The organism is Spirosoma horti (genome assembly GCF_054776595.1).
Genome location: NZ_BAAHBQ010000005.1, coordinates 1 through 115,343, shown reverse-complemented (window position 1 = coordinate 115,343; position 115,343 = coordinate 1). Strand labels below are relative to the sequence as shown.

At 49.3% G+C, this 115,343-nt stretch carries 93 protein-coding genes and 1 pseudogene (1 of these 94 running past the window's edge); 36 read left to right on the top strand and 58 right to left on the bottom strand.

Annotation, left to right across the window (positions count from 1 at the left end; genetic code table 11):
* Positions 1-1,963, top strand: partial view of a right-handed parallel beta-helix repeat-containing protein gene (locus ACYVAM_RS15520; protein ID WP_461068516.1) — the 3' portion only. 1,145 nt of this gene lie to the left of the window's left edge; the window shows 1,963 of its 3,108 coding nt (coding positions 1,146-3,108); its start codon lies beyond the left edge, outside the window; the stop codon is at positions 1,961-1,963.
* Between the two features lie 172 nt (positions 1,964-2,135).
* On the opposite strand, the gene ACYVAM_RS15515 is transcribed toward ACYVAM_RS15520, so the two are convergent.
* Positions 2,136-2,852 carry an outer membrane lipoprotein-sorting protein gene (locus tag ACYVAM_RS15515; RefSeq protein WP_461068514.1) on the bottom strand — a complete coding sequence of 239 codons (717 nt, stop codon included), beginning with the start codon at positions 2,850-2,852 and terminating at the stop codon, positions 2,136-2,138.
* 107 nt (positions 2,853-2,959) lie between these two features.
* Positions 2,960-5,527, bottom strand: coding sequence for a TonB-dependent receptor (locus ACYVAM_RS15510; protein ID WP_461068512.1), 2,568 nt, complete (start codon positions 5,525-5,527; stop codon positions 2,960-2,962).
* 292 nt (positions 5,528-5,819) lie between these two features.
* Between ACYVAM_RS15510 and ACYVAM_RS15505 the strand changes: the two genes are divergently transcribed.
* From ACYVAM_RS15505 to ACYVAM_RS15495, 3 genes are all read left to right on the top strand, one after another.
* The gene (locus tag ACYVAM_RS15505) at positions 5,820-8,333 is read left to right on the top strand and encodes a bifunctional YncE family protein/alkaline phosphatase family protein (RefSeq protein ID WP_461068510.1); all 2,514 of its coding nucleotides are present in this window, start codon (positions 5,820-5,822) and stop codon (positions 8,331-8,333) included.
* An 81-nt stretch (positions 8,334-8,414) separates the two neighbouring features.
* Positions 8,415-9,323: a glycoside hydrolase family 16 protein gene (locus ACYVAM_RS15500; RefSeq protein ID WP_461068508.1), complete on the top strand. Its 909-nt coding sequence runs from the start codon at positions 8,415-8,417 to the stop codon at positions 9,321-9,323.
* Positions 9,324-9,373: 50 nt separating this feature from the next.
* On the top strand, positions 9,374-10,339 hold the full coding sequence (locus ACYVAM_RS15495) for an SGNH/GDSL hydrolase family protein (protein ID WP_461068506.1): 966 nt from the start codon (positions 9,374-9,376) through the stop codon (positions 10,337-10,339).
* 221 nt (positions 10,340-10,560) lie between these two features.
* Here ACYVAM_RS15495 and ACYVAM_RS15490 read toward each other — a convergent pair whose 3' ends face one another.
* Together ACYVAM_RS15490 and ACYVAM_RS15485 are read right to left on the bottom strand one after the other, a co-directional pair.
* Entirely contained in the window at positions 10,561-11,997 is a 1,437-nt protein-coding gene (locus ACYVAM_RS15490; RefSeq protein ID WP_461069619.1) for a DUF1501 domain-containing protein, read from the bottom strand.
* Between the two features lie 149 nt (positions 11,998-12,146).
* The gene (locus ACYVAM_RS15485) at positions 12,147-14,510 is read right to left on the bottom strand and encodes a DUF1549 domain-containing protein (protein WP_461068504.1); all 2,364 of its coding nucleotides are present in this window, start codon (positions 14,508-14,510) and stop codon (positions 12,147-12,149) included.
* A 362-nt stretch (positions 14,511-14,872) separates the two neighbouring features.
* Here ACYVAM_RS15485 and ACYVAM_RS15480 point away from each other — a divergent pair, with 362 nt between their 5' ends.
* Positions 14,873-16,135 carry a hypothetical protein gene (locus ACYVAM_RS15480; protein WP_461068502.1) on the top strand — a complete coding sequence of 421 codons (1,263 nt, stop codon included), beginning with the start codon at positions 14,873-14,875 and terminating at the stop codon, positions 16,133-16,135.
* Between the two features lie 94 nt (positions 16,136-16,229).
* Here the strand turns inward: ACYVAM_RS15480 and ACYVAM_RS15475 are convergent, their stop codons facing one another.
* On the bottom strand, positions 16,230-17,312 hold the full coding sequence (locus tag ACYVAM_RS15475) for an endonuclease/exonuclease/phosphatase family protein (RefSeq protein ID WP_461068500.1): 1,083 nt from the start codon (positions 17,310-17,312) through the stop codon (positions 16,230-16,232).
* Between the two features lie 245 nt (positions 17,313-17,557).
* Here ACYVAM_RS15475 and ACYVAM_RS15470 point away from each other — a divergent pair, with 245 nt between their 5' ends.
* From ACYVAM_RS15470 to ACYVAM_RS15460, 3 genes are all read left to right on the top strand, one after another.
* On the top strand, positions 17,558-19,480 hold the full coding sequence (locus tag ACYVAM_RS15470) for a hypothetical protein (RefSeq protein WP_461068498.1): 1,923 nt from the start codon (positions 17,558-17,560) through the stop codon (positions 19,478-19,480).
* 472 nt (positions 19,481-19,952) lie between these two features.
* The gene (locus tag ACYVAM_RS15465; RefSeq protein ID WP_461068496.1) at positions 19,953-20,408 is read left to right on the top strand and encodes a YsnF/AvaK domain-containing protein; all 456 of its coding nucleotides are present in this window, start codon (positions 19,953-19,955) and stop codon (positions 20,406-20,408) included.
* A 69-nt stretch (positions 20,409-20,477) separates the two neighbouring features.
* Positions 20,478-21,455, top strand: a complete 978-nt coding sequence (locus ACYVAM_RS15460) for a YsnF/AvaK domain-containing protein (protein WP_461068494.1) — start codon at positions 20,478-20,480, stop codon at positions 21,453-21,455.
* 290 nt (positions 21,456-21,745) lie between these two features.
* Here the strand turns inward: ACYVAM_RS15460 and ACYVAM_RS15455 are convergent, their stop codons facing one another.
* The 18 genes from ACYVAM_RS15455 to lysM form a co-directional block, all read right to left on the bottom strand.
* Positions 21,746-22,624 (bottom strand): alpha/beta hydrolase, encoded by an 879-nt coding sequence (locus ACYVAM_RS15455; RefSeq protein WP_461068492.1) that lies wholly within the window; start codon positions 22,622-22,624, stop codon positions 21,746-21,748.
* Between the two features lie 102 nt (positions 22,625-22,726).
* Positions 22,727-24,301 (bottom strand): ABC transporter permease/substrate-binding protein, encoded by a 1,575-nt coding sequence (locus tag ACYVAM_RS15450; protein ID WP_461068490.1) that lies wholly within the window; start codon positions 24,299-24,301, stop codon positions 22,727-22,729.
* Entirely contained in the window at positions 24,294-25,028 is a 735-nt protein-coding gene (locus tag ACYVAM_RS15445; protein WP_461068488.1) for an ABC transporter ATP-binding protein, read from the bottom strand. The genes ACYVAM_RS15450 and ACYVAM_RS15445 overlap by 8 nt, the downstream gene beginning before the upstream one ends.
* Positions 25,025-25,306 (bottom strand): DUF427 domain-containing protein, encoded by a 282-nt coding sequence (locus ACYVAM_RS15440; RefSeq protein WP_461068486.1) that lies wholly within the window; start codon positions 25,304-25,306, stop codon positions 25,025-25,027. The genes ACYVAM_RS15445 and ACYVAM_RS15440 overlap by 4 nt, the downstream gene beginning before the upstream one ends.
* A 61-nt stretch (positions 25,307-25,367) precedes the next feature.
* Positions 25,368-27,296 carry a CocE/NonD family hydrolase gene (locus ACYVAM_RS15435; RefSeq protein ID WP_461068484.1) on the bottom strand — a complete coding sequence of 643 codons (1,929 nt, stop codon included), beginning with the start codon at positions 27,294-27,296 and terminating at the stop codon, positions 25,368-25,370.
* Positions 27,297-27,426: 130 nt separating this feature from the next.
* Complete coding sequence (locus ACYVAM_RS15430; RefSeq protein WP_461068482.1) at positions 27,427-27,588, bottom strand: hypothetical protein; 162 nt, start codon at positions 27,586-27,588, stop codon at positions 27,427-27,429.
* A gap of 259 nt (positions 27,589-27,847) precedes the next feature.
* Positions 27,848-28,048, bottom strand: a complete 201-nt coding sequence (locus ACYVAM_RS15425; protein WP_461068480.1) for a helix-turn-helix transcriptional regulator — start codon at positions 28,046-28,048, stop codon at positions 27,848-27,850.
* On the bottom strand, positions 28,045-28,518 hold the full coding sequence (locus ACYVAM_RS15420) for a hypothetical protein (RefSeq protein ID WP_461068478.1): 474 nt from the start codon (positions 28,516-28,518) through the stop codon (positions 28,045-28,047). The genes ACYVAM_RS15425 and ACYVAM_RS15420 overlap by 4 nt, the downstream gene beginning before the upstream one ends.
* A gap of 210 nt (positions 28,519-28,728) precedes the next feature.
* Complete coding sequence (locus tag ACYVAM_RS15415) at positions 28,729-29,055, bottom strand: L-rhamnose mutarotase (RefSeq protein ID WP_461068476.1); 327 nt, start codon at positions 29,053-29,055, stop codon at positions 28,729-28,731.
* 4 nt (positions 29,056-29,059) lie between these two features.
* Positions 29,060-30,451, bottom strand: coding sequence for an L-fucose:H+ symporter permease (gene fucP, locus ACYVAM_RS15410; RefSeq protein ID WP_461068474.1), 1,392 nt, complete (start codon positions 30,449-30,451; stop codon positions 29,060-29,062).
* A gap of 31 nt (positions 30,452-30,482) precedes the next feature.
* Complete coding sequence (locus tag ACYVAM_RS15405) at positions 30,483-31,268, bottom strand: L-fucose dehydrogenase (RefSeq protein WP_461069617.1); 786 nt, start codon at positions 31,266-31,268, stop codon at positions 30,483-30,485.
* 98 nt (positions 31,269-31,366) lie between these two features.
* A complete protein-coding gene (locus ACYVAM_RS15400; RefSeq protein ID WP_461068472.1) occupies positions 31,367-32,347 on the bottom strand; it encodes a type I phosphomannose isomerase catalytic subunit in 981 nt (326 codons plus the stop codon).
* Positions 32,348-32,394: 47 nt separating this feature from the next.
* On the bottom strand, positions 32,395-33,756 hold the full coding sequence (locus ACYVAM_RS15395) for an alpha-L-fucosidase (protein ID WP_461068470.1): 1,362 nt from the start codon (positions 33,754-33,756) through the stop codon (positions 32,395-32,397).
* 50 nt (positions 33,757-33,806) lie between these two features.
* A complete protein-coding gene (locus tag ACYVAM_RS15390) occupies positions 33,807-34,892 on the bottom strand; it encodes a M20 family metallo-hydrolase (protein ID WP_461068468.1) in 1,086 nt (361 codons plus the stop codon).
* A 132-nt stretch (positions 34,893-35,024) separates the two neighbouring features.
* Positions 35,025-35,909 carry a S1 family peptidase gene (locus ACYVAM_RS15385; RefSeq protein WP_461068466.1) on the bottom strand — a complete coding sequence of 295 codons (885 nt, stop codon included), beginning with the start codon at positions 35,907-35,909 and terminating at the stop codon, positions 35,025-35,027.
* Positions 35,910-36,006: 97 nt separating this feature from the next.
* A complete protein-coding gene (locus tag ACYVAM_RS15380; RefSeq protein WP_461068464.1) occupies positions 36,007-36,279 on the bottom strand; it encodes a hypothetical protein in 273 nt (90 codons plus the stop codon).
* A gap of 129 nt (positions 36,280-36,408) precedes the next feature.
* Positions 36,409-37,320 carry a DUF937 domain-containing protein gene (locus tag ACYVAM_RS15375; RefSeq protein WP_461068462.1) on the bottom strand — a complete coding sequence of 304 codons (912 nt, stop codon included), beginning with the start codon at positions 37,318-37,320 and terminating at the stop codon, positions 36,409-36,411.
* A gap of 179 nt (positions 37,321-37,499) precedes the next feature.
* Positions 37,500-37,967, bottom strand: a complete 468-nt coding sequence (gene lysM / locus ACYVAM_RS15370; protein ID WP_461068461.1) for a peptidoglycan-binding protein LysM — start codon at positions 37,965-37,967, stop codon at positions 37,500-37,502.
* 222 nt (positions 37,968-38,189) lie between these two features.
* Here lysM and ACYVAM_RS15365 point away from each other — a divergent pair, with 222 nt between their 5' ends.
* Positions 38,190-39,494: an SGNH/GDSL hydrolase family protein gene (locus tag ACYVAM_RS15365; RefSeq protein WP_461068459.1), complete on the top strand. Its 1,305-nt coding sequence runs from the start codon at positions 38,190-38,192 to the stop codon at positions 39,492-39,494.
* A 10-nt stretch (positions 39,495-39,504) separates the two neighbouring features.
* The gene (locus ACYVAM_RS15360) at positions 39,505-40,296 is read left to right on the top strand and encodes an outer membrane beta-barrel protein (protein ID WP_461068457.1); all 792 of its coding nucleotides are present in this window, start codon (positions 39,505-39,507) and stop codon (positions 40,294-40,296) included.
* Positions 40,297-40,563: 267 nt separating this feature from the next.
* Here ACYVAM_RS15360 and ACYVAM_RS15355 read toward each other — a convergent pair whose 3' ends face one another.
* Both ACYVAM_RS15355 and ACYVAM_RS15350 read right to left on the bottom strand, forming a co-directional pair.
* Positions 40,564-41,109, bottom strand: coding sequence for a hypothetical protein (locus ACYVAM_RS15355; RefSeq protein ID WP_461068455.1), 546 nt, complete (start codon positions 41,107-41,109; stop codon positions 40,564-40,566).
* Between the two features lie 112 nt (positions 41,110-41,221).
* On the bottom strand, positions 41,222-41,560 hold the full coding sequence (locus tag ACYVAM_RS15350) for a winged helix-turn-helix transcriptional regulator (RefSeq protein ID WP_461068453.1): 339 nt from the start codon (positions 41,558-41,560) through the stop codon (positions 41,222-41,224).
* Between the two features lie 386 nt (positions 41,561-41,946).
* On the opposite strand from ACYVAM_RS15350, the gene miaA reads away from it, so the two are divergent.
* Positions 41,947-42,843 carry a tRNA (adenosine(37)-N6)-dimethylallyltransferase MiaA gene (gene miaA, locus ACYVAM_RS15345; protein WP_461068451.1) on the top strand — a complete coding sequence of 299 codons (897 nt, stop codon included), beginning with the start codon at positions 41,947-41,949 and terminating at the stop codon, positions 42,841-42,843.
* A 34-nt stretch (positions 42,844-42,877) separates the two neighbouring features.
* Here the strand turns inward: miaA and ACYVAM_RS15340 are convergent, their stop codons facing one another.
* The 8 genes from ACYVAM_RS15340 to ACYVAM_RS15305 form a co-directional block, all read right to left on the bottom strand.
* Positions 42,878-43,171, bottom strand: a complete 294-nt coding sequence (locus ACYVAM_RS15340) for a rhodanese-like domain-containing protein (RefSeq protein ID WP_461068449.1) — start codon at positions 43,169-43,171, stop codon at positions 42,878-42,880.
* A gap of 99 nt (positions 43,172-43,270) precedes the next feature.
* On the bottom strand, positions 43,271-45,136 hold the full coding sequence (locus ACYVAM_RS15335; protein WP_461068447.1) for a T9SS type A sorting domain-containing protein: 1,866 nt from the start codon (positions 45,134-45,136) through the stop codon (positions 43,271-43,273).
* Between the two features lie 23 nt (positions 45,137-45,159).
* The gene (locus ACYVAM_RS15330; protein ID WP_461068445.1) at positions 45,160-45,936 is read right to left on the bottom strand and encodes a PASTA domain-containing protein; all 777 of its coding nucleotides are present in this window, start codon (positions 45,934-45,936) and stop codon (positions 45,160-45,162) included.
* A gap of 88 nt (positions 45,937-46,024) precedes the next feature.
* Positions 46,025-46,627, bottom strand: a complete 603-nt coding sequence (locus ACYVAM_RS15325; RefSeq protein WP_461068443.1) for a riboflavin synthase — start codon at positions 46,625-46,627, stop codon at positions 46,025-46,027.
* 23 nt (positions 46,628-46,650) lie between these two features.
* Positions 46,651-47,415, bottom strand: coding sequence for a class I SAM-dependent DNA methyltransferase (locus ACYVAM_RS15320; protein ID WP_461068441.1), 765 nt, complete (start codon positions 47,413-47,415; stop codon positions 46,651-46,653).
* A 57-nt stretch (positions 47,416-47,472) separates the two neighbouring features.
* On the bottom strand, positions 47,473-48,390 hold the full coding sequence (locus ACYVAM_RS15315; RefSeq protein WP_461068439.1) for a glycosyltransferase family 2 protein: 918 nt from the start codon (positions 48,388-48,390) through the stop codon (positions 47,473-47,475).
* Between the two features lie 4 nt (positions 48,391-48,394).
* Positions 48,395-49,486: a DegT/DnrJ/EryC1/StrS family aminotransferase gene (locus ACYVAM_RS15310; protein ID WP_461068437.1), complete on the bottom strand. Its 1,092-nt coding sequence runs from the start codon at positions 49,484-49,486 to the stop codon at positions 48,395-48,397.
* On the bottom strand, positions 49,483-49,890 hold the full coding sequence (locus ACYVAM_RS15305; RefSeq protein WP_461068435.1) for a sugar 3,4-ketoisomerase: 408 nt from the start codon (positions 49,888-49,890) through the stop codon (positions 49,483-49,485). The genes ACYVAM_RS15310 and ACYVAM_RS15305 overlap by 4 nt, the downstream gene beginning before the upstream one ends.
* 186 nt (positions 49,891-50,076) lie before the next feature.
* Between ACYVAM_RS15305 and ACYVAM_RS15300 the strand changes: the two genes are divergently transcribed.
* The 9 genes from ACYVAM_RS15300 (at position 50,077) to ACYVAM_RS15260 (ending at position 60,456) form a co-directional block, all read left to right on the top strand.
* Positions 50,077-50,721 (top strand): DUF1684 domain-containing protein, encoded by a 645-nt coding sequence (locus ACYVAM_RS15300; RefSeq protein WP_461068433.1) that lies wholly within the window; start codon positions 50,077-50,079, stop codon positions 50,719-50,721.
* A 97-nt stretch (positions 50,722-50,818) separates the two neighbouring features.
* The gene (gene pheT, locus ACYVAM_RS15295; RefSeq protein ID WP_461068431.1) at positions 50,819-53,263 is read left to right on the top strand and encodes a phenylalanine--tRNA ligase subunit beta; all 2,445 of its coding nucleotides are present in this window, start codon (positions 50,819-50,821) and stop codon (positions 53,261-53,263) included.
* 91 nt (positions 53,264-53,354) lie between these two features.
* Positions 53,355-53,693: a hypothetical protein gene (locus ACYVAM_RS15290; protein WP_461068429.1), complete on the top strand. Its 339-nt coding sequence runs from the start codon at positions 53,355-53,357 to the stop codon at positions 53,691-53,693.
* A gap of 47 nt (positions 53,694-53,740) precedes the next feature.
* Positions 53,741-54,028, top strand: a complete 288-nt coding sequence (locus ACYVAM_RS15285; protein WP_461068427.1) for a cell division protein ZapA — start codon at positions 53,741-53,743, stop codon at positions 54,026-54,028.
* A 103-nt stretch (positions 54,029-54,131) separates the two neighbouring features.
* Complete coding sequence (gene rny, locus ACYVAM_RS15280) at positions 54,132-55,742, top strand: ribonuclease Y (protein ID WP_461068425.1); 1,611 nt, start codon at positions 54,132-54,134, stop codon at positions 55,740-55,742.
* Positions 55,743-55,862: 120 nt separating this feature from the next.
* Positions 55,863-56,528 carry a DUF4230 domain-containing protein gene (locus ACYVAM_RS15275; protein ID WP_461068423.1) on the top strand — a complete coding sequence of 222 codons (666 nt, stop codon included), beginning with the start codon at positions 55,863-55,865 and terminating at the stop codon, positions 56,526-56,528.
* A gap of 53 nt (positions 56,529-56,581) precedes the next feature.
* Positions 56,582-58,597 carry a M1 family aminopeptidase gene (locus ACYVAM_RS15270; RefSeq protein ID WP_461068421.1) on the top strand — a complete coding sequence of 672 codons (2,016 nt, stop codon included), beginning with the start codon at positions 56,582-56,584 and terminating at the stop codon, positions 58,595-58,597.
* 14 nt (positions 58,598-58,611) lie between these two features.
* Entirely contained in the window at positions 58,612-59,070 is a 459-nt protein-coding gene (locus ACYVAM_RS15265) for a VOC family protein (protein ID WP_461068419.1), read from the top strand.
* Positions 59,071-59,241: 171 nt separating this feature from the next.
* Positions 59,242-60,456, top strand: coding sequence for a glycosyltransferase family 1 protein (locus ACYVAM_RS15260; RefSeq protein WP_461068417.1), 1,215 nt, complete (start codon positions 59,242-59,244; stop codon positions 60,454-60,456).
* A 72-nt stretch (positions 60,457-60,528) separates the two neighbouring features.
* Here the strand turns inward: ACYVAM_RS15260 and ACYVAM_RS15255 are convergent, their stop codons facing one another.
* Complete coding sequence (locus ACYVAM_RS15255) at positions 60,529-62,088, bottom strand: NFACT RNA binding domain-containing protein (RefSeq protein ID WP_461068415.1); 1,560 nt, start codon at positions 62,086-62,088, stop codon at positions 60,529-60,531.
* Between the two features lie 405 nt (positions 62,089-62,493).
* Between ACYVAM_RS15255 and ACYVAM_RS15250 the strand changes: the two genes are divergently transcribed.
* The 6 genes from ACYVAM_RS15250 (at position 62,494) to ACYVAM_RS15225 (ending at position 72,256) form a co-directional block, all read left to right on the top strand.
* Positions 62,494-65,784, top strand: a complete 3,291-nt coding sequence (locus ACYVAM_RS15250) for a SusC/RagA family TonB-linked outer membrane protein (RefSeq protein WP_461068413.1) — start codon at positions 62,494-62,496, stop codon at positions 65,782-65,784.
* Between the two features lie 86 nt (positions 65,785-65,870).
* Positions 65,871-67,622: a RagB/SusD family nutrient uptake outer membrane protein gene (locus ACYVAM_RS15245; protein WP_461068411.1), complete on the top strand. Its 1,752-nt coding sequence runs from the start codon at positions 65,871-65,873 to the stop codon at positions 67,620-67,622.
* Positions 67,623-67,747: 125 nt separating this feature from the next.
* Complete coding sequence (locus ACYVAM_RS15240) at positions 67,748-68,008, top strand: hypothetical protein (RefSeq protein ID WP_461068409.1); 261 nt, start codon at positions 67,748-67,750, stop codon at positions 68,006-68,008.
* 194 nt (positions 68,009-68,202) lie between these two features.
* Positions 68,203-70,620 carry an endonuclease MutS2 gene (locus ACYVAM_RS15235; RefSeq protein WP_461069615.1) on the top strand — a complete coding sequence of 806 codons (2,418 nt, stop codon included), beginning with the start codon at positions 68,203-68,205 and terminating at the stop codon, positions 70,618-70,620.
* Between the two features lie 101 nt (positions 70,621-70,721).
* Positions 70,722-71,384, top strand: a complete 663-nt coding sequence (locus tag ACYVAM_RS15230; RefSeq protein WP_461068407.1) for an HAD family hydrolase — start codon at positions 70,722-70,724, stop codon at positions 71,382-71,384.
* Between the two features lie 89 nt (positions 71,385-71,473).
* The gene (locus tag ACYVAM_RS15225; RefSeq protein ID WP_461068405.1) at positions 71,474-72,256 is read left to right on the top strand and encodes a peptidase associated/transthyretin-like domain-containing protein; all 783 of its coding nucleotides are present in this window, start codon (positions 71,474-71,476) and stop codon (positions 72,254-72,256) included.
* 18 nt (positions 72,257-72,274) lie between these two features.
* Here the strand turns inward: ACYVAM_RS15225 and ACYVAM_RS15220 are convergent, their stop codons facing one another.
* Positions 72,275-72,748, bottom strand: coding sequence for a methyltransferase family protein (locus tag ACYVAM_RS15220; protein WP_461068403.1), 474 nt, complete (start codon positions 72,746-72,748; stop codon positions 72,275-72,277).
* A 518-nt stretch (positions 72,749-73,266) separates the two neighbouring features.
* Here ACYVAM_RS15220 and ACYVAM_RS15215 point away from each other — a divergent pair.
* Entirely contained in the window at positions 73,267-74,205 is a 939-nt protein-coding gene (locus ACYVAM_RS15215) for a DUF535 family protein (RefSeq protein WP_461068401.1), read from the top strand.
* A gap of 14 nt (positions 74,206-74,219) precedes the next feature.
* On the opposite strand, the gene ACYVAM_RS15210 is transcribed toward ACYVAM_RS15215, so the two are convergent.
* From ACYVAM_RS15210 to ACYVAM_RS15190, 5 genes are all read right to left on the bottom strand, one after another.
* Complete coding sequence (locus ACYVAM_RS15210) at positions 74,220-74,963, bottom strand: response regulator (protein WP_461068399.1); 744 nt, start codon at positions 74,961-74,963, stop codon at positions 74,220-74,222.
* A gap of 16 nt (positions 74,964-74,979) precedes the next feature.
* The gene (locus ACYVAM_RS15205; RefSeq protein ID WP_461068397.1) at positions 74,980-76,791 is read right to left on the bottom strand and encodes a sensor histidine kinase; all 1,812 of its coding nucleotides are present in this window, start codon (positions 76,789-76,791) and stop codon (positions 74,980-74,982) included.
* A 309-nt stretch (positions 76,792-77,100) separates the two neighbouring features.
* Positions 77,101-77,586 carry an MOSC domain-containing protein gene (locus ACYVAM_RS15200; protein WP_461068395.1) on the bottom strand — a complete coding sequence of 162 codons (486 nt, stop codon included), beginning with the start codon at positions 77,584-77,586 and terminating at the stop codon, positions 77,101-77,103.
* Positions 77,587-77,692: 106 nt separating this feature from the next.
* Positions 77,693-78,616 carry a metallophosphoesterase family protein gene (locus ACYVAM_RS15195; RefSeq protein ID WP_461068393.1) on the bottom strand — a complete coding sequence of 308 codons (924 nt, stop codon included), beginning with the start codon at positions 78,614-78,616 and terminating at the stop codon, positions 77,693-77,695.
* A 155-nt stretch (positions 78,617-78,771) separates the two neighbouring features.
* On the bottom strand, positions 78,772-81,492 hold the full coding sequence (locus ACYVAM_RS15190) for a DUF5686 and carboxypeptidase regulatory-like domain-containing protein (RefSeq protein ID WP_461068391.1): 2,721 nt from the start codon (positions 81,490-81,492) through the stop codon (positions 78,772-78,774).
* 214 nt (positions 81,493-81,706) lie between these two features.
* On the opposite strand from ACYVAM_RS15190, the gene ACYVAM_RS15185 reads away from it, so the two are divergent.
* Entirely contained in the window at positions 81,707-83,089 is a 1,383-nt protein-coding gene (locus ACYVAM_RS15185) for a M24 family metallopeptidase (RefSeq protein ID WP_461068389.1), read from the top strand.
* Positions 83,090-83,206: 117 nt separating this feature from the next.
* Here the strand turns inward: ACYVAM_RS15185 and ACYVAM_RS15180 are convergent, their stop codons facing one another.
* Entirely contained in the window at positions 83,207-84,343 is a 1,137-nt protein-coding gene (locus ACYVAM_RS15180; RefSeq protein ID WP_461068387.1) for an efflux RND transporter periplasmic adaptor subunit, read from the bottom strand.
* Positions 84,327-87,626, bottom strand: a complete 3,300-nt coding sequence (locus ACYVAM_RS15175) for an efflux RND transporter permease subunit (RefSeq protein ID WP_461068385.1) — start codon at positions 87,624-87,626, stop codon at positions 84,327-84,329. The genes ACYVAM_RS15180 and ACYVAM_RS15175 overlap by 17 nt, the downstream gene beginning before the upstream one ends.
* A gap of 634 nt (positions 87,627-88,260) precedes the next feature.
* Here ACYVAM_RS15175 and ACYVAM_RS15170 point away from each other — a divergent pair.
* Positions 88,261-88,821 (top strand): hypothetical protein, encoded by a 561-nt coding sequence (locus ACYVAM_RS15170; protein ID WP_461068383.1) that lies wholly within the window; start codon positions 88,261-88,263, stop codon positions 88,819-88,821.
* A gap of 73 nt (positions 88,822-88,894) precedes the next feature.
* Here ACYVAM_RS15170 and fbaA read toward each other — a convergent pair whose 3' ends face one another.
* The gene (gene fbaA / locus ACYVAM_RS15165) at positions 88,895-89,974 is read right to left on the bottom strand and encodes a class II fructose-bisphosphate aldolase (RefSeq protein WP_460938429.1); all 1,080 of its coding nucleotides are present in this window, start codon (positions 89,972-89,974) and stop codon (positions 88,895-88,897) included.
* 258 nt (positions 89,975-90,232) lie between these two features.
* Here fbaA and ACYVAM_RS15160 point away from each other — a divergent pair, with 258 nt between their 5' ends.
* Entirely contained in the window at positions 90,233-91,798 is a 1,566-nt protein-coding gene (locus ACYVAM_RS15160; protein WP_461068381.1) for a hypothetical protein, read from the top strand.
* Here the strand turns inward: ACYVAM_RS15160 and ACYVAM_RS15155 are convergent.
* Entirely contained in the window at positions 91,764-91,997 is a 234-nt protein-coding gene (locus ACYVAM_RS15155; protein WP_461068379.1) for a DUF2905 domain-containing protein, read from the bottom strand. The two genes, ACYVAM_RS15160 and ACYVAM_RS15155, sit on opposite strands and share 35 nt — an antisense overlap.
* Positions 91,998-92,510: 513 nt before the next feature.
* Here ACYVAM_RS15155 and ACYVAM_RS15150 point away from each other — a divergent pair.
* Entirely contained in the window at positions 92,511-94,691 is a 2,181-nt protein-coding gene (locus ACYVAM_RS15150; RefSeq protein ID WP_461068377.1) for a DEAD/DEAH box helicase, read from the top strand.
* Between the two features lie 131 nt (positions 94,692-94,822).
* Here ACYVAM_RS15150 and ACYVAM_RS15145 read toward each other — a convergent pair whose 3' ends face one another.
* The 3 genes from ACYVAM_RS15145 to apaG are packed head-to-tail and all read right to left on the bottom strand — an operon-like array spanning position 94,823 to position 97,418.
* Positions 94,823-96,187: a monooxygenase gene (locus ACYVAM_RS15145; RefSeq protein WP_461068375.1), complete on the bottom strand. Its 1,365-nt coding sequence runs from the start codon at positions 96,185-96,187 to the stop codon at positions 94,823-94,825.
* A 57-nt stretch (positions 96,188-96,244) separates the two neighbouring features.
* Positions 96,245-97,024: an O-methyltransferase gene (locus ACYVAM_RS15140; RefSeq protein ID WP_461068373.1), complete on the bottom strand. Its 780-nt coding sequence runs from the start codon at positions 97,022-97,024 to the stop codon at positions 96,245-96,247.
* 7 nt (positions 97,025-97,031) lie between these two features.
* The gene (gene apaG / locus ACYVAM_RS15135; protein ID WP_012924864.1) at positions 97,032-97,418 is read right to left on the bottom strand and encodes a Co2+/Mg2+ efflux protein ApaG; all 387 of its coding nucleotides are present in this window, start codon (positions 97,416-97,418) and stop codon (positions 97,032-97,034) included.
* 142 nt (positions 97,419-97,560) lie between these two features.
* On the opposite strand from apaG, the gene ung reads away from it, so the two are divergent.
* Positions 97,561-98,226: a uracil-DNA glycosylase gene (ung, locus tag ACYVAM_RS15130; RefSeq protein ID WP_461068371.1), complete on the top strand. Its 666-nt coding sequence runs from the start codon at positions 97,561-97,563 to the stop codon at positions 98,224-98,226.
* A gap of 63 nt (positions 98,227-98,289) precedes the next feature.
* On the opposite strand, the gene lepB is transcribed toward ung, so the two are convergent.
* The 9 genes from lepB to ACYVAM_RS15085 form a co-directional block, all read right to left on the bottom strand.
* Positions 98,290-99,462 (bottom strand): signal peptidase I, encoded by a 1,173-nt coding sequence (gene lepB, locus ACYVAM_RS15125; RefSeq protein WP_461068369.1) that lies wholly within the window; start codon positions 99,460-99,462, stop codon positions 98,290-98,292.
* Positions 99,463-99,573: 111 nt separating this feature from the next.
* Positions 99,574-100,323, bottom strand: coding sequence for a 4-hydroxy-tetrahydrodipicolinate reductase (gene dapB, locus ACYVAM_RS15120; protein ID WP_461068367.1), 750 nt, complete (start codon positions 100,321-100,323; stop codon positions 99,574-99,576).
* 130 nt (positions 100,324-100,453) lie between these two features.
* The gene (locus tag ACYVAM_RS15115; RefSeq protein ID WP_461068365.1) at positions 100,454-101,350 is read right to left on the bottom strand and encodes a DUF5683 domain-containing protein; all 897 of its coding nucleotides are present in this window, start codon (positions 101,348-101,350) and stop codon (positions 100,454-100,456) included.
* A 19-nt stretch (positions 101,351-101,369) separates the two neighbouring features.
* Complete coding sequence (locus ACYVAM_RS15110) at positions 101,370-102,284, bottom strand: ParB/RepB/Spo0J family partition protein (protein ID WP_046375887.1); 915 nt, start codon at positions 102,282-102,284, stop codon at positions 101,370-101,372.
* Positions 102,285-102,386: 102 nt separating this feature from the next.
* On the bottom strand, positions 102,387-103,169 hold the full coding sequence (locus ACYVAM_RS15105) for a ParA family protein (RefSeq protein ID WP_041615784.1): 783 nt from the start codon (positions 103,167-103,169) through the stop codon (positions 102,387-102,389).
* 165 nt (positions 103,170-103,334) lie between these two features.
* Positions 103,335-104,360, bottom strand: a complete 1,026-nt coding sequence (locus ACYVAM_RS15100; RefSeq protein ID WP_461068363.1) for an SPASM domain-containing protein — start codon at positions 104,358-104,360, stop codon at positions 103,335-103,337.
* Between the two features lie 223 nt (positions 104,361-104,583).
* Positions 104,584-104,862, bottom strand: a complete 279-nt coding sequence (locus tag ACYVAM_RS15095; RefSeq protein ID WP_461068361.1) for a hypothetical protein — start codon at positions 104,860-104,862, stop codon at positions 104,584-104,586.
* A 54-nt stretch (positions 104,863-104,916) separates the two neighbouring features.
* A complete protein-coding gene (locus tag ACYVAM_RS15090) occupies positions 104,917-106,905 on the bottom strand; it encodes an alpha-amylase family protein (protein ID WP_461068359.1) in 1,989 nt (662 codons plus the stop codon).
* A gap of 178 nt (positions 106,906-107,083) precedes the next feature.
* On the bottom strand, positions 107,084-107,665 hold the full coding sequence (locus tag ACYVAM_RS15085) for a hypothetical protein (RefSeq protein WP_461068357.1): 582 nt from the start codon (positions 107,663-107,665) through the stop codon (positions 107,084-107,086).
* Positions 107,666-107,774: 109 nt separating this feature from the next.
* Between ACYVAM_RS15085 and ACYVAM_RS15080 the strand changes: the two genes are divergently transcribed.
* A complete protein-coding gene (locus tag ACYVAM_RS15080; protein ID WP_461068355.1) occupies positions 107,775-108,842 on the top strand; it encodes an Ldh family oxidoreductase in 1,068 nt (355 codons plus the stop codon).
* A gap of 30 nt (positions 108,843-108,872) precedes the next feature.
* Positions 108,873-109,859, top strand: a complete 987-nt coding sequence (locus tag ACYVAM_RS15075; RefSeq protein ID WP_461068353.1) for an aldo/keto reductase — start codon at positions 108,873-108,875, stop codon at positions 109,857-109,859.
* 43 nt (positions 109,860-109,902) lie between these two features.
* On the opposite strand, the gene ACYVAM_RS15070 is transcribed toward ACYVAM_RS15075, so the two are convergent.
* Together ACYVAM_RS15070 and ACYVAM_RS15065 are read right to left on the bottom strand one after the other, a co-directional pair.
* The gene (locus ACYVAM_RS15070) at positions 109,903-110,514 is read right to left on the bottom strand and encodes an outer membrane beta-barrel protein (protein ID WP_461068351.1); all 612 of its coding nucleotides are present in this window, start codon (positions 110,512-110,514) and stop codon (positions 109,903-109,905) included.
* 137 nt (positions 110,515-110,651) lie between these two features.
* A complete protein-coding gene (locus ACYVAM_RS15065; RefSeq protein WP_461068349.1) occupies positions 110,652-111,344 on the bottom strand; it encodes a PepSY-like domain-containing protein in 693 nt (230 codons plus the stop codon).
* Between the two features lie 341 nt (positions 111,345-111,685).
* Here ACYVAM_RS15065 and ACYVAM_RS15060 point away from each other — a divergent pair, with 341 nt between their 5' ends.
* Positions 111,686-113,191, top strand: coding sequence for a circularly permuted type 2 ATP-grasp protein (locus ACYVAM_RS15060; protein ID WP_461068347.1), 1,506 nt, complete (start codon positions 111,686-111,688; stop codon positions 113,189-113,191).
* A gap of 430 nt (positions 113,192-113,621) precedes the next feature.
* Positions 113,622-115,343: pseudogene (locus ACYVAM_RS15055) on the top strand (gliding motility-associated C-terminal domain-containing protein); the annotation flags it as partial.

Below are 115,343 nucleotides of genomic sequence, written 5' to 3'. Positions count from 1 at the left end.
AAATCTGATCAGCAATTTCTGCATGACAAAGAGTGATGGCGGTGGCATTTACCTCTGGAATGGAGCCCAGTTACCGTTGCACAACATTCAGATTCAGTCGAATATTATTCAGAAAGGAATCGGTACGTTTGGCCCTCTCTCAGCAACGGACTATAGTGGCGCACACGGTGTATTTCTGGACGATTGCGTTGAATCGGTTACCATGAATGACAATACCATCAGCGATTGTCATGGACTGGGTATCTACCTGCATGCTGTCAACCATGTGAATTTGAGCCGGAACACCTGCTTTAATAATACGGTTGGCCAACTTATCCTCTATAATTACGATGCGCCCTGCCTCCCGCGCAACAATATTCTGAGTCAAAATAGTCTGGTTGCCAGGACCGCTACTCAGCCGGTGGCAGGGTATATTTCGGGGGCAAACGATTTAAGCAGCTTTGGCCAGATGACGCAAAATTATTATGTCCGTCCATTCAACGATGCGTTTACAATACGGGCCGTTTATAATCGAACGGTTGTCAATGATTTAAACTTGGCGCAATGGCAAGCTCAGTTCAATCAAGACCTTACGTCTAAAAGTAGCCCTTTAACCTATAAGGATTACCGGATGAAAAGCCTGAACACGACAAACCTTCTGGCTAATTCCTTTGCTTCCACGAACGAAGGCTGGACAACATGGAGCCCCTACAACAATGGGCAGGCTAGCTGGACCAATACTGGACTTCTCGACGGGGGTAGCTTGCAGTTGGGGTTTTCCACATCTTCCGGCCATGCGGATTCGTATGTGCTGGCCTACAAAAATATTCAGCCCATCACCAAATCGAAAGCGTATTTGCTTCGGCTGGAAGCCCGGTCGCCGGTTCTGAAGAAAATCGTCGTTTTTATTCGCCAGCAAAATAGCCCCTATCAGGATTTGAGCCGCCGGTATGAGTTGCTGGTAGAACCAACTAAGAAGAGCTATGAACTGGCCCTTACGGCGCTTGCCAGTGAAACCAACGCTTTACTGACGGTTCAACTACAGGAAGACAATCAGTCGGTTTGGCTGGATAATATCTCGCTTCAGGAGACAAGTATTGATTCTGTAGACCCCAATGAACTGATCAGGCTTGTTTACAACCCGACCTTAAAAGACAGTCTGGTTACACTAAGCAGTCCGTTCCGGGATATCAAAAACCGGTATTATGCCCGACAGATCTTGTTAAAACCATTTTCCTCGGCGGTCCTGTTAAGAGATTCGCTCCCGCCGGTCGATGTTAGCTTGAGCCTGAAAGCAGACCGTACGTCGCTCAAAGTAGGCGATGTGGTCTCGTTCTCGCTTTCCCTGCATAATGAATCGACAAGTCGCAATAAAACAGCCAGCCAGGTGCAGTGGACTTGTCGGCTACCGGCTTCTCTGGTGCTGGTCAACCAGCTAAATTTACCGCATAGCGACAGCCTGTTACGGGGAACCGTTCAGAAACTCCTCACCGACACCACCCTGGTGTTCCGCATGAAAGTGACAGCCGCCGGGAGTTTCGATGTGGCGGCTCAGGTAACGGCCTCCACCTACGCCGATCCCGACAGTACGCCAGACTCTGGCACCAACGATGGTGAAGACGACAGGGCCATCGTCAGCCTGTTGGCTCGGCAACTAACGGCGGCCGACTCCACGGTGGCCGATACCACGGTGGTCGACTCCACGGCAGCCATCGTTACAGCGGCAGAGCCGCAGACCAGTACAAAACATGCGGTTTACCCCAATCCAACCAGTCATGAGTTTTCGTTCGTCGCCGAAGCGGATATTAGCTCCCTTCGGCTCACAGATATGCTGGGGCGCGAATATTTTCGTCTGGAAGGCATCCGGCGGGACCAACTCATTCAGTTTGGCCAATATGTATCGACGGGTTATTATTTGCTCTCCATCCAGTATAAAACGGGTGAGCAGCGAACGGTGAAACTGGTGAAGCTGGACAGTTTGTAAGTACATTTTTTACCATTCAGACAAAGGAATCTTAACGCTGACCAACGGAGAAGTTTAAGGCTCCTCCGTTGTCAGAATGACAAAAAACACCCAGTTTGAGCTTGATTTTAAATGCCGAAAGCCACTCGGTTCTGAGTGGCTTTCGGCTATGAACAAAAAAGCTGGACGAGCCTTATTTTGCTGGCTTTTTGAAGATAGCCTCGTCTACTTTCGGATTGATCGTAAGCTTGGTTGTCACCATCGTCAGGGTGCCCATTTGTGGATTGGCAATTTCCATAGTGTTGGGAAATTTAATGCCTTCTACGTCTTTATAATCAGAAAAGCCCATTTCACCTTCCTGCCCGTTCATAACCATTTTGACTTTGCTGACCAGATACGTGCTCGCATCAATATACTCGTCGACGGTTTGGCCCTCTTTTGTCGTTACTTTCAGGTGGTAAGCGTCCTTGCCGTCCACCTTTTCTTTTCCGACCAAATCAACTTTGTTACCTTTTTCTTTGTAGTTGACCAACGGACCAAACGGATCAAGCTGACCCATCTGCTGTTTGAGCTGATCGGCTGGCATATCCTCGGGCTCACCCGTGCCCTGCATCATTGTCGGACGAAGCATCCAGCCGGTTGTCCCATTAACGACCTGGATCATGGAATTACCCATTACCGACGATTCGGAACGCATGGCCTTACCCACCACGATCGTTGTTTTGCTCGGTATCTCCATGCCCTGTACGGAAAGCGACCGTTCGGTAACCAGGGTGGATACGCCTTTCAGTTTGTCCATGCCCCCCAGGGCAGTAACGTGTTTGTCAATGATTTCGTCGGCCGTTTGGGCATAAGCACCTGCGGATACGAGAGCGGCCATGGCAACGGCCAGGAGTCTGGTAGTTTTCATTCGGGAATTGGAACGGTTAGTTCGTGTAATTTTTCAGAAAAATAAGCACTTAAATAACAACTCGGTGTTTTAATCAGAATAAAGTAGGCTTATCGATTTAGCCCTTACTATCGGGGGGTTCCGCCACCAGAAGACGTGCCGCCTGCTGGTGCCTGGCCACCACCGTCACTCTTGACGTCATCATTGTTGACCGATTTTGCCTTTTTACGGGGCGCATCCATCGTCATTTTCCCAATTTTATACGTAAACGTCAGGCGAACGCCCCGGTTGTATAAATACACATCGTTCACCTGACTGAACTGCGGAGAGTTCAGGACCGTGTGGATATTGAACCGGTTGGAGAGGAAGTTTTCGGCGGCTATGCCCACGCTTCCTTTCTTGCTCTTGAAATCTTTCTTGACGCCAACCGTATAGAATCCAAACCCGCCCTGGGTTCCCTGTAACTGCACCTGTGAACCCTGCAGAAATCCGAAGGCCTGAGCGCCCCATCCGTTGCTGAACTGTGCCGAAGCAAACGTTCCTCCACTCAAGTTGAATCCCGTATTGGTCAGACTTTCCGACACACCATCCGCGTTGGTTACCTGTCCGGTTAAGCTGGTGTAAAACACGTTCAGGAATAGGCCCACGTTGATTTTCGAGGTTACGGCCACGTTGGCAAAGGTGTTTGTCCCATACGTATACTGGCGGCCAATGTTCTGATACGTCGTGACAATGGCACCTACCAGCGTGTCGGATGGTTGCCGAACCTGCGTGATGGCATTGTTGGTCGAGCGGCCAAAGAAGGTGGCGTTGATGAATGTCTTCTTGATCGTTTTACTCACGCCCAGTTCGAAGTTGTTGGTTAATTCAGGACGCAGAGACGGATTGCCAATCGTGATGTTCTGAGGATTGGCCGTGTTAAAGTTTGGGTTCAGTTGCTGCAATCCGGGCCGCTGGATCCGGCGGTTGTAGCCCAGTTTCAGCGTTGTTCCTTTAAACGATTTCGACGCATTGATGCTCGGCACCAGCACCCCATAATTTCCAATACCAAGCGTCCCATCCTGTTCGGTGCTGGCATCGATAAAGGTATGCTCGTAGCGCAAGCCGCCTTTTAGGGTATACCGTTTTTTGGTCGTATACGTATATGAGCTATAAGCAGCGGCAATATTCTGATGATAAAGCAGCGCCCCCTGCGTCCCATTTTTTTCGGTTGTAAATTCACCCGTTGGGCCAGCCAGCAAGTAGCGGTAATCGCTGTTAACCTGCCGGATAATGCCTTTGGCGCCAAACTCGATCAGCTGATTTTTCTTGATCGGCGTCTGGTAATCCGTTTGCAGCGTAAACTCCTGGTTCACGTTCTTATTCAGGTTTTGCTGCCGCCCGGTCAGCGCACCCACCCCATTCAGCAGATTAGCATCGAAGTTGTTCGTCAGATCGTTACGGCTGTAGAGCGTCGAAATACTCCATTCCTGCTGGGGCTTGAACGTGTGCAGATAATCGACATTGGCATCGACCGTTCCCGAGAGATTTTTAGTACTCACATCCCGGTTTGAACCCGACCCAGGCGTGCCGTTGGTGAACAGTTGCGTAACCAGATCCTGCTGACTGAGCATATTCCGTACGCCATACCGAACGCCGGCCGTCAGGCTTTGATTTTTAGCCAGATCATAGTCAAAACCCAGGTTATATTGCCCGAATAAGCCATTGCTGGTCCCATCGCCCGACTGTCGGGTCAGGGTCGTTACCCCGTTTACCTGACTGGTTTGATCGAGGTTGGTCTTTGTAATCGTGTTGTACATCGCCCGCCCGAAACCACCGAGCGTAAAACCGGCCTTGCCCTTCCGGTAACTACCATTTAACGACAGCATCGAACCCCGGTTACCTACTCCTGCGTCTACGTTCAGGTTAAGGCCCTGCAAGCTGTTCTTTTTGGTAATGATGTTGATGATTCCCCCCGATCCTTCAGCATCATATTTAGCCGACGGGCTGGTAATGACCTCCACCGTTTTGATCTGATCGGCGGGAATTTGCTTCAGGGCATCGGCAACGCTACTGGCCACAATGGTACTGGGCTTATTGTTGATGAGTACCCGAATGTTGGAACTACCCCGCAGCGAAACGTTGCCATCGAGATCCACCGTCAGCAGCGGTACTTTCCGCAGAATATCGGTAGCATCTCCACCCTTGGCCGTAATATCCTTATCGGCGTTGTAGACCAGCCGATCTACTTTCTCTTCGATCAGAGCCGCCTGTCCCGTTACGGTTACTTCTTCAAGCGTTTTAACACTTGAACTAAGTTTAATAACGCCCAGATCCAGCGACTGCCCATTGGCCAGCACCACGTTATCGATCATTTTATTTCGGAAACCGACGAACGTGACAAGCATTCGGTACTCACCGGCAACCAGTTTCGATAGAACGAATTTACCCTTCTCATCGGCTACTGTTCCATCTACTGTTTTTCCCGTGGCTTTATTGATCAGGGCAACGCTGGCAAATTCAACGGCTTTGGCCTGCGTCGAATCAACAACGGACCCCGTTAGTTTGGCACTTCCCTTCGGACTCTGATCTCCGGCAGTACCGGGCAACGCTTTTGGTTGCGTGGCGCCCCCCATGCCCGGAAACTGGGCCCTGGCGGGTGTAAGTAAACTGGCAGCAAGTAGAGTTGTGGCAATAAGTATAGCGTTCGATTTCATGGCATTGCTTTAAGTGAAACAAAGGTGTAGACAGCAGCGCGAACCCGAAATCAAAAGTGGACAAAGGGCAGAATAAACCGGATAGACATCGGTTTATTCCTGACGAATGAATTTGCCACAACGACCCGACCGGTCGGTTTGGCACAGAACCGAAACGCACATTGGCTGGGGCTCATGTCCATCGGTGAAGCGAGTTCGTTAACAATCATTTAATCAACCAATCGCGCTGCCAATCAGTAGAATCTGCCAAAAACACAGTTATTTTACCCGAACATTAACAGGTATCGCTTGTATGATACAACGGACAACGCTTCTTGCTGTAGTAAGCTTTTTTCTTCTTTCTTGCCTGATTATCAGTTGTCATCGAACGGGTAGCACAGGCAGCTCGGCTGATGAAGCCGCTATGTATCAGAAATTGGCCGCGGCTCGTGTTCAATTGCCCAATGGCTGGGCCCTGACACCGCCGGGGCAAAGTGTCAATCTGGACGATTTGCCGCTAAACCTGGTCGTTTCTCCGTCTAAAAAATACCTGGCGGTCACTAATAATGGGCAGAGTACACAGAGCATTACCTTGCTTGACGCCCAAACACAACAGGTGCTGGATACGGCGAAAGTGGGGAAAGCTTACCTGGGTCTGGCGTTTAGCGCCGACGAAAAACGGCTGTACGCATCGGGCGGAAATGACAATAAAATCCTGGTTTATACGATCGATAACGGACAATTAGTACCCGATGAACCCATTGTGCTGGCCAAACCCTGGCCCGTGAAAGTATCACCAACGGGTTTGTGCATCGACGATGCCAAAAACCGGATTTACGTCGTCACCAAAGAAGATAGTGCGCTGTACGTTACAGACACGCAGACAAAAAAAACGCTCAACCGGGTAAACTTGGGCAAAGCAGCTTATACGTGTTTGCTATCTCCCGATAAAAACGAATTGTTTGTCTCGCTCTGGGGCGGGGCCAGCGTGCTGGTGATCAATACGAATACGCTGACCATAACAGCTAAAATTGCTACCTATAAAAACCCCAATGACCTGTTGCTTACCCACGATGGCCACTACCTGTTTGTGGCCAATGGGAATGATAATACCGTAGCACTGATCGATGTGGCCAAACGGCAGGTGATTGAAACGCTCACCACCTCGCTTTTTCCGAACGCACCCATCGGCACTACACCCAATGGGCTGGCCCTGAGCGACGACGAAAATACCCTTTACATCGCTAACGCCGACAACAACTGCCTGGCCGTATTCGATATAACCCGAAAAGGCCACAGCCATTCCAGCGGATTTATCCCAACGGGCTGGTATCCAACGTCGGTCAAGGTTATTGGCTCGAAAATTCTGGTTACCAACGGAAAAGGCTTCTCGTCGAAGGCGAATCCGAGAGGACCCAACCCAGTACGCTCGCGAACATCGCAGCAAGTCGGCCCAAATCCTCAGGCAAACGCAGGGCCGGTTCAGTACATCGCCGGCTTATTCAAAGGAACGCTCTCCATTATCGACGTACCGACAACCGAGGTGCTAGCTGCCTATTCGCGGTTGGTCTATGCCAATACACCCTATACCAAAAGCAAGGAACAACGGGCCGAAGGAGAACCGGGTAACCCAATTCCAATGCGCGTTGGTGGAAATGGTCCGTCGTCACGGTCACCCATCAAGTACGTGTTTTACATCATCAAGGAAAACCGGACCTACGATCAGGTTTTGGGCGACATGCCCGAAGGCAACGGCGATCCGGCCCTTTGCCTGTTCCCTCAAAAAGTAACGCCCAACCAGCATGCCCTGGCCAGGCAGTTTGTGCTGCTGGATAACTTCTACGTCGATGCCGAAGTCAGCGCCGACGGGCACAACTGGTCGTCGGCGGCTTACGCGAACGATTATGTCGAGAAAAACTGGGTAACCAGCTACGGTGGTCGCGGGGGTACGTATGATTATGAGGGCCAGAAAGAAATTGCCCACCCGCGCGATGGATTCATTTGGGATCACTGCCAACGGGCGGGCATCTCCTTCCGCAGCTACGGCTGGTTTGTGGATGAGAAGCCCAACATTAAGACTCTGGAAGGCCATAACTGCCCCGACTTCAAGGGGTTCAACCTCGCCTATCAGGACATACAACGGGAGGAAGTCTGGGAAAAAGACTTCGATCGGCTGCTGGCGGCCGGAGCCTTACCGAGACTGAACACGGTGCGCTTCGGAAACGACCATACATCGGGCGCGCGGGTTGGGTTGCCCACGCCTGAAGCCGCCGTAGCCGACAATGATCTGGCCGTTGGCCGCTTTGTCGAACATTTGTCCAAAAGCCCGATCTGGAACGAATCGGTCGTATTTATTCTGGAGGATGATGCTCAGAACGGACCGGATCATGTGGATGCTCACCGGTCCATCGCCTTTCTGGCCGGGGGATTCGTGAAGCGTGGTTATGTAGATCATACCATGTATTCGACCTCTGGCTTACTGCGCACGATGGAATTGATTTTAGGCTTGAAACCCATGAGCCAGTACGATGCCGCAGCCACGCCTATGTGGCGCTGCTTTGCTAAAACGGCCAATTCAAGTCCGTATGTAGCGCAGACTCCCGGGGTCGACGTCAACGAAAAAAACGTGGCGGTCAACTCAAATTCAAGACGGTCTTCCCAGTTCAACTTGTCTCATCCCGACGACATCGACGACCTTGTTTTCAGTGAGATTGTCTGGCAAACGGTACGGGGGCCCAAAAGTATCATGCCCGCTCCCCGCCGGGGCGCCTTCGTCCGATTAGGAAAAAAAGTGGATGAAGATGATGACGACGACGATGATGAGTAGGCAATGAATACTGGTAAGAACAGCGCTGTAAGGCCCTATCTATGGTGAGTAGTATCGGAGATAAATTCACCTTTGCCCTACATGAAAGATCCGCTCTTCACGTCGGCAAAGCGAGTCAGGACAAGTCGGCTTGTCCTCATCTACCCGTTCATTTTCCTGCTTATACTAGTCATAAGCAAGTACGGATTTGCTCAATCATCCAGGGCATCGGAGTCGGTTACCCAATCAAGTACAGCCTGGAAGCTGGTTTGGGCCGATGAGTTTACGGCCGATGGGCCGCCAGATCCCAAAAACTGGACGTTCGAAAAGGGGTTTGTCCGAAATAATGAACTTCAGTGGTATCAGCCTGACAACGCCCGTTGCGAAAATGGACTGCTTATTATTGAAGGCCGTCGGGAGAAGCGGCCCAACCCGACTTATCAGGCCAATAGCACAAATTGGAAAACCAATCGACCCTCTATAGATTATACAGCTTCCAGCCTGACAACGAACGGCCTGCACCAGTGGCAATACGGGCGGTTTGATATGAAAGCCCGCATTGATACCCATCCGGGACTATGGCCTGCTTTCTGGACGCTCGGCGTGGCGGGTGAGTGGCCATCGAACGGCGAAATCGACATTATGGAATACTACCGGAACATGCTGCTGGCCAATGTGGCCTGGGCAACCAGTAAGCGATATACGGCAAAATGGAGTAGTGTAAAAAAGCCCATCAATACGTTTAACGACCCGGACTGGCCGACCAAGTTTCACATTTGGCGTATGGATTGGGACGAAAAAGCGATCAGCCTGTATGTCGACGATCAACTGCTCAACACAATTGCCTTAACCGAAACGATCAATCAGGATGGCACGGACACGAATCCGTTCCGGCAGCCTCATTATCTGCTTCTGAACCTAGCTATTGGGGGCGATAACGGAGGTGATCCAGCGGCAACTACTTTTCCGAGACAGTTTGTGGTAGACTACGTACGGGTTTATCAGAAGTAGCTTTTCGGTATCCATACACACTCCACTTGCGTTAGACAAACTCAACTACTATGCCCACCAGCCGCTTAGCGATGCGTATGCGTACCCTCCTCTCCCTCCTTCTAATCAGCCAGTTAAGCAGCTGGTGTTACGCCCAGTCTCCGTTTCCGGCCAATGTCCGTCGGGTTGTTTTCATCGGCAATAGCATCACCTACGCGGGCGCTTACGTTGTCGACATCGACGCCTATTTCACGACGCATTACCCACAACAAGCCCTTGAATTCATTAACGTTGGCTTGCCGAGTGAAACCGTTTCCGGTCTGTCGGAACAGGGCCATGCAGGTGGGCAATTTCCTCGCCCCGATCTACACACACGACTCGCCAGGGTGCTGGCCCTCACCAAGCCAGATCTGGTTTTTGCCTGCTACGGCATGAACGACGGCATTTATTTGCCTTTTGACGAGGGCCGGTTTCAAAAGTTCAAAGATGGCCTGAACTGGCTGCATCAGGAAGTGGTCAAATCAGGAGCCAAACTCATTCATCTGACGCCCCCCCTATTCGACGAACTGAAAGGTGGTCATCCGGGCTACGCGGCTGTCCTGGACCGCTATGCCGATTGGTTATTGGCGCAAAAAGCCGCCCAATCATGGGACGTCATCGATATTCACTATCCCATGAAGCAGTATCTGGAAGCCCACAGAAAGGTCGATTCCAGCTTTGCGATTGATGGGTTTGCCCTGGCCGAAGACGGTGTTCATCCAGGTGCGGTTGGACACTGGATTATGGCCCGAAGCATCTTGCTGGGTCTAGGCGAAAAAGCCGTGGCAAAGGCACCCAACCTGGCAGCCGCCATTGGGCCTATTCAGAATGCAGCACAACTTATTACGCTGGTAACCGAACGCCAGAACATCATGAAAGATGCCTGGTTAACCACGGCCGGACACGACCGGCCGGGAATGAAAACAGGCTTGCCGCTCAATGAAGCCAAAGCGAAAGCCGCCGGCATAGACGCCCAAATTAAGGCACTTCGTCAATAGCTGTGAACGTAGGCTCTGTAACAGACCAGGCAGTTGCCGTATTGGTCTTTTAGGAAAGGTACAACGTACCCTATCCGGTAGCTAAAGATAGCGCGACCCTGATAGCGCGAACGTCTTCGTTCGTGCTGACTAGCTACCGGCCTCTGGCCGGAAGAAATTAGTTGCCCATAAATCGGCCATAGGCCGAAGAATAATTAGCACGAACGAAAACGTTCGCGCTATCAGGCCAGCAAGTCCAGAACCGCTTTCCCCAGGCCGTCGGGCGTGGAATAGAATGGGCGTTTTTCTACTTCATAGTGCGTATCTGGCGCGATGCCAAGCGCGTGATAAATCGTTTGGTGAATCCCTTCGATACGCACCGGATTTTCGATGGTTTTGCAGGGGCGCTCATCGGCAGTTTTTCCGTATACAAAACCCTTCTTGACTCCGCCACCAAACATGAGGATGGAGCAGCCATCGGTAAAATGACGGTGCATGCCGTAAAATTTGAGATCGGAAAGAACGTCTGGCTGTTCAACCTGCTCCTGCACTTTGGCACCCGGTCGTCCTTCCACCATCATATCCCGGCTAAACTCGCTGGCCAGAATAACGATCGTGCGATCCAGATGACCCGATTGATCCAGGTCTTTGATCAGTTGAGCCACTGGTCCATCGATCTGTTTCTTCATATCTTCCAGACGTGTGTGCCCATTTTCGTGTGTATCCCAGCCCTTGAAGGGTTCGTATTCCGTTGTGACGCTAATAAAGCGGGCGCCTTGTTCGGTGAGTCGGCGGGCCAACAAACAGCCAAGGCCAAATTTTCCGGTGTTGTAAATATCGTAACTGGCTTTGGGCTCTTTGCTCAGATCGAAAGCTTTTGCTTCGGGGGAGTTGAGCAGCCTGTACGCCTGCTCCATCGACCGTTTGAGGGACTCTTTCTGATAATCGCTGCCGTATTCGCCCATCGGCCCGCTGCTGATCAGGTCATTATAGAGTTGGTTTCGCCGTTCGAATCGTTTGGCGTCCATCCCAACGGGCGGCCGAACGCTTTCCAGTCCCTGACTTGGGTCGGGAATGAAGAACGGCCCGTATTCATTGCCCAAAAAACCAGCGGTATGGAAGGCCTTCAGCTCCTCGGCTTCGCCCACAGTGAACCGCTGGCCAATATCGACAAAGGCGGGAATTACCGGATTCTTAGGACCTAACTCTTTGGCGATCCAGGAACCCAGATGTGGGGCCGCTACCGTTTGGGGCGGTTCGTAACACGTGTGCCAGTGGTACTGATGGCGCGAATGCAAAATATGCCCCATATCGGCGGCTACATACGAGCGGATGAGCGCTCCCTTATCCATCACGCGGCCAATGGATTGGAGCCCTTCGGAGAAGTTAATGCCATCCAGCACGGTAGGAATCGACTTGAACGTACTTAACACCCGCTTGCCTTCCATCCCTTTCTCGAAAGGCGTGTAGCGTTTGGGGTCAAAGGTTTCGGTATGGGCCATGCCACCCGCCATCCAAAGCAGAATCACCGTGTCGGCGGTGCCGGTTGTCTGGCCCGGTTTCAGCGTTCGACTACAGCCTGACAGCAGGCTCGACATGGGAGCGCCTGCCGCCAAAGCCGCCATAGTGGCCGCACTTGTTTTTTGCAAAAACTCCCGTCTGTTCCAGTTGCTTCTCATCATCTTGCTCTGTCAAAACCATCTATTGCTCTCCTATGCCCAACCGCTGTCCATCAGGCAGTTATAAGGTATTATTTATCCCTATTTACTGTACGATTTTCCCGGCATTATCGGGATGTCGGTTTCTCAAAACCCCGCATCATCCACCACTAGTAAATCAATTGAAATTCAGGGTGCAGGCTAATGGCCCAGACCAAATCCTGAATGCCTTCGGTGCTGGGATTTTTACCAACAATTTTCTGAGCAATGGCCAGTTCCTTCGGTTTGGGCTCACGGCCCAGGGCTTTCCAATACAGATTTTTGACCAGCTCATCCGACGTTGGATACAACGCTTTCCACTGCTGGGCTCCTCGCTTGAGGGCGTCGTTGAATTGCTCGCCGTTGGTCAGTTCCAGTGCCTGCAACAGGTTGGCCTGCGACGATCGGCTGGTACTCACGGTCTCGCGGTTGGGTCGGCCCAGCGCTGTCAGGAACGGATCATTTTTGACCAGGGCGGCCCGTGGAAATGGTACCTCTTTCTTGATCTTCTTGGGAAATGACTTCTCAACAATGGATGTGTCGATATACACCGGGCTAAAGGCCAGACTCACGGCATCGGCAAACTGCTCGGCCGTAAGCCGACGGCGAACCATACCCTGAAAAACAAATTTGGGCGACGTAATCAAATCGGCATCCTTGAGACCAACCGACGGAAGCTGATAGGTTCTGGACGTCAGAATGGTTGCCATCAATTTCTTTATATCATAGCCATTGGCCACAAAATCAGCCGCCAGCCAGTCCAGCAAATCCTGACTCCAGGGGTCGTTGTCCATCACATCGACGGGTTCGATAAGGCCCCGGCCCATCACCTGCGCCCAAATGCGGTTGACAACCGTACGGTACAACCGACCATCTTTAGGATTCACCATGAAATCGGCCAGTTCCCGAAGTCGCTCTTTGGTAGTTGCTTTGCCATTGATCGTCCCGAGCTTCTCGAAAATGATCTTTGTTCCGGCCATCTTTCCGGTCGGCTTGTCGCAGCGGTTGATTTCCAGCGTCGTATCGGCAAACACATTGGCAAAGGCGTAGGCATCAGCCAGTTTCCAGTCGCTGATAAAACTATCGTGGCACGACGCGCATTTTAAATTCAACCCAAGCAGCACCTGCGATACATTTTGGGCCGCCTGCATCTCTGTCCGCTGGCTCGAATTGATCGTGCCGCGCCATTTGATGCCTTTGATGAACCCTTCCGATTCCTTCGTTGGGCTGACGAGTTCCCGCACAAACTGGTTATAGGGTTTATTGACTTTCAGCGAGGTGTATAGCCAATTGGTGATGTCGAAACGCCCCCCGGTTATGTAGCCTGTACCGGTATAATCATTGCGAAGGGCATCATTCCAGAATGTCAACCAATGCTGGGCATAGTCGGCATTCCGATTCAGTAGCTCGTTGACCAGCACCTCGCGTTTAGCTGGGCGCGGGTCGGCTTCAAACGCGTTGATCTGCTGGGGCGTAGGCAACAACCCCACGACATCCAGATATACCCGACGGATGTATGTTCGATTGTCTACGACACCTTTCCAGGAAAGGTTATGTTGCTGGAAATAAACGTTGACAAAGAGGTCGACCGGATTCGTCAGTCCATTGACTGCTTCGGGCAGGGCGGGTAGCCGGGGTTCCAGAGCCGCTACCCGATAAATACTTTTTTCGGCTCCACTCGGCCAGGGAGCGCCCTGCTGAATCCAGTACTCGAGCAGCGCAATGTCGTGCTCGGTCAGGCGTTTGCCTTTGGTGGGCATGGCGTCTTCATGACCAGCGGGAAGTTTGATACGCCGAATCAGATCGCTCTTTTCGGGGTGACCAGCTTCCAGAATAGTCCCATCTTCCCCACCTTTCAGAACAAACTCTTTCTTGTCCAGGCGCAAACCGCCTTTAATTTTGGTCGCACTATGACAACTGTAGCAGTTGTGGGCCAGAATAGACCGGACTTCCAGGTTCAGTTCGCCAATCTGCTTCTCGTCTAAAGGCTGCCCGGTAGTGGCCGTGGCAAAAGTAACTGTTGATTCGCCTTGAGCTGGACTGGCCGGTTTATGGCGGGAAGGTAGCACACTGGTCAGGTAGTCGTCGCCGTGGGTGAGCATAGCCCCGTAGTGGCCCGCCAGACTAACCCCAACGACCGTAACAACCAGCAAACTTCGGTATAGCGGCACCCGTCCGCTCCGAAGCGCAACGACTGTCGCTATGGCCAGCACCATGGTTGCCAGCCCTGACCACTGGTGAATGGTAACGGTATCTCCGCCATAATCGTCCTGATTCACGAGAAGCAGGCCCAGCGAAGCCGCCACAATTGCGCTGACAGTACCAATCCAGACCAGCGCCCTAATACCCGGCTGCCAGTCCGTTGATTTTCGAAACCAGCCGATGACCTCTAGCAGTAAGGCAATACACAACAAGCTTACGGGGAAATGGACCATCAGCGGGTGCAGACGGCCCAGAAACTGCCAAAGCCAAAATGATTCAGTTACTACAGTCATTTATGTTGGGTAAGGAAATTTGTAAAGATTCCGGGCGAAGACTTGATGTGTCCTCCTGTTCAACGGCCGGGAAGCGTCCTTGACGTGACCTGTATAAAAGCTAAACATATAAACTATTTTACTGCTCCTGATAGCCAGGCTATTGAGGCTGATCACTCTGCTATACATAGAACAGTCAAACACCCTGAAAATAGATTCTGCGGTGGAAACTTCTCGCCGGGCCGTCAATGTTATTTCTACACAGATCAGCGCGTTGGTAACCTCCCTAAAAATCGCTACTTTAGCTCGTAAATAGCAAACGTATCTAGCGGCTGGAAAACAGATGCGTCATCTTACCACTCTTTAACACTATACATCAATCAATGAACAAAACCGCTGGGACATTCTTTGATCCCATCAGCAGAGTAAAAATTCATCAAAACAACTACACCAGAGAGCAGGCCGAAGCGGCCAATCATGGTTTCGATCTGGCCGTTAAGCAGTTTCTGCGCGATTGGATTGAGCAGGGTACCGTATCGACCAAGAGTCTGGAGGGCGAAGGCGATACAGAGGAATTTGTGGAGCAAGGCGCTCTGCGCAGCTTCTTTAAACACCGGGAGGATGCCTTCGAGCGATTGCTCGAACAGGAGCATATATCCCGCCATTTGCTTCGACCTATCGACGAAGTTTACTTTCAGAATGACGCGTATGAGCCGCTACTGGCTCAGTTTGAGAAGCGTATTTACAACATAGCCGCCCAGCGCGAACACCTGGAGGTGCCTTTTCGCTACAGTCCGCTCAGTCGGCAGGGTACGTATGGCGACACCATTCAGCCAACCGATACGAATGGCGAGCCACCCCGAGAAGATATAGGCGTCTATTTTGGAACCCGCCGTACCGATAGCACCGCCCTAACCATTCTGGCGCATCAGTTGCGTTGGGAAGCCATGGTGCCTTCTGACTTTGAACTGCCGGTTCATGTGATTACGGAAGGTTATATGGACGATTCCTTACGGTCTGTTAAAGCCATGACAGAGCAGTTGAACGAAGAAGGGGCCACCCAGCCACATTGTTTCGTGATTCAACGACGACATGCTGCCGACGACCGCCACCTGGGAGCCGCTCTGCTGGTTATGGATCCGGAATTACCTTCACTACCCCAACGGATCATTTTCTGTGACACCCTCAATCCGGGACAGCGACCGCCCTGGTGGGATAAATTCAAGCAGAAAATAGATGCTGTTTTTCCGCAGCCTGCCGATCAGGCACCGGCCTCGGACAGGCTTGAAGATGGGGGCGTAAAACTTCAGCGTCTGCATGATGGCGTACCCGTTCGTCACCAGGATATTGACTGCGCCTTTTACACAGCGTCGATGTGTCGTGCGCTTATTCAGTTGGCAAAAGCCGATGCTGACTTGATCCTGAATGGCTCTATCGAAGCGATTGTCAGCCAGATGACGGCTCGAATGCCCGAATATTATGAACAGCCGAACCAGCCCAAAGAGCCTGCCGAAGTACGGGAAGTAAATGTAATTCGGCGATGGAATACAGGGTGGCAGGCGCTGAAGAATATGATGCAGAACCGGTTGACAGACCTGGCCGCTCAGCTGACGGTTTCCAGTGAACAACCTCTGGAATTCTCCTGATTAATTGAGTATTGCATACGGGCAACCTGATATGGGTTGCCCGTATTTTTTGCTATATAATCTCTTGCGTATATAGCTATTCGTTCAGATTCGATTAACTTTCCTTTGCTTCAGCTATTTTTTCATGTGCCTCTTCCAGATCATCTTTCTCAGGCTCTGGTACTTCTTCCTGTGCCTGCTCCGGTTCAGATACATAGGTTAAGGAAATAAACATAGGGAAATGGTCAGACCCGCCGTTGGGCAGGCGCAAAATTTTCTGTAACTGAAAATGAGTCGAGACAAAAACGTGGTCGAGCGGCCAGCGCAGAAAGAAATACCAGGCATGAAATGTATTGTACAGTCCCCGGCCAATGCGGGGATCAAGTAAACCACTCACCCGTTGAAACAGACGGGTCGTGTGCGACCAGGCCACATCGTTCAGATCACCGGCAATAATAGTAGCGCCCCCTCTTTTTCGGGCCTCTTTGCCCACCAGCAGCAATTCAGCATCCCGCTCCGTTGACCGGTAATGTTCCGTGGGGCTGGGTGGCATGGGATGAACGCCATAGAAGTTTATGACTTGGGTGGAGGGTAATTCCAGTTGAGCGTAGACCGATGGGATGTCATCCTGAATCAGGAAACGTAGCTCATGGTGACGAATCGGTAAGCGCGAGTAGAGCAACATACCATACGTATTTTCCAGCGGATGTAATACCTGATGGGGATAATCGGGTGCTACCGGCGCTAATGCATCCTGCCATTTCTGGTCGGCTTCCAGCAGCAGAAGCACATCGGGTTTGTGTTTATTTACCAGATTCACAACGTGGGCTGTTCGGGAATTATCCATCAGTACGTTGGCCACCAGCAATCGAATCGTGTTATCATCGGACTCATCGATGCTGGTTCGGCTAGCGACCCGAACGACCTGTTTCTTGTGTAGGGGCGTAAACGGGTAAATGAGCCATCCCTGATAGCACAGGGTTGCCAGCAGACCAATGGGCACGAGATTATAATAACCCGTGAGTGTGTGATTGATTGCCAGCCAACAGACAAGCCCAATGGCGGCCAGTACTGTAAGCTGTAAATGAGGAAAATCCCAGATCCGGATCCACCAATAATCCAGACGTATAAAATTAATGAATGACGCTACGGTTACAACAATTGCATAGGCAAGCAGGATATACTCAATAGTGTGCATGGTGGTGTTAAAGATGGCGGTTGATGAGTATAACCGTAAATGGCGGGCACCGGTTTTCCTTTTAAAGACAGGCAGTTTATTATCAACCACTTAGAGCCCTAACAATGACTCCTGTAAAGTTAATCCAGGTGCAGTAGTTCTCGGTCACAGTACTATTCCATTCCTTAGTAGAAGGATACCCGTTAAACTGGCTACCGATTAAGATATTGACCTATATTCGTCTCCATATCCTCTTCTCTAACTTAATGCATCGTTTATACGCTAACTCTACTGTATTTAGTCAATTCCCGCCCTTACTATCCGACAGAAAAATTGGTATAGGCCTTTTTATAGTGCTTACCCTGTTGTATGGCCTCTTCTTCGTCCGAAACTTTTCGGGGCCTCTGGCCGAGACCTTACCCGGCGATACGGATCAGTGGGAATATATGGGGTATTATTTCCTTGAGAATCTTTCATTTACGCCCCTGCCCCATCTCAGTCTAGTCAGTAATCAAACGTTTTTTCCGTATGGAACCAACCATGCCTTTCAGGGGTGGGCACTTGAGTCGAATAGCTGGTATGCAGCAGGTTACCGGCTTTTCGGTTTAGGCCCCTGGCTCAACCTGTATTATCTGCTGAGCCTATTGATAACCAGCGTAGGGACATATCTTTTGCTACGCGCGGATTATGGCAACAGACGGGCCTGGCTAGCGGGCTTTATCGTTACGTTCCTCAATTTTTACGCCCTAAACAAGTATCCCGGTCACTTTGCCTATAGCCTCATTCACTGGACAGTGTTAAGTTTCATTACGGATTTTTTACTGGTTCGGCGAGTCGTTCTTTATGAGCATATTCCCCTGACTATGGTCTTGCTGAAGTTGCTTCTACTCACCTTATGCCTGGGCCTTGACCTGGGCTATGTGCTGGGTTACGCTCTAAGTTCGTTTACCATCAGTACCTTGTTCATAACTGGGCTGACGATCTATAGAGCTTACCGGCAACCGGAGAGAATAACGGCCGTACTGCATCAGACGTTAACAGCCTGGCGAACTAACTGGCATCCTGTATATTCAACGGCTCTACTGTTGGTGTCCTGTTGTCTGGCTCTTTTTTATGTGCCTATTTTACTCGATATACTACGGCAGGCATCTGTCTTCACATTTGCCGATCCGTTTAGTGGCGGGCATGGCTGGATGCATCCTTTACGACTCCTGCAGCCTTATTTTCCAGGTTTCCATTTGGCAGATTATGCCATGCACAATCCCTTTCATGACATGCCGGAAGGATATGGAGCCGGTAGTCCGGGCTGGCTCCTACTGGGTCTGGCGACTCTTGGTTTTTGGCACACACCACGAGCCGTTCGGTGGGCCTATTTGCCATTGGCCGTTTTCTTTATTATACACTTCGTTTATCACCCGATCCGTATACCTTCGTTACAGATTTTTCCCTGGTGCCGGTTCAATCGTCATCCATCACGCGTTACCCTTATTTACCCGGTTATGGCGGCTATTTTTGCGTTATATCTGCCAACCAGATTGCCCTCTTCCGTCTGGATACCACTCCTGCTCATTGGCCTGGTCGAAGCAAGTACGGTGTTTCAGTATCGGTATACCTGGCAACCCTACTATTTCCCGGCATCGTTTGCGCCTTATATGAAGCAAATTCAACAGCAGCCAGGAGCGGCCATCTTGGACTGGCCCTTTTGTGTGGTTGGCGGCAACGGTGTAGGCGGAGTGAACGGTCTTTGCCCTCTTTATAGTACAACCAGTATGCTGTATACGTATAAACGGTTTCATGGAAAAAAGACGATCGGTCAATATTTCGGTCGACTTCATGACGCACAAATTCAACCGTTTCTGAAGGCTGGCTGGCCACAACTACTCGAACATGCCGAGATGCCCGATTTTGTAAAGGCAAAACACCTTACGGCCTGCTTCACCAAAGCGCAGTGGGCATTTTTCGATCGTTTTTATACGTTAAATGATTTTGCAGGCATAAATCTATGCACTGATCTGATCCCGGAATCCTGCGTAAAGGCATTTTACGCCCGGTATGGGCAACCGATTGCCGAAACACAGATACCGGTTACGGGTCATATCGTTTTCATTCCTAAATCGTCCGGTGCCAGAGCTAAAGTAAATAGCCAGTTGGGCAAACTCATTCACTTTCCCTGCGCCTGCAATAACTAAGGATTGAATAAACAGAAAACGTTGACAAAGCCAGGAACCCTGGTTGTCTGATTGGTAAGGCCATCAGCTTTATTAACATTTAGTCTATTGCTGCGTGATTGCCTATCGTCGTTCATCGTCTTAATTTGACTTAAATAAGCGCCGGAAAACACCGACGATTAATGACACCAGCTTTCCTTGCACTCTCACAAACATACCTCCCACTACCTAACTTCGTTGGCAATAAATCAATGAAAAAAACCTGCTTACCATGGGAAAGGGTACTATTACCTAATTGTGATCATTACAGCTCATACATGGGAGATAAATAACTTATAGGTGCTCAACCTATTACACGAGGCAAAATCAACTAATTCATTATCAGCCACATACTGCCCCATAAAGGAGAAGCTACTTTCATAGCAGTAAATCCCATAAAATACATAGGACAAATATTTTAAACAAAATTTGCCTTTCTTCTCTTTAACATGGCATGAACTACGAAGCTGATTCAACTCAAGTACCTAACCAGATTCTGCCCTCATCAGCAACGGCCTGGACAGAGCAAACCCATCGGTTTGATGTCATCCAGGAGCAGGTGCAGATTGATAAACAGGTGATCGAAACGGGCGTGGTTCACATAACCAAACGAGTGAGTGAAGATCGGCAGGTTGTCAATCTACCGACCAGCCGGGAAGAAATTACGGTTGAACGGGTCGCCCGAAATCAGTATGTAGAAACGCCCCCGAGCGTTCGCTACGAAGGCGATACAATGATTATCCCGGTCCTCCAGGAAGTAATCGTTACCCAGAAAAAAATCTTGTTAGTCGAGGAAGTCTACGTAACGAAACACCAGGTGCATGAACACCGATCGCAGGAAGTCACTCTCCGAAAAGAGAACATCGTAATTGAACGAATACCCATCGCTCCGGATAAACAATCGGAGTGACCGTACTATCCAGCTTTGCATTACCACTTAATTATAGTACATACTTAAACTCAACAAAACCACAGAACAATGGCACAACAAACAGTAATCGGTGTATTCGATGACGCATCAGATGCGCAACGCGCCGTAGACCAACTAGTAAGCAACGGTTTCTCTCGTGACAGCATCGACTTGTCAGCTCAGACAGCGTCGAACTACACAGACAGCACGACCACCCGAGTTGATCGGGACGATGACGATGATAACAACAGTGGAATTGGTGGCTTCTTCAGCTCGCTGTTTGGTAGTGACTCAGATGATTCGCGCAAGTATTCGCATGTAGCCAGCCGGGGCTCCATTGTAACGGTTCATGCTCAATCATCGGATGACGCCGAACGGGCCGCCGATCTGCTCGACGAATACGGAGCTGTTGACGTGGATGAGCGGGCGGCCGAATATGGATACTCGAACTATAACCAAACCAGCAACACACCCAATAGCGTTGACTACAATGCAGCCAGCACAGGTGCAGCGACTACCGGAATAGGCGCTACGGGCACAGGTTATGGTGTCACTGACGATCTGACGAACACAACGGATCGTCTACCAGTAACGGATACCAATGCTGATCAGACCATAAAAGTCATCGAAGAAAATCTGGAAGTAGGCAAACGGGAAATTGAGCGCGGTGGCGTTCGGGTTCGCAGCCGGATCATTGAACGGCCCGTGGAAGAAAGCCTGCGCCTACGTGAAGAGCGTGTGCGTGTGCAACGGACGCCCGTCAATCGCCCGGCTACAGCCGATGACCTGAATGCTTTTCAGGAAGGCAGCATTGAACTGATCGAGCATGCCGAAGTCCCCGTTGTTTCGAAAACGGCCAACGTCGTTGAAGAAATATCGGTCGGCAAAGAGGTGAACGAACGTGTTGAAACCGTCCGGGATACCGTTCGAAGTACGGATGTAGAGGTTGAGAACCTGACGTCTACAGACCCGTTGACCCAGACAAATCAGGCAAATCGTTCAATTGATTTGGACGATGACGCAAATACGGCATACACCAATCGGTAAACGTCTCTGCAAATAAGTAGCCCGGCCATGTACGCATAGCCGGGCTTTTTTTATGGTTTATATAGGTAACGCCAGAATTAATTAAGTTAAATGAATCAACGATTTGACATTATCGGCCCACAGGCTTTAGCTATGGGTTAAGTCAAAGACAGCCTCTTAAATAAACAACCGTTTCAACGGTTTTCGGGCTACTTAAACCGTTGAAACGGTTATTGAGACGAGGTCTTTTTTACGTATACCCACAACTGAAGCTATAGGTTAAGATCAATTAACCCAGTGCCAATGGGTCTTTACTTACTAACCAGAGACCCATTTGTCTGTAGGACCTTGCTGAAAAACAGCAGTTGGTAGGGCAAGGCGTTTCCCCAATAGTCCCAGGTATGAGCGCCGGGCCGCTCCGTATAATCATGTGGCGTTTTATTCTCCATGAGTCGGCGGTGTAGGTCACGATTGGTGTCAATCAGAAAATCATCTACCCCGATGTCGAAAATTAGCGGCAAATTATTTTCCTTTAGCTTGTCGGCAAGCGTCACCATCGTATAACCCGGATAAGGCGCATCACCGTCTTTGGCTGGTCCTAATAGCTTCACAAAATTATCGGACCTCGACTTGGCAAAATCAGCAGGTACTTTCCAGGTTGCCGTGTTGATGTTCATGACACCACTCATGCTTCCAGCAGCAGCGTATAAATCTGGGTGACGGCTCGAGATAAACATGGCTCCGTGGCCACCCATCGACAAACCCGCGATAATCCGGCCTTTTTTGTCGCGGATGGTTCGATAGGTATTATCAATTTTATCGATCAGTTCTTTCGAGATAAATGTCTCAAACTGACTACTATTGACCAATGGGCTATCAAAATAATAGCTGGTCGGATCGCCATCCGGCGTCACAATGATCAGGTTGTATTGATCGGCCAGCCGTTGCAACAGGGTTTTGTCCGGCGTTTTGGTGAGCCAGTCCCGAAAGCTACCACTTCCCCCATGAAGCAGGTACAGCACAGGCAGCGGCTGCCTGATTTTTTTGTACCGCTCGGGCAGCACAACGGCCGTCCGAAGCGTTCGGTTCATGGCAGCGCTGGGCACATCGAGTGTGTCGACTTTGGCACAAATAGCCGTCAAGGGCAGCGTCAATAGAATAATACAAGCCAACAAGCGAGATAAGGTCATAGACGAACAAAGGAGTTAAGCGAGAAGATATACCGAAATTAGGGTTCAAAAGCTGAAGCCAGCTTTCGGCTAAATGAAAACAAACATGAATCAGGTGGCCTGCTACTTTGCCCCTAAATACCTAACCAGATCCTCAATTGACTGGATACCGTCTTGGCGGGCCTGACTCCGGCGCATCATCAGACAGTAACTGTTGCTGAATCCCAGGGGCGTCAACCAGTCGAGCTGGTACTTCGCCCGAAATTGTTGTCGGCAGAAGCGATAGACCGAATCCGACTGCATCGTCAGTTTTGTCAGCGTTGCCGCCGGGGGCTGCAACACAACCAGCAAACCCGTGCCGGTATATTCGGGATAGAAATCAATAGCACCCGTTCGCAGGGCATCAAAGCAAATTTGCGTACCACCCAGGCCCGTTTTGGTAACGACCCGCAGCCGCGTTTGCCCCTCAATAAGTTGCCGATAAATTTCTGCCAGAATGTATTGTTCCGTAAACACCTTTGATCCCAGAACGACCGTTTCCGTACGCCCGTCAGGCGATTCAACTGCTAGTTTCGGGTCTTTGTATAAACCTGTTCGCTTAAGAAAAGCGCGAGCAACCAGTTCGGGCGATTCCTTTTTATAATCGACCTCATAATTCAGGGCGGTCATGACTGAATCCGTCAGTTTTCCGGCCAGCAGATTCAGCGTTGGACCCAGTTCGGAATAACGTTTGAGGGTCGCCTGCCGAACAACCGGAGCTGCCTCGTAGGGCGGAAAAGCGTGTTTGGTATCCGTTAGAACCAGCAAATCGAAAGCTTTGATCCGGCCATCGGTGGAGTAGCCACTGATAATATCGACCTGCTCCCGCCGGATAGCTTCGTACATCAGGTTCTGATCGATAAGCCGGGGGCGCAGGTGCAGGCCATAGGTTTTCTGCAAGCCCGGATAACCGTCGGCGCGCCCATAAAATTCGTGTGCAAAGCCCGCAACCAACTTATCCTGCCGACCCGGCAGCAGATAAAACGCTGATAGGAACGGTACCAAAACCACAAACGCCAGCGCCCCAACGCGGAGTTTTTTGGCGGATAAATGCTGCAGGCGGGCCAGTCCAAAATCAAAGCCAACGGCCAGCAAAGCAGCCGGAATAGCTCCGGCCAGCATCATGTTGACATTACTGAGGGCGATCCCGCTAAAAATAAATTCACCCAGCCCACCCGCAGCTACATAAGCCGCCAGCGTGGCCACGCCTACATTAATGACCGTTGCGGTTCGCACACCAGCGAAAATAATGGGCAGCGCCAGCGGCAACTCTACTTTGGTCAGGACCTGATTTCGGGTCATGCCGACTCCCATTGCGGCCTCCTTTATCAATGGGCTCACTTCAGTGATGCCCACGTACGTATTTCGGATGATGGGCAATAAGGCATAAAGAAACAAAGCTACGAGAGCCGGGCCAACCCCAATGCCGAGCACCGGAATCAGGAACCCCAGCAAGGCGACACTGGGCACCGTCTGCAACACGCCCGCCACGCCCAATACGCCACTGGCCAGCCGCGTTTGGCGGGAAATAAGAATACCGAGCGGCACGCCAATCAACAAGGCAACCAGCAATGAAACGAACGTCAGCCCGATGTGCGTTAGCGTCTGTTCCAGTAATTTATCGGCATGATCACGAACAAAAGCGAAGAAGTCAGTCATGCAGCCGGTGGGGTTTGTCATCCAGGAAATCGCGCACGAAATCAGTAGCCGGATTGGTCAGTAATTCGTCTGGCGGGCCAATCTGCACAATATGGCCTTTGTCCATGAGGGCAATGCGGTCGGCCAATTCGAGGGCCTCACTCACATCGTGCGTTACCAGGACCACCGTCGTTTCACGTAGTTCGCTCAGGCCGAACAGTTCCCGCCGAACGTGTTTTCGGGTAAAGGGGTCCAGGGCGCCAAATGGCTCGTCCATCAGCACGACGGGTGGATGAACGGCCAGCGCTCGTGCCAGTCCAACACGCTGCCGCTGCCCGCCACTCAGTTCAGCCGGATAGCGCATAAGCAAAGTCGTGGGCAGTTGAAGTTTGTCCATCAGTTCACGAATTCGGGCCTGAATTCGAGCGGGCTCCCAGCCGAGCAGTTTCGGAACGGTGGCAATGGCATCGGCAACCGTATAGTGGGGAAACAGACCGCCATCCTGAATCACGTAGCCAATTCGTCTCCGTAATTCAGGACCGGGTTGCTGCTGAACGTCCAGACCATCGACGTGAATAGAACCACTTGAGGGTTCAATCAGGCGATTGATCATTTTAAGTGTCGTCGTTTTGCCGCATCCACTCGTGCCGAGCAGCACGAGTGTTTCTCCTTGGCCAACTGTAAGCGACACATCCTGAACGGCCGTATGCGAATCAAAACGTTTTGTCAGCTTGCGGACCTCGATCATTCGACAACCTGTACGCCTTTCCAGAAGGCCACCCGGTTTTTGATTTCGCTGGCGGCTGGCTTCGGTTCGGGATAATACCAGGCAGCGTCAGTATTGGTTTTCCCATCGACCGTTAGTGAATAATACGAGGCCAGGCCTTTCCATGGACAGGTCGAATGCGTTGCACTATCGGTCAGAAATTCCGCATTGACCGAGTCTTTCGGGAAATAATGGTTGTTTTCAACAACGACCGTGTCGTTACTTTCGGCGATGGTTTCGCCGTTCCAGATGGCTTTCATGCGTGTAATGCGTTAGGAGTTTATCAATTCTATTACAACCGTATAAGCGAACAACTGGTTTCTATTTCAGTACCTGAACCTCGATCACCGAGTTGTCATACACGCGATGCGTCGCTTTCTGAAAATCAGCAGCATCAGCTTTGTAAATGTTGTCCACGTATTTCTGCGGGTTCCGGTCGATGAGCGGGAACCAGGTACTTTGCACCTGAATCATGACCCGATGCCCCTTTTTGAAGGTGTGAAGAACATCCTGCAACCGAAAGTTCACGTCGGTTATTTCGCCCGGCTTAAAGGGTTCCGGCTTCTCGAATGAGTTGCGGAACCGGCTCCGCATCGCTTCCGAACGAACCATCTGCTGGTAGTTACCCAGGGTGATGTTTTTGTTGGGCATGTACGGATGATTTGGTTCGTTGGCCGGGTACACGTCGATGAGTTTGACAACCCAGTCGGCATCAGTACCGGTCGTGCTCACTTTCAACTTGGCCATTATTTCGCCACCCAGCGTCATATCCTCGGTCAGTACATCGGTCTGAAATGTCAGCACATCGGGCCGACGCCCGGCAAACCGCTGGTCTTCAGACATGTAGTTGAAAGGCGTAAATCCCTGCGTTGTCGTAATGTCCTCCGTATACGGTACGGGCTTCATCGGGTCGCTGATGAACTCCGAGAACAGGTTATTCGTGGCGTTCATTGTCCGGTTGTTGGCCAGCGTTCCATCCGACATCAGGAAAAACTGCATTTTGGGCGTATCAGCAACGGGCCATTTGTCGAACGTTTTCCATTCATTCCGACCAGTATTAAACAGATAGGCTTCGGGCAAACCCGTTTTGCCGTCGCCAGCACCTTTCAGAAAATGAGTAAAGAATTTTGCTTCGATATTCCGCTGGTAAAACGTAGCGATGCTATCGCCAAAATAGACATTACTGTGTAACGTATGGCCCGTCTCGCGCGACCAGCGACCGTGCCCGAATGGTCCCATAACCAGCGTGTTGTACGTGTTGGGATTATTTTTCTCGACCGTCTTGTAGATGTTCAGCGGGCCATATAAATCCTCGGCATCGAACCAGCCGCCAACCGTCATCACAGCGGGCCGGACATTTTTAAGGTGGGGAATGATGCTCCGCTTTTGCCAGAACTCATCATAGTTGGGGTGGTTGACTGTTTCCTGCCAGTAAAAATTATCCTTATAATATTTGTCGGCATTCTTGAGCGGCCCCAGGTCATATTGCCACTGAAACCCGTCATTCGAGCCAGTTTTGATCATCTGATCGTTGTACCAGGGCTTCGTAGTCGGCTCAGGATGCTGCACGCCAAACACCGGAAAGGTGAACAGGTAGGCCTGAATGAAAGCGCCATTATGGTGAAAATCGTCGAAGAAAAAGTCGGATACCGGTGCCTGTGGCGAAGCGGCTTTCAGGGCCGGGTGCGCGTTGGGCAATGATGCCGCCGTGTAGAAACCCGGATAGCTGATTCCCCACTGCCCTACCCGACCGTTGTTGTTGGGCACATTTTTCAGCAGCCAGTCGATGGTATCATACGTGTCCGAACTCTCATCGATAGCCGTGGTACTCACGGGCGTTGCTGTCTTCTTTTTCCCTTTCGCAGCCACAACGGGTTGCTGATCCGTTACGGTAGGCGTCATATTCGTCCACGTACCTTCCGACGCCCAGCGGCCCCGAACATCCTGATAAACAAAAATGAATTTGTCACGCATGAGTGTTCCGGAGGGGCCAAGCTGCATTGGGTAGGCATCGGCGCCATATGGCGCAACGCTGTAACAGGTCCGCTGCATCATAAACGGATACGTCGTTGTTTTCGACGCATCCTTCGGGACGTAGACCGCCGTATGCAGTTTTGTCCCGTCGCGCATGGGAATCTTGTATTCGAATTTCTGGTAATTATCGCGAACGAAACTGCTGGTTGATGCCTGTTGGGCGCGGGCGGAAAAGGTCAACGCAAAGGCAAGAAAAGTGTAAAGCCAATAGTTCATACAAATCGGAATGTATTGATGGAGTTGTTACCGTAAAGATAGTAATATGGTCAACACGGGTTACCAACAAAAAACGCCTGACCGAATCAGGCGTTTTGCGTAATTTATATCGACTAAGTCAGCAGAATAATTACAAATCGCGGGCTCTGACATGGACAGGCTTCCCGTCACGAGCAATGACCAAATCCTGGTCGTTAAGCTTGGCTTTTTCAATAACTTTTTGAACAGCCCGACGTACTCCAGCGAGTACTTCTTCATTACTCGGTATCGTTTTCACCTGACTTGCCGCCATGACTCACAATAGTTTTCCAAATATTTTCATTCAACACAACAAAATCAACATCAATGCCCTAAGATGATCCATACGCTGTAACATAATCCGTCCAGCTTCAAAGGCGACAGAATCGGGCTTAAATGGCGATAGACCTCGCGCGATTTCATCGGCATTGACAAACTCCCATACATTTAAGACTTCAGGCAATAGCGTATGAGCAGCAGTGGTTTTCCCTACCCCGTTTGGTCCAGCCATAATATACAAATTCGGCATCGCGTCAGTCGGTCTCTTCAAGCGTAAAGATATGTTCTACCGCTTTACTAAAAACCCGTGCCAGCTTCAGGGCCAGGATAGCCGAAGGGACGTAGCGCCCCGTTTCAATTGAGTTGATCGTCTGCCGACTGACACCAATGCGGTCGGCGAGCTCAGCCTGCGATAGGTTATGCTCCGCCCGCTCTACTTTCAGTCGGTTTTTCATAAAGCCAGCAAGGTGTGGTTATTCCGGTAAATGAGCCATCGAAACCGGCTGATGAAGACCAGCAACACCGTGAACATATTGTAGATCATGACGTTAAAAAAAGCATCATCGTAGACCGTCAAAATAGCGATGGCCAGAATGATGTAATTGGCATAAACGCTCCACTGCAACGCTTCGAGCCGCAACTGCCCAATCATTTCATCTTCCACTTTTTCTCTGGAAAAGGCGATTAGCAGCAAACCGGCGATGATTCCGATGGCGGCTATTTCATCGGTTAGGTCCTGATTGTCTATTAAATGCGTTATCGAATTACCAGACGTTATCGTGATCGACTCGCTCAACCAATGTGCCGTCAACCAGCCAATCTTGAAATCAGCATACAAGGCTGCCAGCCCAAGGATTGTTGATGGAACGAATACCAGCCAGCCAATGAGCCGGAAACGGTTCGGAAAAAGCCACTTTGTTTTCATGAGCATGTAAAGTTTGTTTGCCACCTCAAACGTAAAGTAAATTTATCAATATGTCAAATAAACTTTACATTATTAGGTAAAAAATAGCAGACTCAGTTAGAGTCTGCCAGGTATAAGAACTGTGCCTGCGGTATCTGTTTTTATGAGCTGACACCACAAGCCTGAAGCTATCGTACAACACCATAGAGCGCACGAAGCGCCCGTTTAGTATCACAATTTAAAAAACCGATCCATCAGCACCCATTTCTCGCCCGGTTTCGCGGTAGGCAGGGCTTGCTGGTAGCTCCACATCAGGGTTTCCCATTTTTGTACAATCGGGCTGGCGGCATCGGCAGCGGCTTTGGCTTCGAATGAGAAACTTTCGTCGGTTTCCATGATCATGAACAACCGGTTGCCGGTTCGGTAAAGCTGCATGTCGGTAATACCCGACTCACGAATGCTGGCCTCGATTTCAGGCCAGATCCGCAGGTGATGCCGTTCGTAGTCGGCAATGGATGCCGGGTCGTCTTTGAGGTCGAGGGCGAAACAGTAACGCATCGGATTAAGGAGCTATTTCGGGAGGAATGTCTGGCGAATGCAAGTCATCGGCGGTAATTTGATACCCCCGTGTCGCGTAATATAGAATGTAAGCGAAACAGACCAGGGGCACCAGCAGGGCATATACGGCACCTTTGGCAAAGAGCGCTCCGGCAACAAGCGGCAACAGGGCACCGCCCACAATGCTCATGATGACTAGCGACGACGCAATTTTTGACTCGACGCCTAACCCTTTTGTGGCCAGCGCAAAAATGGTCGGAAATTGAATGGACTGAAAGAAATACGTAAAACTCAACGCAATAACGGCCGTCAAGCCACCGGTTGCCATAGCGAGAATAACCATTGCCACAGCCCCGGCTGCATACAGGGCCAGCACGGTGTTGGGCCGGATACGTGTCATCAGCGAGGTACCCACAAAGCGGCCAAGCATAAACAGCACGAGCGCAAATGATGCGTGGAAACCCGCAATCTGCGTCGGCGACATATCCGTTGGCGATCCCGTTACGGAGTTGATAAAATTCATATAGCCTTCGGCTAATGCCCAATGGCCCTCCCGCGAAAAATCAAGTTTGAGATCGACAAAATACCCCCAAAGCGTAGCCTGCGCCCCCACGTTCACAAACTGGGCTATAATACCCAGCGTCAGGTGCCGGTGCCGGAACAGGCTCATGATAGGAATATCCCCGGCTGATTGCTCTTCCTCTTCACCTACTTCAGGCATTTTCGTAACAAAGAACATTACGGTCATCAGGGCGATAATTGTCCCGATAACCAGATACGGGCCCTGTACCGAAAGAGCCTCCTCCACCCGAATGGCCTCCGCCTGCACGGGAGCCATCGCCTTCAGCATGTCGGGGGTGTATTCAGTTTTTGAGAAGATAAACAAGGCACCGATAATGGGGCCAAGAATGGTACTGATACCATTGAATGACTGCGAGAAATTGAGCCGCCATTCGGCTTTTTTCGGATCACCAAGCACAGTTACGTAGAGATTGGCGGCTGTTTCCAGAAAAGCAATTCCGCACGCCATGGTAAAGAGCGCAAGCAGAAAGAAACTATACACCCGCACTTCGGCCGCGGGATAAAACAGGAACGCTCCTCCCCCGTAAAGCAATAGCCCAAATAAAATTCCACGCTTATAGCCATACTTGCGCATGACATAGCCAGCGGGCAAAGCCATAAAAAAGTAGCCGAGGTAGAACGCAAAATCGACAATACCCGCCTGAAAACGGTTCAGATCGAGTGCTATCTGAAATTGCTTGATCAGCGACCCGTTCAGGCTGTTGGCCAGCCCCCACAGAAAAAACAAACTGGTGACGAGGGCAAAGGCGACACCATAATTTCCGGTCGAGCCGGATTTAATCTTGGGCGACGTTGTCGAAGTAGGTAAGGGCATTCGAATGGTCAGGTTTAGGAAAGGCAGGGAATTAATCGGTAATCGAACGATCCAGGTGCGTATAGCCGCCATCGACGTGAATAAGCTGGCCGGTGGTATGGCTCGATTTATCCGACAGCAGGAACGCAACCGCATTGGCTAACTCTTCAGGGGTAGTCATGCGGTGTTCGAGGGGAATTTTCGAGACGATCTGCTTTAGCTTTTCGTCTGGATTGGGCAGTGTTTTGATCCAGCTGGCATACAGTGGCGTCCAGCTTTCGGCTACCACCACGCAGTTGACGCGGATGCCATAGGGCAGCAGTTCGACGGCCCATTCGCGGGTCAGCGCGTTACGTCCGCCATTGGCGGCTGCGTAAGCCGAGGTGTTTCCCTGGCCCGTTTCGGCTACTTTCGAACCAATGTTGACAATAGCCCCTTTGGAGGCTTTCAACGCAGGCAGAGCATGATGCGCCATCAGGTAATAATGCACCAGATTTTTGTGAAGCGACGCGATGAATCCTTCATACGACCCATTCTCAAGCCCTACACTATCGTTCACCCCGGCGTTGTTTACCAGACCGTCGATGCGGCCAAACTGGGCCAGTGTTTGTTCCACCGCCCGTTGACAATCGTCGGGTTGGGTCAGTTCGGCCACAAACTGATGCGCCTGACCGCCCGCAGCCCGAATAGCGTCGACCGTTTTCAGGTTATCCGCTTCACTGCGACCGATAATAACGGGAATGGCTCCTTCAGCGGCCAGTACCGTCGAAATGCCTTCGCCAATACCCTTGGCGCCCCCTGTAACGATGATGATTTTGTCTTGTAGATTCAGGTTCATAAACACACAGTCATTGACAGTCATTAAGTAGGTAAGGCATCTAAACTACTTAATGACTGTCAATGACCCGTTGATACAGCGGATGAAATGGATTGATTTTAAGGAACGTACGTTTCAAGTACGGTCATATCGCCATCGGGAATGAGCGTCACATTGTCGACCGATGCCGGAATCAGGGCGCACTGTCCCATTTTGAGCGATACGCTATAACCGCCCGGCGCTTCGATGGTGAGCGCTCCGGCCACACAGATCAGAATCACAAACGAGTCGATGTGCGTATAATCATGCTCCACTTCTTCGTTGAAATTGAGCACGTTAGTGACGAAATAGTCGCTCGTCACCGCATTGACACTCTCGTTCAGCTTCTTCTCATACTGCGTTTTATAGTCATCATAGTGATGGTAATTGATGGCGTCAACGGCCAGTTCGGTATGCAGTTCGCGCTTTTGGCCCGTGGTTGCATCCACCCGGTCGAAGTCATAAATCCGGTAGGTCGTGTCTGATGTCTGCTGAATTTCAGCCAGCAACAGTCCTTTGCCAATGTAGTGCACACGACCGGCAGGCAGGAAAAACACATCGCCGGGCTGGGCCGTCTCAATATTCAGCAGGTCCTGAATGGTGTTGTCGGCTACGGCTTGAACGTATTCGTCTTTGGTCACTTCCCGATTGAAGCCGGAGTTCAGTTTAGCCCCTTCGTCGGCCTGCATGATGTACCACATTTCGGTTTTGCCGAAGCCACTATTGCGTTCCGCGGCCAGTTTATCGTCGGGGTGCACCTGAATGGAGAGGTCGTCATTGGCGTCGATAAATTTCACCAGCAATGGAAAGCGGTTGCCGTATTTTTCGTACACATGATCGCCCACCAATTCGCCTTTGTACTGCTCCACCAGCTCGTGGAGTGACTTTCCCTGAAGACCGCCTTCTTTAACAACCGAGAGGTTACCCTCAACATCAGACACTTCCCAGGTTTCGCCACAGTTGGGCAAGGGCGAAAAATCTTTTTCCAAAATGGTCCTGATCTTCTGGCCACCCCAGATTTTATCTTTAAAAATGGTCTCGAATGTGAGCGGATACAGCATACGTTTATTGACAGTAAGTAGTTTAATTTACCTATTAATTCTAGTTTTTATTCGCGGGATGACGCCTTAAAGACGCCTACTTCGGCGAGTTGCACGGCCCCGTTGGCATTGGTAATAAACAGCCGCAGCTTGGAAGATGTTATGGACGGGAAACGCAACAGGCGCTTGTAGCCCACCGTTGTAAATGATTGAAGCGATTTCCAGTTACTACCGTCCCAATACTCTACCCGACCACTGGCCACCCGCTGACCGTTGGCGATGTTTTCCTGGATGGCGATTCGATCGAAGGTCTTCTCTCCACCCAGCTCAATCGTTAAAGGCTGATTAGCCGCTAACGTAGTGAACGTGCTCAGTTTTTTATCCGTCAGAGCAGGCTGCTTCGTCACCAGGTTTTTTCTAAATGTTTCGTCCAGAATGCTCCGGAATTCCTTTAGGCTGGCCATGTCCGGCTCCGAGAGCAGGCCATCCCGGTTGGGTGGCACATTGAGCAGCAGTAAACTGTTGCGCCCAGCGGATTGATAATACAGATCGACCAGGTTCTTGCCCGACCGCACTTTCGTATCTTCGGCAGGGTGATAAAACCAGCCCGGCCGAATGGACACGTCGGTCTCGGCGGGCACCCATTGTTTGCCCGTTGCATCGCCCCGGTTCAGGTATTTGGGATCGGCTTTGCCGGGAGCCAGTCCTTCGGTATTGATCGTCGACCAGCAGGTTTCGCCTGCATTACCGGATTCATTTCCCACCCACCGAACATCAGGCCCCGCATCGGAAAACATGACCGCGTTGGGCTGCAGTTCACGCACCAGCGCCCAATAACCGGCAAAATCATAGGTCATGTCTTTGGCGTTGTCGCCCTTGGCCCCATCAAACCAGACTTCGGAGATAGGGCCGTAATTAGTGAGCAGTTCGCGGAGCTGACTTTTGTAGTAGTCATTATAGGAAGCCGTTCCATAGCGCGGCTCATGGCGATCCCAGGGCGAAAGATACACCCCGAATTTCAGGCCAAATTCGCGACAGGCATCGGCCACTTCTTTCACCACATCGCCCTTCCCATTCTTCCAGGGGCTACTTTTAACGGAATGGTCGGTCATTTTGGATGGCCACAAACAAAAACCGTCGTGGTGTTTGGCGGTAATAATGGCCATCTTGAAGCCGGCGTCTTTCAACGCTTTGATCCATTGCCGGGCATCGAGCTTGGTCGGATTGAAGATCGTGGGACTCTCCGTGCCATCGCCCCACTCTTTGTCTGTGTACGTATTGACCGTAAAGTGCAGAAAAGCCGTGGTTTCCAACGGTTGCCAGGCAAGCTGACGGGGCGTTGGCTTTGGCAGAGTACGCGGCTGGGCGTATCCCAGCAGTGAACCCAGCAAACTGATAACGACTAGCCCCTTATGGATTCTGTAGTTCATGGCAGTGGGATTGGCGGTATTTGGGGTACGGTTTACGAAGTTTAGATCAATTAGACAACTTGCTCCAGCATCTGGATATACCCGCTTACGCCCTCTCCTATTTCGCGCAGGTAAATAAACTCATCAGCCGAGTGCGACCGGCCCGAATGACCTGGTCCGCACTTGAGTGATGGGCAGTTCAGTACGGCCTGATCCGATGTGGTAGGCGATCCATACGTATGACGACCCAGCGCAATACCCGCCTGAACGATTGGGTGGTCACCTGGAATCGACGACGGTTTTAGCCGAATGGAACGGGGCACCACCTCCGACTGAATGTTAGCCCGTATCGTTTCAATTACTTCTTCGAGCGTATACTGCTCTGTTACACGCACATCGATCGTAAAGGTGCAGGTGTCGGGCACGACATTGTGTTGCGTACCGGCATTGATGATCGTTACTGACAGCTTAATGGGTCCCAACGTTGGCGAAACCTTTGGAAACTGGTACGAAGTGAGCCAATTAATGTCCTGAATAGCTTTGTAAATGGCATTATCACCTTCGTCGCGGGCAGCATGTCCGCTTACGCCTTTGGCGGTACAGTCGAGCACCAGCAACCCTTTTTCAGCAATGGCCAGTTGCATTTCGGTGGGTTCGCCCACAATGGCAAAGCTAAAGTCGGGGAGTTCGGGCAACAGCAGCTCAAGCCCATCGCGGCCCGATATTTCTTCTTCCGCCGTAGCCGCCATCACGATGTTGTAGGCCATATCGGGGCGATCATAAAAATGAACGAAGGTGGCCAGCAGCGAGACCAGGCAACCTCCGGCATCGTTACTTCCGAGGCCAAACAGTTTACCATCACACTCCAGCGGCTCAAATGGGTCGAGTGTCCAGGACTTATTTGGTTTTACCGTATCGTGGTGCGAGTTGAGCAATAACGTCGGTTTGGCCGGGTCAAAGTGGCGATTCTGTGCCCAGACGTTGTTTTTCAGTCGCTGGCTGGGAATCTGATTCTGGGCAAAAAAGGCTTCGATCACCGCAGCCGTCTGCGCTTCTTCTCGGCTGAATGATTGAATGGCAATCAGGCGCTTAAGCAAGGCAAGCGCTTCATCAGCAAGCTTCGTTTGTGCCAGGGGCGTATCTGTGAGTTGGGTCATAAAAAAAGCGTTGGCCGCTCAAAGATACAGCCAACGCAATAAAGTCGTTCCTACGCTCCTATTATCTATTTACTGCAACGTAGCGCCTATAGCCATTAAGGCTAAACCAACCTATTAGCCCGGGAACGACTATTATCCCTCGTAAAACTTCACGTTCTTCTCCCGCAAAAAAGCCTTGATTACATCGACGTGTACGCATTGACCCACGTTCAGAAACGGGTAATTTGACACCCGGCTTTTGCGGCCGTTTACGAGTACCTCCTGGTCTTCAATATCGAAGCCCAGATGCAGGTGGCGTGTGGCCGATTGCATTCCATAGATGAGGCCATTTGTGTCGAACAAAGGTCCCCCGCTTTGCCCCCGGAGGCCGGGTGTGCTCAACTCGATTCCAGTAACCACGTTGTTATCACCCGACAGCCGTGTAACAATGCCATCAATAGGAAAGCTAGGCGAGACAACGCGCCCCGTGGTTGTCCATTCAATATCGTCGATAGACGGGTTATAGCGGAAGTTGGTAAACTCGGGAAAGGGATAGCCCAACCGGCACAAACTCCGACCAGGTTTTACACGACTCGTATCGCCCAGAAAAACAGCGTGTGAGCGATATAGCGGGCGATTGTATCCTTCAAAGCGCAATAGCGCAAGATCCTGAGTCGGGTGATGATCGATACTCAGTTTTTCGAACTGATCGACGCAGTTCACAAAGTTATTTCGTACCCGAATAATGGTATCGGCACTCAGTTTGAACTTGATTTCTAACTGACTAATTAGATGGGCTGCATTTTTTTCCCGTAATGCTTCCCGGCGTGCACCCTGAAACTCCCGATAATTGTGATAAATAGGATCACTCTGCCTGATCAGTTCAGCAACGTGTTTACAGGTGATAGCGCATCCGTGTTCATTGATGAAAAACAGCGTAGCTGTTCCGGGTACAATCTCATTGTGGCCATACAGCCTGACAATGGAGTGCATAGGCTGGGTAAACAGATTAACGCGTTCAATGGCGTCAACAAACATAAAACGATCGTAGTAAGTATACCGCTCTGGCGGTAAGTGAGCACGCAAGTTAACGAATCCCGGCTCACTTATCACGCCAGACATACGGCAGAACGTCTTACTTTTTAGGCGTCACTTTCACTTCGGCTGGCACCACCGCGCCCCGGTCTGCGCTATCGGGGGGCGCCTGCTGAGGGGCGTCTACCGTATTATTCGTGGTATCACCCTGACGCCCAAACACGGAGCTATCGCTGGCCGCCGTTGTATCAGCCATATTACTTTCATTGCTTTCCGTCTTCTTACCCGAGCAGTTCACGAGTGTCAGGCTGGCGCCGACGATAAAGGCCATGCCTAGCCAGGATCGAACGGATTGAATGCGATTAGAAATCATAGTTTTTCAAACGTTAGAGAGTTAATAAAAAGGCTTGCCTGTCTGTAATGTAGTAAAGCTGAAGTTTTACAATCGCACAGCAGCCGCCGGCCATCGGCGACCGCCAGTACCACATTCACTTCGTATCTATTATTTCTTTATGTCCGATGAATCACGGATACCCAATGGACCGGGCGCGGTCGAGTCTGCTGACTGCCCATGAGCATCCTCAACACTTTGTTTTGTCGCTGCCGAAGTATCTTCAACCGCATTGGGCTCAACGCGGGAGGTAGAGTCAGTGCTGACGCCGTCAATACTATTTTCATTTTCCCCACACTTCTGAATAAGTAAGGCCAGTACCAGCACCGCAATGGCGATCATGGCCCAGCGCAGCCAGCGCACATTTTCGTGCCGCCGGTCACCATCTGTACTCTTCGGTATGTTCGGATTGACAGGCGTACCACTGAAGTTATCCGCGCCCTGCACTTCGGTTTGTGGCCCGGTAGGGGTAACCAACTCATTGAACTCCAGCAGACTACTAATGCCATCCAAACCCGTTGGTAAAGCCTGCCGAAATTCGGTGGCCTGACCGAGTAGTAAAGTTTTCAGACTGTCGGCAGTGAGTCCTTTTTCCTGTTCCTGGCGACCCAGAATCCCCATTAGTACGGATCCGGCCAAACCCAGTATGGTTTTGACCGATTGTGGCTTCGCGCCACTATATACACTGATCAGTTCAGTAGTACGGGTCAGTTTATCCCCAAAGATCTGGTCAATAAATCCGGCATCAGCTGTGGTGGCTTCAGTAATTGACTGCATTGAGTCAATCACCTGGCTTACGTCGAAGGGTGTCTTTGCGTAATCGCCTTTATCTAATGAGCTAACCATTGTCGACGCGCCACCCGATGCCTGCACGCGCCGGGTTAATCCACCTAACAGAACGGGTAGCGAACCGTTGACAGCTTTCAGCGTATTTGCCGACGATTCATTCAGCACACCGCTAAGCTGATCAATTACAGCGGGCGTAAACTGGTCTTTAATGTAAGGTAATAAGCGAACGGCCATACGTTTTTCATTGAGTTGAGATACGTAAAACTGTCCATTCGCCTGAATGTTCGTTTTCGTATCGAGTAGTTAGGTAGCGCACTCATAAAAAAGGCAGGGTTATAAAGTTGTAAAGTAACTGTCTTCACAGAAAGCACTTTACAACTTTATAACCCTGCCCTATTGTCTAATTGTGTTTTTTATAATTGCGGAATGCGCAAAACCTGATCAGGATAAATCAAGTCAGGATCTTTCAGCATTGGCTTGTTCGCTTCGAAAATGACACCGTATTTCATTGGATCACCGTATACCTCTTTGGCGATTTTCGACAGAGAGTCACCTGATTTTACGGTATAGTATTTCCCTTCTGGTGCTGGCACATCAACAGATAACTGGTTATCTACGGCCGATACGCCTTCTACATTCCCTACTGCCAGGGCAATTTTCTCCGCGTCTTCCTGCGATTTGACTGAGCCGGTTATCGTAACTGTATCGCCCTTTGTTTTTACAGTCAAACTATTATAGGCCAAGCCCAGTTGCTTAACGTGGTCAAGCAATGCCTGAGCGCGTACTGGCTCGACGGCTTCTGCCTGAGCTGGCTCAGGCGCTACGGCATCTTTGTGAAAAATCTTCTCGCCTACACCTTTGAAAAATGATAAAAGACCCATCTGTTTGATATGGTTTTAATGAAACAAGTACTAAATGGTTAGCAATTACGCGAACTCACTTATGACAAACAACAGTCGGGGGTAAGCTTTGTTTAAAATTAAATATACTTAATCCTGGGAGTTTTATGAGAATATCAGCATCCGTATATGCAGAAACTAGTTACTTTTGCGTTCTTTTTTTACAAGTTTATCTAAATTTCTTACTATCAACAACGTATTCGAATGCAACTAAAAAATAGGTTTCGGTGGGGGCTGATGCTATCGATGTTTGCGGGCATAAACGCTTGTACAAACAATGACATTGACCCTAACGCTGGCAATGGGACAGCCCCGACAAAAGGTAGTGCCGACTTCACCAAGTACGTGGCAGTAGGTAACTCATTGACAGCCGGTTATGCCGATGGCGGCCTCTATCGGGAAAGTCAGCTTAATTCCTATCCCAACATTTTAGCGACCCAATTTGCCACCGTGGGTGGAGGTAGCTTTGTGCAGCCATTATTTACCGAAGCGCAGCTAAATGGCACAGGCTATCTAAGGCTGAAAAAATTGCCAGCCAGCGCTACAGGTTTACCTACTCTTGATACGGCAAAAACTCAATTAGCCGTAAGAGGCCTATCAACGGCCGGCACACCCTTGTATACCAAGTTTACAGATGCTAACCAGAATTTAGGGGTTCCGGGTATTCGGATGTCTGATATACTTAATCCCAATTATGGGTCGCTCAATCCCTATCTTGAGCGATTAGTGTCCACGCCAACCGCCACAACGTACTTCCAGTACATGAGCGATAACCTCAACGGTGCTACGTTCTTTACGTGCTGGCTTGGTAATAATGATGCACTCGGGTATGCTACATCGGGAGGAGACACGCCCCTGACACCTACGGCCCTGTTTACAACGAACTTTACGGCTGCCATGAACAAGCTGACCGAGGGCAATCGTAAGGGCGTGGTCATTGGCATTCCTTCTATTACGATAACGCCCTATTTTACTACGGTCACGGCGCAAGTAAACACGTTGCTAAAGGCACAAGGTATTCCTGGTCTGGCAATCCGTTCCAAGTCAGCGCCTGGAGGAGTTCGGCTTTCCGGAACTGGCGATTATTTTTTACTCTCAATAGCTTCTGTATTTAATAGTTTTATTGCCCAGGGAGTAGGGCTAAGTGCTGCCAATCCTATACCAGATCAGTATGTATTAGATGCCAGTGAAGTAGCTACGCTGAACGCCAGTATTAGTACTTACAATGGCATTATGAAAACGCAGGCCGATGCCAAAGGCATTGCGTACGTTGATCCGAATGCCGTTTTGAACCAGGTCGCTGCCTCAGGAGGTCTTACCCAGAATGGTATTAACTACACGGCCAGCTTTATTCAGGGTGGCGTGTTTAGCCTGGATGGCATTCACCTGACACCAGCCGGTTATGCGCTGATGGCCAATGAGATTATTAAACAAATCAATGCGAAATATACGGCAACCATACCAACGGTTAACCCAGCCAATTATCGCCGTGTACTTCTGCAACAATAATTGTTCATTCATGAAAGTAAGTCAACTATCAATAGCTGCGCTGTTTCTGATCAGCATGTCGACAGCCATAGCCCAAACTCGCCCGTTCGAGTTCGGCATTAAAGGAGGAGCTACCTTCACGCACGGATTTACCAAAGTTCCGGCACAAACGATTGGTAGCGTGCAGGTGCCCGCTCTGGAAAACAAAAACAACGGGATTGGGTATGGCTATTCGGGCGGATTGTGGGCGCGGAAAAACTTCAATACGTTTTTCATTCAGGCCGAAGTTACCTACAACCGGTTTGTCCTGAAACAAAAAACGGCGGTTACCCTCGACGTGAATGCAAACCCATCTCTGGCTAATGCATTGCCCGTTACCGTGCAGCCCGGCTTAGTCAATGCCAGCCTGAACGCAACGTCAGAGTCTATTCTGGAAGCGGTTGATGTGCCAATTTTATTTGGCAAGCGCTGGATGGGCGGAAAGTTGCGCGGCTACGCTGGCCCTAACTTTATTTTTGTGCAGAAAGCAACTCTCGATCGGACAACCTCCGGCGTTATCAATGCAAATTCAACCGTGAATTTCCCACAAACAAACATTCCGGCGTTGAGCGCGAGCACGAATCTGCTTAACAAATATGAAGCGCAGAATCTGGAGGTTAAGGATTTCACCTATGCCGTTGAACTTGGCGTTGGCTACTCTCCTATTCCATTACTGGACGTTGATCTTCGGTACGCAGTCCCTGTTGGTGGCGTTTATAAAGATTCCAACATTACGGGCTTTTTAGGCATTGCGACGGTTACTCTTGGCTTCAAAGTATTTTAAGTAAAGAGTCTGCAAAAAGGAAGTGGCTGACGCAAGCAATAATGCGTCAGCCACTTCCTTTTTAACCCAACTAACGAAATACAGGAGTGGTCGGGTTAGTGATCAGATGTTTGTAGAACAGGCTTTTTAAGGCAGGCATTCGTCGTGTAGCAATCTAACAGAGCTTTTGTGTGCTTGTTAGGCGACTAACCTCTATCCGGGAAACCGCCTATTTTACGAACATCGATACCCTAGGGACTGTCTCAACACTAGCACTAGTTTTTTACTTTATTCAGCTGTTAAGGTGAATCCTGCACCGGCTGGGTGCAATTTGTAGCGCATCATCTGATAGCCACCAGACGGTTCAGCGTTTGCATCGCCGGGCAGATAGATGGGAAACTTACGGCAGAGGATGTCCCGCTCAACCCACAAACTATCGTGCCCCATATACCCTTGAGGCATCGTATTGCGCCAATTGGCAGGTGTAACATCAGCCTTTCGCTCGGGCAAAAACTGCCAGCCATAGACGCGTCCAAATGAACCGCTTCCATCGCTGGTGCTGTAGACGTATAATTCAGGAAAGCGATTGTTGTCCAGATCCGCTACTTCCGCCCCAGTCACTGCCCCATCAACACGCACTCGGAAGTTGGTCAATAGCAATTCGCCACGGTAAGCCTTGACCTGTACTTCACGTACACGACCGGTATCTGCTGCCGTTACAGTAAATGTGTATACGTTAAAGCGTAATGCTTGCGTGAACAGGCTTTCGACAGGAGCCAGTCGCTGATAGGCAGATGCTGCGGTGAGGACACCTTGTCGGCTACTCTGAGCCATTTCGACAAGCCATATCATGCCTACCCAAAGACAACATATCTTCACGCCCATTAACTCCGTTTACTTAGTGTGCGCATAAACAACGACACGGAGTCAAAAAAAGTTGATGTCCCTACGGTTCCAAAAATAATTCTCCAATTGTCGTCAGTTTCAGCAAGGTAGGCAACACCTGTATCCCTTTAGGAGTCAGTTTGTATTCGACACGGGGCGGCACCTCGCTGTATGATTTTTTTTCAATAACTCCCAAACTCACCAGAACCTTGAGTTCCTGGATCAAAACCTTCTCACTTACTTCCGGAATCATTCGGCGTAATTCACCATAACGTCGGGCCTCAGTTCCTACCTGATAAATTATATACAGCCTCCATTTTCCGCATATGATGTCTAGTGTTTTTTGTAGAGCTAAATGCTTTGGGTCAATGGATCTTCGATTTTTAATGGGTTCGTTCATGGGAAAACAGCTACTAACCTTTTGGTTCGTAACTCACTGACTAAAAGAGAGTTATATCAATAATAGCAAATATATAAATTTGTAATAAATCTATGGCATGAGCTCTTTTTTACAGATTGTTCAAAAAACAATATTTCTGTTAACTACCTATTAATCAACAAAAAAAATATTTTTTAAAAACTAAATTTTAAGGGCCCAAAAGAGATTTATATTGATTCAAAATAAACTTTTCGTTTGTTATTTTTAGTTATAACTCATCTGATAGATGATTGAGCGTTTCTACTCACATAAATGTTAGGCAACGGTCAAATCAGCCAACAAGTTATTCCTGAAGAAAAAAAGACATCATTTTCCTGGGTTATCTTTGTTGCTTACTGATTTTAGCGTTGAAAACGTTGCTCGTTATAGCTGGTCCCACGGCGGTTGGTAAGACCGCCCTATGTGTTCAACTGGCCAAAACCCTGAAAACCGATGTGATTTCTGCTGACTCCCGGCAGTTGTATCGTGAGCTAAGTATTGGCACAGCCAAACCAACGCTCGAAGAAATGGATGGGGTCAGACATCATTTTATTGACTCACACTCCATTCTGGACCCCGTAAATGCCGGGCGCTACGAACGGGAGTGTCTGGATCTACTTGATGACTTATTCAGGACAAAAGAGGTCGTGATTTTATCAGGGGGAACGGGGCTTTATATCAATGCGGTTTGTTTCGGTCTGGACGATATGCCACCCGTTGACCCTTCGCTGCGCGAACAATTATTCGCCCGGCTTCAACAGGAAGGATTAGAAAAACTGCAGCATGAACTGCGTTTGTTAGACCCGGTCTATGCCCAAACGGCCGATTTGCAGAATCCGGTTCGGGTAACGCGGGCTTTGGAAGTTTGCCTGTCCACGGGAGAACCTTACTCGTCTTTTCGTCGGCGACATACAGCCGAGCGACCCTTCCGATCGGTGCTGATCGCTCTTGAACGTCCGCGTGACGAATTGTATACGCGCATTGATGTCCGAATGGATACCATGCTTAAGGCGGGCCTGCTCGATGAAGTCCGATCGCTTGTCCCCTACCGTCAACTCCCTGCTTTACAAACGGTTGGTTATCAGGAAGTTTTTCCTTATCTGGACGGCAGTTACGATTATGACGAGATGGTTCGTTTGTTGAAGCGTAACTCAAGACGGTACGCTAAACGGCAACTAACCTGGTTCAGAAACCAGGGCAATTATACATGGGTAAGCCCGGAAGACAAGGAGGAAGTAATTGAAGCAATGATGAATGATGAATGATTCTATAAAAAGTAATTCATCATTCATCATTCGCTTACTGCGCCCTGTAGGCCAGCATGCCGCCAATTACATTCCGAACATTATTGAACCCGTTTTCTTCTAAAATCTGCTGCGCCATAGCACTGCGCTTACCTGACCGGCAATGAACGATTACTTCCTCATCCTGTAAGCCATCGAGTTCGTCCAACCGATACGACAGATCACCAAGCGGTATTAAGGTAGCACCGATGTTATCGGCTTCATATTCATTAGGTTCGCGAACATCGAACAGATTCAACGTCTCGCCCTTATCGAGCCGCTCTTTCAGCTCCTGTACGGTAATATCCATGGTTAATAGTTGTTTTGAAGTAGCAAATTAATCCGTGCATTTGACTGGTACAGATGTTCCTGTCGTCAGCCAGATACACCGGACTAATGTGTCACTTCGTTAATGTTGAATAATCAATTTTTGTACGGCCGATCGTTTATCCGCAAAAAGACGGATTAAATATAAACCATCGGGCAGATAACTCAAATCTAACGTTTGCTGCCCGCGACTTGGTTCAAGGGTGAGTAATACCCGGCCGGTGCTGTTCATAACATCCAGGTGGGTTAGGCTGGGATTATCCCATCGGATAAAACCCGTTGTTGGGTTCGGGTAGGTACGCAACGGGGCCAGGGGTTCGGGGTCTGGAACAGCCGTTACGATGGTATCGGGTTTGGCTCCCATAACAGGCCGTAGCATGAAAGCTCCCTGCACATTCAGGGAGGGCGTTGTCAAATTCTGATCCCAGTTACTACCTGCATTGTAAAAAATTTGCGACCCAAACGGGCTATTTTTATCGAATCCCAAGCGCAGAAACGTCGTATCGCTACTACTAATCTGCTGATAGCCAACATAAAATGTGTCTTTTACGGAGACGCTCTTTGTAAATTTAAACTCGACAAACCCATTTCGAGACGCTGGATACTGAGTAGAGAACGCCTGTTGATAGATGGCGGTACCGGGTCGACCGCCCCGGTTACTGTACACATTGATGACAAAAGATTGCCCTGTCTGATTGGTTGTAAAGGGCACAATACACGCCCGGACACCACTAATGGCATCGGGCTTATTCAGAATAAACCGAATCGCAATCTGCTCTCGCTGCCTGATCTGCTGGGCATATTCCCAGGTACCATCGTCGTAGGCGTAATAGTCATCGAGGGCGGCTACGGCCGAAATTGTATCGTTTCGGCGAAGACTTACGCCAGGGATGGACGGATTCTGATCATCCGTGGTGAGCAAGTCAATTTTGTACCGCAGCAAGGCTCTGGTCGCCGAGCCCAACCCGGAAACCGGCGCAGGCTTTGCGGCTTTCCGCTGAGAACTGAGCGACGGGATCAACATCGAGCTCGTCTGTGGATCGTCCTGCACAATTCGACCCGATACCTCATCCCGTATGGTAAAATCGAAGGTAGTAAAGTTGAAGTTGTTGAATAGATTATTAATGTCTGTCCTAACCGAATCGGCCATTTCACCAGCCGGGTTAACCACATACTGAGCGAGCGGCATGGCCGTATAGCGCTTTAGCAGCGGAGTAAGCGCCTGCCTGACGGCTACATCTTTCACAAATCGATCATTGACCGAGCGCCCCCGGTTCAGGTAAATGTAATCGACATTCCAGGTATCGAACGGCCCGGATTCGCGCCCGAACGAACGGAACCGAAAAGCAAATCCGGCGTGAAAAAAGGCCGCATTCCTAACTGGCACAAAAACCTGAAAAAAGTTATTGTTAACGGTTCCTCCTACTTTGGCCCATACCGTTTGCCAGATACCGGTGCGATCCAGAAACTGCACGGTGAGCGAATCGCCTGCCAGCCGGCTCAATGAATCGCCGGGATCGGGCAGTTCACCCTGGCCTTTGGCCTGCCAGTAAAAACTTAGGTAAACAGAATCGGCCGCCGATAAGCCTGCCAGGTTAATGGGCAATGAAGCCAGCGTATCGGTATAGCCCTGTGCCAGCGGATTGTTCTGCACATATGGCCGACCATTGGCCTGCAAACCATCAAACGAAGCCACATTAACGGTGGGCTGGCCAATGGCCATGGTGTTGTTGATATACACGCCACTACCTGGCCGCCAAAGAGTTGGGTCGGGCTGATCGAGGCCAGGGCGACCGCTGGCCGTCGAAAAATCATCGAAGAACGGAAGCTTCAAGGGCGTTTGAGCACTCACCCTGGCGTATGATAAACTAAAAAACAACAGCAGAAGGCCGCGCAGACAACGTCCGGCAAACGGGTTAAGCGGCTGACTAACTAAAGCAATTCTCATCGGGTATCAGGGCCGGAAATGGTTTATTGGTCTGGCTCAATGGGCCCCACGATCCACAAATCCATTGTTTCGCCAACACGAATGCGTTCGCCAGACCGGGCTTCGGGTCGTTGCCGGACCACGGTGCCGACTTCCTTTTCAGGATCTTCAACGGAAATTTTCGTGCCAACTTTTAAATTCGATCCACGAATAGCTGCTTCGGCTTCATCGAGAGGCAACCCTACAACGTTTGGAATCTCAAACATCGTACTTCCCAGGCCATCGCCCACCTCAAGATCGATCTGAGCACCCTTTGGAATGGGTGTTCCGGCTGTGATTTCCTTGCCATTATACAATTGCCGAAGCACCGAATTCTTGGCTACATCAGGCACATAAATGGGCGGCCCGCTCACCAGATCCAGCGACTTGAGGTTTAATTGCGCGCTCCGAAGCGTTAAACTAACCAGATTGGGCATCTGCACCATCGGAGCTACGCGTTTGGTAATCGTCAGGTAAATCTTACGGCCCTCTTTTACTTTAGCGTTTGCCCTTGGATACTGCTGAATGACCGTTAAGGGTTGGGCACCAGACACAAATGTACAATCGCTCACCTCATAGCGCAGGTCACGGTCGTCCAGCAGATTCTGCATTTCATCCAGGCTCAGGCGCGTCACATCAGGCACCGTAATGGTTTGCCCGTGATTTGTCGTGAAGGGTAAATAGACAAAGAAAAATGCCAGAAATAAGGTCGCCAGCAGGGCTACGATAATGCCAATATGGATCAGCAGGTCAAAAAAGGAGCGGGTGCTGATTTTAGCCATCCGGGAGTGGTGATTCGTGGCGTTTTCCTGGCGCCACCATGTTCAGTTGGTTTACTAGTTTCACAAAAGTAGCAGAATCCACAACGGGCTACCGATAGCCCGCAAACATTTTTTTCAGGTATTTGCCTACAATATCGAACTCAAGATTGACAACATCGCCCGCCTTAAGATTCCGAAAGTTAGTATGCTCATACGTATACGGGATGATGGCCACCCGAAACCGATCCACTTCTGAATTAAAAACGGTTAAACTAACCCCATTGATACAAATAGATCCTTTTTCGACCGTTACGTTCTGGTTTGCCGGTTCATCGCCTACTTCGTACTGAAAATCGAACAACCAGCTACCGTTCATGTCCTGCACGTTAATACAGGTACCGATCTGATCGACATGCCCCTGCACAATATGCCCGTCGAAACGGCCGTTGGCGGGCATACACCGCTCGAGGTTGACCCAACTGCCCGTAGTGAGCTTACCCAGATTCGTTTTTTTCAAGGTCTCATCAATGGCCGTTACCGTGTAGCTCCCATCGGCAATACTGGTAACGGTCAGGCAAACACCGTTATGACTTACACTCTGATCGATTTTCAGTTCGGGAGCCAGCGCCGACTCAATACGAAACGTGAGGTTAGTACCTTCTGCTTCAATACCCGATACAATACCCGTGGACTCAACAATACCTGTAAACATAAAAAAGATGACTTACGAACCACTTATAGTTTCTTACTTATCATGAACAGCGAACTGCCAAAGGGGGTTCGTGGTAGAAGCGCCTGCTCAACCCGGACAACCCGATAGAGAGTTTCGTTGATCCAGGAACTGGGCAGATACACATCCGACTGAGCCTCTTCGGCAGAGCGCCAGCCTAGGGCCAGTTGCAGACGCTGCCATTGGCGAATCAGTAAAATCAAGGGCGATAAAATGAAACTCCAGTAGGTAGCTGATTGAATGGACAGGCCATGTTGAGGCAGCAGGCGGTCAAAATCAGCACGAACAAATCGCCGGAGAATGCCGACGGCGACATCGTGCTCCCCACGGAAGAGGTCGAATGCGTTATTATTGGTCACCAGAACGCCACCGGGTTTCAGCCGGTCAGCCAGATCAGCCAGTAAGTGCGGTAGATCAGCTTCGGTGAAGTAACAGAACACGTCATTACAAATGATCGCATCGTACTGATTAGTGGGTTCAAAAGTCGCTAAATCCTTTAAATTGACCAGCGTAACCGGGAGTTCGCGCTGCTGACAGAAGGCCACAGCCTCTGCCGACCCGTCGACTCCCCGCAGATTCGTGTACCCTTGCCGACGCAAAAAATCCAGCAAGCCACCTGTACCGCATCCTGCGTCCAAGATAGTTATATCCCGACGCTGACGAAACATGTGTTTCAGGGCCGTGTCAACACGCTTATGCAAACTACGGTACCACCACAGTTGACCTTCCAGCCGGAACATTTTTTCGTATTCTTCTGTACGACCGATCATAAGAGTGAATGAGCAAAAAAGTGAATGAGTGAAAGGGTATCTCGTTGAACCACTCTTTCATTCTTTCGCTCTCTTTTTTATCACATAGGCGGGCAAGCCGCTGTGTGCCATAAACAACTTACCCAAATACTCCCCTAAGACACCCAGAAAGAGCAGTTGAAGGCCTATTCCTGTCAGGACGGACCAGACGACAATACCCCAGCCCGCCATGGTTGTGCCATTGATCAGCCAACTCATTAGAAAAAGTATACCGCTCAGGAGGCCCAGTCCAAACAAGGCAGCCCCCACAACAGTAAACACACGAATAGGCCATAACGAATAGCCAATAAACACGTTCAAAAACAGAGAGATTAGCTTTCGAATGGTGTAATTCGAGCGCCCGTCAAGACGGATATTATGGGGCACCTCCACGCTGCTTACGTTACGCGTTGTCCGGAAAATCAACCCATCGATGTAGGGATACGGGCCCTGGTAGCGGATGATTTCCCGCACAACCTCTTGCCGAATCAGCTTGAAACTCGACAGATAGAGATCATGTGGTTTATCGATTGAATACGTCGTTAAAGTATTGACCAGCCAACTACCTACATTCCGAAACCAGTGATGCTGCTTTTGCGCGTAACGGCTGTAGACGACGTCATACAGACCCGCTTCAGCCGTTTGAACGAGTGCCAGAATGGATTCGGGCGGATTCTGAAAATCGTCGTCGATTATCACGACATAGTCGCCTTTCGCATAGGTAAGGCCGCACAGCACCGCGTTGAATTCACCAAAGTTTCGGCGCAACGAGATAAACTGAACGTTAGTAAAACGGTCTTCTAGTTGCTGACAAATCGTTTCCGAGCGATCGCTACTTCCGTCATTAACCAGTATGATCTCAATTGATCGCCCGTTTAGGCACGTTTGCAAACGGTCGACCAGTAGCGCTATCGTGCGCTCACTATTATAAACCGGAATAACTACGGATATCTGCATTCACTCATTCGCTCTTTGAATTTATCATCTCAATAATATAGCTCACCTCATCATCCAACAATGCTGGATTAAGCGGCAAACTCACTACTTCCTGGTGCAACTGCTCAGCAATCGGAAATGATAAATGAGCAAACGCCGAATAGGCTTGTTGTCGATGGGGCGGAATTGGGTAATGTACATCCGTGCCGATTCCCCGCTCGCGAAGGTAAGTACGAAACTCATCACGCCGTGGATGACGAATGACAAACTGATGCCAGGCGTCCTGCGCCAATTGATTTGCCGGGGGCAACGTTATATCCGGGTTTTTCAAGCCGTTCAGATAGCGTGCGGCTATCGTGCGTCGGCGGGCGTTATGCTGATCGAGCAAAGGCAACTTCACGGATAAAACAGCTGCCTGAAGCTCGTCCAGGCGACTATTCACACCCAGGTAATCATTGATATATTTCTGGCGGGAGCCATAATTTCGCAGCGCCCGTACGCGTTCGGCCAGCGCATCGTCGTTGGTAGTAATAGCCCCGGCATCGCCCAGGGCACCAAGATTTTTACTGGGATAAAAACTCCAGCCTGCCGCATCCCCAAGATTACCGGCCCAATCACCCCCATAGGTTGCGCCATGCGCCTGGGCCGCATCTTCCAGTACGTTTAAGCCATACCGTTTTGCCAACGCCTTGATGGGTGTCATGTCGCAGCAGCGACCGTATAAATGAACGGGTAAGATAGCCTTTGTTCTGGGAGTGATTGCGGCTTCGATCCGGGCAGGATCGAGCAGGTATGTCTGCGGATCGGGTTCAACAAAAACGGGGGCCAGACCAGCCAGCGTGATACTCAGTACCGATGCGATATAAGCGTTTGAAGCAACGATCACTTCACTATTTGGGGAGAAATCCCAGGCCTTTAGAACCAGTGCCAGCGCATCCAGTCCGTTGGCAACGCCAATGCAGTGACGGGTTTGGCAATAAGCAGCAAACTGGTGTTCAAACGCTTCGACCTCTTCTCCTAAAATATACCAGCCAGAATTGGTAACCCGCTCAATCGCCTGTTGAATGGCCGCCTGGTAGGGCTCGTTGATTCGCTTCAGATCTAAAAACGGAATCATTCCGAATCAGCCATCAACACCCGATCTACACCTTCGCCCTTCAGATAGGGTTCATAAATATAATCATCTTTATCGTACAATTCATTTGAGATAACCAGGAGAATGGCATTAGCGGAAAAGGAGTCCATAATGTGCCAGTCGGCGGGTTGCAGAACCAGACATTGTCGGGGGTTTGTCAACAGAAAGGTCTCTTCCTGTGTTCCATTGTTGTTATATACGCGGCAACTACCACTCAGGCAAATGAGTGCTTGCCAGGTGCGCTGATGCCGATGGCCCGCCCGAGCGGTATGGCCAGCCTCATAAATATAAAAGACGCGTTGAATAACTCCCGGAATAATTCCTTCAAAAACAGTTAAGTTTCCGGTATTGGATTCAAATGTTTTCAATTCGTAGAGTTTGGCCATTCTGAGCGTAAATTTTAGTTTTGAAAAAGGAAGTATTCATTTAAGGCTTTAAATATATTGAAAAACTATACAAAACAAATGTAACACAACCGCGAATCTTGAGTACAAATACTCAAATTTGTTTGACTTTCAGCCAATACTGAACTGCTCCTTTTTATTTGTAAGCCAATTTATGATCATTTAGTTATGTTAAGAAATAAATTTTTTCTTACAGGGTTATTTCTACTCACGCTGATCGTTTTGTATTTTACCTTTTTCGATGGTGGCAATATGACGTCTGCGAGTGGATTGGAAGCTACGGTTAAGCCCGAAACATACCGCCAGGAAGTAGCGGCAAAGCGTACGGAGAAGGACCAGTTTATGCGTACAAACGGGGAGTCTCCCATTCAGGACAAAGCATCGTTCAAGGGACTTAGCTATTTTTCACCCGACCCGGCTTATCGCGTAGTAGCCCGGCTTGAACCTTTTGCCGATAAAACCCAAAAGCTGGTTGTCCATATGAGCGACGGTAGTGAGGAGGTGTATGAGAAATTTGCCCATGCCGTGTTTAGCCTGAATGGCGAAGCTCATCGGTTACTGATTGTAAAACTAGCGAACACCTATTCCATTCTGTTTCGGGATGCTACGTCAGGCAAAGAAACCTATGGTGGCGGCCGCTACATTGAACTTAACCCTGCACAAGTATCAGATAGTCAAGCAATAATAGACTTCAACACGGCGTATAACCCTTACTGTGCCTACAACCCAAGGTATGCCTGCCCGCTTCCTCCTAACGAAAATAAACTCCCCATGGCCGTGAAGGCAGGCGAGAAATATCTGGCTCATGACTAGTGGGCTCACGGGCCCACCTAGTTATTTGACATCAATTAACTGCATGAGCAATCAAGCAATTGGCTAACTTTGTGGTAATAATCTGCTTTGCCGCTGTATGGAAGTCTCCTATAAATGGTTACAAGAGTTCATTGAATTGCCTGAGTCACCCGAAGAAGTTGGCAAATTGCTGACATCAACGGGCCTGGAAGTTGAAGGAATCGAGAAAATAGACGCTGTGCCCGGTGGGCTTGAGGGGGTCGTTATTGGCGAGGTACTTACCTGTGTCAAACACCCCGATGCGGATAAACTAAGTTTGACCACGGTCGATGTGGGTGCTGATCAGCCGCTGCCCATCGTTTGTGGCGCTCCCAATGTGGCGGCTGGACAGAAAGTTGTGGTAGCTCTGGTTGGCGCCACACTTCACCCTACTTCGGGCGATGCGTTTCAGATAAAAAAAGCTAAAATTCGTGGATCTGCTTCCGAGGGCATGATCTGCGCCGAAGACGAAATTGGATTAGGTACATCCCATGCAGGGATCATCGTGCTCGATCCGAACGGCCCGGTGTCCCGATTGCCAAACGGCACACCGGCCGCCCGCTATTTCAATCTCGAAGCCGATTACCAAATCGCTATTGGCCTGACACCCAACCGGATCGATGCCGCTTCTCACTTAGGAACAGCCCGTGACTTAAAGGCGGTGTTGAATCGTCCGCTCCGGTTACCATCGGTTGATGCCTTTGTGGTTAACAACACGGATTTAACACTCGATGTACAGGTCGACGATCCAACGGCCTGCCCACGGTATGCGGGCCTGACACTGAGTGGGCTGACAGTTGGCGAATCGCCGGATTGGTTAAAACAGCGTTTGGTGAGTATTGGGTTGAACCCCATCAACAACATTGTGGACATAACGAATTTCGTTTGCTACGATCTGGGACAGCCACTGCATGCCTTCGATGCGGCAAAAATTTCGGGCAACAAGGTGGTTGTTAAAACACTGCCCGAAGGCACACCGTTTGTCACACTCGATGGCGTAGAGCGCAAACTCACCGCAACGGACCTGATGATCTGTGATGCTGAAAAACCCATGTGCATTGCCGGTGTGTTTGGCGGTCAATACTCCGGTGTGTCGGCGCAGACAACCAGCATTTTTCTCGAATCAGCTTATTTCTCGCCAACCTCTATTCGTAAAACCGCGCAGCATCATGGTCTGAAAACCGATGCATCCTTTCGTTTTGAACGGGGTATCGACCCGAACATCACGATCTTTGCGCTAAAACGGGCAGCTTTGCTCATTCAGGAAGTGGCCGGCGGAACGGTTAGCTCTGCGATTACCGACATCTACCCAACGCCGATCGATGCGTTCCGGGTGCCGGTTCGATATCGTAACGTTGACCGGTTGATTGGTATTCAGATCGACCATGCTGAAATCCACCGGATTCTGGACGCCCTGGACATTCAGGCTGAATCAATCAATGACGATGGGTTCACAGCCATTGTGCCGGCCTATCGCGTCGATGTGACACGGGAAGCCGACGTGATCGAAGAGATTCTTCGCATTTACGGCCTGGACAACATTCCGCTTTCGGCGAATCTTGCCGCCGAATCGCTCTCTGTATTTCCGAAAACTGACCCCGACCAATGGCAGAGCCGGGTGAGCCAATTGATGGCGGCCAACGGATTTCACGAAATCCTGATGCTGTCCCTGACTCGCCCTGCGTATAACGATGCCATCCGTCAATCCTTAACGGGCGATGATGTTGTTCTGCTCAATCCGTTAAGTGACGATCTGTCTGTGATGCGGCAAACATTGCTGTTTTCAACGCTGGAAACACTGGTTTATAACCTGAACCGGCGGCAGAAAGACCTGAAAACGGTTGAATTTGGCAAGGTCTATCATAAAGTAAAGCTTGAGGATGGCGCGACTAAATACGTTGAGCGAATGCGGATGAGCCTGTCCATGATTGGGAATCAAAACCCGGAAAGCTGGCTTCAAAAGGGTCAACCCGTGGCCTACCACGATCTGGCAACAGCCGTCCAACGGGTTTTAAACCTATTTCGGATCAAAACATTTGAGACGCAGCCAGCCGACACGACCCTTTTTCAATATGGTCTGACATACGTTGTCAACAAAAAACCATTGGTTAGCCTGGGGCTGGTCAATGCCAGACTGACGAAATTAGTCGACCTGAAGCAACCCGTTTTTTATGCCGATTTCGACTGGGAGATGTTGCTCAAACTAGCTTCTGGAAAGATGCGCTACGAGGAGGTCTCCAAGTTTCCGGAAGTTCGGCGTGACCTGTCGCTCGTTATCGATAAGGCTATTTCCTTCGAGCAGATCAGCCGATTGGCTCGTCAAACGGAGCGAAAATTATTACGCACAATAAATGTGTTTGATGTGTATGAAGGTGAAAACCTTGGTGAAGGGAAAAAAGCCTACTCGGTCAACTTTATGTTACAGGATACGGCTCAAACCCTCACGGACGTAACCATCGACAAAACAATGCAACGACTTATGACTGCTTTTGAGCAGGAATTGGGCGCTGTGATTAGAAAATGATTGACTTGTTGAATGATAGATTGATTGAATAGTTATCGTATACGTTACTCAATCAATCTATCATTCAGCAAGTCAACAATTTATTACAACCGTGGTAAGCGAACATCAAATTATTGCCCTAGTTGAGCGGTTTGAGCACAAACTCAAGCAGCTGACGAGAGTATATACGGATACGCAAAAGCAGGTTGAACAACTGGAACTGGAAAACTCTGCCTTACAGGAAAGCCTGCGAAAAGAGCAGGAATTGGTAAGACAACTACGGAAAAAACCAGTTATTCCAGAAAAAAATACACCAAAGTCGAAAGATGTTGGTATAATTGTAAAAGACAATCTGTCTGAGACAGATACGAATGCTGAATTAAAACAACAACTCGACGAGTATATCCGGGAATTGGAACGGTGCATTGCTCACTTGAGTAGTTTGTCATAAACCCAAATTGGCTCCGGGGCCTAGCCCAATCTGAGCCGACTGCAGCGATGGAAGAATTGCCAATTCGCGTGAAAATTGCCGACCGATTCTACAAACTAGCTGTAGAGCCGGAATCAGAGGCTATTGTGCGCGAAGCCGCCAAATTGATTCAGGACGAACTGAAGCAATATCGGGAAAAAGGCCTGTCTGATACACAGGAAGCTCTGGCGATGATAGCCTTCGACTGCCTAGTTACCAAGCTTAGAGGAGAACGACAGATGCAACGATTACAACAAATGGTGTTTGACAAAATAACTCAATTAGATCAGGTCGTCACGCCGGTCATTTCGACATAAAAACGACGGGCTTCCACCCTTACATTACTCAGAGTTGACGTTCAGAGCACTCGTATTGCAGCAGGTTGATGGTTTATTTTTTCAACCCTAACGATATAGTCCGATGGACATTCCAGTTTGGTTAACGATTCTTGCCGCCCTTGTTGGGGGTGGTATTGGCATATTAATTGGCCGTCAGACCATGGCGGGCGTTCGCGCAAAGCACGAGAAAGAAGCAGAGGAGAAAGCAGCCGCAATTTTAAAAAACGCTGAATTACAGGCTGAAACTATCAAAAAAGATCGAATATTAGAAGCAAAAGAGAAGTATCTGAAACTGAAAACTGAATTTGAAGAAACGACGAATCAGAAACGAAATATACTCCTTCAGAACGAAACCAAGCTTAAACAGCGCGAACAGCAACTCGCCCAGCAGGCCGATCAGCAACGGAACCGCGAAAACGAGTTGAATCAGCAGCGCAATGAACTTGGGCAACAAAAAAATAGCCTGTCGCAGCAGATCGACGCCCTCAACAAGCGTCGGGAAGATGTTGATCGACGGCAGCAGGAAGCGGATCGGATGCTGGCCGACCAGGTAGCTCAACTTGAAAAAATTGCGGGCCTTTCTGCCGATCAGGCCCGTGAGCAACTTGTTGAAAACCTTAAGGCTGAAGCCGAAACGCGAGCCTCTTCGTACATCAAAAACATTGTTGAAGAAGCCAAACTGACGGCTACCAAGGAAGCCAAAAAGGTAGTGATTGAAACCATTCAACGGACCGCTACCGAACACGCCATCGAGAACTGTGTATCGGTTTTCAACATCGAATCCGATGACGTTAAAGGCAAAGTAATTGGTCGGGAAGGCCGAAATATCCGGGCACTCGAAGCGGCAACGGGTGTCGAAATCATCGTTGACGATACGCCCGAAGCAATCATCATTTCAGGCTTCGATCCGGTTCGTCGGGAAATTGCCCGGCTATCGCTGCACCGGCTGGTTCAGGATGGTCGTATTCACCCTGCTCGTATTGAAGAGATTGTGGCTAAAACCCGCAAAAATATCGAAGATGAAATTGTCGAGATCGGCGAGCGTACAGTCATCGATCTGGGCATTCACGGCCTCCACCCCGAGCTGATCAAGATGGTTGGCCGGATGCGTTTCCGGTCTAGTTACGGCCAGAACCTGCTCCAACACTCACGCGAGGTGGCCAAGCTTTGTGCGACCATGGCTGCCGAGCTGGGGTTAAACGCTAAATTGGCCAAACGAGCCGGTCTGCTCCACGATATTGGTAAAGTTTGGCCTGAAGAAGCTGAACTGCCCCACGCTATTTTGGGCATGGAGCTGGCAAAAAAATACAAAGAGAATCCAGAAGTCATCAATGCTATTGGAGCTCACCACGACGAAATCGAGATGACGAGCATGATCTCGCCGATCGTTCAGGTATGTGATGCCGTATCCGGTTCTCGGCCGGGTGCCCGTCGAGAAATGATGGAGTCGTATATAAAACGGCTCAAAGAGTTGGAAGAACTGGCGGGCAACTTCCCCGGGGTAACCAAATGTTACGCGATTCAGGCGGGCCGCGAACTGCGGATCATGGTCGACGCCGACCACGTATCCGATGAACGGGCGGGCATATTATCGTACGAGATTTCTCAAAAAATAGAAAAAGAAATGCAATACCCCGGCCAGATCAAAGTGACGGTTATCCGGGAAATGAGAGCAGTCGCTTACGCTAAATAAATGGTAAAAAAGAACGCGGAATAGGCGGATCAGTCAAATTAAAACGGATAGACAACTGGTATAATCTGTTTTAATTTGACTGATCCGCCTATTCCGCGTTCCGGTTAAATACTACTTACTATGGATTTCCTGACCACCCTTTTACTTTTACTCGTTGGCGCAGGCGGAGGTGTGGCTCTGGCTGGCACAGTGCGTAAACGGACGGGAATAACGAATGTCCGCCGGGACTCCGTCTTGTTGCTGGAGCGTATTGAAAAAGTGTTTAAAGTGGTGATGGCTGAAGGATACTTTTCGGAAATCTATAATTATCAGGATCAGAAGAAAATCCTGTACGTGTTGAATGACCCGAAGAAGGCGATGGTCATTGCGAAAGCAAAAGTGCTGGTCGGTTTTGACTTCGCTAAAGTTCGATTCAGGGCTGTGGATAACGGCGATAAAAAGTTGATCATCGAGTCGTTCCCCGAACCCGAAGTCCTGTCCATTGATACCGACTACACCTTCTACGATATTCAGGCGGGTATTCTGAATCATTTCAGTGGAGACGACTACACCCAGATCCTGGACGAAGCCAAGCAGGCTATGAATGAGCGGGCCATGCAAAGCGACCTGCCCAAAATCGCCAACAATCAAATTCAATACATGATGTATCAGTTGGCGAGTTCTATGGGCTGGCAACTCCAGCTTCCAGAAGCCGATCAGCAGAAATTAGAAGCCCTCAAAGCCCAGGCAGAAGACAAAATACAGGAAACAAAACGGTTGACCTCCGGGTATTCCGACGAAAACTAACATTCCGCCAACTTAGTGGCTGGGATATAGTTTGATAAGAAAACTTATTGGCTATGCGAATTAGTTACTTACTTCTGTTTCTATTTCCATTGTTCGTCAACGCTCAGGTTATTGTTGATGGTGGTCAGTTCTGCCAGATGGGGAAGATCCGCTACTTCGGGCAACTATCTGCCAATCCTAAAGCGCGACTTGCCTATCCCGGCGATGCGACTATTGACGTCACCTATTATGGCCTCGACCTCCGCCTGACCACCACGCCAGCCAAACTAATTGGAGCCACGACCATTACGCTGAAGAGTACGGCATCTGGATTGAGCAGTTTTTTTCTGGATCTGAATTCAACTACCACAACAACGGGCTTGGGCTTGCGGGTTGATTCTGTGAAAACGGGTAACCAGGCGCTACCCTTTCAGCACGCCCAAAACAAACTAACCATTACGCCCCCGCAACCCCTGGCAAATGGACAGGCCCTAACGCTGACCGTCTTTTATCAGGGCGTACCAAATGGTACTGCCAATGGCAGTTTCGTGTTCGATAAACATGAAACGACAACCGATCCGGTCATTTGGAATCTCAGTGAGCCCTATGGTGCATCGGACTGGTTTCCCTGCCGAGATACCCCTGCCGATAAAGCAGATTCTTCCTCTGTCCGGATTACGGCCCCGGCTCAGTTGGTCTCGGTTTCGAACGGGAAGCTGATCAGCACGACTACCAATACCGACGGCACCCGAACGTATTTGTGGCGCAACAGTTACCCGATTGCTCAGTATCTTATTTCAATAGCCGTATCGAACTACACGCAATATGATACGCCGTTCACGTCCGGGAATCAGACGATGCCCGTCACGCACTACATTTACCCGGAAAACCTGGCTCAGGTTAAGAGTAGCCTCGACCTGACTCCGGGCATGATCCAGCTATTCACCGATCGGTTTGGTCCTTATCCATTCTTGCGGGAGAAATATGGACATGCTCAGTTTGCCAGAAATAATGGGGGGATGGAGCACCAAACAATCTCCTCTATGGGAATCAGTTCGTTGACGCCAAGTGTCATCGCACATGAATTAACTCACCAGTGGTTTGGCGACAAAATTACCTGCCGGGACTGGCAGAATATCTGGCTCAACGAAGGCTTTGCCTCCTACGGCGAAGCCATTTATGCAGAGTCCGTTAGTGGACAAACGGGTTATTTATCCACGATGAATAACTTTATAAGTAGCGCTCGTACGGCTCGCGGTTCGATCTACGTTCAGGATATCAGCAACGCCAATACTATTTTTAACAGTGCCCGTACCTATGCCAAAGGCGCAACCGTTTTGCACATGCTTCGGGGCATCCTGGGCGATGATCTGTTTTTCCAGACATTGCGTAGCTACGTAGCCAACCCAACGCTGGCTTACAACACAGCCGTAACGGAGGACTTTCAAAAGGTAGCCCAGCAAGTGTCCAATCGCTCTCTGGATTATTTTTTCAAAGAATGGATTTACGGTGAAGGGTACCCAACCTACAAAGCCACGGTAACGCCGGGAAGCACAGCCAACACCGTAGCGGTTCGGCTTGAACAACGAAATACGACGGCCACTACCCCTACCTCATTCACGATGCCTGTTCAGATAAAGGTGCAATCGGCGGCTGGCGATACAACTGTGACGGTACTTAACGATCAGGCCGATCAAACGTTCACCTTGCCGGTGAAGGGTACTATTTCCGGGCTCCTAATCGACCCCAACAACTGGATTCTTAAAACCGTCGAGTCAGTCAGTTTACCTACATCGGTAACAACCGCCATTGTAACCGCGGTTGATGATCCCACTTCAGATACATTTCGCATTTATCCCAACCCGACCACGGAAAGCGTGCTCGTCGATTTCACCCTATCGACCACTGGGGCAGCCAACATCTCCCTAGTGAACCAACTGGGTCAATGCGTTCAAACGACGCAGGAGCAAACCCTTAGACCCGGCAAATACACCCGAACTGTGAACCTGCGGGGCCTGGCTGCCGGGCGCTACACCATAACCGTTGAAACGCCTGCGGGACAACAAAGCCGGGTAGTTCTGGTCCGTTAACGACTTTGTCGTACATGAAAAAATCCGTAGTGTTCCTATTATTTAATGTTAGTTTATTAACCTGTAGCCTGGTTTCCGGACAAGACAAACTTGGCATCACGCGCCATAATCACATCTCGATCCATGTCAAAGATGTTCCTACAAGTGCTACTTTTTATCGGGATGTCCTAGGCCTTAAGCCCATACCGGTACCCGACAACCTGAAGGCCACACGTGCCTGGTTCGACCTGGGCAATGGCCAGCAAATTCATCTGCTGGACGGCCGGACAGAACAAATTGTTCATGATCGCAACGGAAGCCATTATGCGCTGTTCGTTGAGGATATCAATAAATCGGAACAGTATCTAAAAAGCAAAAATGTGCCTTATCATAGACAGGTTCGCTTCGATGGTATCGTTCAGGTTTACTTCTCGGATCTTGATGGCTATTTATTTGAATTAAACGAAGATAAAAAGCCAATAACGGCTAACTGACCAAATCAGGCCATTTTTTTGCCGATAGGCAGGCTTTGTCAGGTACGGGTCCGCTACCTCAATTAAATGAGTAGGGGACTAACATTTCCAGGTGGTTTGGGTTATAAAATAGAATAAGTAGTCTGGTCTATTGGTGAACTGGATATACTTATATAATCCCCTCCTATATTTATGAAAGTACCAAACTCGACGCATGCTATAGGCGATAATGCCGCCCTCTCTGACCCATCCCCTATATCCACATATACCCATAAGTCGGCTTTCGATGCCGGGGTTAATGATGTTCACGATCTGATTTGCTTCTCGCATTTACGCTGGAATTTCGTTTACCAACGCCCCCAGCACTTACTTGGCCGGGCGGCTAAAAATTACAAGGTCTGGTTCATTGAAGAACCCATGTGGAGTGATACGCTGCACATGAGCATCAACCAACAGACCGATCGACTGACCATACTTGTTCCGCACCTGCCACACGGTACCAAGCCTGATGAAGCCATTCGCCTTCAACGTCAGTTGCTAGACGACTTTATTGCTCGTGAGCACATTCATTCGTTTATCGCCTGGTATTATACACCTATGGCTTTGCTTTTCAGCGATCATCTGAAACCTGCGCTTACCGTGTATGATTGTATGGACGAATTGTCGGCCTTTTGGGGCGCGCCAGTTCAGCTACTTGAAAAGGAAAAACAACTTATACAGCAGGCTGAAATTATGTTTACCGGTGGGTACAGCTTGTATGAAGCGAAACGTAACCGGCATCCACATGTGTTTGCTTTCCCGAGTAGTATCGATTTTGCTCATTTTGCGTCAGCCCGGAAACCCCAACCCGATCCAGCCGACCAACGCGCGCTGCCTAATCCGAGAATTGGCTTTAGCGGGGTGATCGACGAACGATTTGATTATAAGTTATTAACCGAACTGGCGGAGCGTCGTCCGGAATGGCAGTTTATTTTGTTGGGTCCGATTGTAAAAATTGATCGGGCTCTGTTACCTAACAAGCCAAATGTGCATTACTTGGGCATGAAGGCTTACAAAGAGCTACCCACCTATTTCAGCAATTGGGATGTAGCCATGTTGCCGTTTGCCTTGAATGAGTCGACAAAGTTTATAAGTCCGACCAAAACGCCCGAATATCTGGCGGCAGGTTTACCCGTAGTTTCCACGCCTATTCGTGACGTCATTCGCATGTATGGCTCGAAAGAATTCGTACAAATTGCCGACTCGGCACAGGCTTTTGAGGTAGCCATCGAGCAAGCACTCACCAGCCGTAACTCCGGTAACTGGACGGATATCGACGCATTCTTAAATGAAAATTCCTGGGATCATACCTGGAGTGAAATGAATCGACTCCTGACGGCTCAACTGAGTATGGTTGTCGATCAATAAGATATCCGGTAGTCATTGGCGGGCATCAACGTACTCTTAGTGCCCGCCAACGACAACGGATGGCTTACTGGTTCACTCCCCTTTTGGCACAACGAGGACAACGTCCTCTTTCTCAACCAGCACCTGCCCTTCGGCCAACCCTTTAGGCTTACGAACGTATTTTTTGGGGGTTACAATGACCGGACACAAACTATCTGTCCGACGTTTGGAATACCAGGCCGCCAGCTCGGCAGCGCGCTCGATAACGCTTTTTGGAAACGATTTGCCTGCTTTATATTTTATAACTACATGCGACCCTGTAACATCACGGGCATGTAGCCAAAGGTCATCCTTATAGGTATACCGTTGGGTAAGCAAATCATTGTTTTTCGCATTTCGGCCAATCAAAATGCGGAACCCTTCGTATGTCATTTCCTTAAATAAAGCCGCTACTTCGCCTGTACTGGCCAAAACACCGTCACTCAGCAAATTATGCTGCTTAATGTACTTACGGAGTTCTTTCAGACTTTGTATTTTATCAAGATCTGCTTTCTGTTGCTCAATACGAATCAGTTCCGCTTCACGAGCAGCTATCTGATCGCTTAAGTGCTGTTCTTCTATCTTTTCATTTTTAGCCTTTCGATAAAAGTTTTCGGCATTCTTTTGCGGGCTTAGATCCGGTTTAAGTTTGATATCGATGGGTCGGTCCCGGTAGAAATCGTATAGGGTTAACCGTTCAGGTGATTTAACACTTGCAGTAGACGGTATCTCGTGTAAATTGGCCATTATAATATGACCGATTTCTTCATGACTGGCTCCTTCATCCCTGAGCATTAGCCGCTGCATGGATATATCAATCTGATTCTCAGCGCGCTTCCGGCGTTTTTCAATTAATCGAAGCAGATTTGCTTTCTCAAGCTCAAAGGTCGTTAACCCGTTCAGCGCAATAAAGAATCGATTGGCGGCTTCTATAGGATCATGAAACTCGCGCTGAGGTGGATCGTCAGCTCGTACCTCAAAAGGAAGCAAACTAAGCGTTGGCTTATGGTCCAGACGAATCAGGTAATATGTTGGATGCTCCAATTGCTGCAAAGTATCCTGAATAACTGACCAGCATTCTTTGCTCCCCACGTCAATCCCAGCCTGTGTGGCGCTTTTATCAATCCATTTATTAACGACTTTGCCAAACGTCGGGAATAGCTTTTTATGGTCGAAATGAGCCTGCTCAAAAGCCGCATAGGACTGGTCAATGGGCCGATCGAACGCATCGAGCAGCAGATGTTCATCGGTTGCTAACTGCCTATTAAATAAATCGATTACCTGATTACCTTGAAAAGCTACTAAGTTGGGACGATTACCAAAAAATTTAAAGACCAATGTAAAATCATCTTCCAGCAGGATGGCCAGACATCGTTCATTCACAAAGGAGCGTACCCCCAGAACAGCTCGCCCCTTACCCGGCTCACCAATGACCGAATCGAAGAGATCAACGCTATTTGTACGAGCGCGCTGAACGGTATCCGGAAAAAACAAACCCGAGAAATCGGGCCGTAATGTCGCTTTAATATGAAACGGTCTGTAGTAATTAGCTTTTCCTTTTGCCTGGGCAAACACTAAAACAACCTCATCCCGATCCTGACTATAACACTCCATAAATCGGAGCCCAGTCGTATGAATGGATTGGTTTGAAGAGGCCAAGGTGGAATTACTCAATAAATACAATTGAAGTGCTGGCGCAAGTTGCCTTAGAAAGTAATAATTTGTATGCATAATGTAACAAAGCTACAGCTTAAACAATTGAATACTTTTTTTAGACCATATATAAATTAAAGCTAATTATATCTAACTAAAATATAATGGTTCTAAGTTTTATAGCATCGACAAAGGCTTAAATTACTGATAATCAGCTTTTTAAATAATTTTCAATATAACAATACACATATATAATAAGATTTAATAATGTCATTATTACACAATTATTACAATTTCCTTTTGAAATATGATTTAATCAGCATAATATTGATGCGTTTAACTCAATATAAAACCAACCTAATCTTCATGAAAGCATCGCTCTACAGATTTCTGCAGACCGCTTTTCTGGGTACAGTCCTATTACTGTGGAGCCTTACGGCTTCTGCCCAGGACCGTCGCCTGACGGGTAAAATTACTGGCGTTGACGGAGCCGTTCCAGGCGCCAACGTTGTTTTAAAGGGAACCCAAACGGGTACTGCAACTGACGCTGAAGGTAACTATGCCATCAACATTCGGGGAGCAAATCCAGTGCTGGTCATATCGGCCATTGGCTTCAAAACGCAGGAAGTTACAGTAGGTAACAAAACAAGCGTTGACGTTACGCTCGAAGACGACGCCACTGCCTTAAGTGAAGTCGTCGTTACTGGGTATTCGACAGAAAATCGCCGGGACGTAACGGGAGCTGTATCGACGGTAAAACCAGCCCAGCTAAAAGTTGTTCCGTCAACGAACGTTGAACAGCAATTACAGGGTCGCGTAGCTGGGGTAACCGTTATCACCAACGGGCAGCCAGGAACAACAAGCCAGGTACGTGTACGTGGATTTGGCTCATTTGGAGGTAACCAGCCACTGTATGTGGTCGACGGAGTACCTACTCAAAGTATTCAATACATTGCGCCTGATGATATTGAAACAACCACCGTTCTGAAAGATGCAGCTTCTGCATCTGTTTACGGAGCACGTGCAGCATCGGGTGTAATTGTATTAACAACCAAAAAAGGTCAGCGTCGGGCTCAAAAACTGAGCATTTCCTATGATGGCTTATATGGTGTTACGGATCCAGGTCATGGTCAAAAAATCCTGAACCCTCAAGAGCAGGCAGACTGGACCTGGCAAGCACGGAAAAACGACCTTTTCCAGGCAGGAACAGCTGTTGGTCCTGACAGCTTTACTGGTATTGCCAACGGCCAATACGGCTCAGGTCAAACGCCAGTTCTACCAGATTATTTGCTGGTAGGTAGCAGAACCGGCGTTGCTGCATCACAAGTTGATTTAACAGCCGAAGCGGCCAAGTACAATATCAACCCTGCCAACGGCGCTATTTACAACGTTATTCCGGCGAACAAAGCAGGTACGGATTGGTACGGAGCCATTACACGGGTTGCTCCGTTAATGCGTCATACATTAGGCTTTTCAGGGGGCACAGAATCAAGCCGTTACTATCTCAGCCTCGGTATGCAACAACAGGCCGGGATTATAACATACAACGATTTCTCGCGTTACACGTTCCGAGTTAACACGGAATTTGATCTTACAAAGAAATTGCGGTTTGGTGAGAATATCCAGTTAGCCTATGTGTCAACGACTGGTTTACAGGGTAGCACAGGAAGCACACTTGGAAACGGAACAAACAACAATTCCAGTGTTGCTGCCGATGAAAACGATATTTTATTAGCGTTTCGTCAAGCCCCAATTATACCGGTATATAACTCGTTCGGTGGGTATGCGGGTACAGCTGCATCAGGTTTCAATAATGCTCGGAACCCTGTGGCTAACCGCATCGGAGCTAAGGATAACTTAAATTACAACCTTATTGCTTTCGGGAACGCTTATCTGGAATATGACGTGATTCCAGCGTTAACTTTACGTAGCAGCCTAGGTGGAACCTACTTTAGCAATTACAGCAATTCGTATAACCGAGCTCAGTATGAGAACTCAGAGAACAATACGAACTACGTGTATAACGAAGGAGCCAATGTCGGATTAGCCTGGACTTTCACCAACACAGCTCAGTACAAACAGAAATTTGGCATTCATGATATCAGTGTTTTAGCGGGTATTGAAGCGTTAAATACAGGTAATGGCCGGGGAATTAACGGTTCAGGTTTGAATCCTTTCACAACCGATCCAAACTATGTAACGATTGGCACCACTACGCCGGGCGCTACCCGTAGCGTAAACAGCTATTATGGTAAGGGGAATAACTTCTACTCAATATTTGGCCAGGCGCGGTACACGTACAATGACAAATATATCTTAACTGGTGTTGTTCGTCGTGACGGTTCTTCGCAGTTTGGACCATCGAACCGGTATGGGGTATTCCCAGCTGTTTCGGCAGCGTGGCGTCTTTCGAGCGAGGAATTCATGAAAAACCTACCCTGGATATCTGACCTTAAAGTTCGGGGTGGTTACGGTTTGATGGGTAACTCCAACTACTTGAGTGCAACAAACCAACTTACTTTGTATGGTACCAATGCGGCTAACAGCTATGATATTACGGGGGCTAACACATCTGTGCAGTCCGGTAATTATCGTAGTCAGATTGGTAACCCAGATGCTAAATGGGAAACCAGTATTACGTCCAATATCGGTGTAGATGGATCTTTCTTTAACAACAAGTTAGAAGTAGTACTTGACTTTTGGCAGAAAGACACAAAAGACTTACTCTATCCATTAGCGCTTCCTGGTGTTGTCGGCGTTCGTGCCAATGCGCCCTATGTTAACGTTGCTAGTATGCGCAATAAAGGGATTGACCTTTTGGTTACTACTCGCGGTAACGTTACAGGTGACTTGGGATATGAAGTTACCGCAGTTGGTAGCATCCTGGACAATAAGATTACGGCAATTGCTCCATCAGTTCCTTTCTTCACAGCTAACGGACAGCGCCTAAGTACACCCGTTGTTCGGAATGAACCTGGGCATGACCTTTCCTCATTCTATGGATACAAGGTTATTGGCCTGTTCAACAGCAAGGAAGAGGTGGCTGCTGCCGCCACGCAAAGTGGAGCAGCGCCAGGACGTTTCCGGTATCAGGATACAAATGGTGATAAAACTATCAACGATGACGACCGCGTATACTTGGGTAGCCCAATTCCAAAGTTTACGGGAAGTGTAACGCTAACGCTTAAATACAAAGGCTTTGACCTGAACACACAAGTATATGCGTCGCTGGGTAACAAGATCTTTAACAACTCAAAGTGGTACACTGACTTCTATCCTTCTTTTCCAGGAGCAGCTGTAAGTACCCGGGTAAAAGATTCCTGGTTGCCTACTCATACCAACACGAGCGTGCCGATTTTTGAAAACACATCGAACTTCAGCACGAACCAGGTTGCTAACTCATACTATGTGGAAAATGGCTCTTATGGTCGGATGCAATACTTAACCTTAGGCTACACGTTTCCTGCGAAACTGTTGAGTCGGGCTAACTTAAGTCGTTTGCGCTTATCATTATCCGCTACCAACCTATTCACCATCACAAAATATAGTGGTCTGGATCCAGCTGTTGGTGGTTCAGCTGACCAAAACTTTGGGATCGACATTGGCAACTATCCTGTTACACGGGGTTACAACGTTGGTTTAAGCTTTGGCTTCTAAACTAAATAGATAGTCAGTAGCGAGTTCTCAACCTTGAAAACTCGCTACTACAAACATCAATTATCTAATCTTAGGTAAATTACACTATGAAAAATACCATTATAAAGGGGGTAGCAGTAACAGCAATGCTCACGCTGGTTACGTTCGCCTGTAAAGACAAATTTTTGGATGTACCGGCTACTGGTCAATTGGCCCTAAGTCAAACGACTTCCAAGGCTGGACTTGAAGCATTGTTACTTTCCTCGTATGCTCAATTAAATGGACGGGGCTTCTCAAGAGCTACCAGTTCATTCAACTGGGTACGGGGTAGTGTTTCAGGCGGGGAAGCTAACAAAGGCTCGAACTCAGGAGATGGTGGTGGTAACACTAACTTCAATACCTTCCAGCGTTACGAGATACTTCCAACAAATGGCGACATCAATGATAAATGGCGAGGTATGTATGAAGGCATTAGCCGGGCTAATGCCGCTATTCGTGCGCTTGCATCTGCTGGCTCCGATGTCACCGCAGCGGATAAAGTACGTATAAGTGCAGAAGCTCGTTTCTTACGGGCCCACTACCATTTTGAGTTGAAGCGTTCTTTCAATATGGTTCCTTATATTGATGAAACGCTCGATTATGGATCAGGTATTGAAAAAGTTACGAACGCTACAGACATCTGGCCAAAAATTGAAGCTGACTTCAAATTTGCAGTCGATAACCTGCCCGCTACGCAGGGTGCGGTTGGCCGAGCCAATAAATGGGCAGCAACCGCTTATCTAGCAAAGACGTACCTTTATCAAAAGAAGTATACAGACGCAAAAACGTTATTTGATCAGGTTATTGCCAGTGGTACAACATCAGACGGTAAAAAATACGGTTTGGTAACAAATTACACGGATCTCTTTAATGCTGCTAAGGACAATAGCCAAGAGTCTGTTTTTGCTATTCAGGCAGCAGTTAATACTGGAGATGTGAGTAATTCAGCTCAGGAGTTAGACCTAAACTTCCCTTATAATACAGGGTCGAATGGTCCTGCTGGTTGCTGCGGATTTTTTGCTCCAAGCTTTGAATTAGCTAACTCATTCCGTGTGAGCACAACTGGTTTACCCCTGCTTGATGGCTCTTACAATTCAGTAGCTAACCAGTTAAAAAATGACCAGGGTATTGAATCAAAGGCAGCTTTCACTCCAGACGCAGGGCCAGTTGACCCACGTTTAGACTGGTCGATAGGCCGTCGGGGCCTTCCATATCTGGATTGGCAGGTACACCCAGGTCTTGACTGGATTCGTGATCAAAGTTATGCCGGACCTTATTCGCCTAAAAAGTTCGTGTTTTATCGCTCGCAGGATAAAAGCCTGACTGATGGTAGCTCTTGGACAGATGGCTACTCAGCTATCAACTACAACATCATTCGTTTTGCAGATGTACTCCTGATGGCTGCTGAAGTTGAAATTGAGGCAGGTAGTCTGGAAGTGGCTCGTAATTACGTAAATCAGGTTAGAGCTCGAGCTGCTAACCCAGATACATGGGTTAAGGGAACTGATGGCAAAAACGCGGCTAACTATGTGATTAGTACTTATACAACTGCCTTTGCTAGTAAAGAGGCTGCCCGGGCTGCTGTTCAGTTCGAACGTAAATTAGAACTCTCAGGCGAAGGACACCGCTTCTATGACCTCGTACGATGGGGCATTGCGGCACCCACACTGAATGCGTTCCTTGCTTATGAAAGTGTAAAACTACCGACTGGTTATTCAGGGGCTAAGTTTACAGCGAATAAGGACGAATACTTCCCGATTCCGCAAACACAAATTGATTACCAAGGTAAAGATATCCTTAAGCAAAACCCAGGGTACTAAGCGAATGGCTGTAGTACTTAGTTAAATAAAAAAAGCCTTTTCTACTGAGTAGAAAAGGCTTTTTTTATACGAAACAATCCGCTTTGCCAAAAGTTATTACCCTACTCAACAAATAGACATATAAAATGGCAAACCACAAAACCACATACCTGCCGGGTTCGAAGGATTTACAGGCAAACCATAAACGAACCCGAAATTATGAAGCGCATGATACGGGAAAGGACCGTCCTAACGCGGAGCGTACTATGACTGACTCCGACAAGAGCAAACAAGCGCCCGAAGAAGACCATACCATGACGAACAAAACCAAGACTGAACTCGCGGAAGAGCGCGGAGGCCATGGTCACTCAGGACACAGCAGTAGCCGAAACGGCAGCCGGAAATAAATGAATGATGACTGATTAATGATTTACAAATTAAACTATCATTAATCAGTCATCATTTAAAGCATCCCCGTTCAGCGAACCCACTCCCCTTCCTTACTGTTATTTATGTAAAGCTACCCTACTGGCGTAGCTTTACTCATTATTTATAGACTATTCTTTCCCATAAGCCGCTCGGTTTGGAGCAGCTCCACGTAATGCTTTATCCCAACACCTTAGAGACTAAATTAGGGTTCAACACCATCCGCGAACGACTGAAAGAGGCCTGTGTCAGTCCACTGGGGCAGGATTATGTCGAAAAAATCCGCTTCAGCGATAATGCACAATTGATTGATAAGCTGCTTCGCCAAACAACGGAGTTCAAGCAAATTGTTCTATATGAAACGGATTTTCCGACCAGTAACTATATCGATGTCAGGCCCCATTTAGGCCGTGCCCGCGTAGAGGGAATTGCCCTTACAGAAGACGAATTCTTTGATCTTAAACTGGCCTTACGGACCATTCAGGATTGTCTCCGTTTTTTATCCAAGCGAGAAGAAACGAACAGTTTTCCTTTTCTTCGCGAACTGGCCGGACCCGTGGGCGTTGACAAAAAACTGACAGACTCTCTGGAACGGGTTATCGATGACAGGGGGCATATCCGTGATTCAGCTTCACCCGAATTAGCCAGCATCCGTCGTCGAATTATTGGTGAACAGGCTAACCTCCGTAAGCGACTCGACAGTATTTTGCGTCAGGCTCGGCAGAATGGCTGGATTCCCGACGAGCTATCCTTAACTGTACGGGGCGGCCGGCTCGTTATTCCGATTGCGGCTGAACACAAGCGAAAAATCAAGGGCTTTGTTCATGACGAATCTCAAACGGGCCAAACGGTCTATCTGGAGCCAGCGGAGGTGTTCGATGCAAACAACGAAATCCGTGAGCTGGAATATGAAGAACGACGCGAGATATACCGGATTCTGCTCGCCCTTACCGATCAGATCCGGCCCCATTTGGAGGAGTTAAAACGCGCCGTCAACTTTTTGGCTCAGATTGATTTTATCCGAGCCAAAGCCAAACTAGCGATTCAATTGGACGCCATCATGCCAAAACTGCATGAACGCCCGTTCATTAACTGGACCAACGCCCGACACCCGCTGCTTTATTTATCGTTTTCGAAAGTAGGTAAAACGGTCGTACCGCTCAGTGTTCGATTAGACGAAAAGGCCCGGATCCTCATTATTTCTGGCCCAAATGCTGGTGGTAAGTCGGTGGCACTAAAAACAATTGGCCTTATTCAGTACATGCTACAATGTGGGTTGCTTGTACCGATGGCCGACTATGCAGAGATGGGTATTTTCCAAAATCTATTCATCGACATTGGCGATGAACAGTCACTGGAGAACGACCTGAGTACTTATTCGTCGCACTTGACGGCGATGAAGCAGTTCTTGATTGGCGCCAATAAACGGACACTTTTCCTAATCGATGAATTCGGTACCGGAACAGAGCCGGGCTTGGGGGGTGCCATTGCCGAGTCAATTCTGGAAGATCTCAATAAATCAGGCGCTTATGGCGTCGTCAATACACATTATACTAATCTAAAGGTAATTGCCGACAAAACGCCCGGCCTGATAAACGGCGCTATGCGGTTTGATGGTGAGCATCTAGAGCCCCTTTACCAATTGGAAATTGGTCGGCCGGGCTCTTCGTTCGCCTTTGAGATTGCCCAGAAGATTGGGTTGCCCAAAGGCGTTATTGATCGAGCCAAAGAGAAGCTTGGCAATCAGCAGGTAAATTTCGAGAAACTCCTCAAAGAGTTGGATATTGAGAAACGCGTATTCTCGGAGAAGAATATCGAAATTGGTATCAATCAGCGTAAACTTGCTCAGCAACTGGCTGAATATACTGCCTTAAAAAATCGTCTGGACAATGAACAGAAGCAACTGATCAACGATGCGAAGCAGAAAGCCAAAGCGTTAGTGCAGGAAGCCAATCAGCGAATTGAAAATACGATTCGCGAAATCAAAGAAAACAAAGCCGAGCGGGAAGCTACGAAACAGGTTCGGCAGGCACTGGAGCGGTTTGACCAAAAAGAACTTAAGCCTGAACCGGTCGTCATCGAGACGACCAAACAAGCAGAGGATGAGTTTGAACATGACAATGGTGCCATTTCGGTAGGTAGCTATGTTCGCATATCGGGCCAAAATGCCATTGGCCAGGTACTGACCCTGCGTGGTAAAGATGCCGAAATCCGCATCGGTGATCTCAAGTCGAACGTGAAACTGAACCGACTCGAAAAAGTCAGTAAGAAAACCTTTACAGCCGCGACCGAAGTGCGGGATGACCGTCCGCGAAGCCAGGGCGTTGACATGAACGAGAAGATGCAGAACTTTAGCTTTAACCTCGATATTCGTGGAAAACGGGGTGAAGAAGCCATTGGTGAAGTAGATCGATTTGTCGATGATGCCCTGATGCTTGGCTATCCTGAACTACGCATTGTTCATGGCAAGGGCGATGGTATTCTGCGAACGCTCGTGCGTAATCACCTCCGCGGTTACAAACAGGTAGGCAAAATGGAAGACGAGCATGCTGACCGGGGCGGGGCAGGCGTTACGATTGTGAAAATGAAATAACAGTATTCAGTTTGTACGGCTCCCCGCCGAGATTTATGGCGGTTCGTTGATACGACGGACCGCCATAAACCGAATACTGTAAACTAAAACCGACTAAAAGCATGAAAGCTGTAATTTTTGATATGGATGGGGTTATTGTTGATACAAACCCACATCACCGCATTGCCTGGCGTGAATACTACCAGCGATATGGCAAAACACTAAGCGACGCCGACTTCGTCCAGTACGTATCGGGGAAACATAACAACGACATCCTGAGTCATCTTTTTGCAGGAAAGGCACTCACCACCGACGAGTCGAAACAGTTGGCTCATGAGAAAGAAGCGTTGTTTCGGGAGTTGTATAGCAAGGATATTACGCCGGTCATTGGTCTGATTCCCTTCTTGCAATCTTTAAAAGATGCCAATATTCTAACAGCCGTAGCTACCTCGGCCCCCGTCGAGAATCTCGACTTTGTTATGGATGCCCTTAACCTGCGCCCTTACTTTGATGTTTTACTCAATGAAAGCCTGGTTAATCATCCTAAACCAGATCCCGAAATTTACCAGAAAGCGATGGAGATGCTGGGTGTTGATCCAGCAGACAGTATCATTTTCGAGGACTCAATGACGGGTATTCAGGCGGCCAAAGCATCGGGTGCTTCGGTCATAGGCATGGCAACGACGCAGTCTCCGGATGAACTCCGGCCCTTTGTCGATGACGTTGTCGCGGACTTTAGCCAAATGACACTCGATCGGCTGAAAAAGCTGGTTAAGATTTTTTAACAGGATTAAATGGCATCAACCTGTATTTTTGTAAATTCAGTTCTTTAGCCGGGGGTTTAACCCGGGTCGTCTCTATAATTCAAGCCTCTATGCCCATCAAACGCCTGCTCTTTCTTTGTCTGGCCAGTCTCCTTTGTTGGTCGGGTAGTGTGCGGGCACAGGGCAAGTACGTGATTGGAACGGTCATTGATCAGGCCAACAAACAAGGCGTTGACCGGGCTACGGTTATCAATAAACGCAGCCGCCAACGAGCCCGGACAAATGCTACGGGACGTTTTTTCATGACGCTCCAACCCGGCGATTCATTGATCCTAACCAGCCAGCTATACGACCGTACCGGCATTGTCTACGATGGTACCGACAATCCCACCATTGTTGCCCGGGCGCTCCCTCCTATGCCCTATCGTGTCGTTGATCTGGCCGAGGTAACCGTAACGGGCAAACGATATGAAGAGGTAAAACGAGAAATTCAGCAGGTACTCGATGAGCCAACGGCCTCTAAAAAAGTAACTGGTGAACAGGCTTTCGACAGGCTGGCCGATGGGGCGGGCGTCACCTTGTTGTATGAGCTATTTGCCAAGCGTCCGAAAACAGACCGAAAAGCGTATTATATCATGCAGCAGGATCGTCGGCACGCGCTTGCTCTGGAACGATTCCGACTTTTGGTAGAACAGTCGACTACGTTGAAGCCTGACGAAATCGACCGCTTTTTCGACTTCTGCGATTTAGAGGATGACTACCTGCTTAAAGCGGAAGATTACGACCTCATCAACACCATTCAGCAATTGCGCAACCGGTATCGGGATGGCTTCAATCGACCCAGCCGCATTTCGCCTGACCCAAGTCAGTCACCAGCAATTAAGCAACCCTAGCTCTGGCTGCCCATCCTCTCACAGCCAACGGCGTACCTGTGCTTTGTAACTCAGATATTCCTCGCCGAATTTTTGGGCCAGGTACTGTTCCTCGCGTTCAACGATGCCTTTCTGCACCACAAAAAGCAAAGGAATGAGTAGTAACAAGCCCCACCAGGCGTTGGTGGCAACGGATACACCGACATAAATCAGCGTTAACGAAAGATACATTGGATTTCGGGTGTACCGATAAAGGCCATTGCTGACAATCGCCGTAGTAGCTCCATTTGGGTGAATGGTCGTTTTATGCTGAATCATTCCCTGAAACGCAAGCAGCAACGTAATTACCCCACTGATAAGCAAAACAAGACCAATCGTCAGGGCAGTGTGCCGGGCAAGAAGCGGTGTGGGAAAAATGTAGCTCAGCAATACCCCAATCACTAAGGTGGCACCAAATAAAAGAGGTGGGAAAGCAATTACATTTGCCTTGTCGGAATTTTTCTGAGCAGTCATACGAAATAACGTCCTGGGTCAAATCAAAAAGGTATAAACTGGTTTTAGTTGGACCTGGAATCAGAACTTATTACTGATGCGTCCCGCTTAATTCTCACAATACAATGTGAATGGCTGTTACAAAGGTCGTTACTGGATTCACGTTCCCGCTTAATCCTTTATTTTAAGGTAAAAGTCGCAAAAGCCACCAGACTAGTGAATCGAACTGATGGCTTTTTCAGTAGATAGCGATAGGTAGGCTGATGCCTTTATGTAGTTAATTAAAGTCCTACCAGGTTCTTCATTCCTTATTTGACCACGGCCCTCTACAGGACATAGCCAGGCAATCCAGTCTAATCCTCCCTTTTATAGGCATTTATCCGGTACTGCTTTCGTAGAAGTGGCTGGGATAAGTAAGTGAACAGTCCCCAGCTACCGTTTAGTAAAGTAGATCAGTTGGTTAGTCGCTAATCCGGTATTAATGAATAAGTTGTCATTAAAAGTAAGACGCTTTTTACCACTCCAACTGTGAATACTCAATGAAACTATTTACCGGGCCTGGCACGCTATCGGCCCATCTACTAACCTATACCCGCTCCATCAAGTCTACAACTTTATATCGGGTGACAGATCAGGTAGTACGCCGGGGAGTACTCTATACACTTAAAACCGGGTTTCGATTCCGACGAATTATCTGGCACGCTCATAGGCATCGGCACCTGACCAACCTACTAAAAACCAATCCACAAGTTACGGCACTCGCTCAGGCAAACCCTCGATTACTTTATAAATACCTGGGAGAGTATTTAGCCCTCGATTTGCCTACAAAGGATAAGCTGGCAATGCTCACCAGCCATTACCGCTTTTTCACGAACGCCCTACGTCCCCACTTTTTTGAGGATATTCGCCAAAAAACCTATATCTGGCAGGACTACCAGGGAGATGACTCGTTTAGTATTGGCCTGTTTTTTCCCGTTGGTTTGGACTGGGAGGGCGAATTAGCTGTTGTATTGGAATGCAATACGATCCCGGTCTACACCATTCGATTTACGGTTGTTGCGGATCCGTTAACGAACTCTTTGTTTGGCGAAAGTATCTTCGTGGGGGGAATACAAGGCGTCAGAAACCCTGAGCTTGTCAAGCAAGCTACTAAAATCCTGTTCGACATCACTCCGGCGGCTTTACTAATGGCAGCCTTGCAAGGGATTGCTCTGGCCTGTAATCTGAAGTGCATCTGGGGTGCAGGCAATGAAAGACAACTGGCGAATGGAGCGGCTTCTTTTAACTACGATGCATTTTGGGATGCCTTGGGCGGACAAAAGCAGCCGCATCAGCTATATACGCTATCGGTCCCGTTTCCCGAAAAGCCGATTGCCTCGATTAAGGCTAACCACCGCAGCCGCACTCTACGAAAACGGGAGTATAAACACAAACTCACTCAACAGGTCCGGACCCATTTTGAGGCACTGCTTCTTTAGGCTTGACAAGCGGCTTATTTTGTCCGAACGACGGTCAGTTTTTTCATCAACTCCTTTCGACTTGCCGATGGAATCGGAATGGGTGTTTTCTGATTGATCAGAAACAGATAATTCCGTTCCAGACGTTCCAGATGGTTTAAATTGATGAGGAGCGACCGTGATAATCGATAAAAATTAGGCGCCGAAAAATACTGCGCCAGATGGCTCAGATTTGTACTAATGTGATGAGGTGATTCCTTCTGAATCATAAAAACTTTCACATACGACCCATCGGCCTGGAGATAAAGCACATCCTTCATATCAATTTTTTCATGACCCTTATCGATGGGTAAGTATAACGTTCCAGAAACCGAGGTATCGTTTGTAGTCTTCTGATTATAGTGAAAATAATAGTAAGCCAACTCGACCTGTAACTTTAGCTCATCATGTCGGAAGGGTTTCAGCAAGTAAGCGGCTGGCAGGGTTTCTTTGGCGAGTTGAAATGTGTCAACGTCGGAATTTGCCGTCAGATAAATAATGGGCATCCGGTGCTCGGCGATCAGTTCTCTGGCAGTGGTGATGCCATCTTCTGCAGAGCCTTCCTCCAGCTGAATATCAATAAGCGCCAGATCTGGCGGGTTATTTTTGGCGGCTCGTATGGCTTGCTCAAAATTGCGGGCAATGGCTGTTACTTTATGGCCGGCCTCCTCTAACGTTTCGCGAAGATCCATGGCCGTAATGGTTTCATCCTCCACAATTAGAATCTTCAATAACTCCATCCGTTGTCTTCTTGAATTAGGCTTTAAATACCATTGAAAATAAGACTCCTGTAAACTCCTGGCTCCCACCGGATACGAGTGAGTACGTTCCGCCAAGCTGCTCGACCTGAGCCTGAATTAACTGCATCCCAAACGAAACCGGCAACGTGGTAACTTCAGCCCCAGCCCAACCTGAGGAAGCGAGGGCGTAGTCCTTCTGCTTATTATCCTCCAGCCCGGGACCCTCCAGTCCGGAACTATCCAATCCGTGACCATTATCGGCCACGGTGAGCTGAATTCTGTTATTATTGCGATAGCAGCTTATTTTATAAGCCGGAGACTCATTCCTGGGAAAGGCGTATTTACAGGCGTTGGTTGTCAATTCGTTTAGGATCAGCCCGAGTGGAACCGCTTTGTCGGCGGGAAGCGAAATCTTGTCAATAGAAAACTGCGGTTGGAGGGCGGCAAATCCATAGGCTGTCAACACGCCACTGACTACCTCCTGAATAAACTCGTCAAGGCTGGCTTCGGCTAATTTGTCGCCATCATACAGGCGTTGGTGGAGAATGGCCATCGACTGTACGCGCAACCGACTTTCTTCAATTGCTTTTTTAGCCAGCTCGTCGGTTAGTCGTTTGGATTGCAGGCTTAGCAGACTCGATACGACCTGAAGGTTATTTTTAACCCGGTGGTTCTGTTCTTTAACAAGTTCTTCATTCCGGCGGCTGATCCGTTGATTTTTTCGATACAACCGAAAGAAAACCGCACTCACAACAACCGCTATTAAAAAGAGCGCAGACACGGCCGTCGTGATGCCTCTTTGTAAACGCAGGTTCTGGGTATTTAACTTGATTTCCTTCCTCTGAGCGTTTAAAAGCGATTCTTTCTTTTCTGCTTCAAACTCTAAGCTCAGGCGGCTAATGGCACCGTTGCGATCAGCAAGCAGTTTAATTCGCTCCAGTTCATTTAATTTTTTTAACCGCTCGAACGCCTTTTTCCATTGACCTGAATTCTGGAAATAATGAAGAAAGGCAGCATCCAGGTCCAGCCGGGTTTCATACTCATTCAGCTTTATACGCGTATACAGTTGTTCCGCTTTGTTGAGCGTCTGCAAGGCCAGTGGTGGTTTGCCGAATGCGGAGTAGGCTTCTGCCAGATGTAGCATTGTACTGACGCGAGTACCCTCCTTTTTTTTAAGCGTAAATAAATCGAGGGCTTTTTCGAGATAAGGAATTGCCCAAGGATCTTTGACTTTGGTAAAAAGTGTACCCAGTTCAATAGTGGCTTCGGCAATACCAAGGGTGTCGTTAATTTTGTAGGAAAGCGCTTCTCGTTTTGAGTAATAAGAAAGAGCCTCTCTGTAGTAAGCTGTTTTATGGGTTGTCGATTGGTTTTGCCACCGGGTCATGTAGATCCTGCCTAAAACGCCATATGACCGAATCAATGCTTCGTCGGACTTGATCCGCTGGGCTATCTGCAACGAAAGATTAGCATACCGCAGTGCCTGTTCAGCATTTCTCATCTTATCTTCATTTTCGCTCAGGCGTACATATAGGCGACTTAGCTCAAAGGAGTCGCCCCGGGGTTCCTGAAGGCGAAGCGATTTCAGAAAATAAGCCTGCGCCGTCCGGTAGTCGCCAGCAAACACATAGGTCTTGCCGAATAAATACCAAGCTTCGGCTAATAGTATGGGATCGTTCTTTTGCCTGGCTTCCTGCTCCAGTTGCCTGGCCTTTTGCAGCCGCTCGGGCTTTACGTTCAGATAAGGTATTTCCTGGGCGAAACACGCTCCTGATGTGATTACCCACAGCACCATTAAGTAATTTACGCACCGGGGCAAACAGGGCATACAGCTTTGATACAAAAGGATTTACGAGCGTAACTGGTGACTCAAATCTAACAAATAGCGATTAGTTTACAACTACAAATTAAATCAAAAGAAAAAAGACCTATCTCAGAAGAAAATATAGGGATTTGGCACAACTCTAGTTGCGGTTAAAGTAACAAATCAACTTATTTGTAGACACAAGCTAATCTACTTATACGTAGTGAAGGCTTATTACCAGGCTTTCCGCTTACGTCCACACATCCTCAATCAATGTATTTTCTAACTATTATCCACACTAAATTTGCCAGTTGACTAGCCAGGTCAACCTGTTCATTCGTTTGGGAGAAACACAACCAAATCGCCTACGCTGATTTGTCCACTCTGCAGCACTTTTGCCGTCATACCGCCGTGCCCGCGCATGGCGTTATAACCACCGGGGCCGAGGGTTGCTTCCATTTTAGAACAGGGATGGCACTGCCCCGTGATTTTCAGAATCACGTCGCCAAGTTGAATTTGTTTGTCTTTAAGGGCCAGCAAGTTTATCCCCGACACCACGATATTTCGGCGAACCAGGGCTGGATCGAGATCGTCACGACCTAGCAGAGCCGCCACAACGGGCAGGTGCTCGGCCTGAACCAGGGTTACATGGCGGCTGCCACTTTGCCCCCTGTAATGGTCGCCAATAAGACCTTTCTTTTCGGAGACAACTACTGAATCAACCACCTCTACAGCGGTATTCCGTTCGGGCCGGATGCCAATCCACTCCACTCGGCCGGGACGGGGAAATACGTCGAATAAATCGTTTATGTTATCCACTATCTGAACCGGGATTTGTTTGATTTTTATGATTACCCTGCTTTCATAGGTCTGCTTTTTACAAGAGCAAAATCAGAGTAATCCTAAAAATCAAACAAATCCCGGTTCAGACATAGTTCACATATGTATTCACAACCGATCCATCATTGAATAGATCGACGATGGCATAGCCCGCGGCCGTATGTTTATATTTCCCAAACCACCAGGCTCCGCTGACGGCTCCGTTGCAGAAATACGAAACGCCATTGTAATCAACCCGATCTGTTAAATGAATATGGCCGCTGAGGGCGGCCTTTACGTTCGGATGACGATGAAATAAGTCGGTAAGGCGAACCGTATCGCTGTGCATCCAGCGCGACGGAACATTCCAGTTTTCACCTGCAAAACGCTGCCCGTCGAAAAACACACAAGCGGCCAGAATCGGCACGTGCGAAACAATCAGAACAGGCGTCTCAGCAGGTGTTTGGGTTAAATCAGTCTCGAGCCAGGTAAACTGTTCCTCGTCTAGATGAGCCGTGTACCAACTTCCATCGGGCTTAGGCTGTACGCTATCCAGCACGACAATGTGCCAGCCGTTTTGGTCCAGACTATAATAGCGCCTGGCCAGCTGAAACTCGTCCATCGCCCATTGTCGACCAGCGTCAAAGCAAGCCTTTGTTTCTTTAGGACACCAGATGTCATGATTCCCGATGCAACTCAGAACGGGCAGGGCATTTTCGCTCCGGAGAACCTCTCCATACAATCGCCATTGTCGGCTAACGCTGTCTTTCTGACGGCCGTGTGCTTCCATAATAGCATCGCCACCATTAACGATCAGATCGGGTTTATCCGCCAAACCCTGTACATGGTGCAGGCACCGTTCAAATCCTTTAGCAGCGCCAATCAACGGCTGCATGTGGGTATCGGTGAGGTGGGCAATGCGCAATACCCGCTGTTTGGGAAGGGTTGCCGCCTGAGCAGTTACCAGGTTATTCACCGAAAGAGCAGCCAACCCCGCTCCCACTCGTTTAACAAGATCCCGACGGTTCATGCAGACCTACTTTGGTTTACGCAAAGTAAAGTGCCACCTGTGATGTGTTGATTAAACTAAGTTTATGATTGTGTTAGGTTATTAACTTAGGGAAAGAGGATTTATTTATACATGCCATTTCCTGAACCGCTCGGGTCGCCCGAGCGGTTCAGACATTACCGGCCAAACTTCAGCGTTGTCCCAATTCTAAATCCTAAACCCTGATACTTGGCATCCTGCCATTGCGAAATGACTTCTACCCGGAAAAAGGGCAGCACCTGCGGAATCAGGCCATCCAGCCCATAACCTACTTCCGTATAATTTTTAGAAGATGGTGTGTAGAGGTAATGCACAAACAGATTCTCTTTCAGGCCCAATAAACGAACAACCGTTAACTGAGTCACGAAAAACTTGCGAAACTCAGCCAGCACGTGGGCTTCGGCATAACGCTTAGCGGTACTGTATTGGTAATAAGGCAGCAGTCTATACGTCGAAACAACATCGCCCTGCTGGAAGAAAAACTGATTGCCCTCAAAATGCTTGAAATCCGGGAAGTAAACCTGACGATCATTGAAGAACGAGCCAGCGCTGAGCTTATAATTTAACCGGCTGCGAATGCCCGTCTCAAATGAATGACTAATGCTTGCCTGTAAAAAATCATAATCAACCTGATCCATTCCCTTGCGGTAATTCACCGTCAATAACGGACTTTCGTTATCGCGCCGGGCAATGCGTCGGCCATTACGAATGGTATACTGGGTAGCGCCCAGCCGCGCTGAAGCGGTCAGGTTGAGCACGAGTGCGTTGTGTGTTGGGAAAGCCGTTGTGCCGACTTCGGCATTTTCGGGCCGGTTGGGTGTAAACGTTCGCTCGCGCCAGTTGATCCAGGGCTTCAGATCTTCCCGATAGTTGGTCAATTCAGAACGTCGCGCATACTCCAGGCTACCTGTCAATGCTACCCGCTCGCTGAATGGGGACGCACTAATGGCCAGGTTCAGAAAATCTTTCTGGTATAATTTGGCGAAATTCTGCTCGAATAAAAGCGTTGTCAGCGAGTTCAGAAACGGGCTGATCGGGTTGTCAGGATTATACTGGTACAAATAGCGCCCACCCGACAGGGCCACACGCGTATTTTTATGCTGATAACTCGCCAGGCCATAACCCACAACCTGTTTTCGGCCAAACTGGTAACGGCCCGTACCACCCACGTTCCACTCACCCAGTTGAATTTGCCGGAACCGATTGACCGAATCTACTTTCGCCCGGTACCGGAAGTTGAGCGCTCCTTCCAGGGTGTATCCTTCAACGGTATTGTATTCAATACGGGCCAGCGGACTGGTGTAAATCAGCGCACTTCGTTTTGTCAGTCCCCAGGTGTGTCTGCTCAACAACTGACCAGCCGAAAACTTATTGGCCGCTTTTTTCTTTTGCTTATCGGCCAAGGCAAGGCTGTCGCGCTTCAGCGAATCGGCTTTGGTAAGCACTTTTATCTCACGAACCAGCCCGAGACTATCCGCTTTACGATAGCTTTTGATTTCGGCGCTGGTGAGTGGCACCGAGCGCAGCGAATCCCAGTATACATTTGATCGCTTGCGAGCCAGCGAATCGATCTCCAGCGAGTCGTCGCGCACCACGGCTACATCTTCTTTCCGATTTTTACGGGCTTGCTTCTCCTGCTTCTCGTATTCTTTGACCATCTGTCGCAGGTTTTTGGTCGAGAATTCCTTTTGTTTTTTGACCAGCTCATCAAAATTCTTACCCTTGATATCACCTTTCGAGAGGGTTTGGGCGGGCGCCCCTTTCTTCTCGTCGGCCACTTCGATGTCTTCGACAAAAGCAGGATTCACAACGAATTCACTAAAGGTCAGATTTCGGATGTAATAGCCGCTGGCTTTTACGCCCAGATAAGTTCCTTTTCCTTCGTATCGCTGATTTGTTGGCATCCAGACACCTTGTATAGGACTACATATGTGTCGGACTGAAATGGACACGCCGATGTTGTTGATCGTTTCCAGTTGCAGACTATGGATGGCCCACGTATTCTCGATAATATAAATCGTTCCCCGAAAAACGCCTTCGCCATACTGCCGGGGTATCACCTGAATTTTACTGATCTCAACGGGCGTACCAGACGGCCCTGGCTCCCGGAACGTGCCTTTGTACTCAAACTTATAGTAGGCAAACGCTTTGGGCGATAAAGGTGATACCGCACCGGCAATGGTAGGACTATAAAAACTGGCATTATAAAACTGATTGGGGCTCAAAAAATCACCCTGCGAGTTGCGGTTTGCAATAATCCGCTGCCGAAACGTGTTGGGCTGTGTGAACGACACTTCGGCTACCGTTTCGTTAAGTAACGGAACGCCTACTTTAAAATTCGCTTCCTTTTCAGCTTCTTTGAGCTGCTTCCGAAACGCCATTTCGGCCAGATTAGGCAAGTCAATAACGGTAAACGACGATTTGGTGTAAACCCGTGCTTTGAATCGCTGCACCTGCAACTGGTGGAACCGGCTTTTGGCAATAGCCCGGCGCATGATCGTATACGCGGGATCTTCATTTCCGGCCTTCGTCTGCACTTCAGCCAATCGTAGCGCCTGCTCCTCCAGGGTAGCATCGAGTGTAGCAAAGTCTGCGCCTATCTCAACCGGTTTTTGAATCGACTGAAAACCCAGATATTGAAACACAATGTCATATTTACCAGGTGCCAATCCGATTTCGTACCGCCCCTCGGCGTTCGTAATGGTGCCCTTACTGGTTTCTTTCACAATAACAGCCGCAAATGGCAACGCATCTCCCTGCTTATTTTTAACCGTACCCCGCAAACCGCTGCTACCGGTTTGTGCAGGAGCCATTGTAAACGAAATGAAGGTAACTAGTATGAGTAGTATAAATTTCATGCAATCAGGGGAGGTTAATAGTCTGCGAATGTACCTGTAAAACGAAGTACAGTTCTATTCTTTTCGATAAACAGGGAATTTCTATCGACCAAAAGAACGAACCCGTTTGTACAGGCAAGATGCGCACCTGAATATAAACGTTGCCTGCCAATATTGTTAAAAATCTATAATGTCTTTGCGTATCTTGCTACAAACTCCTCATAATCTGAACCCTATGCTCAAACCAGTACACTTCTTCAGTCAATTAATTATATTTTTAGTCTGCCTATCAACGGCCAGCGCCCAACTCGCTTCACCATCTACTGTTTTGACAGAACGGGATCGGTCGCGGGTTGTCGATGAAATTCTGGAAGATCGCTTCACGAACCTCCTTCCTCAGTTGATGCGCCGGGAGGGACTCGATATGTGGATTATTATTTCCCGCGAATATAATGAAGACCCCGTTTTGCGGACAATGCTTCCGAGTACGTGGCTATCGGCCCGCCGACGAACCATTATGGTCTTTTATGATCAGGGTGGTGATAAAGGAATCGAGAAGCTGGCCATTGCCCGGTACGACGTGGGTAATCTCCTGAAAGGGGCTTGGGATATCGACGTTCGGCCAAACCAGTGGGAAGCGCTGGCCAAGATTATCGAAGACCGGAAGCCTAAAAAAATAGGGCTCAACATGTCGACCAACTACGGCCATGCCGATGGGCTCTCCTTTTCTGAACACGAGGAGTTCATCAAAAAACTGCCTGCCGATTACCAGAAACGTATTGTCTCGGCGGAAAAAGTTGCCGTTGGCTGGCTCGAAACCCGCACTGAAAAAGAGATGGCTATCTATCCACTCATTTGTCGATTATCGCACCAAATTATACAGGAAGGGTTTTCGGAGCAGGTCATTCAGCCAGGCGTTACCACCACCGATGATGTGGTCTGGTGGTTTCGCCAGCGCATTACCGACCTGGGCCTGAGCACCTGGTTTCACCCAACGGTCGATGTACAACGTGCTGACCGTAGCGACGGACCGAACCAGGAGTTCAATCATCTTCGTACGTTTTCCAAACGACCCGACAAACAGGTTATTCAGCCCGGCGATTTGCTGCATGTTGACTTCGGCATCACCTATTTGCGCCTGAACACTGATCAGCAGCAGCACGCTTACGTATTGAAACCTGGTGAAGCGGATGTCCCGGAAGCCATCAAAACCGCTTTTAAACAGGGCAATCGCTTACAGGAAATTCTGACCGAGCAATTCAGCGCAGGAAAAACAGGAAACCAGATGTTGCTGGCAGCGCTGGAGCAATCCAAAAAAGAAGGGATCAATGGCACCATTTACTCCCACCCAATCGGCGTACATGGCCACGCAGCTGGCCCAACCATTGGCTTATGGGATCAGCAAAAAGGCGTTCCTGGACCCGGCGATTATCCATTGTTGGCCAACACTGCCTACTCCATTGAACTTAATGCGGCCGTTGAGATTCCTGAGTGGAAGAAAATAGTGCGCATCATGCTCGAAGAAGATGGCTTTTTCGATGGGAAAACGTTCCGATACATCGATGGCCGCCAAACGGAGATTTACACCATTCCCAGGAAATTAGGGTATGTCAAATAATGTACTGTAGAGACGCATATTTGCGTCTCGGTAGGCCTCAGCAATCGTTAATTTAATAATACTGATGCATCAAAATGGACTAATTGCTGATGCCTACCGAGACGCAAGTATGCGTCTCTACTTTACGTTCACCGACGAGCCATCCCGTATTTCTTCATTTGCCGACTTAATGAGTTGATCGCCTTCGGTCAGCGGGCCGAACAGTTCTACTTTTTCGTCGGCTTCAAGTCCTCGTTTAACCGGCACCCACTCGGCTTTCCCTGTAACGACTTTAATGACGAAAACGCCGGTCGTTGAATTGACAATGGCCGATTTGGGGACAATGAATGTATTGTTTTTCGTTGGCAAGGGTACGTTTACCTCGGCAACCATACCGGGCAGCAATTTCTTATCATTGTTCATGACATCGACCTCCACCCGCTCAGACCGGAGCCGTTTGTCCAGAGCCCCCGCCTGGCGTTTCACCTGCCCGGTAAACTTCTGGTCGGGAAAGGCTTTGACATTAAACGTGACCTGGTCGTTCAGATCAACGTAGCCTGTATAGGCTTCAGGAATCGAAATAACCAGACGCAGTTTCTTTTGCTCAGTCAGCACGAATAACGGGAATTCGGAGCCTTTACCCGCCGGTCCAATGTAGGCACCGGTGCTGGCGTTCCGGGCACTGATAATGCCGTTGAACGGAGCCCGTATCTCCAGGTATTTTTTCAGATCGGCCACTTCCCGATAAGCTGACTTGGCAGCTTCCAGTTGGGCGAGGTCGGCATTACGCTTGGCCAATGCCTGATCGACGTCGTTTTTCGATACGGCACCCGAGAATTTACTGGCTTCCAGAATCCGCTCATAATTAGCTTTGCTGGCAATAGAAAGGGCTTCCTGCACTTTAAGCTTCGATTCGGCGGAGGATAGTTGGGCGCTTAGTTCAGGCGCTTCGGCCAGAGCCAGCAATTGTCCCTGTTTCACTTCAGTACCTACGTCGGCATTCAGCGATTTAATGTATCCACTCACTTTGGCATAAATATCGACATCCCGAAACGCAACCAGTTCACCCGGTACTTGCAGCGAGGACGATAACTTTCCGCGTTGCAACGGGAATACCTCAACCGTGGCGGGTGCATCGGCTTTTTTCGCTTCTTCCTTTTCCTTGCGCTCCTCTTTGCCTTCTGATGAATGACAACCGACCAACGCACCGATAAGAAGTACACTACTGAACGCAACGAGCAAGCTATGGATTGACTGATTAATTGGCCGTTTCATACGGGGAGGGAATATAAAATTTACTTTCTTTATCTTCGGGATCGAGCGATACCGACTCCGTTGAGGTATTGCCCTGTACCCAGGCGAATACCAAAGGCAGAATGAACAAAGCGGCAAATGTCGACGCGATCAGGCCACCAATAACAGCACGTCCCAGGGGCGCTGTCTGTGACCCACCTTCGCCCAGCCCAGATGCCATCGGAATCATACCAACCACCATGGCCACACTGGTCATCAGAATGGGGCGCATGCGCAGTGAGGCCGCTTCACGGGCTGCCAGCAAGGCGTTGCCGCTTCGCATCCGCAGTTCCTCGGCATTGGTGACCATCAGCACGGCATTGGAAATGGACACACCGACCGACATAATCATGCCCATGTAGGATTGCAGATTGAGCGTCGACTTTGTCAACATCAGCAACACCAGCGAACCGACCAATACGGCAGGCACCGTACACAAAACGACCAGCGATACTTTGAAGGATTGGAAGTTGGCCGACAACATCAGGAAGATAACGACAATAGCCACCAGCAAGCCATTTTGCAGACTGTCGAGCGTACTGATCAACACCTCGGTCAGTCCCTGCATTTTCACGGTCAACCCGCGGGGTAGTTCACCCAGCGAGTCGATTGCTTTCTGAACATCAGTGGCTGCTGTTCCTAAATCCATATCATTCAGATTGGCCGTTACCGATAGCACCGGGATCGCGCCAACGTTGTCGTTTTCGCCGTAGGTTGTTCCCTTTTGCAGCGTGGCAACATCGCTCAGGACCGGACGACTCGCATTGGGCGTAATGGGTATCTCGCCCAGATCCCCGATAGTCGTCATCTTATTTTCGGGAACCTGAATCTGTACACTGTAGCTTTGACTCGATTTTGGATCGATCCAGACACTTTTCTCTGTGTAACGCGAAGAGGAAGTAGCAGCCACCAGCGAGCGTGAAATAGCTGAAATATCCGTTCCTAATTGAGCGGCCCGCGTCCGGTCGATGGTTACGTTGATTGCCGGGTACTTGGTAGCCTGCCCGATTTGCACATCACGCAGGTACGGGATCTGATTCAACTTGGCGATTACTTTATTGGCGTACTCTTCGTTCTGCTTTTTATTTTTACCGATCAGCCGGACCTCAATTGGCGTTGGCGAGCCCTGACTCAGAATCTTATCCGTTAATTCGATCGGCTCAAACGAAAGCTTGACTCCGGGCAAGGCTTTCTTCATGCTGGCCCTGAACTCATCCTTTAGTTCGTCCAGATCGACCTCATACTCTTCTTTCAAACTCACCTGCAAAACGCCCTCCTGCGGCCCCGCCATAAACAGATAGATCGGGCTCGTCGAAAATTGAGCACCGTGCATACCCACCATGGCCGACGTGATCTCAACATTCTCTTTTCCAACCAGGTTATTCAGCACGTCGATGGTTTTCAGCATCGTGGCTTCTGTTTTTTCGAGTCGGGTGCCATCGGGGTTTCGCAGCCGAACCTGAAACTGACCGGCGTTACCGCGGGGTAGCACATCGCGGCCAATCACCGTAATGAGTAAAGCGGCCAACCCCAGTGCGCCCACAACATATACCAGCACAATCGGCTTTCGGTATGGTAACATGCGGCCAATGAACCGCACGAACCGAATCCGGACCCGCTCGAAATAGCTGATCTTCCCATCGTGATTAATGTCTTTCTGGTGGGCCAGTTTCCGCTTTTCGTCAAGCAAGTCGTCAGGCGATCCGTTTCCATTGCCCGAGGCCACGCCATTGGTATGGACTACTTTTCCATTTACAGGAAGCGCAGCCTGACCATTGTTCACATGCGTGTGTTCTTTCATCATCCAGTTGGCCAGCACCGGCACCAGCGTCTGCGCCATCAGGTATGAGGTGATCATCGAAAACCCGATAGCCAGTGCCAGTGGCAAGAAAAGCGCTCCCGGTATGCCACTCATAGTGAACGCCGGCGCAAAAACAGCCAGGATACAGAACAGAATCAGCAGCTTGGAGAAAGCAATTTCCTTACAGGCATCCCAGATGGCCAGCGCTTTGGGTTTGCCCATATCCATATGCTGGTGGATGTTTTCAATCGTTACTGTACTTTCATCGACGAGAATACCAATGGCAAGCGAAAGGCCACTCAGCGTCATGATGTTGATGGTTTGCTTAAAGAGCGACAGAAAGAGGACGCCGGCGATAATACAGGTTGGAATGGTAATAATCACAATGAGCGCTCCCCGAACATCACCCAAAAACAGGAGTACCATCAAGCCTGTCAGAATAGCACCGATGGCGCCCTCGGTCATTAGGCTTTTTACGGCATTGATCACATAAACCGATTGGTCGAATGTGTAGGTCAGGGTCACATCTTCGGGCAGCAGCGCCTGAAAACGGGGCAAAGCGGCTTTCAGGTTTTGGACAACTTCCCAGGTCGATGCGTCAGATGACTTGGTGATAGGCAGATAGACCGAGCGTTTTCCGTTGACCAGCACATATCCCTGCGTAATATCGGCGCCGTCCTCAATCGTGGCTACATCTTTGAGATATAGGTTTTGAACCGTTCCGGTAAAGAGCGGAATATTACCAAAATCCTTGATATTCAGAACGGTGGTATTGGCGGGCGTAAAGTAATTAAGGTCTCCAACCCGAACGTTTCCGGCCGGGGTTGCCTGGTTATTGATCCTGAGTGCGGCCACCAGCTGATCGGGTGTCAAGTTGTGCGACCGTAATAATTCCGGGTCAGCCTTAATGACAATGGAACGGGAGTTGCCCCCAAACGGAGCGGGTGATACCAGACCGGGAATAGAGGTGAAACCCGAACGGATGTAAACGTTCGCCAAATCCTGGAGCTCGTTGTTACTACGAATTGGACTGCTCAACACCAATTGCCCCACGGGTAACGTAGAAGCATCAAAACGCAGAATGAAGGGCGGTTGGGATCCTGGCGGAAACTGAGCTTGTGCCCGGTTTGAGTAAGCAGACACCTCGGCAGCTGCCTGCGCCATATTGGTGCCTTCGTAGAACGATAATTTCAGCAGCGTTATTCCCTGGATATTCTTCGTCTCGATACTTTTTACCCCCGACACATAAAGGAGCAGGTTTACGTACTGCTTTCCAAAAAATGCCTCCATCTGGTTGGGTGTATACCCACCAAATGGCTGGGAAATATAGATAACGGGTAGGTTAAGATTCGGAAATATGTCAATCTTGATGGTACGGACGGCGCTGATTCCGAAAAAAAACAAGCTTGCCACTAACACCAGAACGGTTATCGGCTTGCGTAACGCTGATCGTATTAAATTCATGTTTTAGTTAAAGTACTGTTAAATTCAGCTGTCAACGTTGAAATTAAATTAGCTATCTATCGACTTCTTCTCTCAATGGAAAATCAATTCCAACAAAAGCCAATTTTTTCCATAATACATCATATCCACTGATATATCTACCTGAAAGTTAACGAATTCGGCTGGCAATTAGAAGCGATCGGTAGCCTAACGACTAAAGGTTTCACAACCAAAATACAATTAGAAATTTTATTCTTGATCGACACACAAGTCTGTAAATAAGTAGAAACCCTTACTAGAAAAGAAGCAGCCCGCGTATCTATAAATGACTGATTTTCAGTATTTTCATGACAGAACGATCACTTACATAACCAATCAAATTGTTTAATACACTTGTGTCTGGAACAGCGCAATTACTTAGGGTGGTTGTCTTGCGCTGAATTCTGATTCTTAAATCTAAATCTTGATTTATTAAATGACCTCTCTGGCAAACAAAATAAATTGGCCATCCATAAATGATCGTTTTTTTCTAAAAGTTGATCTGTTCTCTTTTTTACTAATACACCAGAAGCAAAGAAGTATATATATAATTGAAACAGCCAGTAAGTATGTGTACATTTGGGCGATTCTGTAAAAACGTTCTATTAAAAACAATATGAAGCATAAGTACTATTTAATTATGGTAGCTCTATTTGCCATGACGCTGGCAGGCTGCTCCAAATCTGGTGATGACGTAACACCAGCAACAGATTTGCTGATTCGTAAATGGACATTCCCAGAAATAAATGTCAAGACAGATACGAAAGCCTACACAATTCAGACAAGCAATGGAGGCATAATTGGTGATGACAACACGGTCACCATAAATAAAGGTGGCACATACACCTACTTAGATAACAGTAAAACAGTAACAGGTAAGTGGAGCCAGCCGACAGATAAAACGCTGGTGTTGACGGACGCCGAAGGTGAAAAATCTACGTGGACGATAAACACACTGACAAATACGAATCTTGAATTAGGCAGTATAAACGTCAATTTAACGAAAGGAAAAGACCTGACTGATAGCAAAATATATACGCTGGAAGAACAGAGTACGGGTTCTATAGCTCTGTTACTTTTATCATCTCTCGATAAAAAGTACGGTGGTACGGTCGATTTCACCAAAGAGCCACAGGCTAAAAGTGTTCAGCTGATATTGACAGGGAAAGCGATGTAAAAGTCATTGTTGTATAAAATAAATGCGCCCATACTAAATTTAGTATGGGCGCATTTATTTTATACAACAATGACTAGGCCAGACGATTGATACAGTTTAAATCTTCAAAAGCGATTTTCAACCGTTGTACCATGCTTTCTTCGCCCTTACGAAGCCACACCCGTGGATCATAATATTTTTTGTTTGGCGAATCTGCGCCTTCGGGGTTGCCCAACTGCGATTGCAGATAGCCCTCTTTGGCTTTATAGTACTTCAGAATACCTTCCCACATGGCCCACTGCATGTCGGTGTCGAGGTTCATTTTAACGGCGCCATAGCGAATAGCTTCCCGAATTTCTTCCCGACTGGAACCCGATCCACCGTGGAATACGAAATTCACCGGCAATGGTCCTGTAGCGTATTTCTCCTGAATGTATTTCTGCGAGTTGTCCAGAATGATAGGCGACAGTTTTACGTTTCCAGGCTTATACACACCATGTACGTTTCCGAAGGCAGCTGCAATGGTGAAGTTTGGCGAGATTTTGCTCAACTCTTCATAGGCATAAGCCACTTCAGAAGGTTGGGTATAGAGTTTGGAATCGTCAACATCCGAATTGTCGACGCCGTCTTCTTCGCCACCCGTTACACCTAATTCGATTTCAAGCGTCATGCCGATTTTGGCCATCCGCTCAAAATATTTCGAGCATATTTCGATGTTCTCTTCGATTGGCTCCTCCGATAGGTCGAGCATGTGCGACGAGTACAAGGGCTTACCTGTTTGATCAAAGTGCTTTTCACCCGCTTCGAGCAGACCGTCGATCCAGGGCAGGAGTTTTTTAGCACAGTGGTCGGTATGCAGAATGACCGGTACGCCATACAGTTCAGCAACATGGTGAACATGGAGGGCACCCGAAATCGATCCGGCAATGGCGGCTTGCTGTTTGTCGTTGGGCAGGGCTTTACCCGCGTAAAAAATTCCGCCACCATTCGAAAACTGGACGATTACCGGTGAGTTAACAGCTTTAGCCGTTTCCAGTACGGCATTGACGGAGTCCGTTCCAACGACATTGACGGCAGGAAGGGCGTAATCATTTTCGTTGGCGTGACGGAAAATTTCGGTGACGCCTTCGCCGGTCACAACGCCGGGGGCAAAACGGGTGGCTACTTCACTCATAGTTAAGACAAATTTTGGATTCGTTCAAGAAATAGTGTACCGAAAATAAGGACGGTTAACCTATTTAACTTCGAAAGGTAAAGTTGGGGATATTGTAAAAAAAATACTAATCTTACCGAAGTGCTTCTTGGGAAAACGAATGATTTACACACCTTAATCCGATTAGGAACTTATAGCAGGAGGTATGATTTTTGTTAGGTATTCTAGGTAACTTCGTAGACACACAGAACAATACGCCATCTATATAAATCTATTTCCATGCTTCGTATCCTCTACATAGTCAGTTGGCTGTTTTTGGCTATCGGATTTCGGCCGGCATGGGCTCAGTTGGCGCAATCCATGCGCCTTGAAATTCCATCGGACCCCAATGAAGCCGAAGCCTTTGATGTAACACCGCTTGACGAACGGGGTTTGCTGATGACAATCCGTACCGGCAGTTTTGTCGATAATACACCGGTTAAACTTAGCTTCAGACGATACGACGTTAACCTTAAGCTACTGTGGCAGACAGAATTTAAGCAGGATGTTAAATTTAAACAGGTGTCGACCTACGATTCCGATCGGTATGTGTATCACCTTTTTCGTGAGTATGATACGGATCAATATCAGTTTGTGCGGCTGCACCTCGACGATGGAGTTATTGAGACGTTTGACGGTAGCCTGATCGACCAGCTGGACGTTCAGCAGTTTAAGGTGATGGGAAGCCAGGCCTACGTGAGTGGGTATCACCACGGTCGGCCGGTTGTCATGTCGTTTTCTTTTTTCGACCGCACCGTGAAAGTGCTCCCCGGCATGTATGTTAACCGAATGGAAATCAGCAGCCTCGAAATTGACGAAGCCCGGCAGGAAGTGCACGTACTGGTTCATTCGCTCCGGCGTCACTGCAAATTCTCGATACGCACCTATAACTATGAGAGTAAGCTCCTTCGAACGCTTGACTTCGATGGGGCGTCAAACAGCCTCATTTCAGGAAAATTATTACCTGTTAATCAACAGGAATCGCTACTGGTAGGAAATTACTCCACCGACTGCACCCCCTACTCCCAGGGCATTTATGTCACACGTATTCATCACGGCGATGCCGGTACTGAACCGGCTAGTGCCATTCAGTACATTGAGTTTTCACAACTGCAGAACTTTTTCAACTACCTGAAACCGCAACGGCAGCAAAAACTGCTGGCTAAGGCACAGAAGAAGAAAAATGAAGGTAAAGATTATAAGTTTCGCTACAGGCTTCTGGTACATGACCTGAAGCCCACTGCCGATGGGCTAACCCTCATTGCGGAAGTCTACTATCCTCAGTATCGGGGCAGTACGTTGGCTTATGGCGGCTACCTTCGTGGAAATGACCGATACGAGGGGTTTCGGTACACCCATGCGTTTATTTGCAGGTTCGACAAACAGGGGAAACTTCTGTGGGACAATTGCTTCCCTATTAAGGAACTTGTCAGTACGGATCTAACGGAGATGGTGCAGGTCTCTCAGCAGGGAGATCGGGTTGTGTTGGCTTACCCAAGTGATGGCGAAATCACGACGGAAGTCATCGAGGGCAGTAAAATTCTGAAGGAAACGGAAAAGTTTAAATTACAAACCAATGCCGAGAACGAAAAAGTGACGTTTTCGGCTCAGGATAATCTCATGGCCTGGTATGGACAGCATTTTCTGGCGTGTGGGTTCCAGAAAATTGCCCTTTCCAAAACAGCGCAACGGGATGTACCGCAGCGGGAAGTATTTTACATCAACAAGCTAACCTATCGCGAGGACAACCCGACCAGGGATTCTGGCAAGGCTACCAGCCGAAAAAACGGCGGATCAGGACGATAATCAGGTTTAGGACAAGACTGACGGCAATACAGGTTACGATAGGGAAATAGAATCCTCCACCTTCTTTGCCTTCTATCCGAATATCGCCGGGTAGCCGACCCAGCCAACTAAGTTTATCCCCAAAGAAGTAAATCACGATTCCAATCAGTACGATTACTGTCCCGATCACTATAATAGTTTTGCCGAATAAAGGTGTCATTGTGATAACTATCGTTTTGTATAGGATCAGTTCTATAATCAATTGATATCCGATATGATTTCAAGCGAAAATCCTACTACACTACCTAAACATGCCCATCAGCCAAGTCGTTTCCCAAATAAATACAATATTTATAGGTAAATGCTTGCTTTTCGGATAATTTAGTTGTACTTTTGCACCAGATTTTACAAGCGACATCCGTTCGCGTCTCTGTTTCTCTCCTTTTTTACGTGTTGAGTTAGGTCTGACAGAGCTTATGTACGGATGTACAGGATGGGTTTCTGTGTGGACGTCCCGCCGTGAGCGGGACCTTAGCGCGTGGGCTAATCGTCAATCAGTCGGCCGGTAGATCCGGTTCGTTGTCTTTATTCCCCTTGAAAAGGTTCGGGGAGGTGGTCCTGTTGGGTCGTTGGGCAGCTTGGTTCGTTGGGCAATTCTCGCATTATCGCGCCGTTCACTGGCACATACTCGTCTTCGCTTGGATGATTTACGTATTTAATCATTTCCAAGTTAATGAAAACGAAAACAAATAAATCCGCAGATCAGGATGCACTCCTGGACATTGAAAAAATAGCCACGGAAATGGCCGCCAGTGCGGTCGCTCCTACCGATGCGGTAACATCTGAATCCAAAACCGCCAAGGTTCCTAAAAAGAAAGTGGCAAAACCAGCAGCCGAATCAACTCAGGAAACATCCTTTGACGATACAGCTACAGAACTTATTGCTGAAGGCATTGCCGATAAAGTCGTGATCGTTGCGGATGAGTCTCTGCCAGCAGCCGACGCAGCCGCGCCAGCCGTTGCCGACGCAACAGCCCCCAAAGCGGCTGACCCAAATCAACTGTTATTTTCTGACCTGGCCATTTCGGCAGAACTGTTATCGGCCGTTACGGATATGGGCTTTACAAGCCCGTCGCCTATTCAGGCGGAAGCCATTCCCCCAATTCTGGAAGGTCGCGATGTCATTGGACAGGCACAAACCGGCACCGGTAAAACGGCCGCCTTCGGTATACCTGCCCTTGACCTGATCGACATTCAGGACCGTTCGGTGCAAACACTTATCCTTTGCCCAACACGCGAACTGGCGTTGCAGGTAGCGGAAGAAATTAAGAAACTAGCCAAATACAAGCGGGGCGTTCGGATCGAAGCCATTTATGGGGGCGACTCCATTGAGCGGCAAATCCGGTCACTCAAAAGCGGTGTGCATATTGTTATTGGTACGCCCGGTCGCGTTATGGACCATATGGAACGTAACACACTCAAACTCAACAACGTTAAGATGATGATTCTTGACGAAGCTGATGAGATGCTGGACATGGGCTTCCGTGAAGATATTGAGAGTATTCTGGAAGAGATGCCCGAAGAGCGGCAAACGATTCTGTTCTCGGCAACGATGTCGAAGCCGATCATGCAGATCACCCAGAAATTCCAGAAAGATCCTGTCTTGGTGAAAGTTGTCAAGAAAGAACTGACAAACGTCAACATCGAACAGGTCTATTTTGAAGTAAAAGCGAAAGCAAAAGTGGAAGTAATGTGTCGGTTGATCGACATGTACGACCTCAAACTGATGCTGGTCTTCTGTAATACGAAACGGAAAGTCGACGAGATCGTTGAAGATCTTCAAATCCGGGGCTATCAGGCCGAAGGTTTGCACGGTGACCTGCGTCAGGCACAACGGAACAACGTGATGAGCAAATTCCGGGCCGGTACAACCAACATTCTGGTGGCCACCGACGTAGCAGCCCGTGGTATTGACGTTGATGATGTCGATGCCGTTATCAACTTCGACATTCCCCTCGACGAAGAATATTACGTACACCGGATCGGCCGGACGGGCCGCGCTGGTAAATCGGGCCGGGCCTTCTCGTTTGTTGGCCGCGATGAGAAATATCGTTTCCGCGAAATTCAGACCTATACGAAAGTTAAGGTTGACAAAGGCGTAATTCCTTCCTTCGAAGATATCGTCGGCGTCCGTAAGGCTCGTTTTATTGAGCAACTGCAACAGACGATTCAGGAAAGTAAAGACCTGAACCTGTATGACGACCTACTGACCCAGTTGAACCACGCCGGTTTCTCAACCGAACAGGTTGTAGCTGCCCTGGTGAAACGGAGCATGGGTCTGGAGAAAAACGAGTTTGCTGATCAGAACCTCAATCTGGAAGATGATCGCCGGAATGGTCGCGACAAGTACGCAGACCGTGGCCGGGGTGATGGAGCCGGCCGTTTTGAAGACCGTCGTGGTGGCCGGAGCGACAGTTCATCACGCTTTGGTGACCGTCGTAGCGACGACCGTGGTGCTTCGCGTTTTGGTGATCGTGATGGTGGCCGTAGCGACTCTCGTTTTGGTGATCGCCGGAGCGCTGGCGCTGAACGTCCCCGTTTCAACGACCGCAATGAGGGTGGTGAGCGTAAGCCTTATTTCGAACGCGATGATCAGCGCGCCCCTCGTGAGCGTGATGCCAACATGACTCGTCTGATGGTAAGCATTGGCCGGAAAGATTTCGTTCGTCCAGGTGATATTGTTGGCGCCATTGCTGGCGAAGCAAACATTCCAGGCAGCAGCATCGGTAGCATCGATATCTTCGACAAGTTCACGTATGTTGACGTACCGAAAGATGTAGCCAACCGCGTTGTCGACGCTATGGAAGGTAACACGATCAAAGGTCGCCGGGTTAACATTGAACTAGCCCGCTAATCCTTAGTAGTCTAGCAAAATTAGTTTTAGAAGAGCACAGAGTCGTAAAAAACTCTGTGCTCTTTGTGCTTCCGCTTACGCGGTCCGATGGGATTGACAATTATATGTTGTAAAACGGCCTGAAGAGCCCACTATTCGTCGTAATAGTAGCCGAATATAATGCCCATTTCGTCTTCGCTTGTCAACCCAAAATTGACCGCCTTGCCCGTGGTATTATTGTACGTAATCTCGGAGATAAGGCCCTCCCCTTTTTGCAGTTCAATGGGCGTTTTAAACGTGACAATATCGGGATGCTCCCAATCGGTGGACGTATAAACGACTTCACCATTCCGAGCGCCCCCTAATATTTTGATCACAAATTTTTCACCCAGTTTGTGCATGTGTGAAGTGAGCGTGAGCACCTTACGAGGCTTGTTGAAAGCAAATGATTTGGTCAGCGTCACGCGCCCGTTGGCGGGAATTGTCAGGTTCGTGTTACTCAAATCCAGCGTCTGCACAATTTGCTTTACCTTCGACTTGTCGATTGTGTACAGATTAATCTGGGCTTCTCCCTTCATAACCGTCGTCGTTTTATTGACGAAATGGGAGTTAAGGTCGAGCGAAGCCCCTGCCGGGATCAGCAACGCAGCTCCTTCGGGAAAAACATAGTCCTGATATTGCGCCTGTGATCCCGCCAGATACACGTGGTTGGACATCGTTAGAGCCGTCAATATATTTAGAGAATTATCAGGGTTGCGTAGATCACGAATGTCGTTCAGATTCGGCAGCGCCGTTTTACTTCGAAAATCGTAGGCAACGAAATGGTGGCTGCCGCTCCGCATTTTCGTTTCATACCGATTCACGTAAACATCCTGCGTATTACCGACCATCCGCCGGGTAAATAACTCCCGTTCAAAGTTGGGCTGGATATCAAACGCCGGAACAGCCATCTGAAAGCCCGTTCCGGCAGCGGGCACCGTTAGTGGCTCATAGGCCGTTGTCGTTACTGTTTTATCGTCCAGCAAAGTGGCCTCGGCTATTGTCCCGGTCTTAGGCGCACCGGCATCAATCCACCGCCTGACAAATTCTATTTGACCATCAGACAGCAAAACGCCCCCCAACGGCATCGGATTGCCGTATTGTTTGCCCGAATGATGGCTGGCCGTAGTGGTCAGTTTGTGGTAGAGCAGACTTTCCAGCGAGGCAAAGGCTTTCACCCGTTTCAATCCGTCGGCTTTCGCATCGCTGTTTTTCGGATCAACACCAACCAGATTCTGATACGCTACCCCGTCGGCCAGCACAAGTCCATGCTGAAAGAACGTAGCATCTTTTTCGGACAAATGGCAACCCGATGTCGCGCAGGTCGGCGTCAGAATTTTTTGCTGAATCAGGTCGAACGATGACGTGGCAGCCGGTGCCTCTGGCTCAGTGCTGCTTTTCGTACAGGAAATTGTATGCAGCGATAGAGCCAGCACGCCAATGGGCAGGCCTAATCGGGTATAAGTCAGGAAGTTCATGTGTGCTAGGCGGGCAAAAAAGCCGTTGAAAGATACTATAATTTGCCCGCTATTCCGTCAAAAACGAAGGATAAAATCCTGCTTCGGCTGCTCCCGCCGAAAGAAGACCAGCCCTACCCAGAACAAATCGACTGTGACGCTGACGGACGGGTGCGCTTTGATGTACGCCCATGCCTGCTCCATTTCATCCGACCAGTGAATGTCGTCAAAAACAAATACCGTATCGTTGTGAATAGTAGCCAAACAGGTTTCAAAATAACGAACTGTGGGTTCGTAGCGATGATTGGCGTCGAAGAAAACAAAATCAACTGACTCGAGGGCCGAAAGTTGAGGGGCAAGTGTCTCATCCAGATTACCCACCACAATCGCTACATTCTGAATGGCCAGCTGCCCAAAATTCTGACGCGCCACTGCCGCCGTTTCGGGGCATCCTTCAAACGTGAGCACATGGCCACCATAGGGCTTGGTCGCTTCGGCCATGTAGGCCGTTGTCATACCCAGAGATGTCCCCAAATCCACGATGGTTTTGGCCTCAAATCGCTGGATGAGCCGAAATAGTAGTCGGCCAAAACGGGCTGTTTTTTGTGAATTACGTGCAATATCACCTACGGTACGCTGCCGGGACTCGTTCACTTTCGATCCTGCTCCATAGTCAGCAATGGTGATAAGCCGGCGGCTTTTACGAAGTTCGTTACGCAGAGTCCTTATAGGGGCGAACAAGGCTTTCGAGCCGGTTTTCGCCCGAATAACCTGTGTATATAACGCAAACAGAAAAGGAGAATGAAGCGCGTGTTCGTCGCGGGCGCGACTCAGATACCGAAAATAAGCAAGCAGCAAGAATGAATCAATTTAACTTATAAGGCACAACCATCGTGAACTCAGGAATACTGACCCGTAGTTGTTTGCCGTCAATAATACGTTCGACGAGGTAGGTACCGGCCATTTTCCCAATGCTCGAACGCAGATTACAGCCCGATACATATTCGTGGACCTCCCCCGGTTCCAGCACCGGCTGCAGCCCGACAACGCCTTCTCCTTCGACCTCCCGAACGGTGCCATTGGAGTCGAAAATTAACCAATGACGCCGGAGCAACTGAATGGTGTAGTCGCTCGCGTTTTCGATGGTAATCCGATAAGTAAAAACATAATGCGCCTGGAGCGGACTAGAGTAATCAGCCTGATACTCTGTCTTCACGCTAACTTTTACGCCTTCTGTGACTGACGAAACCATAAATTAGTGTCGTTTTGCAACCTTACAACGAAAATTAGGTTTATTAGTTTTGTTACGCAAGGTCCGCTCTCAATTTTTTTTTCGGGAGGGGATTCTGGCGTTTGTAGGCCTATAATGCCTAAACACTCTTATCAGTTCCTTCATGAATGTATCTATTGCCGAATCCTGGCAAAATCGGCTTCAATCCGAATTCGACAAACCTTATTTTGCCGAATTAGCCCAATTTCTGCGACACGAATACAGTACGCAACGTATTTTCCCTCCCGGTGCACTGATGTTCAACGCCTTCAATAAATGCAGTTTTGATGATACCCGCGTTGTCATTCTTGGACAGGACCCTTATCATGGCGAAGGGCAGGCCAATGGTCTGGCTTTTTCGGTGGCGGATGGCATCACGAAGCCGCCGTCGCTGGTCAATATTTTTAAGGAAATTCAGGATGACCTGGGCAAACCGATTCCTAAATCAGGCAATCTGGAACGCTGGGCCAGCCAGGGAGTGATGCTGCTGAATGCAACATTGACCGTACGGGCCGGTCAGGCGGGTTCGCATCAGGGAAAAGGATGGGAAACATTTACCGATGCGGTAATCAAACTCATTTCGGACGAAAAACAGCACGTCGTTTTTATGCTTTGGGGGGCTTATGCTCAGAAAAAAGGAGCTATTATAGATGGCAAGAAACACCTGGTTCTAAAAGCCAAACACCCTTCGCCCATGGCCGCCAACTACGGCGGCTGGTTCGGCAACAAGCACTTCAGTCAGGCAAATGCGTATCTGGAAAGTAAAGGATTGCCACCCGTGGAATGGTAAAAAGCAGGGTGCCAGGAGTAGGGAGCTACGATTAGCTACACCCTTCTCCTGGCACCCTGCTTTTTAATCAATCGTTCTGAACAGGCGATTCCAGCGGATTTTATTCCAGGCATTGGCCGGATTTGGGTCCAGCGACATCCAGACGAACACGGCCTTTCCCACGATATGATCTTCGGGAACAAAGCCCCAGAAGCGTGAATCGAGCGAATTATCGCGGTTATCGCCCATCATAAAGTAATAATCCTGCTTGAAGGTGTACGACTTGATCGGCTGGCCGCCAATTTTAATTTGTTCGGGCGCAACCTCTACCTTTTCGTTACCTTCATACAACTGAATGACCGGTCCATAAAGTGCAATGGCTTGGGCGCTGAGTTGAATGGTTGCGCCTTTCTTTGGAATCGTGATCGGACCGAAGTTATCATGATTCCACTTGAACGTTGGCGTACCGTAGATCATTGGCGACATTTCTCCCGGCTTATCAGACATGGGCTCAATGCCTTTCACAAAATCAAAGCTTTTGAATTTAGCAATGACGTCCTGTGTGGTATTGACGCTATAACCCACCATGACCGAGGTTTTAGTCGAATCGTTGTATTGCTCCAGCGGCTTCCAGTTCTCGGTTGGCTGACTTGGGTCGCGGTAATCATTTACGATGTCGTACTTACGGAAAAATGTCGCGTCGAGGACTTCGGTTGTTTTAATAAAATATTTCTGCTCCGAACGGGGTGGCGTTGGAAATGGCTTTCCATTGATGAGCACCTCACGTTGTCGAACTTCAAGCACATCGCCGGGAATACCGATACACCGCTTGATGTAGTTCGTTTTCAGATCAACCGGGTAGTCGATATTGTCGTTCAGGTATTTAGGCGGTACGTTAAACACGACCACATCCCCATTTTTTACGTGAGTGAAACCTGGCAGCCTGTAGGAAGGCAATTGAATGGCCGTGCTGTAGGATGGAATGTCCGTTCCCCATATTTTCTGATGAGTCAGCGGTACCTGCAACGGTGTACGGGGAGTACGGGTGCCATAATGCAACTTGCTCACAAACAGGAAGTCGCCTACCATCAGGCTGTTTTCCATCGACGGCGTTGGAATCGTGAAGGCTTCCATAAACAACCAGCGAATGAGCGTGGCCGCGACAACGGCAAACAGAACGGAATCGAACCATTCCCGAATGGGCGATTTCCTGGCTTTAGCCGGTCTAGTTTCGGCCTTCGTTTGAGTTACTGACACGTTTACTGAATGATGAATTATGAATGATAAATTATGAACGAGTTGTCGGACGATAGCTGATTGGCTACGAAATTACGAAGATGAACTGGTTTTTAGTTAACCGCTCATCATTCAATTCCCCAGCAGATCATCCATCCCGAATATACCCTCACGACCAACGAGCCACTCAGCCGCTACGACAGCGCCTAAAGCAAAGCCCTGCCGACTGTGTGCCACGTGAGAGATCTCAATCTGGTCAACGTCAGAATCGTAGCGAACCGTATGTGTACCCGGCACCGTTCCTTCACGAAATGATTGGATTTCGATGGCATCTTCGCCTACGGGATGTGGCTCATGACCCGCTTCGTTGCTAACCCAACGGCGTTTGCTGGCTAGCTGCTCCATAACCCCTTCGGCCAGCGTAATGGCGGTTCCGCTGGGTGCGTCTTTCTTTTCGGTATGGTGAATTTCGGTCATCGACACGTGATAGGACGGGTAGTTCCGCATAAACTGCGCCAGGACTTTGTTGAGTCGAAAAAACAGATTAACCCCAATGCTATAATTGGACGCATAAAAGAACGCGCCTTTTCTGGTTTTGCAAAGTTCTTCGATATCAGCCCGACGGTTCAACCAGCCGGTTGTGCCACAGACGACCGGCCAGCCCCGCTCCAGGCAATACGTGATGTTTTCGGCTGCCGCTTCGGGCGAGCTGAATTCTATAACGACGTCGACGGCATCGGCGGCAAGATTCGTTAACTCAGCGTGGTTGTGGCCGGGGCCGTCCCCACGGTCAATTCGGGCGGCAATCTGGTGTCCTCGCTCAAGCAAAAGCTGCTCGATCGTTTTGCCCATTTTGCCATAGCCCAGCAGAAGAATATTCACTTAGGTTTGTGGTTTGTGGTTTGTAGTCTGTAGTTTGTGGTTTGTCGTTGGCTGACCGCACCGGCGGACCGGCGAAAGCAACTGACGCGTCAGCCAACGACAAACCACAAACTACAAACCGTAAACCCAGTCATTTAAACGTAAACGCCACCCGAACCGCCGGAATAAAACCCATCCCAGGGGCAGGCAGCACATTGGGTTCGACGGTCATCGAAATGTCGTCGGTTAAATCGAACGTCTTTAAGTGAGCGGCCACATTGGCTTCAATGATATTGACGGCCCACAAAACACCCGACAAAAGCAGGTTCAAATCCCGATAACGCCGGAACGTGTCATAGGCGTTTTTAGCGTTAGCCGTTGTTCGAAAAACAACTTTATTATCGTTGAATGGGCTTACTCCAATTAATACCTCTTCTACTTTAACGTACTGATCCGGCGTGTTAATTATAGGCCCTCTAATACTTGGATATAGGGTCGAATCTAGTCCAGCAGAAAATCCATCGCCTACTTTATCGCCATAAAGCAACCGTCGGTAGCCGGTTTCGGCTTGTTTAGCCAGGCCTCTGTATTTGACGAATAGATAGCCCATTACGCCAAAGCCAACGTAGATAAATGGTATTTTATAATATTGTCGATTATAGGCCTGCCCTAAACCAGGCAACACCAACGACCGCATCGTCGCCTTTTTAGGAATGATCTTGTGGATTTTAGCTTCCTGCCGGGCCGATACCTGAACCGTGTCGGGCGTATCGAGTGAGGTCGAATCATCGTCCGTCAGCACGGATTTTCCAACCTGAATCTGAACACCGTTACGGCGAATGGTCGACGGAATGGTGTCAAAGGCTGACTCCCCTTTTCGGGTGGAATCAACAGCGGCTGGCGTTGGAGCCGGACGAATAGCCGGACGTTGCGCAAACGCGGTAGCGATGGGCAAGCACAACAGCAGGATGTTTATAAGTAAGAAGAAAGACTGCTTCATGCCCAAACAACGGCCCGTGACCTCTTTTTCGGGCCGTTCGTTCACCATTTAAGGTAATTTAACAGAGTTATGCTTGTGAGTTCAGCACTTCCAGGATTTTGGCTAATTCTTCCTGAGAGGTAAACGGAATCTTTATTTCACCTTTGTGCTTTTCATCGGCTTTGATCGACACGCGCGTACCGAACATAGACGACAGTTTAAACTGGAGGCTTCGCATCTCCTGTTTGGGCAGGGTAACGCTACGGGTTGGCGCCAACTCGCTGGCGTCGTCCGATAAATTCCGAACCGCTTCTTCAACCTTCCGAACCGACCATTCTTCATCCACAGCCCGGGTAAAGAGCCGTATTTGTGTCTCCGGGTTTTCGATATTGATAATGGCACGAGCATGGCCCATCGAAATCCGATTGTCGCGCAACGACGCCTGAATAACGGGCGGGAGCTTCAGCAACCGGATATAGTTGTTGACCGTCGTCCGGTTTTTACCGACGCGTTCACCCAGCTCTTCCTGCTTCAGGCTACATTCGGTAATGAGCCGCTGGTAGCTGAGGGCAATTTCTATCGCATTCAGGTTTTCGCGCTGAATGTTCTCGATCAGCGCCATTTCCAGCATTTGCTGGTCATTGGCCGTCCGGACATAGGCTGGAATATGGCTTAGGCCAACAATTTTGGATGCCTGCAAACGCCGTTCACCCGCAATAAGCTGATACCGTTCCTTGCCTAATTGCCGAACCGTAATGGGCTGAATGATTCCCTGCGTCCGGATCGAGTCAGCCAGTTCCAGAAGGGCTTCTTCATCGAAACGGGTTCGAGGCTGAAATGGGTTTGTTTCAATCAACGACAAACTGATTTCAGTCATCGTACCGATCGACTCAAATGGGGACGGTTTCGACTGCCGACTGACCGACTCACTGTCGTGCAACAAGGCACCCAAGCCACGGCCCAATCCTATCATCTTCTTATTCGGTGCTTTGGTGTTGTCCATAAGACAAGTACGTATGATGTATGGTGTATGATGTATGATAGAGAACGAACGCTTAGAATCAGATCATTCTATATCATGCAGCCTGTGCCATACATACTTGATTTAAGCTTCCTGCGGCATCATGCCATTCTTAATCAGAATTTCGCGAGCCAGATTCAGGTAACTGACGGCTCCTTTGCTGTCGGCATCCTGCGCCAGGGCAGGTACGCCAAAGCTGGGCGATTCGCTCAGCCGAATATTACGCGGAATGATGGTACTAAAAACCATTTGCTGGAAATGGCTCGTTACCTCACCAACGACCTGATTGGATAGCCGGACGCGCAGGTCGTACATCGTCAGCAAAATACCCTCAATCGCCAAATGCGTATTGAGCCTCGATTGAATGATCTTGATGGTATTGAGCAACTTACCCAGCCCTTCCAGCGCGAAGTATTCGCACTGAACCGGAATGATGACCGAATCGGCCGCTGTCAGGCTATTGATCGTGATCAGACCAAGTGATGGCGAGCAGTCGATGATAATGAAATCGTAGTCGTCGCGAATGCTGTCGAGCGTCGTTTTCATTTTATCCTCCCGATTCTGGAGGTTGATCATCTCTATTTCGGCCCCAACGAGGTCGATATGCGATGGCAGCAAGTCCAGATTCGGAAAGTCCGTCTGAATAATAGCATCCTGAGGGCGAACGCCCTCAACCATACATTCGTAAATACTGTTCTCGATTTCTTTCGGATTGTAGCCAAGCCCAGACGTGGAATTCGCCTGTGGGTCAGCGTCGACAATGAGCGTCTGAAATTCGAGGGCGGCCAAACTGGCGGCCAGGTTGATAGTTGTTGTGGTTTTACCGACGCCCCCTTTTTGGTTGGCGATAGCAATGACTTTACCCATGGGTCTGTGCGATGCAGGTTCAAAGATGCCGGTTAGTTTTCACGAAAGCAAGAACTGTTTCACGGAATGTTTCACAAAAAGTAAAGAGCGAAAGAGTGAAAGAGCGAAAGAGCGCCTAAACTTGACTCCACTTTTTCGCTCTTTCACTCTTTCGCTCTTTACTTTTTAGTCAGCCCAGACCTTTGTGCCTTCCGTGCAGTTGCGGCACATGTCGATTTCGGAACGTGACCGGAGTAAGGTTTGGCGGAAATCGGTATAAGCTGCTCCTTGCCAGAGATCGGCGAAGGATTCGGTCTGAAGGTCGCCGAGTCGATGGTGGGCGTCTTTATCGAAGCAGCAGGGAACCACGAGGCCATCCCAGGTAATGACGCAGGAATGCCACATCTTCCAGCAGTGGTCGCCAAAGCCATTTTTGATCCGATAGGTCCCGTCGGCTTGGGGCGCATACCGGCTGTATTTATCCAGGGTTGGTATCAGGTCGGAGCCGTGTTCGTACTCGTAAATCTGCGCCGTTTTTAAGCCTACTTCATCCACACCCAATTCGCGGGCCAGTTTGTTGACTTCAGCAATCTGGTGTTCGTTGGGCTTCACAACCAGAAACTGAAAGACCACATGCGGGGTGCGCGACTTGAGTTCTTTTTTCCAGCGAATGATATTCTTCGTGCCCTCAAGCACTTTCTCCAGTTTCCCGCCTACCCGATATTGCTCATACACTTCCTGCGTAGTGCCATCAATCGATATAATCAGGCGATCCAGGCCCGATTCCACTGTCTTACGGGCATTGGCATCGGTCAGGTAATGGGCATTGGTACTGGTCGCCGTATAGATATTACGCTCGGTAGCATAGCGTACCAATTCCAGAAACTGAGGATGCAGGTACGGTTCGCCCTGAAAGTAGAAAATCAGGTAAAGCAGCGTTTCATGCAACTCGTCGATGGTGCGTTTATAAAGATCTTCGCCGAGCATGCCCGTCGGGCGGGTGAATGACCGTAATCCGCTGGGGCATTCCGGGCAACGCAGGTTGCAGGAAGTCGTGGGCTCGAACGAGACCGACATGGGTAAGCCCCGGTGCGTGGCTTTACCGGTTCGCCGGGACTCATAATAACTATACACCACCTTCAGCGCATTGGCGATGCGCTTGGGCGTTAGTTTGGAAGCGAAGTTGAGACCGTCGAGTAGGTTGCGATTCATGGAGTAAAGGTACGGTCAACTTTTCACCGAAACACCTTTTTCAAGTCAATCGAAATACCATTGGTTGGGTCGGTGAGAATGTCGTTATGAAAGACTAACTCTTCGTCGCCGGGTAACAGCACGAACACAACCGTAGCATTGGCTGCACGAGCCAGTATGATTTAACCCCTGTCGAAAAAAACAATAGCGACTTTTCAATTAATTCAGTTACTGATTGAGAGGGCTATAGAATTTCGACCACCGTCAAGGGTATGCGAGCAACCTTAATTTCGTCTTTTGTCCAGTTAGGTGGTTGCGTAGGAAAAATGCTTAAATCAGGAACAGTCGGCGGATTTGGACTTTGCAACGTTACTTCGCTACCAATGGTAAACTGGTTTTCATAACCGTTTAGCAACTGCTGTGAAATTCTGGCCTGAATTACGTCGTGATTAAAACTAGGCATAGGTTTACCTCTTTCCATTTCGTAATCTGTCAGGGCGGACTGCTCAACAACTGCTTCCATTTTGTTGACTGATTTAATTTCTTTAAATATACCAAAAGCATCCGTGCGGCCAATCTATATCCGTTCGTAAATCTGACAGCCTGCTTCCTCAAAGACCACGTTTCCAGCCACAAGACCCGAACCTGTTTTTGGTAAATCGCCGGTCATACTGGCCACAAAGGTATATCCGGTTGGTTCTGTATGCGTCCAGACAATGTAGCTTTTGCCATCCATCGGGCCAACCAGCCAGCGGGTTTCTTTACCAACGATAGCTGGCCAGATGCTTTCCGCAAAGACGCGCATCCGACCGATAGCGGCAAATTGTTCGGCATTTTGCCCCCAGACAAACGGACCATGCGTCACCTTGTCGGGCTGGCGGTCGTCTTCAATCTGAAAAACATAGAGTTTGGTGTACTCTTCGTTGAGTCCCCGTTTTTCGTGCAGATTCCGCACTTCAAAACCCAGTCCGACATAGCTGGGCATGTCGGTCAGAAACAGCGCCGTGAAATAGCGAAATAGATTGCCGGTGCGATAAAACTCATCGAAACGCGGGTCATCCTTATCGGCCGTCATTACCGTAAAGTTGGGCGCAAACCGACGTGTTTTAAGGTGGTCGGCATAAGCCGTAAACTGTCGCCTGAATTCCGGCGAACCAACTACCAGCGATTGTAGATCGCCCAGCGTCGAATCGGCCTCGATGGCTTCCAGATGATCGAGTTCGTCGCCATACCCCATTGTATCGGGCGGAGCCAGAAAGGTTTCGGCAAAAAACGCATAGTACGGAACGCCACTCGCCTGTACATATTTTTTTATGGCCTGCAAGGGATCATAAAACGCATCGGGATTAGCCGGAACACCGGTTGGCCGAAGCTGCACGTGGGCCATATCGCCCCGCATAAAATCGAAGTTATATTTCTGCTGGCAATCTCTCACGTTTCGGCAGATGTAGCTCCAGGCAGGCAGATTGGGCCGATCAAAGTCAAGTTCCCAGTTCTGGTTATTGTCCTTCGATTCGTAGAAACGGTACCGCGCCAGCGGCCCGAACACCCGCGACATTTGCTGAGGTTTATCGAACGCATATTGATACCAGATTTGCCCAAAATCGTCCGTCGTGTAGTCATCCGCATCGATGTGTAAACCACGGTATGGGGGCGCCATCGTCATAGGCAATGTCTCAAGCCCCTGCGCGGTGAGGTGCCTAATCAGGCCCAGTCGTCGGGTCAGGCGTCCGTTATAATCGTTCGGCAATCCAAATAGGATTCGCTGGCGCTGGTCATCAGTCAGTCCAGGCACGCCAATCGTCGGCGTTGTCGCGAAGAACGCGTCTTTTGTGAAGGTTAAGGGCGTTCCGTCGGCGGCACCCCGAAACTTAAGAAATTGCCAGATCGCTTCTTCTACATAGCGATAGACCAGGCTGGAATGATCCAGTAACGTGGTCGGGTTGCCTCCTTTCTCATCGCGCTGCACCCATTCGAATAACGAAGGCGATGCCAGTACCATCTCCGAAAAGCGATCCGTATGCGGAATCACATCCATACCAACGGTCCGGCCCATGGCGTGAAGCAGGTTGGTCACGACCTTCAACTGTTTTTCGACGGAGTCGAGACCGGGTACAAACCGGGCCAGCTCGACATCAAAAAACTCCGGGTTGATTTGCCAGCTCACCATCCCGTATAAACTCCCCACCACACCCGGCTCCCAGATGGGTAATAAATGAATGCTGTCGTGACTGGCGGGCAAAGTCAGTACGTATGTAATCACTTTCCAGAAAGAACCAAGCGTACGAACATTCACCCCAACCATGTTGCTGCGTTTCAGCCACGAACCATCCGAGTAAATCTGGGCGGGACTATCCAGCGTCTCGATCGGGTCCAGTGCCCGGCGAATCGTCTCATAGCCAAGTCGTTTGTGCAGAATTTCCAGCGTTTGATACACCGAAAACTGCACAGCCGTTTGCGGTAACAGGTTGGCTATAAACGACAACCGGCCCGATTGATAGGCATCTGAATAGGCAGCGTAGTGCTGATACCAGTCGGCTTGGAGCGTTTCGATGGAGGTTGACATAGGACAAATGTAAAACGGTTTTGGGAAAACCAAACACGTCCTCTTTTGTGTAAAAAGAACACAGAGCACGTCGTTACACCCTGTTCATCCCAGCGCTAGAACCTCTCGTAGACGCTGGTGCTACACGCCACAATAGCAGGCCTGAAGAAGGGTAAACACCCGCCTATTGGGCGGCCTGTCAATAAGTTCGCAACACTTTCAGCTTGTGGTTTTTATTGATCCGAATATGAGGATTACTAATGATGTGGAACAGGGCCCCGCTCAGGACTAATGTCCCAACAACGGGTAACGTGTTGCTGTAAAATCCCCGGTTGTTAACTACATCGGCCAACAGATAAACGCCCCCAGCGATGGGGAAAAGCGTTCCGGCCGCTGTAACAAACGGTATTCGGCGATGCAGATACACGGTCTGAACATCGTCGAAGCGGAAAGTTACCGGTTCATCCCGATTCATGACCTGATTGGCCATCAGGACACTGAACGTGCTATCCGTTACATCATAAAGCTCTTCCCGGTATTTTTCGCCCCCTGATTTGAAATGCAGTTCATCGCCCACAAAAAACCGATAGCGCTGGAAGCCCCCAAGTAAATGGTTTACGTCGAGGGCCAGGTAGCGGGATGGCCGCAATTGAGCTGCGTAGGCCGTGCCTTTGCGTTGAAGGAGTTGTTCAGTGGTGAGGGTATCCTGTGGTTGAGCAATGGCGTATTGGCCTATCAGGACAAAAACCACCATAAATAGACGTTGGGGGAATGACTTCATAACCTATGTGCGTGAATGAATCTACGGTCAATAACAGTATATTTTACGGAGTGGCCCCATTTTTTAGAAAAATTTAACCCATTCCCCAAGTGTTGGCTAATTTGCGGCCATGATTACCGCAAACCAACTCCGACTATTTACTGAGCAAATTTTCCTGGCTATTGGCTGCTCCGAAACGGATGCCCGCCTGGCGGCTGATGTCCTCGTTAGTGCCGATCTGCGGGGTGTCGACTCGCACGGCGTAGCGCGTCTGCCAGGCTATATACGACTTTATGACAACGGTCGCATCAATTCACAACCCCATATTCGGGTCGTTCACGAAACGCCATCAACAGCGGTTGTCGACGGCGACCGTGGCCTGGGCCTTGTGGTCGGGCCCTGGGCTATGCAGATAGCTATCGAGAAAGCTCGCGTGGCCGGAACAGGCTGGGTGGCCGTGCGCAACTCCAACCATTTTGGCATTGCGGGCTATCATGCGCTGCTGGCTGCTGAACATGACATGATCGGGCAGGCAATGACCCATGCCGCCCCGTTGGTAGCACCCACGTTTTCATTAGACAAACTCCTGGGTACGAATCCAATAGCCGTCGCTATCCCGGCCGCTACCGAGCCGACTTTTCTGGCCGATTTTGCGTCGACAGCGGTGGCGTATGGCAAACTCGAAATCCTCCAACGCAAGGGACAGGATGTGCCTCTGGGCTGGGCGCAGGATGCCGAAGGCCAGCCAACGACGGATGCCAACGCCATTCGAAATGGTGGAGCATTACTTCCGCTCGGCACCGACCGCGAACATGGTTCGCATAAGGGCTATGGCCTGGGTGCCATTGTCGATATTTTTTCGGGCGTATTGTCGGGGGCAAACTATGGCCCCTGGGTTCCACCGTTTGCGACGGCAGGCTTTATGCAGGCTAATGAAGGTGTTGGTGCGGGAACTGGCCATTTTTTCGGGGCCATGCGCATTGATGCGTTTCGGCCTGCCAACGAGTTTAAAACGCATATGGATACCTGGATTCAACGCTTCCGGCAAGCCAAAGCGATCGAGGGAAAACAGGTATTAATTCCCGGCGATCCCGAACGGGAAATGGAAGCCGAACGGCTCGAAAACGGCATTCCCGTTGTAGAACCCGTACTGAAAAGTCTGGAGGAACTCGGTGAGCGCTTTGGCATTAAGTTGTAATTCAATCACCTCTTACACAAACTCCAGCAGATGAAGTACCGAAAACTGGGTAAAACAGGCTTTACCATTTCCGAAATCAGCCTGGGCACCTGGCAGGTCGGTGGCAAATGGGGCGATCCGTTCAGCCACGACAACGCCGACCAGATTCTGAATGCGGCCGTCGATGCGGGTATTAACTTTATTGATACCGCCGATGTATATGGCGACGGGGAAAGTGAGAAAGCCGTCGGCCGGCTCGTTCGGTCACGATCCGAACGGATTTATGTCGCTACCAAGTGCGGTCGTCGGCTGCAACCGCACACCAATGAAGCGTATCAACCCAAGGTACTGCGTGCTTTTGTGGAGGATAGTCTGCGCAATATGGGACTGGAAACTCTTGACCTTATTCAGTTGCATTGCCCGCCAACCGACGTCTTTTACCGGACCGACATCTTTGCCGAATTCGACCGACTAAAAGAGGAAGGAAAAATCCAGCATCTTGGCGTCAGCGTCGAGAAAGTGGAGGAGGCTCTAAAAGTAATTGAGTTTCCAAACGTGACGACGGTACAAATCATCTTTAACATGTTTCGGCAACGCCCCGCTGAGTTGTTCTTTACCGAAGCCCTTCGGCGGAATGTAGGCGTCATTGTGCGCGTGCCGCTGGCCAGTGGGTTGCTCACCGGCAAGTTCAGGCCTGATTCGACCTTTTCGGCCAATGATCACCGGAATTTCAATCGGGAGGGAGCCGCTTTCGATAAGGGAGAAACCTTCTCCGGGGTAAATTATGAAACAGGTCTGGCAGCCGTCGATGAGCTAAGGGCCGTTTTTCCCGATGATACCAACCTGGCGCCGGATGCCCTGCGCTGGATTCTAGCCTTCGATGCGGTGAGCTGCATTATTCCCGGCGCATCGAAATCGGAACACCTGACCTCCAATCTTCAAGCTATTGATCGGCCCGCACCATCCGCCGAACAAATGGCAGCCGTGAAAAAAATCTACGACGAACGAATTAAAAACCCGGTTCATTATTTGTGGTAACGAATGGGGCTGGCATGCCTACCAGCCCCATTCAACTTTGGCTTTATTTACCCAGAAAAATCTGGAAGCCAATACTTAGCGACAGGTATTTTGAGGTTGACGTGATGTTCTCAATCGGATTTCCAGAGCCATCATACCCCGGACTACCATTATCAAATCGTGTCCATATATAATTCAGGCCGACATTAATGGCGACCGAACGATTGATAAAATAAGCAACGCCAACAGTTGGCGATACAGTCGATGTAAATCCATTGCTTTTAAGCGTCTGATAACCCATATCGGTGCGTTGTCTTGTTGACGAGTAGGCGTAGGAAACACCCACATAAGGCTTTAGCTTATTGCTACCAACATAGTAGCGCACGTAAGGAGACAAACCAATACCCGTACTTCTATTCCGAACATCCCCACCTGGACCAGAATAGTTGTTTGTTGTTAGGCTAAGTGGCACGCCCGTACCAATCAGCAGGTTATTCGCTACAAAGTACCCCGCCGAAGGCGACAAACTTCCGGAAAACGAATTGTACCCATTTTGGGTACTGTACTGAAAATTTCCCACCTGCGCACCAACCATCCAGCGCCCCTTCTCGGTTTGGGCTTTTACCGTCGAGAATCCCAATACAATAAAAGCTAGTGTACATACTATTGACTTCATAAGCACCGATATGTTAATTAGTTGATACAATAGTAAACCACATACTTCGCTTAATACAAAATTTTAGCACTATTTAACAAAAGAAAAGACCCAAATCATGTTGGGTCTTTTTGTAAAAGCTACTCCAGATCTATCTGTTATCGACCCGTCACGGCTTTCTTAAAGGTGCCGTCGGAACCAAACAGCAGGGCAACGCGCTTTTTATCCGTCGTCGTAATGGCGACAAGGTAGTCACCGGACATTTTTTCCTGCACCGCTTTATCGATCTTAGCACCGGCATAGTTCGTATTGATGTACGATGTGATAGCGGCTGGCAGGCTCGACGTGGCTACAGTAGTCACATCCGGGCCTTTGCCGGGACGTGGGTGATTGGCCGAATCAGGCCTGGGCGGTTTTGGATGATTTACAGAATCGCCAGGTGTATGTCTGGGGTGATGCGCCGAGTCGCCGGGAGCATGGTTGGCCGAATCGCGCGGAGCACGGCCGGGTTTACCGTCGGCGACTTTTACGAATGTACCATCGGCCTTGAACAACAATAGCTTAATGGTGCTGCTGACCGTAATTGCCACGGCATAATTTCCCTTATCATCTTTCAGGGCTTCCTTAATGGTTGCTCCAGCATAATTCGTGCTGATATACGTCGTAATAGCGGCTGGCAACGTCGCTACATCTACGACGGTCAGGCTGTGCGGTCCGGTAAGCGAAGTGCTCGCGACGCCACCCGAACGGGCAGAAGCGTCGGCAGTGGATGGGTCAACAGAGTTACGGTTACAGGCATTCAGGCTTAAGACTAAGGCAGCCACGCAACTAAACATAAGCAGTGCTTTCATAAATGTATTAGGTTGGTTTTGTTAAAAAAATGTAAACGGAAACTAAACCCAAAGCAGACTCGTTCCCCGGCAATGTTCACTGTACGTACTAGGTATATCTACCGTTGCAGCCACACAAAAAAAAGTAAGGTAGTCCTCACAAGTAACTAGGTTCTGCAGGTTAGTAAAACTACAGATATTGATTGTGCAGATATTCCGTATACATCGGCCAGGCCAATCAATAATTTGGTAAAAGCGCCTAAGACAGTGCAATTCTTTACATTTACAGTGCTTCCTTTGCATATTATACAGCCAGACATGATTCTGTTTGGCAAATTATTTCTGTTGCCATATATTGTTCTATGAAAAAACAAAAAGCCCGCCAATCGCAATCGCAGACACTCAATGGAATGACTCAATCGCAGGGTCAGGACAATGGCAATTTTTCGTTTAGCGATTATAATACGGAAGATTTTTTTGATGAGATGTTCGCCAGCCAGATGCAGGTAAGGGATGGGTACGTTCCTTTTCAACAACGCGTTGAACAACTCACCCGTGAGGATCTTATTGGGCGACAGCATGCAGCCGAACGGGCGTTGATGAGCATGGGAATTACCTTCAATGTTTACTCAGAAGGCGAAGGAACCGAACGCATCATGCCCATCGATATTATTCCCCGCATCATTGAATCGGCCGAATGGGATCGACTGGAAGCAGGTCTGATTCAGCGCATCAAAGCCATCAACATGTTTCTGGACGATGTGTATAACGAGCAGCGTATCTTGAACGACGGCGTTGTACCGCGCGACCTGATCGAATCCAGCAAATCATTTCTGCCTGCCTGCCTGGGTGTCAGACCGCCTAAAGGTATCTGGTGTCACATTACCGGCACCGACCTCATCCGGGGAGCCGATGGCACCATGATGGTTCTCGAAGACAACCTGCGCTGCCCGTCGGGTGTTTCGTACATGCTCGAAAACCGGGAACTCAACAAACAGACATTCCCGGAAGTTCTGGCCCAGACGGGTGTTAGACCCGTGTCCGATTATCCGACCCGGTTGCTTCAAATGCTTCAGTACATTGCCGACCGGCCCAATCCAACCGTGGTCGTGCTGACACCGGGCATTTATAACTCAGCCTATTTTGAGCATTCATACCTGGCCCAGCAAATGGGCGTCGAACTGGTCGAAGCCCGCGACCTGGTCGTATCCGGTGGTTATGTGAAGATGCGCACGACCAAGGGCTTTCAGATCGTCGATGTCATTTACCGCCGTATCGACGACACATTCCTGGACCCGCAGGCGTTTAATCCGGACTCGATGATTGGCGTTCCCGGCATTTTTGAAGTCTACAAAAAAGGCCGGGTAGCGTTGGCCAATGCACCCGGCACCGGTGTGGCCGATGACAAGGTAATTTACGCCTATGTGCCCCGCATTATTCAGTACTACATGGGCGAAGAAGCGATCATTCCAAACGTGCGGACATACATCTGCCGGGAAGAAGAGGATTGCCAGTATGTAATGGATAACATTGAACAGCTGGTCGTTAAAGAGGCCAACGAAGCAGGCGGGTATGGTATGCTTATTGGGCCAAAAGCCTCGCCGGAAGAGCACGACCTGTTCCGTCAGAAAATCAGAGAGAATCCTCGTAATTATATTGCCCAGCCTACCATTTCGCTCTCCAGAGTTCCCTGTATCGTGGGCGACCACGCTGAAGGTCGACACGTCGATCTGCGCCCATATATTCTATATGGAGATGGCGTAAACGTCATTCCGGGTGGCCTAACCCGGGTAGCCCTTCGCAAGGGCTCTCTCGTGGTGAACTCCTCACAGGGCGGAGGAGGAAAAGATACCTGGGTTTTGTATTGAGGGTTTACGGTTTGTAGTTTGAGGTATACGGTTGGCCGACGCGTCAGTTGCTTTCGCTGGCTTGCTGACGCGTTAGCCAACCGTATACCTCAAACTACAAACCCTACCCTACTGCTCATGGTCCATTATAGTCTGACGGCACCTATCGTATTCGTCTGGAAGATGGCGTTAACGTTCGTAACCGACAACCTCTTTGGGACAGCCTGAAAAATCAACGGGCATGTACGAAACAGGTCGGCGTATTTCTACTATTTTTCTAAAAAAACGCATTCAATAGACTGGGCTTTTATAAAGTTTAAGCAAGGCATTAGTCACTGGCAAATAAGAATACGCTTTTCCCATTTGTTTACGTTTAAGATGCAAATGGACTAATCGTATGCGATTTATTTACAGTCTTAGCCTTTCAGTTTTTTTCTTTAGTTGCATCCTGTTGCCTAACATTAGCCAGGCTACCCACGTGCGGGCAGGGGAAATCACGACCAAACGAATTTCTGCCACCTCCCTGACATACGAAATTACGTTCACGGCCTATTATGATTACACCACCGGCCCAAACGGCGGAAAGATGGCCGCCGACGCAGCTAACGAGTACACCATGTGCTTTGGTGACGGGACTACGGAGGTCGTTAAGCGAAGCGTAATAAAATACATCAACGGCAACACCTCAACCATAAATACCTACAAGACCGTTCATACCTACGCCGGGCCGGGCACCTTCACCATTGGCATTACCGTTGTCAATCGCAATAAGGGAACTATTAATTTACCTCCGCCCGACCTGTCACTAAATATTCCGTTTTTCGTCTCGACAACGATTTACATCAATGCGGCCCTGCTGACCAACTCCACGCCGGTGATGCTCAACCCACCCCTGGACTCGGGACGCGTAGGCCAGAAGTTCTGCCACAATCCGGCCGCCTTCGATGCCGATGGCGATAGCCTCGCCTACCGATTAAGCGTGCCAAAGACGGATCCCCTGGGCAACAGCTGTACAGGACGACCCATCGGCGCCTACCAAGACCCGACCCGCTTCAGCACCGCCCGCGAAGACGGCGGGGCGCCCCCTACCTTCTCGATCAACCCCATCACCGGCGAACTCTGCTGGGATGCCCCCGGTCAGGTAGGCCAATTTAATTTCGCCTTCATTGTCGAAGAGTGGCGCAACGGCGTGCTCATCGGCGAGATCACCCGAGACATGCAGATTGTCGTTGTCGACAGCCCCAACAAACGGCCGCTCATCCAGCCCATCCCGGACCTGTGCGTTCAGGCTGGCACGCTCATCAACCAACCCGTTACGGCCACCGACCCCGACGGACAACGCGTCATCATCTCGGGATTCGGCGGAGTCTTCAATGTGGGACAGGATGGTCAGCCACTGGCCGCTGGCGAACTCATCCAGCCTGCTTATGCCCGACTCATTAACGGAGGAATTACCCAGAACCAGCCCGCCACGGCCACCTTCAGCTGGCAAACTAACTGCAATCAGATTCGGGAGACACCCTACGACGTGACCTTCAAGGTCACCGATGTGCCCCCCAAACCAACGCCCTCGCTGGTCTCCTTCCAGACTTTCCGCATCCGGCTCGTCGGGCCCCCCATCCAGAACCTGACGGCCAGACCCACCGCTACGGCCAATGGCCGCGCTATCCAGCTCAGTTGGAGTCCCTACGCCTGTGGACTACCCGGTACTTACATCGCCATCTATCGCAAAGAGGGCTGCGACGACACACCTCTCCCTCCTTGTATCACTGGCGTTCCAGTGGGCTATACCCGTATCGCCCAGGTGCCCTCCACAGCCACCACCTACACCGACACATCCGCTCTCCGCCGGGGCGTCTCCTATGCCTATCGACTGCTAGCGGTCTACCCTGATCCTAACGGCGGGACTAATGGGGGTGTATCTCTGGCCTCTAATAAGGCCTGCCTCGACCTGCCTCTGCTGGCTCCGGTCATCACCCAGGTCACCGTCGACTCCACCCGTGATCCCAACGGACAGATCACCCTCCGATGGTCACGACCCATCGGGCTCAACCCCGGCGACCTGGGTGCCCCCTACCAGTACCGCATCCAACGAGCCACCGGACTCGACGGCAACACCTACACCCCCATCGCCACCATCAACACCTCCCTCCAACCCGGAGCCCCAGACACC

What these genes read in the sequence shown, in the direction of transcription:
- ACYVAM_RS15515 (WP_461068514.1), bottom strand. Translation starts at nt 2,852, where the DNA reads ATGAAAACTACCAGACTCCTGGCCGTTGCCATGGCCGCTCTCGTATCC.
- ACYVAM_RS15510 (WP_461068512.1), bottom strand. Translation starts at nt 5,527, where the DNA reads ATGAAATCGAACGCTATACTTATTGCCACAACTCTACTTGCTGCCAGT.
- ACYVAM_RS15505 (WP_461068510.1), top strand. Translation starts at nt 5,820, where the DNA reads ATGATACAACGGACAACGCTTCTTGCTGTAGTAAGCTTTTTTCTTCTT.
- ACYVAM_RS15500 (WP_461068508.1), top strand. Translation starts at nt 8,415, where the DNA reads ATGAAAGATCCGCTCTTCACGTCGGCAAAGCGAGTCAGGACAAGTCGG.
- ACYVAM_RS15495 (WP_461068506.1), top strand. Translation starts at nt 9,374, where the DNA reads ATGCCCACCAGCCGCTTAGCGATGCGTATGCGTACCCTCCTCTCCCTC.
- ACYVAM_RS15490 (WP_461069619.1), bottom strand. Translation starts at nt 11,997, where the DNA reads ATGAGAAGCAACTGGAACAGACGGGAGTTTTTGCAAAAAACAAGTGCG.
- ACYVAM_RS15485 (WP_461068504.1), bottom strand. Translation starts at nt 14,510, where the DNA reads ATGACTGTAGTAACTGAATCATTTTGGCTTTGGCAGTTTCTGGGCCGT.
- ACYVAM_RS15480 (WP_461068502.1), top strand. Translation starts at nt 14,873, where the DNA reads ATGAACAAAACCGCTGGGACATTCTTTGATCCCATCAGCAGAGTAAAA.
- ACYVAM_RS15475 (WP_461068500.1), bottom strand. Translation starts at nt 17,312, where the DNA reads ATGCACACTATTGAGTATATCCTGCTTGCCTATGCAATTGTTGTAACC.
- ACYVAM_RS15470 (WP_461068498.1), top strand. Translation starts at nt 17,558, where the DNA reads ATGCATCGTTTATACGCTAACTCTACTGTATTTAGTCAATTCCCGCCC.
- ACYVAM_RS15465 (WP_461068496.1), top strand. Translation starts at nt 19,953, where the DNA reads ATGAACTACGAAGCTGATTCAACTCAAGTACCTAACCAGATTCTGCCC.
- ACYVAM_RS15460 (WP_461068494.1), top strand. Translation starts at nt 20,478, where the DNA reads ATGGCACAACAAACAGTAATCGGTGTATTCGATGACGCATCAGATGCG.
- ACYVAM_RS15455 (WP_461068492.1), bottom strand. Translation starts at nt 22,624, where the DNA reads ATGACCTTATCTCGCTTGTTGGCTTGTATTATTCTATTGACGCTGCCC.
- ACYVAM_RS15450 (WP_461068490.1), bottom strand. Translation starts at nt 24,301, where the DNA reads ATGACTGACTTCTTCGCTTTTGTTCGTGATCATGCCGATAAATTACTG.
- ACYVAM_RS15445 (WP_461068488.1), bottom strand. Translation starts at nt 25,028, where the DNA reads ATGATCGAGGTCCGCAAGCTGACAAAACGTTTTGATTCGCATACGGCC.
- ACYVAM_RS15440 (WP_461068486.1), bottom strand. Translation starts at nt 25,306, where the DNA reads ATGAAAGCCATCTGGAACGGCGAAACCATCGCCGAAAGTAACGACACG.
- ACYVAM_RS15435 (WP_461068484.1), bottom strand. Translation starts at nt 27,296, where the DNA reads ATGAACTATTGGCTTTACACTTTTCTTGCCTTTGCGTTGACCTTTTCC.
- ACYVAM_RS15430 (WP_461068482.1), bottom strand. Translation starts at nt 27,588, where the DNA reads ATGGCGGCAAGTCAGGTGAAAACGATACCGAGTAATGAAGAAGTACTC.
- ACYVAM_RS15425 (WP_461068480.1), bottom strand. Translation starts at nt 28,048, where the DNA reads ATGAAAAACCGACTGAAAGTAGAGCGGGCGGAGCATAACCTATCGCAG.
- ACYVAM_RS15420 (WP_461068478.1), bottom strand. Translation starts at nt 28,518, where the DNA reads ATGAAAACAAAGTGGCTTTTTCCGAACCGTTTCCGGCTCATTGGCTGG.
- ACYVAM_RS15415 (WP_461068476.1), bottom strand. Translation starts at nt 29,055, where the DNA reads ATGCGTTACTGTTTCGCCCTCGACCTCAAAGACGACCCGGCATCCATT.
- fucP (WP_461068474.1), bottom strand. Translation starts at nt 30,451, where the DNA reads ATGCCCTTACCTACTTCGACAACGTCGCCCAAGATTAAATCCGGCTCG.
- ACYVAM_RS15405 (WP_461069617.1), bottom strand. Translation starts at nt 31,268, where the DNA reads ATGAACCTGAATCTACAAGACAAAATCATCATCGTTACAGGGGGCGCC.
- ACYVAM_RS15400 (WP_461068472.1), bottom strand. Translation starts at nt 32,347, where the DNA reads ATGCTGTATCCGCTCACATTCGAGACCATTTTTAAAGATAAAATCTGG.
- ACYVAM_RS15395 (WP_461068470.1), bottom strand. Translation starts at nt 33,756, where the DNA reads ATGAACTACAGAATCCATAAGGGGCTAGTCGTTATCAGTTTGCTGGGT.
- ACYVAM_RS15390 (WP_461068468.1), bottom strand. Translation starts at nt 34,892, where the DNA reads ATGACCCAACTCACAGATACGCCCCTGGCACAAACGAAGCTTGCTGAT.
- ACYVAM_RS15385 (WP_461068466.1), bottom strand. Translation starts at nt 35,909, where the DNA reads ATGTTTGTTGACGCCATTGAACGCGTTAATCTGTTTACCCAGCCTATG.
- ACYVAM_RS15380 (WP_461068464.1), bottom strand. Translation starts at nt 36,279, where the DNA reads ATGATTTCTAATCGCATTCAATCCGTTCGATCCTGGCTAGGCATGGCC.
- ACYVAM_RS15375 (WP_461068462.1), bottom strand. Translation starts at nt 37,320, where the DNA reads ATGGCCGTTCGCTTATTACCTTACATTAAAGACCAGTTTACGCCCGCT.
- lysM (WP_461068461.1), bottom strand. Translation starts at nt 37,967, where the DNA reads ATGGGTCTTTTATCATTTTTCAAAGGTGTAGGCGAGAAGATTTTTCAC.
- ACYVAM_RS15365 (WP_461068459.1), top strand. Translation starts at nt 38,190, where the DNA reads ATGCAACTAAAAAATAGGTTTCGGTGGGGGCTGATGCTATCGATGTTT.
- ACYVAM_RS15360 (WP_461068457.1), top strand. Translation starts at nt 39,505, where the DNA reads ATGAAAGTAAGTCAACTATCAATAGCTGCGCTGTTTCTGATCAGCATG.
- ACYVAM_RS15355 (WP_461068455.1), bottom strand. Translation starts at nt 41,109, where the DNA reads ATGGCTCAGAGTAGCCGACAAGGTGTCCTCACCGCAGCATCTGCCTAT.
- ACYVAM_RS15350 (WP_461068453.1), bottom strand. Translation starts at nt 41,560, where the DNA reads ATGAACGAACCCATTAAAAATCGAAGATCCATTGACCCAAAGCATTTA.
- ACYVAM_RS15340 (WP_461068449.1), bottom strand. Translation starts at nt 43,171, where the DNA reads ATGGATATTACCGTACAGGAGCTGAAAGAGCGGCTCGATAAGGGCGAG.
- ACYVAM_RS15335 (WP_461068447.1), bottom strand. Translation starts at nt 45,136, where the DNA reads ATGAGAATTGCTTTAGTTAGTCAGCCGCTTAACCCGTTTGCCGGACGT.
- ACYVAM_RS15330 (WP_461068445.1), bottom strand. Translation starts at nt 45,936, where the DNA reads ATGGCTAAAATCAGCACCCGCTCCTTTTTTGACCTGCTGATCCATATT.
- ACYVAM_RS15325 (WP_461068443.1), bottom strand. Translation starts at nt 46,627, where the DNA reads ATGTTTACAGGTATTGTTGAGTCCACGGGTATTGTATCGGGTATTGAA.
- ACYVAM_RS15320 (WP_461068441.1), bottom strand. Translation starts at nt 47,415, where the DNA reads ATGATCGGTCGTACAGAAGAATACGAAAAAATGTTCCGGCTGGAAGGT.
- ACYVAM_RS15315 (WP_461068439.1), bottom strand. Translation starts at nt 48,390, where the DNA reads ATGCAGATATCCGTAGTTATTCCGGTTTATAATAGTGAGCGCACGATA.
- ACYVAM_RS15310 (WP_461068437.1), bottom strand. Translation starts at nt 49,486, where the DNA reads ATGATTCCGTTTTTAGATCTGAAGCGAATCAACGAGCCCTACCAGGCG.
- ACYVAM_RS15305 (WP_461068435.1), bottom strand. Translation starts at nt 49,890, where the DNA reads ATGGCCAAACTCTACGAATTGAAAACATTTGAATCCAATACCGGAAAC.
- ACYVAM_RS15300 (WP_461068433.1), top strand. Translation starts at nt 50,077, where the DNA reads ATGTTAAGAAATAAATTTTTTCTTACAGGGTTATTTCTACTCACGCTG.
- pheT (WP_461068431.1), top strand. Translation starts at nt 50,819, where the DNA reads ATGGAAGTCTCCTATAAATGGTTACAAGAGTTCATTGAATTGCCTGAG.
- ACYVAM_RS15285 (WP_461068427.1), top strand. Translation starts at nt 53,741, where the DNA reads ATGGAAGAATTGCCAATTCGCGTGAAAATTGCCGACCGATTCTACAAA.
- rny (WP_461068425.1), top strand. Translation starts at nt 54,132, where the DNA reads ATGGACATTCCAGTTTGGTTAACGATTCTTGCCGCCCTTGTTGGGGGT.
- ACYVAM_RS15275 (WP_461068423.1), top strand. Translation starts at nt 55,863, where the DNA reads ATGGATTTCCTGACCACCCTTTTACTTTTACTCGTTGGCGCAGGCGGA.
- ACYVAM_RS15270 (WP_461068421.1), top strand. Translation starts at nt 56,582, where the DNA reads ATGCGAATTAGTTACTTACTTCTGTTTCTATTTCCATTGTTCGTCAAC.
- ACYVAM_RS15265 (WP_461068419.1), top strand. Translation starts at nt 58,612, where the DNA reads ATGAAAAAATCCGTAGTGTTCCTATTATTTAATGTTAGTTTATTAACC.
- ACYVAM_RS15260 (WP_461068417.1), top strand. Translation starts at nt 59,242, where the DNA reads ATGAAAGTACCAAACTCGACGCATGCTATAGGCGATAATGCCGCCCTC.
- ACYVAM_RS15255 (WP_461068415.1), bottom strand. Translation starts at nt 62,088, where the DNA reads ATGGAGTGTTATAGTCAGGATCGGGATGAGGTTGTTTTAGTGTTTGCC.
- ACYVAM_RS15250 (WP_461068413.1), top strand. Translation starts at nt 62,494, where the DNA reads ATGAAAGCATCGCTCTACAGATTTCTGCAGACCGCTTTTCTGGGTACA.
- ACYVAM_RS15245 (WP_461068411.1), top strand. Translation starts at nt 65,871, where the DNA reads ATGAAAAATACCATTATAAAGGGGGTAGCAGTAACAGCAATGCTCACG.
- ACYVAM_RS15240 (WP_461068409.1), top strand. Translation starts at nt 67,748, where the DNA reads ATGGCAAACCACAAAACCACATACCTGCCGGGTTCGAAGGATTTACAG.
- ACYVAM_RS15235 (WP_461069615.1), top strand. Translation starts at nt 68,203, where the DNA reads ATGCTTTATCCCAACACCTTAGAGACTAAATTAGGGTTCAACACCATC.
- ACYVAM_RS15230 (WP_461068407.1), top strand. Translation starts at nt 70,722, where the DNA reads ATGAAAGCTGTAATTTTTGATATGGATGGGGTTATTGTTGATACAAAC.
- ACYVAM_RS15225 (WP_461068405.1), top strand. Translation starts at nt 71,474, where the DNA reads ATGCCCATCAAACGCCTGCTCTTTCTTTGTCTGGCCAGTCTCCTTTGT.
- ACYVAM_RS15220 (WP_461068403.1), bottom strand. Translation starts at nt 72,748, where the DNA reads ATGACTGCTCAGAAAAATTCCGACAAGGCAAATGTAATTGCTTTCCCA.
- ACYVAM_RS15215 (WP_461068401.1), top strand. Translation starts at nt 73,267, where the DNA reads ATGAAACTATTTACCGGGCCTGGCACGCTATCGGCCCATCTACTAACC.
- ACYVAM_RS15210 (WP_461068399.1), bottom strand. Translation starts at nt 74,963, where the DNA reads ATGGAGTTATTGAAGATTCTAATTGTGGAGGATGAAACCATTACGGCC.
- ACYVAM_RS15205 (WP_461068397.1), bottom strand. Translation starts at nt 76,791, where the DNA reads ATGCCCTGTTTGCCCCGGTGCGTAAATTACTTAATGGTGCTGTGGGTA.
- ACYVAM_RS15195 (WP_461068393.1), bottom strand. Translation starts at nt 78,616, where the DNA reads ATGAACCGTCGGGATCTTGTTAAACGAGTGGGAGCGGGGTTGGCTGCT.
- ACYVAM_RS15190 (WP_461068391.1), bottom strand. Translation starts at nt 81,492, where the DNA reads ATGAAATTTATACTACTCATACTAGTTACCTTCATTTCGTTTACAATG.
- ACYVAM_RS15185 (WP_461068389.1), top strand. Translation starts at nt 81,707, where the DNA reads ATGCTCAAACCAGTACACTTCTTCAGTCAATTAATTATATTTTTAGTC.
- ACYVAM_RS15180 (WP_461068387.1), bottom strand. Translation starts at nt 84,343, where the DNA reads ATGAAACGGCCAATTAATCAGTCAATCCATAGCTTGCTCGTTGCGTTC.
- ACYVAM_RS15175 (WP_461068385.1), bottom strand. Translation starts at nt 87,626, where the DNA reads ATGAATTTAATACGATCAGCGTTACGCAAGCCGATAACCGTTCTGGTG.
- ACYVAM_RS15170 (WP_461068383.1), top strand. Translation starts at nt 88,261, where the DNA reads ATGAAGCATAAGTACTATTTAATTATGGTAGCTCTATTTGCCATGACG.
- fbaA (WP_460938429.1), bottom strand. Translation starts at nt 89,974, where the DNA reads ATGAGTGAAGTAGCCACCCGTTTTGCCCCCGGCGTTGTGACCGGCGAA.
- ACYVAM_RS15160 (WP_461068381.1), top strand. Translation starts at nt 90,233, where the DNA reads ATGCTTCGTATCCTCTACATAGTCAGTTGGCTGTTTTTGGCTATCGGA.
- ACYVAM_RS15155 (WP_461068379.1), bottom strand. Translation starts at nt 91,997, where the DNA reads ATGACACCTTTATTCGGCAAAACTATTATAGTGATCGGGACAGTAATC.
- ACYVAM_RS15150 (WP_461068377.1), top strand. Translation starts at nt 92,511, where the DNA reads ATGAAAACGAAAACAAATAAATCCGCAGATCAGGATGCACTCCTGGAC.
- ACYVAM_RS15145 (WP_461068375.1), bottom strand. Translation starts at nt 96,187, where the DNA reads ATGAACTTCCTGACTTATACCCGATTAGGCCTGCCCATTGGCGTGCTG.
- apaG (WP_012924864.1), bottom strand. Translation starts at nt 97,418, where the DNA reads ATGGTTTCGTCAGTCACAGAAGGCGTAAAAGTTAGCGTGAAGACAGAG.
- ung (WP_461068371.1), top strand. Translation starts at nt 97,561, where the DNA reads ATGAATGTATCTATTGCCGAATCCTGGCAAAATCGGCTTCAATCCGAA.
- ACYVAM_RS15115 (WP_461068365.1), bottom strand. Translation starts at nt 101,350, where the DNA reads ATGGTGAACGAACGGCCCGAAAAAGAGGTCACGGGCCGTTGTTTGGGC.
- ACYVAM_RS15110 (WP_046375887.1), bottom strand. Translation starts at nt 102,284, where the DNA reads ATGGACAACACCAAAGCACCGAATAAGAAGATGATAGGATTGGGCCGT.
- ACYVAM_RS15105 (WP_041615784.1), bottom strand. Translation starts at nt 103,169, where the DNA reads ATGGGTAAAGTCATTGCTATCGCCAACCAAAAAGGGGGCGTCGGTAAA.
- ACYVAM_RS15100 (WP_461068363.1), bottom strand. Translation starts at nt 104,360, where the DNA reads ATGAATCGCAACCTACTCGACGGTCTCAACTTCGCTTCCAAACTAACG.
- ACYVAM_RS15095 (WP_461068361.1), bottom strand. Translation starts at nt 104,862, where the DNA reads ATGGAAGCAGTTGTTGAGCAGTCCGCCCTGACAGATTACGAAATGGAA.
- ACYVAM_RS15090 (WP_461068359.1), bottom strand. Translation starts at nt 106,905, where the DNA reads ATGTCAACCTCCATCGAAACGCTCCAAGCCGACTGGTATCAGCACTAC.
- ACYVAM_RS15085 (WP_461068357.1), bottom strand. Translation starts at nt 107,665, where the DNA reads ATGAAGTCATTCCCCCAACGTCTATTTATGGTGGTTTTTGTCCTGATA.
- ACYVAM_RS15080 (WP_461068355.1), top strand. Translation starts at nt 107,775, where the DNA reads ATGATTACCGCAAACCAACTCCGACTATTTACTGAGCAAATTTTCCTG.
- ACYVAM_RS15075 (WP_461068353.1), top strand. Translation starts at nt 108,873, where the DNA reads ATGAAGTACCGAAAACTGGGTAAAACAGGCTTTACCATTTCCGAAATC.
- ACYVAM_RS15070 (WP_461068351.1), bottom strand. Translation starts at nt 110,514, where the DNA reads ATGAAGTCAATAGTATGTACACTAGCTTTTATTGTATTGGGATTCTCG.
- ACYVAM_RS15065 (WP_461068349.1), bottom strand. Translation starts at nt 111,344, where the DNA reads ATGAAAGCACTGCTTATGTTTAGTTGCGTGGCTGCCTTAGTCTTAAGC.
- ACYVAM_RS15060 (WP_461068347.1), top strand. Translation starts at nt 111,686, where the DNA reads ATGAAAAAACAAAAAGCCCGCCAATCGCAATCGCAGACACTCAATGGA.